This is a genomic window from Martelella sp. K41-7, assembly GCF_055808365.1.
Genome location: NZ_CM147867.1, coordinates 233187 through 348233, shown reverse-complemented (window position 1 = coordinate 348233; position 115047 = coordinate 233187). Strand labels below are relative to the sequence as shown.

At 58.8% G+C, this 115047-nt stretch carries 107 protein-coding genes, 2 tRNA genes, 6 pseudogenes and 1 other annotated feature (2 of these 116 running past the window's edge); of the genes and pseudogenes, 40 read left to right on the top strand and 75 right to left on the bottom strand.

Annotated elements, in window-relative coordinates; genetic code table 11:
- Window positions 1-447, bottom strand: partial view of a GNAT family N-acetyltransferase gene (locus AC0L7L_RS01690; RefSeq protein WP_272209924.1) — the beginning only. Its footprint begins 492 nt before the window's first position; 447 of the gene's 939 nt are visible here — the first part of the coding sequence; its start codon is at window positions 445-447; its stop codon lies beyond the left edge, outside the window.
- A 142-nt stretch (window positions 448-589) separates the two neighbouring features.
- Between AC0L7L_RS01690 and AC0L7L_RS01685 the strand changes: the two genes are divergently transcribed.
- Window positions 590-1525 carry a tyrosine recombinase XerC gene (locus AC0L7L_RS01685; protein WP_272209923.1) on the top strand — a complete coding sequence of 312 codons (936 nt, stop codon included), beginning with the start codon at window positions 590-592 and terminating at the stop codon, window positions 1523-1525.
- A gap of 55 nt (window positions 1526-1580) precedes the next feature.
- Here the strand turns inward: AC0L7L_RS01685 and AC0L7L_RS01680 are convergent, their stop codons facing one another.
- From AC0L7L_RS01680 to tsaD, 23 genes and pseudogenes are all read right to left on the bottom strand, one after another.
- Window positions 1581-1841, bottom strand: coding sequence for a hypothetical protein (locus tag AC0L7L_RS01680; protein WP_272209922.1), 261 nt, complete (start codon window positions 1839-1841; stop codon window positions 1581-1583).
- 179 nt (window positions 1842-2020) lie between these two features.
- Window positions 2021-2479, bottom strand: a complete 459-nt coding sequence (locus AC0L7L_RS01675; protein WP_473514036.1) for a hypothetical protein — start codon at window positions 2477-2479, stop codon at window positions 2021-2023.
- A gap of 94 nt (window positions 2480-2573) precedes the next feature.
- Window positions 2574-2954: pseudogene (locus tag AC0L7L_RS01670) on the bottom strand (EamA family transporter); the annotation flags it as partial.
- 129 nt (window positions 2955-3083) lie between these two features.
- Window positions 3084-3581, bottom strand: a complete 498-nt coding sequence (locus AC0L7L_RS01665) for a cytochrome b (protein WP_473511448.1) — start codon at window positions 3579-3581, stop codon at window positions 3084-3086.
- Between the two features lie 117 nt (window positions 3582-3698).
- On the bottom strand, window positions 3699-5105 hold the full coding sequence (lpdA, locus tag AC0L7L_RS01660; RefSeq protein ID WP_473511446.1) for a dihydrolipoyl dehydrogenase: 1407 nt from the start codon (window positions 5103-5105) through the stop codon (window positions 3699-3701).
- A gap of 98 nt (window positions 5106-5203) precedes the next feature.
- Window positions 5204-5842 carry a LysE family transporter gene (locus AC0L7L_RS01655; RefSeq protein WP_272209920.1) on the bottom strand — a complete coding sequence of 213 codons (639 nt, stop codon included), beginning with the start codon at window positions 5840-5842 and terminating at the stop codon, window positions 5204-5206.
- 16 nt (window positions 5843-5858) lie between these two features.
- The gene (locus tag AC0L7L_RS01650; RefSeq protein ID WP_272209919.1) at window positions 5859-6473 is read right to left on the bottom strand and encodes a LysE family translocator; all 615 of its coding nucleotides are present in this window, start codon (window positions 6471-6473) and stop codon (window positions 5859-5861) included.
- A 26-nt stretch (window positions 6474-6499) separates the two neighbouring features.
- Window positions 6500-7744 carry a 2-oxoglutarate dehydrogenase complex dihydrolipoyllysine-residue succinyltransferase gene (odhB, locus tag AC0L7L_RS01645; protein WP_473511443.1) on the bottom strand — a complete coding sequence of 415 codons (1245 nt, stop codon included), beginning with the start codon at window positions 7742-7744 and terminating at the stop codon, window positions 6500-6502.
- 95 nt (window positions 7745-7839) lie between these two features.
- Window positions 7840-10825 (bottom strand): annotated as a pseudogene (locus AC0L7L_RS01640) (2-oxoglutarate dehydrogenase E1 component).
- Between the two features lie 168 nt (window positions 10826-10993).
- On the bottom strand, window positions 10994-11899 hold the full coding sequence (sucD, locus tag AC0L7L_RS01635) for a succinate--CoA ligase subunit alpha (protein WP_272209915.1): 906 nt from the start codon (window positions 11897-11899) through the stop codon (window positions 10994-10996).
- Window positions 11900-11905: 6 nt separating this feature from the next.
- On the bottom strand, window positions 11906-13102 hold the full coding sequence (gene sucC / locus AC0L7L_RS01630) for an ADP-forming succinate--CoA ligase subunit beta (RefSeq protein WP_272209914.1): 1197 nt from the start codon (window positions 13100-13102) through the stop codon (window positions 11906-11908).
- 31 nt (window positions 13103-13133) lie between these two features.
- Window positions 13134-14096, bottom strand: a complete 963-nt coding sequence (mdh, locus tag AC0L7L_RS01625; RefSeq protein ID WP_473511440.1) for a malate dehydrogenase — start codon at window positions 14094-14096, stop codon at window positions 13134-13136.
- 173 nt (window positions 14097-14269) lie between these two features.
- Entirely contained in the window at window positions 14270-15424 is a 1155-nt protein-coding gene (gene zapE / locus AC0L7L_RS01620) for a cell division protein ZapE (protein ID WP_473511438.1), read from the bottom strand.
- Between the two features lie 118 nt (window positions 15425-15542).
- On the bottom strand, window positions 15543-16124 hold the full coding sequence (locus AC0L7L_RS01615) for an AprI/Inh family metalloprotease inhibitor (RefSeq protein WP_272209910.1): 582 nt from the start codon (window positions 16122-16124) through the stop codon (window positions 15543-15545).
- 119 nt (window positions 16125-16243) lie between these two features.
- Window positions 16244-17023, bottom strand: a complete 780-nt coding sequence (locus AC0L7L_RS01610) for a succinate dehydrogenase iron-sulfur subunit (protein ID WP_272209909.1) — start codon at window positions 17021-17023, stop codon at window positions 16244-16246.
- A gap of 16 nt (window positions 17024-17039) precedes the next feature.
- Complete coding sequence (gene sdhA / locus AC0L7L_RS01605) at window positions 17040-18878, bottom strand: succinate dehydrogenase flavoprotein subunit (RefSeq protein WP_272209908.1); 1839 nt, start codon at window positions 18876-18878, stop codon at window positions 17040-17042.
- A gap of 7 nt (window positions 18879-18885) precedes the next feature.
- Entirely contained in the window at window positions 18886-19266 is a 381-nt protein-coding gene (gene sdhD / locus AC0L7L_RS01600) for a succinate dehydrogenase, hydrophobic membrane anchor protein (protein ID WP_473511433.1), read from the bottom strand.
- Window positions 19267-19278: 12 nt separating this feature from the next.
- Window positions 19279-19671, bottom strand: coding sequence for a succinate dehydrogenase, cytochrome b556 subunit (sdhC, locus tag AC0L7L_RS01595; RefSeq protein ID WP_272209907.1), 393 nt, complete (start codon window positions 19669-19671; stop codon window positions 19279-19281).
- Window positions 19672-19979: 308 nt separating this feature from the next.
- The gene (locus tag AC0L7L_RS01590) at window positions 19980-20621 is read right to left on the bottom strand and encodes a class I SAM-dependent methyltransferase (RefSeq protein WP_272209906.1); all 642 of its coding nucleotides are present in this window, start codon (window positions 20619-20621) and stop codon (window positions 19980-19982) included.
- 69 nt (window positions 20622-20690) lie between these two features.
- Entirely contained in the window at window positions 20691-21119 is a 429-nt protein-coding gene (locus AC0L7L_RS01585; RefSeq protein ID WP_272209905.1) for an EVE domain-containing protein, read from the bottom strand.
- Between the two features lie 5 nt (window positions 21120-21124).
- Window positions 21125-21418: a YciI-like protein gene (locus tag AC0L7L_RS01580; protein WP_272209904.1), complete on the bottom strand. Its 294-nt coding sequence runs from the start codon at window positions 21416-21418 to the stop codon at window positions 21125-21127.
- A 481-nt stretch (window positions 21419-21899) separates the two neighbouring features.
- Window positions 21900-22886 (bottom strand): NAD(P)H-dependent glycerol-3-phosphate dehydrogenase, encoded by a 987-nt coding sequence (locus AC0L7L_RS01575; RefSeq protein WP_473511427.1) that lies wholly within the window; start codon window positions 22884-22886, stop codon window positions 21900-21902.
- Window positions 22883-23980, bottom strand: coding sequence for a tRNA (adenosine(37)-N6)-threonylcarbamoyltransferase complex transferase subunit TsaD (gene tsaD / locus AC0L7L_RS01570; protein WP_272209903.1), 1098 nt, complete (start codon window positions 23978-23980; stop codon window positions 22883-22885). Before tsaD ends, AC0L7L_RS01575 begins: the two co-directional genes overlap by 4 nt.
- A gap of 72 nt (window positions 23981-24052) precedes the next feature.
- On the opposite strand from tsaD, the gene hemC reads away from it, so the two are divergent.
- The 6 genes from hemC to AC0L7L_RS01540 all read left to right on the top strand — a co-directional run bounded on the left by hemC (window position 24053) and on the right by AC0L7L_RS01540 (window position 30340).
- The gene (hemC, locus tag AC0L7L_RS01565) at window positions 24053-24982 is read left to right on the top strand and encodes a hydroxymethylbilane synthase (protein ID WP_473511425.1); all 930 of its coding nucleotides are present in this window, start codon (window positions 24053-24055) and stop codon (window positions 24980-24982) included.
- A 4-nt stretch (window positions 24983-24986) separates the two neighbouring features.
- Window positions 24987-25706 carry a uroporphyrinogen-III synthase gene (locus tag AC0L7L_RS01560; protein ID WP_272209901.1) on the top strand — a complete coding sequence of 240 codons (720 nt, stop codon included), beginning with the start codon at window positions 24987-24989 and terminating at the stop codon, window positions 25704-25706.
- A gap of 110 nt (window positions 25707-25816) precedes the next feature.
- Window positions 25817-27130, top strand: coding sequence for a COG4223 family protein (locus AC0L7L_RS01555; protein WP_473511422.1), 1314 nt, complete (start codon window positions 25817-25819; stop codon window positions 27128-27130).
- 12 nt (window positions 27131-27142) lie between these two features.
- Window positions 27143-29035: a heme biosynthesis HemY N-terminal domain-containing protein gene (locus tag AC0L7L_RS01550; RefSeq protein WP_473511420.1), complete on the top strand. Its 1893-nt coding sequence runs from the start codon at window positions 27143-27145 to the stop codon at window positions 29033-29035.
- Window positions 29036-29156: 121 nt separating this feature from the next.
- Entirely contained in the window at window positions 29157-29642 is a 486-nt protein-coding gene (locus tag AC0L7L_RS01545; RefSeq protein WP_473511418.1) for a tellurite resistance TerB family protein, read from the top strand.
- Window positions 29639-30340 (top strand): glutamine amidotransferase, encoded by a 702-nt coding sequence (locus AC0L7L_RS01540; protein WP_473511417.1) that lies wholly within the window; start codon window positions 29639-29641, stop codon window positions 30338-30340. The genes AC0L7L_RS01545 and AC0L7L_RS01540 overlap by 4 nt, the downstream gene beginning before the upstream one ends.
- A gap of 6 nt (window positions 30341-30346) precedes the next feature.
- Here the strand turns inward: AC0L7L_RS01540 and AC0L7L_RS01535 are convergent, their stop codons facing one another.
- A complete protein-coding gene (locus AC0L7L_RS01535) occupies window positions 30347-31594 on the bottom strand; it encodes an MFS transporter (protein WP_473511415.1) in 1248 nt (415 codons plus the stop codon).
- Window positions 31595-31733: 139 nt separating this feature from the next.
- Between AC0L7L_RS01535 and AC0L7L_RS01530 the strand changes: the two genes are divergently transcribed.
- Entirely contained in the window at window positions 31734-32024 is a 291-nt protein-coding gene (locus tag AC0L7L_RS01530) for a YggT family protein (RefSeq protein ID WP_272209891.1), read from the top strand.
- Between the two features lie 86 nt (window positions 32025-32110).
- On the opposite strand, the gene ppa is transcribed toward AC0L7L_RS01530, so the two are convergent.
- The 7 genes from ppa to AC0L7L_RS01495 all read right to left on the bottom strand — a co-directional run bounded on the left by ppa (window position 32111) and on the right by AC0L7L_RS01495 (window position 38697).
- Complete coding sequence (gene ppa, locus AC0L7L_RS01525) at window positions 32111-32644, bottom strand: inorganic diphosphatase (protein ID WP_272209890.1); 534 nt, start codon at window positions 32642-32644, stop codon at window positions 32111-32113.
- Window positions 32645-32777: 133 nt separating this feature from the next.
- On the bottom strand, window positions 32778-33284 hold the full coding sequence (locus AC0L7L_RS01520; protein WP_272209889.1) for a GNAT family N-acetyltransferase: 507 nt from the start codon (window positions 33282-33284) through the stop codon (window positions 32778-32780).
- A 111-nt stretch (window positions 33285-33395) separates the two neighbouring features.
- A complete protein-coding gene (gene lpxK, locus AC0L7L_RS01515; RefSeq protein WP_473511411.1) occupies window positions 33396-34433 on the bottom strand; it encodes a tetraacyldisaccharide 4'-kinase in 1038 nt (345 codons plus the stop codon).
- Window positions 34434-34476: 43 nt separating this feature from the next.
- Window positions 34477-35868, bottom strand: coding sequence for a lipid IV(A) 3-deoxy-D-manno-octulosonic acid transferase (gene waaA, locus AC0L7L_RS01510; RefSeq protein ID WP_473511409.1), 1392 nt, complete (start codon window positions 35866-35868; stop codon window positions 34477-34479).
- 253 nt (window positions 35869-36121) lie between these two features.
- A complete protein-coding gene (locus AC0L7L_RS01505) occupies window positions 36122-36355 on the bottom strand; it encodes a DUF4170 domain-containing protein (protein WP_272209885.1) in 234 nt (77 codons plus the stop codon).
- 67 nt (window positions 36356-36422) lie between these two features.
- Window positions 36423-37253, bottom strand: coding sequence for a 3'(2'),5'-bisphosphate nucleotidase CysQ (locus AC0L7L_RS01500; protein ID WP_473511407.1), 831 nt, complete (start codon window positions 37251-37253; stop codon window positions 36423-36425).
- A gap of 97 nt (window positions 37254-37350) precedes the next feature.
- Window positions 37351-38697, bottom strand: a complete 1347-nt coding sequence (locus AC0L7L_RS01495) for a TldD/PmbA family protein (RefSeq protein ID WP_473511405.1) — start codon at window positions 38695-38697, stop codon at window positions 37351-37353.
- Window positions 38698-38800: 103 nt separating this feature from the next.
- Here AC0L7L_RS01495 and AC0L7L_RS01490 point away from each other — a divergent pair, with 103 nt between their 5' ends.
- On the top strand, window positions 38801-40609 hold the full coding sequence (locus AC0L7L_RS01490) for a monovalent cation:proton antiporter-2 (CPA2) family protein (RefSeq protein ID WP_473511403.1): 1809 nt from the start codon (window positions 38801-38803) through the stop codon (window positions 40607-40609).
- Window positions 40610-40638: 29 nt separating this feature from the next.
- Here AC0L7L_RS01490 and AC0L7L_RS01485 read toward each other — a convergent pair.
- From AC0L7L_RS01485 to AC0L7L_RS01470, 4 genes and pseudogenes are all read right to left on the bottom strand, one after another.
- Window positions 40639-41002, bottom strand: a pseudogene (locus tag AC0L7L_RS01485) (transposase); the annotation flags it as partial.
- A gap of 325 nt (window positions 41003-41327) precedes the next feature.
- Complete coding sequence (locus AC0L7L_RS01480; RefSeq protein WP_473511401.1) at window positions 41328-42164, bottom strand: IS5 family transposase; 837 nt, start codon at window positions 42162-42164, stop codon at window positions 41328-41330.
- A 232-nt stretch (window positions 42165-42396) separates the two neighbouring features.
- Window positions 42397-43151 (bottom strand): IS5 family transposase gene (locus tag AC0L7L_RS01475; protein WP_473511182.1). Its coding sequence is split into 2 segments (ribosomal slippage): window positions 42397-42818 and window positions 42818-43151, totalling 756 coding nucleotides; the frame shifts between segments, so codons are not numbered across the junction.
- Window positions 43152-43401: 250 nt separating this feature from the next.
- A tRNA-Leu gene (locus AC0L7L_RS01470) sits at window positions 43402-43486 on the bottom strand.
- Between the two features lie 190 nt (window positions 43487-43676).
- Between AC0L7L_RS01470 and AC0L7L_RS01465 the strand changes: the two genes are divergently transcribed.
- The 3 genes from AC0L7L_RS01465 to AC0L7L_RS01455 all read left to right on the top strand — a co-directional run bounded on the left by AC0L7L_RS01465 (window position 43677) and on the right by AC0L7L_RS01455 (window position 45860).
- Entirely contained in the window at window positions 43677-44258 is a 582-nt protein-coding gene (locus AC0L7L_RS01465; protein WP_473511399.1) for a YqaA family protein, read from the top strand.
- Between the two features lie 7 nt (window positions 44259-44265).
- Window positions 44266-44784, top strand: a complete 519-nt coding sequence (locus tag AC0L7L_RS01460; protein ID WP_272209877.1) for a disulfide bond formation protein B — start codon at window positions 44266-44268, stop codon at window positions 44782-44784.
- A 101-nt stretch (window positions 44785-44885) separates the two neighbouring features.
- On the top strand, window positions 44886-45860 hold the full coding sequence (locus AC0L7L_RS01455) for a cation diffusion facilitator family transporter (RefSeq protein WP_272209876.1): 975 nt from the start codon (window positions 44886-44888) through the stop codon (window positions 45858-45860).
- 261 nt (window positions 45861-46121) lie between these two features.
- On the opposite strand, the gene AC0L7L_RS01450 is transcribed toward AC0L7L_RS01455, so the two are convergent.
- The 10 genes and pseudogenes from AC0L7L_RS01450 to AC0L7L_RS01405 all read right to left on the bottom strand — a co-directional run bounded on the left by AC0L7L_RS01450 (window position 46122) and on the right by AC0L7L_RS01405 (window position 60937).
- Complete coding sequence (locus tag AC0L7L_RS01450) at window positions 46122-47951, bottom strand: sulfatase-like hydrolase/transferase (RefSeq protein ID WP_473511396.1); 1830 nt, start codon at window positions 47949-47951, stop codon at window positions 46122-46124.
- 234 nt (window positions 47952-48185) lie between these two features.
- The gene (locus tag AC0L7L_RS01445) at window positions 48186-49328 is read right to left on the bottom strand and encodes a lytic murein transglycosylase (RefSeq protein ID WP_473511394.1); all 1143 of its coding nucleotides are present in this window, start codon (window positions 49326-49328) and stop codon (window positions 48186-48188) included.
- A gap of 319 nt (window positions 49329-49647) precedes the next feature.
- Window positions 49648-49824 carry a serine hydrolase gene (locus AC0L7L_RS01440; protein ID WP_473511392.1) on the bottom strand — a complete coding sequence of 59 codons (177 nt, stop codon included), beginning with the start codon at window positions 49822-49824 and terminating at the stop codon, window positions 49648-49650.
- Window positions 49825-49931: 107 nt separating this feature from the next.
- Entirely contained in the window at window positions 49932-50642 is a 711-nt protein-coding gene (locus tag AC0L7L_RS01435; RefSeq protein ID WP_473511390.1) for a ShlB/FhaC/HecB family hemolysin secretion/activation protein, read from the bottom strand.
- Window positions 50596-51741 carry a POTRA domain-containing protein gene (locus tag AC0L7L_RS01430; RefSeq protein WP_473511388.1) on the bottom strand — a complete coding sequence of 382 codons (1146 nt, stop codon included), beginning with the start codon at window positions 51739-51741 and terminating at the stop codon, window positions 50596-50598. Before AC0L7L_RS01430 ends, AC0L7L_RS01435 begins: the two co-directional genes overlap by 47 nt.
- 135 nt (window positions 51742-51876) lie before the next feature.
- Window positions 51877-52590 carry a helix-turn-helix transcriptional regulator gene (locus AC0L7L_RS01425; protein ID WP_473511385.1) on the bottom strand — a complete coding sequence of 238 codons (714 nt, stop codon included), beginning with the start codon at window positions 52588-52590 and terminating at the stop codon, window positions 51877-51879.
- Between the two features lie 623 nt (window positions 52591-53213).
- On the bottom strand, window positions 53214-54629 hold the full coding sequence (locus AC0L7L_RS01420; protein ID WP_473511383.1) for a serine hydrolase domain-containing protein: 1416 nt from the start codon (window positions 54627-54629) through the stop codon (window positions 53214-53216).
- A 14-nt stretch (window positions 54630-54643) separates the two neighbouring features.
- The gene (locus tag AC0L7L_RS01415; RefSeq protein WP_473511381.1) at window positions 54644-59080 is read right to left on the bottom strand and encodes an autotransporter domain-containing protein; all 4437 of its coding nucleotides are present in this window, start codon (window positions 59078-59080) and stop codon (window positions 54644-54646) included.
- 543 nt (window positions 59081-59623) lie between these two features.
- Window positions 59624-59700 (bottom strand) — tRNA-Arg (locus AC0L7L_RS01410).
- A 63-nt stretch (window positions 59701-59763) separates the two neighbouring features.
- Window positions 59764-60937, bottom strand: a pseudogene (locus AC0L7L_RS01405) (M20 aminoacylase family protein).
- Between the two features lie 146 nt (window positions 60938-61083).
- Here AC0L7L_RS01405 and AC0L7L_RS01400 point away from each other — a divergent pair.
- Both AC0L7L_RS01400 and AC0L7L_RS01395 read left to right on the top strand, forming a co-directional pair.
- On the top strand, window positions 61084-62205 hold the full coding sequence (locus AC0L7L_RS01400; protein ID WP_473513727.1) for a D-alanyl-D-alanine carboxypeptidase family protein: 1122 nt from the start codon (window positions 61084-61086) through the stop codon (window positions 62203-62205).
- Window positions 62206-62213: 8 nt separating this feature from the next.
- Window positions 62214-63306 (top strand): annotated as a pseudogene (locus tag AC0L7L_RS01395) (CobW family GTP-binding protein).
- 6 nt (window positions 63307-63312) lie between these two features.
- Here the strand turns inward: AC0L7L_RS01395 and AC0L7L_RS01390 are convergent.
- The 4 genes from AC0L7L_RS01390 to xerD all read right to left on the bottom strand — a co-directional run bounded on the left by AC0L7L_RS01390 (window position 63313) and on the right by xerD (window position 66880).
- Window positions 63313-63555 carry a sulfurtransferase TusA family protein gene (locus AC0L7L_RS01390; protein ID WP_473513725.1) on the bottom strand — a complete coding sequence of 81 codons (243 nt, stop codon included), beginning with the start codon at window positions 63553-63555 and terminating at the stop codon, window positions 63313-63315.
- On the bottom strand, window positions 63549-64742 hold the full coding sequence (locus AC0L7L_RS01385) for a L,D-transpeptidase family protein (protein WP_473511378.1): 1194 nt from the start codon (window positions 64740-64742) through the stop codon (window positions 63549-63551). The genes AC0L7L_RS01390 and AC0L7L_RS01385 overlap by 7 nt, the downstream gene beginning before the upstream one ends.
- Window positions 64743-64900: 158 nt before the next feature.
- Window positions 64901-65854: an acetyl-CoA carboxylase carboxyltransferase subunit alpha gene (locus AC0L7L_RS01380; protein ID WP_473511375.1), complete on the bottom strand. Its 954-nt coding sequence runs from the start codon at window positions 65852-65854 to the stop codon at window positions 64901-64903.
- Between the two features lie 75 nt (window positions 65855-65929).
- Window positions 65930-66880: a site-specific tyrosine recombinase XerD gene (gene xerD / locus AC0L7L_RS01375; protein ID WP_473511372.1), complete on the bottom strand. Its 951-nt coding sequence runs from the start codon at window positions 66878-66880 to the stop codon at window positions 65930-65932.
- Between the two features lie 94 nt (window positions 66881-66974).
- Here xerD and AC0L7L_RS01370 point away from each other — a divergent pair, with 94 nt between their 5' ends.
- Genes AC0L7L_RS01370 through AC0L7L_RS01360 form a run of 3 tightly spaced genes read left to right on the top strand, consistent with a single transcriptional unit; the run spans window position 66975 to window position 70001 of the window.
- The gene (locus tag AC0L7L_RS01370) at window positions 66975-67568 is read left to right on the top strand and encodes a shikimate kinase (protein WP_272209855.1); all 594 of its coding nucleotides are present in this window, start codon (window positions 66975-66977) and stop codon (window positions 67566-67568) included.
- Entirely contained in the window at window positions 67558-68688 is a 1131-nt protein-coding gene (gene aroB, locus AC0L7L_RS01365) for a 3-dehydroquinate synthase (protein ID WP_473511369.1), read from the top strand. The genes AC0L7L_RS01370 and aroB overlap by 11 nt, the downstream gene beginning before the upstream one ends.
- Before the next feature lie 38 nt (window positions 68689-68726).
- Window positions 68727-70001: an HlyC/CorC family transporter gene (locus AC0L7L_RS01360; protein WP_473513723.1), complete on the top strand. Its 1275-nt coding sequence runs from the start codon at window positions 68727-68729 to the stop codon at window positions 69999-70001.
- A 23-nt stretch (window positions 70002-70024) separates the two neighbouring features.
- Here the strand turns inward: AC0L7L_RS01360 and AC0L7L_RS01355 are convergent, their stop codons facing one another.
- The gene (locus tag AC0L7L_RS01355) at window positions 70025-70306 is read right to left on the bottom strand and encodes a BolA family protein (RefSeq protein WP_473513721.1); all 282 of its coding nucleotides are present in this window, start codon (window positions 70304-70306) and stop codon (window positions 70025-70027) included.
- 118 nt (window positions 70307-70424) lie between these two features.
- Here AC0L7L_RS01355 and AC0L7L_RS01350 point away from each other — a divergent pair, with 118 nt between their 5' ends.
- The 4 genes from AC0L7L_RS01350 to AC0L7L_RS01335 all read left to right on the top strand — a co-directional run bounded on the left by AC0L7L_RS01350 (window position 70425) and on the right by AC0L7L_RS01335 (window position 74998).
- The gene (locus tag AC0L7L_RS01350; RefSeq protein WP_473511367.1) at window positions 70425-71063 is read left to right on the top strand and encodes a J domain-containing protein; all 639 of its coding nucleotides are present in this window, start codon (window positions 70425-70427) and stop codon (window positions 71061-71063) included.
- Between the two features lie 74 nt (window positions 71064-71137).
- The gene (cobS, locus tag AC0L7L_RS01345) at window positions 71138-72127 is read left to right on the top strand and encodes a cobaltochelatase subunit CobS (RefSeq protein WP_272209849.1); all 990 of its coding nucleotides are present in this window, start codon (window positions 71138-71140) and stop codon (window positions 72125-72127) included.
- Between the two features lie 10 nt (window positions 72128-72137).
- On the top strand, window positions 72138-74036 hold the full coding sequence (cobT, locus tag AC0L7L_RS01340) for a cobaltochelatase subunit CobT (RefSeq protein WP_272209848.1): 1899 nt from the start codon (window positions 72138-72140) through the stop codon (window positions 74034-74036).
- Window positions 74036-74998 (top strand): esterase-like activity of phytase family protein, encoded by a 963-nt coding sequence (locus AC0L7L_RS01335; RefSeq protein ID WP_473511364.1) that lies wholly within the window; start codon window positions 74036-74038, stop codon window positions 74996-74998. Before cobT ends, AC0L7L_RS01335 begins: the two co-directional genes overlap by 1 nt.
- Here the strand turns inward: AC0L7L_RS01335 and amyA are convergent.
- Complete coding sequence (gene amyA, locus AC0L7L_RS01330; protein WP_473511362.1) at window positions 74992-76488, bottom strand: alpha-amylase; 1497 nt, start codon at window positions 76486-76488, stop codon at window positions 74992-74994. The two genes, AC0L7L_RS01335 and amyA, sit on opposite strands and share 7 nt — an antisense overlap.
- 191 nt (window positions 76489-76679) lie before the next feature.
- Here amyA and AC0L7L_RS01325 point away from each other — a divergent pair, with 191 nt between their 5' ends.
- On the top strand, window positions 76680-78122 hold the full coding sequence (locus tag AC0L7L_RS01325) for a mannitol dehydrogenase family protein (protein ID WP_473511360.1): 1443 nt from the start codon (window positions 76680-76682) through the stop codon (window positions 78120-78122).
- A gap of 56 nt (window positions 78123-78178) precedes the next feature.
- On the opposite strand, the gene AC0L7L_RS01320 is transcribed toward AC0L7L_RS01325, so the two are convergent.
- Window positions 78179-78814, bottom strand: coding sequence for a VUT family protein (locus AC0L7L_RS01320; protein ID WP_473511358.1), 636 nt, complete (start codon window positions 78812-78814; stop codon window positions 78179-78181).
- A 95-nt stretch (window positions 78815-78909) separates the two neighbouring features.
- Window positions 78910-79206, bottom strand: a complete 297-nt coding sequence (rpmB, locus tag AC0L7L_RS01315) for a 50S ribosomal protein L28 (protein WP_473511356.1) — start codon at window positions 79204-79206, stop codon at window positions 78910-78912.
- Window positions 79207-79475: 269 nt separating this feature from the next.
- Here rpmB and AC0L7L_RS01310 point away from each other — a divergent pair, with 269 nt between their 5' ends.
- Together AC0L7L_RS01310 and yddG are read left to right on the top strand one after the other, a co-directional pair.
- Window positions 79476-80216 (top strand): DUF3108 domain-containing protein, encoded by a 741-nt coding sequence (locus AC0L7L_RS01310; RefSeq protein WP_272209841.1) that lies wholly within the window; start codon window positions 79476-79478, stop codon window positions 80214-80216.
- A gap of 13 nt (window positions 80217-80229) precedes the next feature.
- Window positions 80230-81102 (top strand): aromatic amino acid exporter YddG, encoded by an 873-nt coding sequence (yddG, locus tag AC0L7L_RS01305; protein ID WP_473513719.1) that lies wholly within the window; start codon window positions 80230-80232, stop codon window positions 81100-81102.
- Window positions 81103-81111: 9 nt separating this feature from the next.
- Here yddG and AC0L7L_RS01300 read toward each other — a convergent pair whose 3' ends face one another.
- Both AC0L7L_RS01300 and gloB read right to left on the bottom strand, forming a co-directional pair.
- Complete coding sequence (locus AC0L7L_RS01300) at window positions 81112-81555, bottom strand: cupin domain-containing protein (protein WP_272209839.1); 444 nt, start codon at window positions 81553-81555, stop codon at window positions 81112-81114.
- Window positions 81555-82325, bottom strand: a complete 771-nt coding sequence (gene gloB, locus AC0L7L_RS01295; protein WP_473511353.1) for a hydroxyacylglutathione hydrolase — start codon at window positions 82323-82325, stop codon at window positions 81555-81557. The genes AC0L7L_RS01300 and gloB overlap by 1 nt, the downstream gene beginning before the upstream one ends.
- Window positions 82326-82411: 86 nt before the next feature.
- Between gloB and AC0L7L_RS01290 the strand changes: the two genes are divergently transcribed.
- The 3 genes from AC0L7L_RS01290 (at window position 82412) to AC0L7L_RS01280 (ending at window position 85316) form a co-directional block, all read left to right on the top strand.
- Entirely contained in the window at window positions 82412-83155 is a 744-nt protein-coding gene (locus tag AC0L7L_RS01290) for a class I SAM-dependent methyltransferase (RefSeq protein ID WP_473511351.1), read from the top strand.
- Window positions 83156-83280: 125 nt separating this feature from the next.
- Complete coding sequence (gene hisC / locus AC0L7L_RS01285; protein ID WP_473511349.1) at window positions 83281-84390, top strand: histidinol-phosphate transaminase; 1110 nt, start codon at window positions 83281-83283, stop codon at window positions 84388-84390.
- Window positions 84387-85316 (top strand): prephenate/arogenate dehydrogenase family protein, encoded by a 930-nt coding sequence (locus AC0L7L_RS01280; RefSeq protein WP_272209832.1) that lies wholly within the window; start codon window positions 84387-84389, stop codon window positions 85314-85316. Before hisC ends, AC0L7L_RS01280 begins: the two co-directional genes overlap by 4 nt.
- A gap of 27 nt (window positions 85317-85343) precedes the next feature.
- On the opposite strand, the gene AC0L7L_RS01275 is transcribed toward AC0L7L_RS01280, so the two are convergent.
- A complete protein-coding gene (locus tag AC0L7L_RS01275) occupies window positions 85344-86342 on the bottom strand; it encodes a DUF2125 domain-containing protein (RefSeq protein WP_272209831.1) in 999 nt (332 codons plus the stop codon).
- 49 nt (window positions 86343-86391) lie between these two features.
- On the opposite strand from AC0L7L_RS01275, the gene AC0L7L_RS01270 reads away from it, so the two are divergent.
- Window positions 86392-86943: a gamma-glutamylcyclotransferase gene (locus AC0L7L_RS01270; RefSeq protein WP_473511346.1), complete on the top strand. Its 552-nt coding sequence runs from the start codon at window positions 86392-86394 to the stop codon at window positions 86941-86943.
- On the opposite strand, the gene AC0L7L_RS01265 is transcribed toward AC0L7L_RS01270, so the two are convergent.
- The 3 genes from AC0L7L_RS01265 to AC0L7L_RS01255 form a co-directional block, all read right to left on the bottom strand.
- Window positions 86940-87734, bottom strand: coding sequence for a lysophospholipid acyltransferase family protein (locus tag AC0L7L_RS01265; protein ID WP_473511344.1), 795 nt, complete (start codon window positions 87732-87734; stop codon window positions 86940-86942). The two genes, AC0L7L_RS01270 and AC0L7L_RS01265, sit on opposite strands and share 4 nt — an antisense overlap.
- Before the next feature lie 4 nt (window positions 87735-87738).
- On the bottom strand, window positions 87739-88425 hold the full coding sequence (locus tag AC0L7L_RS01260) for a YdcF family protein (protein ID WP_473511342.1): 687 nt from the start codon (window positions 88423-88425) through the stop codon (window positions 87739-87741).
- Between the two features lie 144 nt (window positions 88426-88569).
- Entirely contained in the window at window positions 88570-89451 is an 882-nt protein-coding gene (locus AC0L7L_RS01255) for a cell division protein FtsX (protein ID WP_473513717.1), read from the bottom strand.
- Between the two features lie 324 nt (window positions 89452-89775).
- Between AC0L7L_RS01255 and AC0L7L_RS01250 the strand changes: the two genes are divergently transcribed.
- Complete coding sequence (locus tag AC0L7L_RS01250; protein WP_473511340.1) at window positions 89776-90015, top strand: hypothetical protein; 240 nt, start codon at window positions 89776-89778, stop codon at window positions 90013-90015.
- 10 nt (window positions 90016-90025) lie between these two features.
- Here AC0L7L_RS01250 and ftsE read toward each other — a convergent pair whose 3' ends face one another.
- Entirely contained in the window at window positions 90026-90685 is a 660-nt protein-coding gene (ftsE, locus tag AC0L7L_RS01245; protein WP_473513715.1) for a cell division ATP-binding protein FtsE, read from the bottom strand.
- Between the two features lie 255 nt (window positions 90686-90940).
- On the opposite strand from ftsE, the gene hpt reads away from it, so the two are divergent.
- Both hpt and AC0L7L_RS01235 read left to right on the top strand, forming a co-directional pair.
- Window positions 90941-91483: a hypoxanthine phosphoribosyltransferase gene (gene hpt / locus AC0L7L_RS01240; protein ID WP_473511338.1), complete on the top strand. Its 543-nt coding sequence runs from the start codon at window positions 90941-90943 to the stop codon at window positions 91481-91483.
- 163 nt (window positions 91484-91646) lie between these two features.
- A complete protein-coding gene (locus tag AC0L7L_RS01235) occupies window positions 91647-92006 on the top strand; it encodes a response regulator (protein ID WP_272209821.1) in 360 nt (119 codons plus the stop codon).
- Between the two features lie 71 nt (window positions 92007-92077).
- Here AC0L7L_RS01235 and AC0L7L_RS01230 read toward each other — a convergent pair whose 3' ends face one another.
- The 4 genes and pseudogenes from AC0L7L_RS01230 to argH all read right to left on the bottom strand — a co-directional run bounded on the left by AC0L7L_RS01230 (window position 92078) and on the right by argH (window position 97800).
- Window positions 92078-94630: a TIGR02302 family protein gene (locus tag AC0L7L_RS01230; RefSeq protein ID WP_473511336.1), complete on the bottom strand. Its 2553-nt coding sequence runs from the start codon at window positions 94628-94630 to the stop codon at window positions 92078-92080.
- A gap of 134 nt (window positions 94631-94764) precedes the next feature.
- Complete coding sequence (gene lysA / locus AC0L7L_RS01225; protein ID WP_272209820.1) at window positions 94765-96027, bottom strand: diaminopimelate decarboxylase; 1263 nt, start codon at window positions 96025-96027, stop codon at window positions 94765-94767.
- 14 nt (window positions 96028-96041) lie between these two features.
- Window positions 96042-96314 carry an LPS translocon maturation chaperone LptM gene (gene lptM / locus AC0L7L_RS01220; RefSeq protein WP_473511332.1) on the bottom strand — a complete coding sequence of 91 codons (273 nt, stop codon included), beginning with the start codon at window positions 96312-96314 and terminating at the stop codon, window positions 96042-96044.
- An 89-nt stretch (window positions 96315-96403) separates the two neighbouring features.
- A pseudogene (argH, locus tag AC0L7L_RS01215) lies at window positions 96404-97800 on the bottom strand (argininosuccinate lyase).
- Window positions 97801-97823: 23 nt separating this feature from the next.
- On the opposite strand from argH, the gene tlpA reads away from it, so the two are divergent.
- On the top strand, window positions 97824-98486 hold the full coding sequence (tlpA, locus tag AC0L7L_RS01210) for a thiol:disulfide interchange protein TlpA (protein ID WP_272209818.1): 663 nt from the start codon (window positions 97824-97826) through the stop codon (window positions 98484-98486).
- Window positions 98487-98510: 24 nt separating this feature from the next.
- On the opposite strand, the gene AC0L7L_RS01205 is transcribed toward tlpA, so the two are convergent.
- Both AC0L7L_RS01205 and AC0L7L_RS01200 read right to left on the bottom strand, forming a co-directional pair.
- Window positions 98511-99989, bottom strand: coding sequence for an inorganic phosphate transporter (locus tag AC0L7L_RS01205; protein ID WP_473511330.1), 1479 nt, complete (start codon window positions 99987-99989; stop codon window positions 98511-98513).
- A gap of 49 nt (window positions 99990-100038) precedes the next feature.
- Complete coding sequence (locus tag AC0L7L_RS01200) at window positions 100039-100518, bottom strand: NUDIX hydrolase (RefSeq protein ID WP_272209816.1); 480 nt, start codon at window positions 100516-100518, stop codon at window positions 100039-100041.
- Between the two features lie 138 nt (window positions 100519-100656).
- On the opposite strand from AC0L7L_RS01200, the gene AC0L7L_RS01195 reads away from it, so the two are divergent.
- The 4 genes from AC0L7L_RS01195 (at window position 100657) to AC0L7L_RS01180 (ending at window position 104897) form a co-directional block, all read left to right on the top strand.
- Window positions 100657-100803 carry a hypothetical protein gene (locus AC0L7L_RS01195; RefSeq protein WP_272209815.1) on the top strand — a complete coding sequence of 49 codons (147 nt, stop codon included), beginning with the start codon at window positions 100657-100659 and terminating at the stop codon, window positions 100801-100803.
- Between the two features lie 196 nt (window positions 100804-100999).
- Window positions 101000-101055: a sequence feature (sul1 is cis-regulatory element that is thought to sense ions involved in sulfur or methionine metabolism; They are found in Alphaproteobacteria), on the top strand.
- A gap of 73 nt (window positions 101056-101128) precedes the next feature.
- Window positions 101129-102631 (top strand): SulP family inorganic anion transporter, encoded by a 1503-nt coding sequence (locus AC0L7L_RS01190; protein ID WP_272209814.1) that lies wholly within the window; start codon window positions 101129-101131, stop codon window positions 102629-102631.
- Window positions 102632-102642: 11 nt separating this feature from the next.
- A complete protein-coding gene (locus AC0L7L_RS01185) occupies window positions 102643-103497 on the top strand; it encodes a universal stress protein (RefSeq protein ID WP_473511327.1) in 855 nt (284 codons plus the stop codon).
- Window positions 103498-103820: 323 nt separating this feature from the next.
- Complete coding sequence (locus tag AC0L7L_RS01180; protein WP_473511325.1) at window positions 103821-104897, top strand: linear amide C-N hydrolase; 1077 nt, start codon at window positions 103821-103823, stop codon at window positions 104895-104897.
- A 146-nt stretch (window positions 104898-105043) separates the two neighbouring features.
- Here AC0L7L_RS01180 and AC0L7L_RS01175 read toward each other — a convergent pair whose 3' ends face one another.
- The 5 genes from AC0L7L_RS01175 to AC0L7L_RS01155 form a co-directional block, all read right to left on the bottom strand.
- On the bottom strand, window positions 105044-105253 hold the full coding sequence (locus AC0L7L_RS01175; protein WP_272214027.1) for a cold-shock protein: 210 nt from the start codon (window positions 105251-105253) through the stop codon (window positions 105044-105046).
- Between the two features lie 384 nt (window positions 105254-105637).
- Window positions 105638-105781 (bottom strand): DUF1127 domain-containing protein, encoded by a 144-nt coding sequence (locus AC0L7L_RS01170; RefSeq protein ID WP_272209811.1) that lies wholly within the window; start codon window positions 105779-105781, stop codon window positions 105638-105640.
- Between the two features lie 373 nt (window positions 105782-106154).
- Window positions 106155-106298, bottom strand: a complete 144-nt coding sequence (locus AC0L7L_RS01165) for a DUF1127 domain-containing protein (protein WP_272209810.1) — start codon at window positions 106296-106298, stop codon at window positions 106155-106157.
- Between the two features lie 158 nt (window positions 106299-106456).
- Entirely contained in the window at window positions 106457-107221 is a 765-nt protein-coding gene (locus tag AC0L7L_RS01160; RefSeq protein WP_473511321.1) for a YrhK family protein, read from the bottom strand.
- A gap of 151 nt (window positions 107222-107372) precedes the next feature.
- Window positions 107373-108314, bottom strand: coding sequence for a LysR family transcriptional regulator (locus AC0L7L_RS01155; protein ID WP_473511319.1), 942 nt, complete (start codon window positions 108312-108314; stop codon window positions 107373-107375).
- 86 nt (window positions 108315-108400) lie between these two features.
- On the opposite strand from AC0L7L_RS01155, the gene AC0L7L_RS01150 reads away from it, so the two are divergent.
- The 4 genes from AC0L7L_RS01150 to AC0L7L_RS01135 all read left to right on the top strand — a co-directional run bounded on the left by AC0L7L_RS01150 (window position 108401) and on the right by AC0L7L_RS01135 (window position 112325).
- Complete coding sequence (locus AC0L7L_RS01150) at window positions 108401-109360, top strand: SMP-30/gluconolactonase/LRE family protein (protein ID WP_473511316.1); 960 nt, start codon at window positions 108401-108403, stop codon at window positions 109358-109360.
- 54 nt (window positions 109361-109414) lie between these two features.
- Complete coding sequence (locus tag AC0L7L_RS01145) at window positions 109415-110443, top strand: TRAP transporter substrate-binding protein (protein ID WP_473511314.1); 1029 nt, start codon at window positions 109415-109417, stop codon at window positions 110441-110443.
- Between the two features lie 104 nt (window positions 110444-110547).
- Window positions 110548-111063 (top strand): TRAP transporter small permease, encoded by a 516-nt coding sequence (locus AC0L7L_RS01140; protein WP_272209806.1) that lies wholly within the window; start codon window positions 110548-110550, stop codon window positions 111061-111063.
- Complete coding sequence (locus tag AC0L7L_RS01135; protein ID WP_272209805.1) at window positions 111060-112325, top strand: TRAP transporter large permease; 1266 nt, start codon at window positions 111060-111062, stop codon at window positions 112323-112325. The genes AC0L7L_RS01140 and AC0L7L_RS01135 overlap by 4 nt, the downstream gene beginning before the upstream one ends.
- Before the next feature lie 469 nt (window positions 112326-112794).
- On the opposite strand, the gene AC0L7L_RS01130 is transcribed toward AC0L7L_RS01135, so the two are convergent.
- The 3 genes in view from AC0L7L_RS01130 to AC0L7L_RS01120 are tightly spaced (at most 11 nt apart) and all read right to left on the bottom strand, a layout consistent with a single transcriptional unit that may run on beyond the window.
- The gene (locus AC0L7L_RS01130; RefSeq protein WP_272209804.1) at window positions 112795-114057 is read right to left on the bottom strand and encodes a Zn-dependent hydrolase; all 1263 of its coding nucleotides are present in this window, start codon (window positions 114055-114057) and stop codon (window positions 112795-112797) included.
- Window positions 114054-114710 (bottom strand): TenA family protein, encoded by a 657-nt coding sequence (locus tag AC0L7L_RS01125; protein WP_473511310.1) that lies wholly within the window; start codon window positions 114708-114710, stop codon window positions 114054-114056. The genes AC0L7L_RS01130 and AC0L7L_RS01125 overlap by 4 nt, the downstream gene beginning before the upstream one ends.
- Before the next feature lie 11 nt (window positions 114711-114721).
- Window positions 114722-115047: the 3' end of a BtpA/SgcQ family protein gene (locus tag AC0L7L_RS01120; protein WP_272209802.1), read on the bottom strand. The gene runs 520 nt beyond the window's last position; the window shows 326 of its 846 coding nt (coding positions 521-846); its start codon lies beyond the right edge, outside the window; its stop codon occupies window positions 114722-114724.

Below are 115047 nucleotides of genomic sequence, written 5' to 3'. Positions count from 1 at the left end.
GATCATTTCCACCAGACGTGGGTTCACGCGCACGGCGTCCCTGTTGGCGAAGAACATCATGTCAGGGCGACGTGCTTTCAGAAGATCGAAAACCGCAACACCGTCGGCAATACCGGTCGGATGGTTTGAGACCATCACAAAGCCACCCTTTTCAGGGATACGCTCGCCGCGGACGCAGCTGATGTCGAGCTTCAGCCGGTCGGAGATATATTCAAAGACCTGATATCCGTCCATGGACTCGACATCATTGGCAAAATCGATCGCCTTGCCATAGCCCAAAAGGAGATGAAGAAACGGCCGCATGACCGGCCAGAACGGATTGTGGACAATCTTCTGGCCGCGCTCGGCGATCAGCGTGTCGACGATGTGCCCCGGCTGCCCCTGAGAAACAAGCGCCACAGTCTCAGCGAACTGCGCCAGAGCGGATGATGAATCACGACGCGCCATATGTATTCCTGCTATTGCTGAGCGGCCTATATCGCAATTCTGTATGAAAAGACAATGACACCTCCCGGGCCGTTTAGCGTTTTTTAAACTCAATTTACTGTAAAATCGCAACGCCGCAAGAAGTTCCGACAAGGGGGGCCCCATGGCCGACATATTGGTGCCTGCTGATGATGCATTGCTTGAATTGCGTCAAGAGTGGCTGCGGACGCTGGCTGGCGAGCGCAGGCTTGCGGCCAAAACAACCGAGGCCTACGAGCGTGATACACGGCAGTTCCTCGCCTTTCTGTGCGGCCATATCGCAAGGCCGGTCAGGCTTAATGATATTGATTCGCTGCGGCCGGCCGACGTTCGGGCCTATCTCGCCTACAGGCGGCGAAAGGGTGCACAAGCACGCACGCTTGGCCGGGATCTGGCTGGGATACGATCATTTCTGCGGTGGCTGGAGAAACGCGGGCTTGCCAATGCCGCAGGCGTCAGGGCCATGCGTGCACCCAAGCAGCCGAAATCCCTGCCAAAACCATTAAGCGCTGAGGAAGCGCTTGCCGTCGCGGGCAAGGAGGCCCAACTGGCGGAAGAACCGTGGATTGCGGCGCGCAACACAGCTGTTTTCTGCCTGCTCTACGGCTGTGGATTGCGCATTTCAGAGGCCATCGGGCTGACACCGGAGGCTTTTGCAGGGGGACCGAAAAGCCTGAGGATTACCGGCAAGGGAAACAAAACCCGCATCGTACCGCTGCTGCCAGCAGCCCTTGAGGCGGTTCAGCGCTACATCGCGCTCTGTCCTTACCATCTTGGTGAGGACGGGCCAGTTTTCCGCGGTCTGCGCGGGAAAACACTACAGCCGGCGATTATTCAACGGGAAATGCAGGCCATGCGCGGTGCGCTCGGCCTGTCGGACAAGGCAACACCGCATGCTCTGCGCCACTCGTTCGCTACACACCTGCTGGCCGCAGGAGGCGATCTCAGAACCATTCAGGAACTGCTGGGACATGCAAGCCTGTCGACCACCCAGGTCTACACCGGCGTCGATACCGGTCGGCTTTTGGAGATCTACGACAAGACGCATCCACGCGCCTGAAAACTAGACGCTAGCAGGCCCCGCCTGCTGAAGCGGGGCCCAGCGACGAATGCCATCAGGCGTTATTGTCATAGCTGAAGCTGATCAGCTCGGGCGTGCCGTTGGGGCGAACCTTGAAGGTCTTTGTCGCCTGCCAATTGGGTCCGTTGCTCACCGTCGTGGAGAATGTGTCGCCTGGCATGGAGAGCTGGGCAATATCACGGTCGGCGGTCGTAACCTTCGGTCCATACCAGCTTGGATTGAGCGGCTGGCCGGCAAAGGCGGCACCTGCACCAACCATCATTGTTGCAAGCGAGAGTGCGATTATCTTTTTCATCGGATCTGTCCTTGGGTTGCTTCAGTCTTCTTTTGAAACTGGGAAAGGGTCGTCCCTAACCATCCAGACAATACACCCGACGACCATCTTGTCGGTACTCAATTCTCTGTAATGAATCCATTAAATTACTGTAAATATTACATTTTTCTAAATTGCACCCAACAAAATACGATTGCAGGTCATCGCTGCTGCCGAGACGGCGGCCGCGCCGCGATAGCTGCTCCCAGACCAATCATCACAAGGCCGCCGACCTCTATACCAGAGGGAATGTCACCGAAAATAACAACGCTCCACAGCGCGGCAAAGACGAGATAGGCATTGTCAAAAAGGCCGACCAGTGGCGCCGGCGCATCCCGATAGGCGGCAGCAACACCGGTGGTGATCGCAACCAGAAAAACAGCGAGCAGCACAATCATGGCCCAGTCGGCCATAGCTAGAGGACGCCATGCCGTCAGCATGAAACCATCCCCCTCAACTGCAGGAAAGACAAGCAGACCGACCATGGCCACAGCCCCCGCAACGGCGAGAGACAGGTTGAGATTGAAGGCCATGGCAAAAGGCGCCTCGCCACGGCATTTGCTCCAGGTGAGAATCGCCGCGAGCGCATAGAAAACAGCCGCAAGCAACGGCAACAGCACAAAGGACGAGAACTGCCCCGGCAGCAGGGTTTACGCTGACGACGACACCGGCGAGAGCCAGGACAATCGCACACCAGCGCACAACTCCCACAGGCTCGCCCAGCAGCAACCGGGCCATCAGTGCCATTAACAGCGGCGCCGTATAATAGCAGGCCGCTGCCAGCGACAAAGGCAGCTTCGGCAGGGACGCATAGTAGCAAAACCACATGGCAACGAGGCAAAGGCTGCGCGCCGTCACCCATCCGGCATGCCGCGGACGCAAGCGAACGCCGCGTGCAAACAGGCTGATGCCGAGCCCCAGCAGCAGCGCCGCAACAAACGACCGCAAGAAGATCAGTTGCGCAAGACCGAAGCGGACACCGGAAAGCTTGACCAGCGCATCGGAGAGCGACAACAGAAAGACCGAGGCGGTGATCAGCGCGATACCGGCTCCCGGTCCTGCGGCGAAAATCTGTCCGAACTGTTTGCGAGGCATTCCTGATGCAAACAGGATTCGCCGCGCGATGAATAGTCAATTCTTCTGAAGTACAGGATCAATCTCTTGAATGACACCGGCGCCCCCTTGGCGTCCGGCTGAAGTCTCTTCGAACTTCCGCCAGGCCAGTCAGCCAGTTGTCATCCGTTTGAGGATGCCTGTCTTCCAATAGAACTGGTGCACCGCCACCGCGCCGACATGAGCGACAATCAGGATCCACATCAGAAGTTTCAGCACACTGCCATGAACCTCCGCGGCGCCCGAAATGCCAAGGTAATAGCCGACCATGCCCGAAAGCGGCATGACAATAAACAGCAGATAAAAGCTCCAGTGGCCAATGCGCGAAAGTGTGCGAAACAGCGGAGGCTCCCCCTCAGGCTCGGCGGGAACGCCCTGAAGGAAGCGCAGTCCCAACCTTAAAAGCGCCAGAACCAGCACTGCAATGCCGACATAAGCATGGATATTCGCCGACGCGACCACATCCGCAGAAACCGCCTCACCGCCGAAATGAAGCCGAGCCCAATGCTCCATGCCATCAGAGAAAATCAGGTTGAAGAAAATCAGCAGTGCGACCGTCCAATGCAGCAAACGCTGGCTGATCGAAAAAGAAAGAGGAGTTTTTGACACTGGATTTCCCTCTATAGTCAATGGGTTAACCTGCTACCTCAATAAACAAAATGCGGCCTGCCTAGCAAGCCGCATCTTCATCACTTTCTATGTCACAGTCTGGACCCGGCGACCGCCTTACATATGGATCGGCTTGAAGAAGGCGCCGAGTGCAGCTTCCTTGACCGCTTCCGACATGGTCGGGTGGGCGTGGCAAGTGCGGCCGAGATCTTCCGAAGAACCGCCGAATTCCATCAGCACCGCAGCCTCGTGGATCATTTCGCCGGCGCCGAAGCCGACGATGTGAACGCCGAGCACGCGGTCGGTTGCCTTGTCGGCCAGCACTTTGACGAAACCGTCGGTTGCTTCCATCGCCCGCGCACGACCATTGGCCATGAACGGGAACTTGCCGACATTGTAGGCAACGCCGTCCTTCTTCAGCTCTTCTTCGGTCTTGCCGACAGAGGCGACTTCCGGCTGAGTGTAGACCACGCCCGGGATCACATCGTAATTCACATGACCGGCCTGACCGGCGAGGATTTCGGCAAGGGCAACGCCCTCATCTTCGGCCTTATGCGCCAGCATCGGTCCCTTGACCACGTCGCCAATCGCGTAAATGCCGTCGACATTGGTCTTGAAGTGACCATCGATTTCGACGCGGCCGCGATCATCCAGCTTGACGCCGGCGTCTTCCAGACCGAGGCCTTCGGTATAAGGCTTGCGGCCGGTGGAGATCAGCACGATATCGGCTTCGACGGTTTCGGCATCGCCGCCCTTGACCGGCTCGAATGTGACCTTGGCGCCCTTCTTGGCCTTCTCGACAGCCGTCACCTTGGCGGACAGCTTGAAATCGAGACCCTGCTTGGCGAGCATTTTCTGGAACTGCTTGGAAACCTCTCCATCCATGCCGCCGAGGATCTTGTCCAGGAACTCGACAACCGTGACCTTGGCGCCGAGACGCGACCAGACCGAGCCAAGCTCAAGCCCGATAACGCCGCCACCGACGACAATCATGTGCTCCGGCACCTTCTTCAGCGCAATGGCGCCGGTCGATGACACGATGGTTTCCTCATCAATATCGACATCGACGCCCGGAATACCGGCGACATCGGAGCCAGTGGCGATCACGACGTTCTTGGCCTCAAGTTCTTCGGTCGAGCCATCGTCCTTGGTGACCTGAACCTTGCCGGGGGCAAGGATCTTGCCGGTGCCCTTGACGCCGTCGATCTTGTTCTTCTTGAACAGAAAGGCAACCCCCTCGACATTCGACTTCACCACCGCGTCCTTGTGGCCCATCAGCTTTTCATGGTCGAGTTCGACGCCGGAAAGCTTGATACCAAGACTTTCCATGCCGTCGGCTGCATGCGCGTAGGTCTCGGAAGCATGCAGCAGCGCCTTGGAGGGGATGCAGCCAATATTGAGGCAGGTGCCGCCATAGGTGGCGCGCTTTTCTATCACAGCGACCTTCAGGCCGAGCTGCGAGGCCTTGACCGCGCAGACATAGCCGCCGGGGCCGGAACCGATTACGATAAGATCATAGGACATCAGATTTCCTTCTCTTTATTGAGGTCATCGCCGATGCGAAGGATGGGCGCTGGATGACCGTGTTTGTAGAGGCCGGAGGCCGAATTTCAAATCGCCGCTCAGCCCGCCTTCTCCGTTGCCAGTTTCAACCCGAAAGCGATAAAGACCGCGCCGCTCGCGCGATTGATCCAGACACTGGCCCTTTCAAAGGCCGTGCGCATGCGCGGTGTGGTCAGAAACAGCGAGACGCCAATGAACCAGGCGATGAGGCACGATGCCATAACGAGGCCGTAGCCGAATTTTACCCCGGCCGGCGTTTCGTGGCTGACAACGGTCGAGAATATCGACAGGAAGAACAGAACCGGCTTCGGGTTCAGCGCATTTGCGAGAAAGCCAAGCGAGAATGCCTTCGCGGTCCCTTGTTTTGCGGTCGGTTCGGCATCCGCAACGGAAGCGATCTCCGTCCTGCCGGAACGCAACGACTGGATGCCGAGATAGATCAGATAGGCGGCACCCGTCCATTTGATCACATTGAACACCATGATCGACTGCGAAATGATCAGGCCGAGCCCCATGATCGTATAGCTGACATGGAACATCAGCGAGGTACCGACGCCGAAGCTGCTCAGTACGGCCGAGCGTCTTCCATGCACCAGCGCCTGCCGGATGATCATCGCGGTGTCCGCGCCTGGGGCGACGATGGCGAAGGAGAAGATCGCCATCAGAGATGCAAGCTCGATCAGATATTGATGGTCCATGAAGGGCTTTCCCGGTCTATGGCCTGCTAAGCGCGAGCTTGACGCCAAACCCTGCAAAGGTCAGCGCCACGCTGCGGCGCATCCACGCCATTGCCCGCTCGCTCGACAGCACCCGGTCGCGCATCAGGCCGGAGAACTGGCCATAGACAACAAAGACGGCAAAGGTCATTGCCATGAACACCGCCGACATCACCAACATTTCCAGTATGGGCGAGGCAGCGGCAGGCGATACGAATTGCGGCAGGAAGGCAAGGAAGAAGATCGAAAGCTTCGGGTTCAGGATATTGATCAGAAAGCCGTTGCGGGCGATCGCGAACAGGCTGCGCCCTGATGCGCCTTCGCCGGATATGCGCAACGCACCGCGACCCCTCAGCGTCTGCCATGCGAGATAGAGCAGATAGGCAACGCCGGCAAACTTCACCGTCTGGAACAGAAGCGCGCTGGTGTGAAACAGTGCGGCGATGCCGAACGCGGAGGCCAGGATCGCCGGGATGATGCCGAGCGTGCAGCCAAAGGCGGCCGCAACGCTTGCAAGCCGCCCCTGCGACAGCCCGGTCGCCAGCGTGTAGACCACGCCCGTGCCTGGAGCCAGAACAACAATCAGCGCCGTAATCAGGAATTCGATGCTCATGTTCCGGCCCCCGGGTTATTTTGAAATCAGAGATCGAGAACGAGACGTTCGGGATCTTCCAGCGTTTCCTTGACGCGGACCAGGAAGGTCACAGCCTCCTGGCCGTCGACCATACGGTGGTCGTAGGACAGTGCCAGATACATCATCGGGCGGATGACAACCTGACCGCCGATTGCCACCGGCCGTTCCTGGATCTTGTGCATCCCGAGAATACCGGACTGCGGCGCATTCAGGATCGGCGAGGACATCAGCGAACCGTAGACGCCGCCATTGGTGATGGTGAAGGTGCCACCCTGCATGTCCGCCATCGAAAGCTGACCGCCGCGCGCTGCCTTTGCAAGACGGGCAATCTCGGCTTCGATCTCGGCAATCGTCATCTGGTCGGCATCACGCACGACCGGAACGACGAGGCCCTTGTCTGTGCCAACGGCCATGCCGACATGACAGAACTTCTTGTAGATGATGTCGGTGCCGTCGATCTCGGCGTTGACCGCCGGGATTTCCTTCAGCGCGTGACAGACGGCCTTTGTGAAGAAGCCCATGAAACCGAGCTTGACGTCATGCTTCTTCAGGAACAGGTCCTTGTACTTGGAGCGCAGTTCCATCACCGCTGTCATATCCACCTCGTTATAGGTGGTCAGCATGGCCGCGGTGTTCTGGGCGTCCTTCAGGCGCTTCGCAATGGTCTGGCGAAGGCGCGTCATTTTCACGCGTTCCTCGCGGTCGGCATCCTCAACCTTGGAAGGCGCACGCTGCGCGGCCTTGGTAGGTTCCGCTGCGGGAGAAGACGTGCCCTTGGTCGCAGCTGCGATCACATCGCCCTTCAGGATCTGGCCGCGTTTGCCGGAACCTTCAACCTGATCGGAAGAAATGTTCTTCTCTTCCATCATCTTGGCAGCGGCCGGAGCAGCCGGCATGTCCGAACCGGACTTCGGCTTGTCTTCAACCTTGGCTGCCTCTTCCTTCGTCGCGTCTTCCTTAGGAGCCGCTTCCTTGGGGGCTTCCTTTTCGCCGCCGCCTGCGGCCAGGGCATCGCCCGCGGCGATCTGGCCGAGCAATGCGTCAAGTTCGACGGTCTCGCCTTCGCCGGAGACGATTTCGGAAAGCGTGCCGGAAGCCGGCGCCGGAACCTCGATGGTCACCTTGTCGGTTTCCAGTTCGACAATCGGCTCATCGGCGACGATGGCGTCGCCGACCTTCTTGTACCAGGTGCCGACCGTTGCTTCGGTAACGGATTCACCCAAAGTGGGAACGCGGATTTCAGTGGCCATGTCAAAAGTCCCGAGTTTGAAAAAACGTGTGTCCGGATCGCCTTGCGGCGGTCATTGCATGCCGGGCTTTGGGTCCGGCATGCGCCTATTCATTCTTATTCACCGAGCGCGTCATCGAGGAAGGCCGCGAGTTGCGCCTGATGGCGCGACATCAGGCCCGTCGCCGTTGAGGCGGCTGCGGCGCGTCCGGCATAGCGAACCCGCGAATGCTTGGCATCGATATGGGTCAACACCCATTCCAGATAAGGTTCGATGAACGACCAGGCACCCATATTCTTCGGCTCTTCCTGACACCATACCATCTCCGCGTTCTTGAAGCGCGAAAGCATGTTGATCAGAGCCTTGGCCGGAAACGGATAAAGCTGTTCGACGCGCAGTAGGTAAACATCGTTGATACCGCGCTTCTCACGCTCCTCGAACAGATCATAATAGACCTTGCCCGAGCACATCACGACGCGGCGAGATCTTGGAGTCCTTGACCAGCTTGATCGGCGTATCGTGTTCGACGGCATCGTCCCACAGCAGTCGGTGGAAGGCGCTCTCGCCGGCGAATTCCGAAAGCGTCGACTGAGCGCGTTTGTGGCGCAGCAGCGATTTCGGCGTCATCAGGATCAGCGGCTTGCGGAAGTCGCGTTTGAGCTGGCGGCGCAGAATGTGGAAGTAGTTCGCCGGCGTGGTGCAGTTGGCGACCTGCATGTTGTCTTCAGCACACATCTGCAACCAGCGCTCCAGACGGGCGGAAGAATGTTCCGGCCCCTGCCCCTCATAGCCATGCGGCAGCAGGCAGACGAGACCGGACATGCGCAGCCATTTGCGCTCACCCGACGAGATGAACTGGTCGAAAATCACCTGCGCACCATTGGCGAAGTCGCCAAACTGGGCTTCCCACAGTGTCAAAGCGTTCGGACGTGCCAGTGAATAGCCGTATTCGAAGCCGAGCACGGCTTCTTCCGACAGCATCGAATTGATCACCTCATAGCGACCCTGGCTGGCGCGGATATTCTGCAGCGGAAGATAACGCTCTTCGGTTTCCTGATCGTAGAGCACGGAATGACGCTGCGAGAAAGTGCCGCGCTCGACATCCTGACCGGACAGGCGAACCTTGAAACCCTCGTGGCACAATGCGCCGAAAGCCAAAGCTTCGGCCATGGCCCAGTCGACACCCTCGCCGGTTTCGATCATCTTGGCGCGGTTGTCGAGGAAACGCTTGACCGTACGGTGAACATTGAAGCCCTCCGGAACTTCGGTGAGCTTCTTGCCGATTTCCTTCAGCGTCTTCATCGGCATAGAGGTCTTGCCGCGGCGCAGTTCATCCGCATTGTCAGCGGCACGCAAACCGGACCATTCGCCATCCAGCCAGTCAGCCTTGTTCGGCTTGTAGGAAGAGCCTGCTTCGAATTCCTGCTCAAGGAACGTTCTCCAGTCGGCGAGCATGCCCTCGAATTCTTCCTTGGTGATCAGGCCTTCCTTGATCAGCCGGTCGGCGTAAAGCTGGGTAACAGTCTCGTGGCCGCGAATCACCTTGTACATCTTCGGCTGCGTAAACGCAGGCTCATCGCCCTCATTATGGCCGAAGCGGCGGTAGCAGAACATGTCAATGACCACAGGCTTGTGGAATTTCATGCGGAATTCGGTCGCAACCTTGGCCGCATAGACGACAGCCTCCGGATCGTCACCGTTGACGTGGAAAATCGGAGACTCGATCATCTTCGCGACATCCGACGGATAGGGTGAGGAGCGCGAAAACGCCGGGTTGGTGGTGAACCCGATCTGGTTGTTGACGATGAAGTGAACCGTACCGGCAACGCGGTGGCCGCGCAGACCGGATAGGCCGAGAATTTCAGCAACCACACCCTGACCGGCAAAGGCAGCATCACCATGCAGCAGCAACGGCATCACCTTTGCGCGCTCGGACAGCGGCACGATTTCGCCTTCACGGCGGGTCGCGATGATATCCTGCTTGGCACGTGCCTTGCCCATAACGACTGGATCGACGATTTCCAGATGCGAAGGGTTCGCTGTCAGCGACAGGTGGACATTGTTGCCGTCGAATTCGCGGTCGGAGGAAGCGCCCAGATGGTACTTAACATCACCGGAACCCTCAACATCGTCGGGCTTGAACGAGCCGCCCTTGAATTCGTGGAAGATAGCACGGTGGGTCTTGGCCATCACCTGCGACAAGACGTTCAGGCGACCGCGATGCGGCATGCCGAGCACGACTTCCTTGAGGCCGAGCGCGCCACCACGCTTGATAATTTGCTCCATCGCCGGGATCAGCGATTCTGCGCCATCAAGACCAAAGCGCTTGGTGCCCTTGTATTTGACATCCAGGAACTTTTCGAAGCCCTCCGCCTCGATCAGCTTCTGCAAGATCGCCTTCTTGCCGTTTTCGGTGAAGGTGATGCTCTTTTCCGGGCCTTCGATGCGCTCCTGAATCCAGGATTTTTCTTCCGGATTCGAAATGTGCATGAACTCGACGCCGAGCGTGGTGCAATAGGTGCGCGTCAGGATGTCGAGCATTTCCGGGATGGTGGCGTATTCGAGCCCCAGAACATTGTCGAGGAAGATGCGGCGGTCGTAATCGGCCTCGGTGAAGCCATAGGCCTTGGGCGATAGCTCGTTGTAGTCGTCATCGGCCATGCCGGCGAGACCCAGCGGATCGAGCTTGGCATGAAGGTGGCCACGCATGCGGAAGGCACGGATCATCATCAGCGCGCGCACGGAATCGCGGGTCGAGCGCAGCACGTCCTCGTTCGAGAGGTCAGCACCTTTGGCGGCAGCCTTGCCGCGCAGCTTCTTCTCGACCACCTGCTCGACATCGGCCCAGTTGCCGTCAAGCGCGGCCGTCAGGTCGTCATTGGGCTTTTGCGGCCAGTCGGCCTTTTTCCAGGACGCGCCTTCGGCTGCCTTGCGCACGGCATCCGGATCGTCGCCGAGCGCCTTGAAGAAGTCCCGCCACTCTTCCGATACCGAGTTCGGATCATCTTCATAGGCCGCGTACAGATGCTCGATATAGGTGGCGTTGGCACCATCGAGAAACGAGGTCAGAAGAAATTGTTCGTTGGCTTCTTGCCTTGACATATGCACCGCGCGGATCGCAATCCGCCTCCCGCTTGAAACGACGAAACCGGCTCTTGAGCCGGACCATCCGATGAAACACCGATTATGACGACCGTCAAATGGCCACAAAAACGGTAAATTCGTGACGGCCCTCACAAAAAGGCCGTCACGCATCTGTTCTTAGGTGGATCAGCCCTTCAGGACTTCAACCAGAGTCTTGCCGAGACGCGCCGGAGACGGCGACACGGTGATGCCAGCGGCTTCCATTGCCTCGATCTTGTCTTCAGCGCCGCCCTTGCCGCCGGAGATCACGGCGCCGGCATGACCCATGGTGCGGCCGGGAGGAGCGGTACGACCCGCGATAAAGCCAACCATCGGCTTCTTGCGGCCCTTCTTGGCCTCGTCCTTCAGGAACTGCGCGGCTTCTTCTTCAGCCGAACCACCGATCTCACCAATCATGATGATGGACTCCGTCGCATCATCTGCGAGGAACATTTCCAGCATGTCGATGAATTCGGTGCCCTTGACCGGATCGCCGCCGATGCCGACGGCCGTGGTCTGGCCGAGGCCTTCATTGGTGGTCTGGAACACGGCTTCATAGGTGAGCGTACCCGAACGCGACAGAACGCCAACGGAACCCTTCTTGAAGATCGAGCCCGGCATGATGCCGATCTTGCACTCTTCCGGCGTCAGAACGCCGGGGCAATTCGGGCCGATCAGGCGCGATTTCGACTTGTCGAGCTTCGCCTTGACCTTGACCATGTCGGCAACCGGGATGCCTTCGGTGATGCAGACGATCAGCGGAATTTCCGCCTCGATCGCTTCCAGAATCGCAGCGCCCGCGCCTGCCGGCGGAACGTAGATCACGGAAGCATTGGCACCGGTCTTGTCCTTGCCCTCGGCAACGGAGGCGAAGATCGGCAGCGCCGTACCATCAACACCGGAAGACCATTCGGTGCCACCCTTCTTGGGATGAATACCGCCGACCATCCTTGTGCCGTAATAAGCCAGCGCCTGCTCGGTGTGGAAGGTGCCGGTCTTGCCGGTAAGGCCCTGAACCAGAACCTTGGTGTCTTTATTGACCAGAATTGACATGGGTACTCAGGCCTCCTTCACGGCCGAAACGATTTTCTGCGCCGCGTCATCGAGATCATCGGCGGAGATGACATTCAGACCGCTTTCGTCAATGATCTTCTTGCCGAGTTCGACATTCGTACCTTCCAGACGGACAACCAGCGGAACCTGCAGGCCCACTTCCTTGACAGCCGCGATCACGCCTTCGGCGATGACGTCGCAACGCATGATGCCGCCAAAGATGTTGACGAGAATGCCCTTCACAGCCGGATCGGCGGTGATGATCTTGAAGGCCGCTGTGACCTTTTCCTTGGAAGCGCCGCCGCCAACGTCGAGGAAGTTGGCAGGCTCGGCACCGTAAAGCTTGATGATGTCCATCGTCGCCATGGCGAGACCGGCGCCATTGACCATGCAGCCGATGTTGCCGTCCAGCGCCACATAGGCGAGGTCGTATTTCGACGCTTCGATTTCCTTGGCGTCTTCTTCCGTCGTGTCGCGCAGTTCGCGGACATCGTCGTGGCGGAACAGCGCATTGCCATCGAATGAGCACTTGGCGTCGAGAACACGCAAACGACCGTTTTCCATGACGATCAGCGGGTTGATCTCAAGCAGGCTCATGTCCTTCTCGACAAAGGCCTTGTAGAGGATCGGGAACAGCGTTTCGCCATCCTTGGCCGCATCGCCCTCAAGCTTGAGCGCGGCGTTAATGGCTTTGACGTTTTCAGCGGTCACGCCGGCTTCCGGTTCAATCGCGACCGTGATGATTTTTTCAGGCGTTGACTCGGCAACGGCCTCGATGTCCATGCCACCCTCGGTGGAGACCACGAAGGCAACCTGACCGACAGTGCGGTCGACCAGAAGCGAGCAATACAGTTCGCGGTCGATATCGGCGCCATCTTCGATGTAAAGGCGGTTGACCTGCTTGCCGGCCGGGCCGGTCTGCTTGGTCACCAGCGTGTTGCCGAGCATCTCTTCGACGAAGGCCTTGACCTCGTCGGCAGATTTAGCAAGGCGCACGCCGCCCTTGGCATCAGCCGGCAGTTCCTTGAACTTGCCCTTGCCGCGGCCACCGGCGTGGATCTGGCTCTTGACCACATAAAGCGGACCGGGAAGCTTGCCGACCGCAGCCTCGACCTCTTCGGCGCTCAGGATGGCAACGCCATCGGCAACCGGCGCGCCATAGCCCTTCAGCAGAGCCTTGGCCTGGTATTCATGAATATTCATGCGGATATTCGTCCTTTTTAAAGAAAGCGGCTTATTTCAGAGCGGGTGCGATGTCCTTGCAGGCGTCGCAAAGCCCCTTGACGGCGTCCACCGACTTTTCAAAGCCAGCCTTGTCTTCGCCCTTGAGCTCGATTTCGACGATGCGCTCGACACCGCCTTCGCCGATAACGATCGGAACGCCGACATACATGCCGTCAACGCCGTACTGGCCGGTGAGCAGAGCCGCCGCCGGCATGACACGCTTTTTGTCTTTCAGATAGCTTTCCGCCATCGCGATGGCCGAGGCTGCCGGTGCGTAATAGGCAGAGCCATTCTTCAGCAGGGCAACGATTTCGCCGCCGCCGCCGCGTGTGCGGGTAATGATCGCGTCGAGTTTTTCCTGCGTGGTCCAGCCCATCTTGATCAGATCCGGAAGCGGAATGCCGGCAACGGTCGAATACTGGGCGACAGGAACCATGGTGTCACCGTGACCACCAAGAACGAAGGCGGTGACATCTTCAACGGAGACGTTGAATTCTTCGGCGAGGAAATAACGGAAACGGGCCGAGTCCAGCACGCCAGCCATGCCGACAACCTTCTCAGCCGGAAGACCGGAGAACTTCTGCAGCGCCCAGACCATAGCGTCGAGCGGGTTGGTGATGCAGATCACGAAAGCATTCGGGGCATACTGCTTGATGCCGGCGCCGACGGCTTCCATGACCTTGAGGTTGATACCGAGCAGATCGTCGCGGCTCATGCCTGGCTTGCGCGGCACACCGGCGGTGACGATGCAGACATCCGCGCCTTCGATAGCCGAATAGTCGGAAGCGCCGGAAAGCTTTGCATCAAAACCATCGACCGGCGACGATTCCGCGATATCGAGTGCCTTGCCCTGCGGCAGGCCGTCAGCGATATCGAACAGGACGACGTCGCCCAGCTCCTTGAGCCCGGCGAGATGCGCGAGCGTGCCCCCGATCATGCCCGAACCGATCAATGCGATTTTATTGCGCGCCATGAATGTATCCTCTGAAAACTCATTTCTGGACGATGGTCAAAACCGTGCCCATGACGATGTTGGGATATCGGCAATTGCAGTATTTTTCAACCGATTTTTCTGAGGCCAATATTTTCAATCGGTTATATCCATTTTATTTGACGTTAACGTCAAAAAATAGCGAAGCCGCGCCCTTATTTCGCCCATTTTTCCTTGTGCGCGGCGAGATAATCCGTGCTGCGCATCTCGAAAAGCCGTGAGGCAGTGCGCTCGAACTCGAACCCCTCGCGGCCCTTCCGATCAACCAGAAGTTCCTCGGGCATCGCTTCCGCAGAGATTACCGTGCGGATGGTGCGGTCATAAAGCGTGTCGACGAGAATGATGAAGCGCTTGATTTCATTGCGCTGGTCGGCGGTCAGCACCGGCACGTCATCGATGAACACAGTGTGGAAACGATCGGTGATCGCCATATAGTCGGCAGCGCCAAGCGGCTTCCTGCACAGATCATCGAAACTGAACCGCGCGAATTTGCCACTCGCCTTTGGCACATGCAGCACGCGACCGCGCAGTTCAAGCTCTTCCGGTCCGGTTTCGGCGCCACCTGTGGCCACGTTCCAGTTTTCCTCCATCTTGCGCCGGGTCTCGTCGTTCAGCGGCGTGAGATAAACCGGACGCCCCTCGAATTTCTCCATGCGGTAATCGGTATCGGAATCGAGTGTCGTTACCGTGACATTTTGTTTCAGAACCGTGATGAAGGGCAGGAACAGCCCGCGATTGAGGCCATCCTTGTAGAGATCGTCAGGCGCGACATTGGATGTCGCCACAAGCACGCAGCCCCGCTCGAACAGGGCGGAAAACAGCCGCGACAGGATCATCGCATCGGCAATGTCGGTCACGGTAAACTCATCGAAGCATAAAAGCCGGTTCTCGCCGATGATCTGATCGGCGACTGGGCCAATCGGATCAGCCTCCTTCACCTCACCCGCCTTCAGCTTGCGCCGGTGCACATTCAGCCGCTCCTGAACATCGGCCATGAAGGCATGAAAATGGGCGCGGCGCTTGTCGGCGATCGGGGCTGCCTCGAAGAACATGTCCATCAGCATGGTCTTGCCGCGACCGACGCTGCCATGGATGTAGAGCCCGTCCACCAACGGTCCACCGGGCTGACGCGAAAGCCCGAAGAGGCGTGAAATCAGTCGCCCCCCTTCTCCGCGGGCACTGGCTGCGGCAAGCTTCACAAGAATATGGTCAAGCGCGCCCGCTACAGCAAGCTGTGCGGCATCGGCCTTGAGTTTGCCCGCTGCGGTCATTGTCTCAAGACGTTGGGTAACGCTCGTCATCGCGGCCATGAATTATTCCGGGAAATTGGATGGATATGCCGCAGGCAAGCGCGGCCGGAAGCCACAAAGGCTTTAGCTGACAAATCCGCTATAAGAAAGGGCCCGCCTCGGCGAGCCCTTTTCGGATTTAGCGGCTGAGCACAACCTGTTGCCCCGAGCTGCTGCTGCCTTCAATGCGGCTCGCGCCCGTCTTGTAGAGCCGGGCAATCGCAAAACCATTGGCATCGTTGAGGACGACCTGATCGCCGTTGATGCCCCAGGATTTCATCTGTGAAAGACCACCGGTGCAGCCCCGGGTTCCGCCCCGAAGACCGTCGCCAAGATTGGTCAGCGTCAGGAACATGTCGCACTGGACACCGCCTTCATTGACCTTCCAACTACCGACCAGATCAGAATTGGAAAGCGCCATCGCACCAGCCGGCGCAGCGACATTGCCCATGCCGCCGCTGCCCGTCGGCGCGCCGGGCGCCGCCGGGAACTGTCCGGCATTCCCCTTCGTCGCCATATCAACCGGCATAGAACCCGAATTATAAGTGCCCTGCTGCACGCCGCCAGGTGGCGGAAGGTTACTGCTCTGCACCTGGCCTGCGGGCGCAGGTGTCAGAGGCTGGGGCGCCACTGGCTGGGAGTAATTATAACTGGTCCGCTGACAGGCGCTCAGCGCCAGGACCGAGGCTATCGCCGTTGCGATCAGAACCTTTTGAACCATCTGTTAAAAACTCCCGCTCATCCTCGGCCGATCATGATTGACGGCAATCATATCGTGCGTTTTCATCGCCCTGCAAGAGGCCAGCCCGAAAAGACCCGCCTCTCGCCCATTCACCAGGCTCAGACCGCGCGCTCGACCAGCATCTTCTTTATGCCGGCAATGGCCTTGGCGGGGTTGAGCCCCTTCGGACAGGCCTGCGTGCAGTTCATGATGGTGTGGCAGCGATAGAGCCGGAACGGATCTTCCAGATCATCGAGCCGTTCGCCGGTTGCCTCATCGCGGCTGTCGATCAGCCAGCGATAGGCCTGCAGCAGCACGGCAGGGCCGAGATAACGGTCGCCGTTCCACCAGTAGGACGGGCACGAGGTCGAGCAGCAGGCGCACAGAATGCACTCGTAAAGCCCGTCAAGCTTCACCCGATCCTCATGGCTCTGCTTCCATTCCTTGGCCGGCGGCGGTGATACCGTCTGCAGCCAGGGTTCGATCGAGCGGTGCTGGGCGTAGAAATTGTTGAGGTCCGGAACCAGATCCTTGACCACCGGCATATGCGGCAGAGGATAGATTTTTACCTCGCCGCTGATCTCGTCCATACCCTTGGTGCAGGCGAGCGTATTGGTGCCATCAATATTCATGGCACACGAACCACAGATCCCCTCACGACAGGAGCGTCGCAGCGTCAGCGTCGGGTCGATATTGTCCTTGATGTACAACAGCGCATCGAGAACCATCGGACCGCAATTATCCAGATCGATATAATAGGTATCGATGCTCGGATTTTTACCGTCATCAGGGTTCCAGCGATAAATCTTGAACTCGCGAACATTGGTGCCGCCATCCGGCTTCGGCCAGGTCTTGCCCTTGCTGATCTTCGAGTTCTTGGGAAGCGTGAATTCAACCATTTCCTGTTCCTCTCGATCAGTAGACGCGGGCTTTCGGCGCGATCTTGTTGATGTCGATGCCCTCTTCGATCAGATCCTGATGGACCGGACGATAATCAAGCGAGACCTCGCCAGCCTCATTGAGCCAGGAAAGCGTATGCTTGCGCCAGTTCTCGTCATCACGACCGGAGAACGGGCCATCGACATAGTCCTCGCGGGCATGAGCGCCGCGGCTTTCCTTGCGGGCTTCGGCACCGTACACCGTCGTGATGGCGCAGGCCATCAGGTTATGGAGTTCAAGCGTTTCGACGAGATCCGAGTTCCAGATCATCGAACGGTCGGTCACCTTGACGTCCGGCAGTTCGTTCCAGATCGCGGAAATGCGCTGGCAGCCCTGCTCGAGCGTTTCCTGCATGCGGAACACGGCGGCATCTTCCTGCATGGCGCGCTGCATCTTGTCGCGCAGCACCGCCGTCGGCTGTGAGCCATCGGCATGGCGGATGCGATCAAAACGCTCCATGATCTTGTCGCAGGCATCGGTATCAAGCGCCGGGATCGCACTTTCACGGTCGATCACCTGTCCGGCACGGATGGCGGCAGCGCGACCGAAAACCACAAGGTCGATCAGCGAGTTGGAGCCGAGACGGTTGGCACCGTGAACCGATGCGCAGCCGGCCTCACCGACGGCCATCAGGCCGGGCGCAACCCGCTCGGGGTTTTCGCTATCCGCATTCAGCACCTCGCCCCAGTAGTTCGTCGGGATGCCGCCCATATTGTAATGCACCGTCGGCAGAACCGGGATCGGCTCGCGGGTAACATCAACGCCAGCGAAGATACGTGCGCTTTCCGAAATGCCGGGAAGACGTTCCGCAAGAATGGCCGGATCGAGATGATCGAGATGCAGGAAGATATGGTCCTTGTTCTTGCCGACGCCGCGGCCTTCCCGGATTTCCATCGTCATGCAGCGCGACACCACGTCACGCGACGCCAGATCCTTGGCGGACGGCGCGTAGCGTTCCATAAAGCGCTCGCCCTCGGAGTTGGTCAGGTAGCCGCCCTCGCCGCGCGCGCCCTCGGTAATCAGGCAGCCGGCGCCGTAAATACCCGTCGGGTGGAACTGCACAAATTCCATATCCTGCAGCGGCAGGCCGGCACGGGCAATCATCCCGGCGCCATCGCCCGTGCAGGTATGCGCGGAAGTGGCGGAGAAATAGGTACGGCCATAACCGCCGGTCGCCAGAACCACCATCTTGGCCGTAAAGCGATGGATGGTGCCATCATCGAGGTTCCAGGCCACAACGCCGGTGCAGACACCATCATCGCTCATGATCAGGTCGAGCGCGAAGTACTCAATGAAGAATTCGGCGTTGTTCTTCAGCGACTGGCCGTAAAGCGTGTGCAGTATGGCATGGCCGGTGCGGTCGGCAGCGGCACATGTGCGCTGCACCGGCGGGCCTTCACCGTAATTCTGCATATGCCCGCCGAAGGGCCGCTGATAGATCTTGCCCTCTTCATTGCGCGAGAACGGAACGCCGTAATGCTCCAGTTCGTAAACGGCCTGTGGCGCTTCCATGGCGAGATACTGCATGGCATCGACATCGCCGAGCCAATCAGAACCCTTGACGGTATCATAAAGATGCCACTGCCAGCTGTCCGGCGTCATGTTCTGAAGCGAGGCGGCAATACCGCCCTGAGCGGCAACCGTATGCGAGCGCGTCGGGAAAACCTTGGTAATGCAGGCGGTCTTGAAGCCCTGCTCTGCCATGCCGAGCGTGGCGCGCAGACCTGCACCGCCAGCGCCGACGACGATCACGTCATAAGCGTGATCGACATATTCATAGGCCTTGGCGTTCTTTTCGGGAGAGGAAGGTGCCATCTGGTCGTTACCCCACAAATGCAATCTTCAGGAGGGCGAAAATGCAGAAGCCGCCCACCAGGACTGTGAAAAACGTGTTCGCCATCAAAGCGGAAAGCTTCAACAACTCGTTGTGAATATAGTCGTCGATGACTTCCTGCATGCCGATGCGCATGTGGATCAGCCCGGCCAGCACCATCATCGCCATCAGCACGGAAACGAAGGGATTGGCAAGCGAAGCGGTGACCGCCTCGTAAGACGCGCCGAGATGGGCGATGACGAACAGGATGAAGAAGATGAAGAGCGGCACAAGAGCAACAGCCGTCATGCGCTGCATCCAGAAATGCCCGGTGCCCTCCTTGGAGGAGCCGAGGCCGCGAACCTTTTTGAGCGGTGTACGCATATCCATTGGTTTTTCCTCCTACCAGGCGATCAGGCCGATGATCCAGAGCACCACTGTGACGCCCACGGACACATACGGCAGCGCGATTGCCACTTTTGTGGTGAATTCCTTGCCGAGACCATGGCCGAAATCCCAGACGAAATGCCGCAAACCGCCAAGAAGGTGATGCACCAGCGCCCAAGTGTAGCCGAACATGATCAAAAGCCCGAGCCAGGAGCCGAGGAACCAGCTGACACAGTCAAACGCTTCCTTGCCCATGGCCGCGGACACCAGCCAGGCGGCCAGAAGAACGGTACCGAAATACAGGGCCACGCCGGTGATACGATGGATGATAGACATCGCCATCGTCGGAATGAACTTGTAGACTTGAAGATGCGGCGACAGGGGCCGGTTGCTGGTCGGAGTGGCCATCAAAACCTCACGGGTGTTCAAAAGGCGCATAGCATGATGCGAGCTTCCGACGCGAAGACGCCGGACAATACCGTTGTTCCACGGTGGTGTAACCATGACAAGCCACTGCGACAAGACGTTTCACGCTCGCCGGACCGATTTAATCGGTTAGACGAAACAGGGAATCGGCAAAGTGCAGGCCGTTGGTCAACCGTGCACGCGGAAAATCGCATGGCTGGACGGCCAAGTCCACTCGATTCGTTGAATTTCAATAGCTTAACATGACTTAAAAAGTCATATTTAAGACTGAGGCATCCTGAAAATGGAATTCAACGGAACCGCCAGACTGTGGTTCTCTTCACTTCGCTGTCTTCCAGAACACGTGTGACCGGCACTTGATATCCGGCCAGCTTTTCAAGCCGTGACACCGGGCAATAGGCCCGTCCGGGGTCGCCGACGAGAACAGCGACGCCGGCTTCGCTCAGCGTTTCAAACCACGGGAGCAACTGCGCGGCCCAGTCGGCGTCGTAGAAAACATCTCCGGCGAGGACAATGTCGCAATCCAGCGCGTCGCCCATCAGGTTTTGGCCGCAATAGTCGACCGTGACATGGTTCAGGCCCGCATTGAGGGCAACCGCGCAACCGGACCAGTGATCGATATCGGCAGCCAGAACGGACATTGCACCAGCCTTTGCTGCTGCAATCGCCACCAGTCCGGAGCCGGTGGCAAAGTCGACAACCTGCTTTCCGGCAACACATTCAGGATGATCCAGCACATAGCGTGCAAGTCCCTGCCCGCCCGCCCAGGCAAAGGCCCAAAATGGCGGCGGCAGGCCGATCTCCTCAAGCTCCGCCTCGGTTCTCATCCAAAGGTCGTGCACCTCGCTTGCCAGCCTCAGCCGGATTTCAGGCACATGCGGCGGGGTCAGGACATCGGTATTTTCCAGGATGAAGGTCTTGCGATCATTCATGAGGCAGCACGTTCTTGGGCCTGTTGCCGATGCTTCAGATGAAAGGACACGTCAAGAAGCAACGAAGGTTTACCGTGGCGGATTATCCAGACCGCCCATGCGGCAGACTTCAAGCCACTCGTCTTCCTTCACCGGCTGCACGGAAAGCCGCATCGAAGTGACCAGCGCCATGTCGGAAAGCTTCGGGTTGGCTTTGACATCCTTCAGCGTCACCGGTTTGGGCATGGCGGTCACTGCACGGATATCGACGCACTCCCAGCGCGGGTCTTCGGTCGTGCTGTCATGATGGGCAAGCGCACACACTTCGCAGATGCCGACGACTTCCAGCCCCTCATTGGAATGATAGAAGAAGCCTTTGTCGCCGATTTCCATGGCCCGCATGTTATTGCGGGCCTGGTAGTTGCGCACGCCGTCCCATTCCTCACCGGCCTCGCCCTTGTCTTTGAGCATCTCCCAGGAAAACTTGAACGGTTCGGATTTGAAAAGCCAGTAGGCCATGAAGCTCAGACCCCCGGATTGTTGTAGAGCCACTTGTAGGGCTTGACCTCGACCTTCTCGAACAGCCCGGCCTTACCATAGGGGTCATCAGCCGCAATCGCCTCCGCCGAGGTCTGGTCCTTCGCCTCGATCAGCAGCATCGAGCCGCAGGGCTTTTCCTGCTCGTCGAGAAACGGGCCGGCAATCTTCAGCGTGCCCTTTTCATTCAGCCCGTCGAGCCATTCGAGATGGCGGGGCCGGTTTTCCATACGGATATGGATGTGATCGGGTTTGTCCTTGCACAATACGGCGAAAAGCATGTGATATCTCCTCTTGTTCTATTCAGTGATGATGGGCCAGTTCATCAATCCTTCAGCTGCCAGCAATCAGCACTACTCTGCGCCGCCTGTACGGTGCACTGGTTCAAGTAGCACGGTCACTCGACACAGCCTTTCACTCTAGGTTTTCCTTCAAAAACCTCGGGCCACATCTCGTCTTTCCATTTCAGCGTCACCGTCTGCCCATCAAAAATCCTGACCTGACAGTTTGGATCCCCGCGCTGCGACCGAATTTGTTCGTACTTTCTGTCCACGCACTGACCTATGCTATTGGGCTCAACACCATCTGCTCTGCATTCAATAGACAGTTTATACGTGTAATACAGACGATCTGAGCGTCTATACTCGTCAGCGGGATCCGCTTCGTGAGACGTACAACCCGAGATCAGGACACAAAGGAGCAAAAAAACAGCTGCCGGTTTCATCACCCATCTCCTTCTGGAAAATTAGAGCATCTCAATCTTCATTCGGTCGTGATCGGCCGGGTCATCAGTTCTTCCAGCGCCTGCGGTATGTCGAGCTTGCCTTCGAGCACGCGGGCGACCGCATTCGAGATTGGCATCTGCACACCGTAGCTGCCGGCAAGCTCGCTGGCGACGGAGGCGGAATAGACCCCTTCGACAAGCGCTGCATTGACCCCGTCAAAATTACCTTCGGCAAGCGCCACGCCATAGCGGAAATTGCGCGACTGGCGCGATGAGCCGGTCAGCACCAGATCGCCAAGGCCGGAAAGACCGCGCACGGTCTCCGCCTCACCACCCATGGCAACGGCCAGCCGAGACATTTCCGCAAGGCCGCGCGAAATCAGCGCTGCGCGTGCCGATTCGCCAAGCTCCGCGCCTTCGACAATGCCGCAGGCAATCGCCAGCACGTTTTTCAGTGCGCCGCCGATCTGCACGCCGACGGGGTCGCCGGAGGCATAAATCCTGAAAGTCCGCCCGGAAAGGATCGTCGCCGTCTCCTGCGCCAACGTCCGATCCCGGAAAGCGAGTGCCATGGCGATCGGCTTGCCGCCAGCCAGATCAATCGCAAAGCCCGGCCCGGACAGCGCGCCTGCATGATGGCGCGGCAGCGCCTCGTTCAAGACATCGGTAATCAGCCGACTGCTGGCCCGCTCGATCCCTTTGGCCGCAGATATGATGACGGCCTCGCTATTGAGATAGGGCGCGTAATAAAGTGCCGCTGCGCGCTGGGCCTGCGCCGGAACGGCAAGCACCACGGTATCAGCCTGACCGAGAATTTTGGGATCGATGGTGAAATTCAGCGCGTCCGGCAAGGTGATGCCCGGCAGCACTCCTTCATGGCGACGGCTTGTCCGCATCGTCTCAATCAGCTCGGCATTGCGGCCGAGCAGCGTCACCGCGTCCTCGCCCTCATGGGCAAAAACGGCGGCCAGCGCCGTGCCGAATGCTCCCGAGCCGATGACGACAGTCTTTTTCTTCTCACTCATGCTTTCGCACCTTTCTTTCCGCTGCCGATCAGGGCGCTCGCCTTGGCGTCAAGCGGCCAGCGCGAGCGCACGGCCATATCGAGTCCATTGGCGGAAAGGCCGGCGGCCTCACGCTCGAGCCCGGCCCACGCGATCATCACAGCATTATCCGTGCACAGCCTGATGGGCGGCGCCACGAAGGCAAAGCCCTGGCTTTCACACAATGATGTCAGCACCTCCCGAATGGCGCTGTTGGCGGCAACGCCGCCGGCGACAACCAGCGCCGGGCGATCTTCGTCCGCCAGCCCCTCTGCCCTGAAACGGGCGAGCGAACGTCCGACGCGATCTCGCAATGTTTCAGCGACGGCCAGTTGAAAGGCCGCACAAAGATCGGCAACATCTTGCTCTTCCAGCGGGGCCAGCGCCTGCGCGGCCTGCCGGACTGCAGTCTTGAGGCCGGAGAAGGAAAAATCCAGCCGCGCCTCGCCCCGCATCGGGCGTGGCAGCGGAATGCGCTTCGGGTTCCCGGTCACGGCTGCCTTTTCCACCTGCGGACCGCCGGGATAACCGAGATCCATCAGCTTCGCCGTCTTGTCGAAGGCCTCGCCCAGCGCGTCATCAATGGTCGTGCCCCAGCGCTCATACTGGCCGACACCGCGCACCAGCACGATCTGTGTATGACCGCCGGAAACCAGCAGCATCAGGAAAGGAAAGGAAACGCCGTCCGTCAAACGCGCCGTCAGCGCATGGCCTTCGAGGTGATTGACACCGTAAAACGGTTTGCCGCTGGCATAGGCAATCGCCTTGCCGCTCATCGCACCGACGAGCAGCCCACCAATAAGCCCGGGTCCAATGGTCGCCGCAATGCCGTCGATGTCTTGCAGGCTGACGCCGGATTGGTGAATTGCCTCGGCAATCAGCCGGTCCATCGCTTCGACATGGGCGCGCGCGGCAATCTCCGGCACCACACCACCGAAGGCTGCGTGCTCCTCCATCTGGCTTAGCACCACATCGGCCAGAATTTCACCGTGCCCGTCGGCGCCACGCGCAACAACAGCGGCGGCGGTTTCATCACAGCTCGATTCGATACCGAGAAAGACTGTCTTCTTGTTCATGGGCTCAGACGAGTATTTGCGACGGCGCGCAATCCGGTTTACGAAACACCCGGTAACAACGGTGGACGCAGGATGCAAACGAAACCTTACAGGATCGGAACGCGCGGCAGCCCGCTGGCGCTCGCACAGGCTCATGAAACACGCGACCGGCTGATGGTGGCTCATGGCCTGCCAGAAGACATGTTCGAAGTCGTGGTACTTTCCACCAAGGGCGATCGGATCACCGACCGGCCGCTTTCTGCCATCGGCGGCAAGGGGCTTTTCACCGAAGAGCTGGAAGCCCAGCTTCTGTCGGGTGAGCTTGATTTCGCTGTACATTCGTCAAAGGACATGCCGACGAAGTTGCCGGAAGGCCTCACACTGACCACCTTTCTGCCCCGCGCCGATCCGCGCGACGCCTTTATCGGCAGAGCGGTCAAAAAGCTCGCTGACCTGCCGGAAGGGGCTGTTGTCGGCTCGTCCTCGCTCAGGCGCCAGGCTCTGATTCGCCGCCTCAGGCCGGATATCGAGGTGGTGATGTTCCGCGGCTCGGTGCAGACGCGGCTGCAAAAGCTTGCTGATGGCGCGGTGCAGGGCACGTTTCTCGCCCATGCCGGTTTGCAACGTCTCGGCATGGAGGATGTGGCAACCGAAGTCCTCAGCGTACGCGATTTTCTGCCCGCCCCCGCCCAGGGCGCGATCTGTATCGAGCAACGCAGCGGCGATGCCCGTATCGGCGCACTGCTGGCTCCCGTCAACGACGACGACACGACAGTTGCCGTTTCCTGCGAACGGGCATTTCTGGCCGCCCTTGACGGTTCCTGCCGCACCCCGATTGCGGCCTATGCCCGCTGCTTCAACGAGCGTATTTCGTTTTCCGGCATGATTTTGACCCCGGACGGCGTCACCGCACACGACATCGTCACCGACGGCATGCGTGGTGAAGCCGAAAAGCTCGGGCGCTTTGCCGGCGAAACACTGAAGAAACGAGCAGGCCCCGGCTTTTTCGAAGACTGGACCTGACGCCATGCGCGTTCTCGTGACCCGACCGCAGGAGAAGGCCGCCAGCACTTGCGCGCGCCTTGAGGCCATGGGGCACGCCGCGTTTCAGATGCCATTGTTTCGCCCGGTGCATTTCGAGGATGCTGTTCGCAACGCCATTGGACCGAACCGCTGGTCTGCGCTTGCCGTCACCAGTACCGAGGCGCTTTACGGGGTGAACGCGGAACGCGATGCACCCGGCATGAAGGACCGGCCGGTGTTTGCCGTCGGCCACAAGACCGCAGAAGCCGCAAGGACTGCCGGTTTCAACCGTATAGTCGAAGGTGGCGGCAACGGACAATCCCTAGCCAGCACCATAGCCGCCTGTCCGCCCGACGAAGATGCGCCGCTGCTTTACCTCGCCGGCAGTCAACGCGCGCCGTTCTTTGAAGAAGCGCTTCAGCAATACAATATCGCGTTCGAGACCGTGACGGTCTACGCAATGCGACCGGTTGTCGTTTCACCGGCGCAGGCTGAGAAGATACTGACGGCGGCAAGGCCGGATGCGATCCTGTTTTATTCGGCGGCGGGTGCCGCACGCTTTTTCGCACTCGTCCGGCCCACATTGCTGGAAGAATTCGGTCTCCAGCCCGAATTCCTGTGCCTGAGTGCAGCTGTCGCGGCGGGGCTGCCGGGAAACCTTTCGGCAATGGCCCGAATTGCCGAAACGCCTGATGAAAACAGCCTGTTTGGTCTGCTTGACTGAGGGTTTCTGCCGGGCTTTTCCGCGTGTCCGGCAACAACTACACCACAAAGACCTTTTCTAAACAGCGCGCGCCCTCTAACTTAGCAGCAGGAAGCGCAAAAGAGGTAACCATGGTTTCGGACACGCCGTCACAGCCCCCGAAGAACGAAAAACGTGAAGACACCAACGTGACGCCGGCCCATGAGGCCGGCCACGAAACCGGAAATCCGCCCGTTGCGCCTGAAGATAACGACACCGCCGTCAAGACGGCGATGGCCGATGTCGCCGCGGCGATCAAGCGCCATGAAGAACACGGCGCGCAGGAGCCCTCCCGAGAAGCTGACAGCGAAACCGACGAGACCGTGACGGCTGATGAGACGACCGAAACAATATCAGACGGCGGCAATACCGCAACACCGCCGCCTCCGGCAGATGAACCGCCGCAGGAAAACCACGGTCCGGGTATCGGTGGCTTCATCGCCGCAGGGGTTGCGGGCGGTGTCATTGCACTAGCGGGAGCCGCCGCACTATCCTATGCCGGCCTTATTGGCCCGTCATCTTCGAATGGATCGATGCAGGACGAGCTTTCCGCCCTGCGCCAGGAAATCACGACCCTCAAATCCGGGGATCAGTCCGGCGCCGTCAGCAGTCTTCAGTCTGACGTCTCGTCACTGAAAAGCCAGATCGAAAGCCTATCCTCCGGCAATGGCAGTGACAGCGTTGCCGCTCTTCAGCAGCAGGTTTCAAAGCTTCGAAACACCGTCCAGTCCGATGCAAGCCAACTGCAGTCCCTTGCCCAGGAAAACGCCACCCTGAAAAGCAATATCAGTTCCGCCCAGCAGGCCATGCAGCAGAAACTGACAGCGCTCGAGCAAAAGGTGAACACGCCCGGCAAGGATCTCGCCGTGGCCCGCGCCATTGCCGCCGCCGGTCTGAAATCGGCCATCGACCGGGGCCAGAATTTCGAGACGGAGCTTGCGACATACGCGCAGGTTGCCCCCGCAGCCAAAGACCTGGCCACGCTCAAATCGCTGGCTGCAAGCGGCGTACCGACGCGTGAAGCGCTGACCGAGCAGTTTTCATCGATCGCCGATAGCATCATTGCAGCCACCAACCAGCCGCCACCCGATACCGGCATTTTCAATCGCCTGGTCGACAGCGCCAAGGGCCTCGTCAATGTCCGCCCTGTCGGCGATGTCGAGGGCGAAGGCACGCCCGCGATCGTTGCACGCATTGAAAACGACCTGAAGCAGGGCAACCTCAAACAGGCTGAGCAGGAATGGCAATCCCTGCCGGAGGACGCCAAACAGGTCTCGTCGGATTTCGAAAATGCACTGTCCGCTCGCATCAAGGCCAACAAACTGGTGTCGGAAACGCTGGCAAGCGCGCTTGGCAGCACCGCTGGCGCGCCGGTTGCCGGAACGCCATCCACACCAGCCAATTAAGGAGGGCACGATATGATCAGACTGCTCATTTTCGCGATCGTCGTTCTCGCCTTTGCTCTCGGTTTCTCCTGGTTTGCCGACCGCCCCGGCGAGCTGACGCTGACATGGCAGGGCCAGCTGTTCCAGACACCGCTGACGACCGCTCTTGCCCTGCTGATCGCGTTGATTTTCGTGGTCATGGTCGTATGGTGGCTGATCAGCGCACTCTGGACCTCCCCCAATAGTGCACGACGCTATTTCCGCGCCCGCAAACGCGACCGTGGCTATCAGGCAATCTCCACCGGTCTGATTGCAGCCGGCTCGGGCAATCTGGTGATGGCGCGCAAGATGAGCACGCGCGCCCATGCGCTGCTGAGTGTCGATCAGGAACCGCTGATCCACGTGCTCGATGCGCAGGTGGCGCTGATCGAGGGCAATCACGACAAGGCGCGGCGGCTGTTTGAAACCATGGCCGACGACCCCGAAACACAGGAACTCGGCCTGCGCGGTCTTTACCTCGAGGCAAAACGCGTTGGCGCAGACGAGGCCGCACAGCAATACGCCGAGCGCGCCGCCGACAAGGCGCCCTACCTGGCCTGGGCGGCCAAGGCGACGCTGGAAAGCCGCACCCGTCAGGGCCGCTGGGATGATGCCATCCGGTTGCTTGACCAACAGCGCTCGGCAAAGGTTACAGACAAGCAGGAATCGGCCCGGCTCAAGGCCGTTCTTCTGACAGCACGAGCTGAAAGCAAGCTTGACACCGATCAGAAGGGCGCGGCCGCCGACGCGCTTCAGGCGCTGAAACTGCGAGATGATTTCCATCCTGCCGCGATCATCGCCGCCAAGGCCTATCTCGCACAGGGCAATCTCAGAAAATCCGCAGGCGTTCTGGAGATGGTGTGGAAGAAGGAACCACACCCGCAGACCGGTGCGCTCTATGCGCGCGCCCGTGGCGGCGATACTGCCGTCGACCGTCTGAAACGGGCCGAAAAGCTCGAAGGTCTGAAGCCCAACAACCCGGTTTCGCTGATGGTCGTTGCCCGCGCAGCGCTGGACGCCCGCGAATTCGAAAAGGCCCGGACCAAGGCGGAGGCGGCAGCGCGTATGCAGTCGCGCGAAAGCGCCTTTCTTCTGCTGGCCGATATCGAGGAAGCGGAAACAGGAGACCAGGGGCGTGTACGCCACTGGATGGCCCAAGCGCTGCGCGCCGAACGCGACCCGACATGGGTCGCCGACGGCCTGGTTTCGGAATACTGGCGCCCCTATTCGCCTGCGACCGGCAAGATCGATGCGTTCGAGTGGAAAGTGCCTTACGGCGCGATCGAAGGTCCCGTCGAGGAAGGTTCGGCCACCCGTCTGGACGCAGCCCTGAAAAGCCTGCCGCCCATTGGTGGTGTGAAAGCCGAAGAGCCTGCCGACGACACTGCGCCGATCTTCGATGATGCCGCCGAGGCCAAAGCGGAGGCGTTCGCAAGCAATGCGCCCGAGGGGCTGACCGAAGATAAGCCCGCCGGCCCAACAATGATTGACGCCGCAGCCGTGGCCCCGGCCGCCGTTGCCGAGGCGGCTCATATCGCCGACACGGGTGGCAAAGAGGATGAAGCGCAGGCCGCTGAAACAGAAGACGAAACAGAAAGGGCCACGCCTGAAGAACCCGAAGCCGAGCCTGCTCTGGACGAAACGGAAGTGAGGGACACCTCCCCCGAAAACCCGGCAACGGACGATGCGACTGTACCAGAGCAAGGCACTGCGGAAGACGACCTAGCCGCACCGAAACCGGCTGAAAGCGGGCCGGAGGACGAGGACGAAGACGCTGACAAGAAGCCTGGGTTCTCGCCTTTTGGCGGCCGTACACCGGATGATCCGGGCATTTCAGACAGCGACGACGATGACGCACCGCCGCCGAAAAAACGCAGGTTTTTCTGAACACCTCTCCTGGCGATTGTCATAACTGTAATTTGACCATGCGGGTGCAATTCGCCTATTGGCGAACGAGCGCCCCCGCGCCATGATGTTTTTATGATCCACCAGCAAGGCATTTTCCCGTATGTTCCAAAAAATCAGCAGGTTCCTGCAGGACATCACCAATGACGCTGACGAAAGCAATGACCGGCCGAACGATGCCCGTGTTGCCGTAGTTGCACTCTGCTATCAGGTGATGGAGGCAGATGGTGTGATCAGCGAGAGCGAGCAAAAGCGCCTCAGGGAACTGATGGAAACCAAGTATGGGCTGCATGGCACCGGCCTTTCAAACCTCATTGCGGCTGGAGAGGAGGCTGGCAGCGAGGCCGTCGATTTCTATCGTTTCACCTCCGATGTGAAACGCCATCTTGATGAAGATCAGCGCATCAAACTGATCGGTCTGCTCTGGGACATCGCCTATGCCGACGGCAGCCGCAGCGAGATGGAAGACAATGTGGTGTGGCGCATTGCCGAACTGATCGGTGTTTCCGGACGCGACCGCGTGCTGGAGCGGCAGGAGGCACTGAAGCGGGCTTCGACTACGGACGAGAAAGACACCGATACCCAATGAGTGACAGCAAAAAACCCGTCCTGATCATTCTCCATCAGGAACGTTCGACACCCGGCCGGGTTGGTCAGCTTCTGATGCAGAAGCGCTTTCCCCTCGACATCCGCCGCCCGGCGCTGGGCGACCCGCTGCCGTATACGCTTGCAAACCATTCCGGCGCCGTCGTTTTCGGCGGACCGATGAGCGCCAACGACAATGAAGACTATGTCCGGCGCGAGATCGACTGGCTTGATATTCCGCTGAAGGAAGATCGCCCCTTTCTCGGCATATGCCTAGGCGCGCAAATGCTGGCGCGCCAGCTCGGCGCCAGGGTTTACGGCAATAATGACGGGTCAGTGGAGATCGGCTGGTATCCGATCGAGGCCACCAATCACGGCCGTTTGTTGATGACATGGCCGTCCATGGTCTATCAGTTCCACCGAGAAGGCTTCGAGCTGCCACATGGGGCCAACCTGCTGGCGCATGGCGACCTGTACCCCAACCAGGCCTTTCGCTACGGCAAAAAGGCTTACGGCGTGCAATTCCATGCTGAGCTGACACGGATGATGATGCAAAGCTGGGTGGTGCGGGGCGCAAGCCGTTTCAGCCTGCCCAAGGCCCAGCCGGGCAATCTGCATCTCGAAGGCCGCATGCTGCATGACCGCGCGCTCAAGGCCTGGCTCGACAATTTCCTCGATATCGTGTTCGACGACGCCGGTTGATCCGCTCTAGCGCCCGACAAGATGATCGGGCGTTTCCAGACTGTCGATCTTTCTGAGTTTGGTGAATTTCATCGCCCAGATTCCAGCGACCGCCAGCGAGCCGACACCGCCGAAGACAACGGCGGGCACCGCGCCGATAACATGGGCCATGGTGCCTGCGCGGAATTCACCAAGCTCGTTCGAGGCACCGACAAACACCATGTTGACGGCATTGACCCGACCGCGTAGCTCGTCCGGCGTCCACAGCGCAATCAGGGTTTCACGCACATAGACCGAAATCATGTCGGCCCCGCCCATGACAGCAAGCGCTGTAATCGAAATCCACGGGCTGGTCGAAAGCCCGAAAACCACGGTCGAAACGCCGAAAATGGCAACGCCTGCAAACATGTAGTAGCCGGCATGATGGCGGATCGGCACACTGGCAAGCAGAAGTGCGACGAGCACACCACCAAAGCCGGGCGCGGCGCGCAACAGCCCAAGCCCCCAGGGGCCGAGATCCAGAATATCACTCGCAAAAACCGGCATCAGCGCCACTGCGCCGCCCAGCAGAACAACGAAAAGATCAAGCGAGATCGCCCCGAGAACCACTTTTTCCGAAGTGATGAACCGAAAGCCGGCGAGAATGCTCTGAAGCGACACCGCACTTTGCGGCCTGCGGCTTTCGGGCTTCGGCACCATCACCATCAGCACTGTTGCGCCCGCAAACAAGGCGAGCGCAGTCGAATAGGCAAATGTCGCGCCGATGCCATAAAGCAGACCGCCGGCAACAGGCCCGACAATCGAGGCGATCTGCCATGACGAGGAATTCCAGGCGATCGCATTAGCCAGATCCTTCTCCGGCACGAGATTGGGCGCCAGCGACTGTAGCGCCGGGCCTGAAAAGGCGCGCTCCGTGCCGAACACGGCCAGCAATGCAAAAACAGGCCAGGGCGAGAACAGACCGAGGATCGTGATCGCCAGCAGCGTTGCCGCACACACGGTGGCGACGCCGAAGCAGACCGCCGCAATCATGCGCCGGTTGTAGCGATCGGCAATCGTACCTGTCACCAATGTCAGAAACAGCGAGGGCAGGAACTGGAAAAGCCCGATCAGGCCGAGATAGAAGGCATTTCCGGTCTCCTCATACATCTGCCAGCCAACGGCGACCGAGACGATCTGAACCGCAAACGTCCCCAGGAAACGCGAGTAAAAATAGAGCGCATATCCACGGTGGCGAAAGGCGTCGAAGCGGGCGCCGGTCTCAGGATTGATCATCGGGGGGCAGGCTTTCCGGAAATTATATGAAGGGACAGTATCGTGTTTTCGGTCGATATCAACCAATGAGAACTGCGTACCCCTTGCCCGTTTAGATTTGAATGTCTAAATGTTTGCAAGGAAAAAACGGGAGTTATTCATGATCGCGCTATTCGAGACGATTTACTACGCGCTCGAGATTTATAAGTGGGTGATTATCGCCAGCGCCATATTCTCCTGGCTTTACGCATTCAACATCATCAATGCGAACAGCGAGTTCATCAACTCGATCGGTCGCGCGCTCTACGCGATCACCGAGCCGGTCTACCGGCCGATCCGCAATTTTCTGCCCAATCTCGGCGGCATCGACATTTCGCCGATCATTGTGCTGCTGATTGTCTTCTTCCTGCAGAGGCTGATCCTGACCGGTGTGATCCCGCGGCTTTACTGAGACAAAGACAAAGATAATAAAAAACTCCGGGTACAACGACCCGGAGTTTTTTTATGCGTGAAACCGCGTCAATGGCTGACGAAAACTCAGCCTTTTTCCTTGGCGCGCTCGATTGCTTCAACAATCAGCCTCTTGGCCTCATCGGCATCGTGCCAACCAAAGATCTTGACCCACTTGCCGGGTTCCAGGTCCTTGTAGTGCTCGAAGAAATGCTCGATCTGCTTGAGTTGGATATCGGGAATATCGGTAAAGTTCTCGACCTTGTCGAAGCGGGCGCTGAGCTCGCGGGACGGAACGGCGATGATCTTCTCGTCCTTGCCGGAATTGTCTTCCATCATCATCACACCGATGGGACGGACATTGATCAGGCATCCCGGCATCAGCGGGCGGAAATTACAGATCAGCACATCGATCGGGTCACCGTCATCAGACAGCGTATGCGGCACGAAACCATAATTGCCGGGATACATCATCGGCGTGTAGAGAAAGCGGTCGACGACCAGAACACCGGCATCCTTGTCCATCTCGTACTTGATCGGCTGGCCGCCCATCGGGACTTCGACAATAACATTAATGTCTTCCGGCGGGTTGTTGCCGATCGCAATCGCTTCAATACGCATTCGTGCCTCCAAACAGGGAAAAATATCGTGCCTTGGATAATCAAATTGGCCAGACAAAGCAATAATGAGAAATGACTTCCGTTAATTTGACGGTCTGGCGTCATACTTCGGATATAGTCTGGCCCGGCAGAACTCAGTCCCAGACATAGGAGACTTTGGCGAGAGCTCTGTCTCCAAAGGTCTCTTCGAGAAAGGCAAAGCGCTTGCCACCCATGGCAACAAAGAACAGCTCGGCCTGCTCAAGCGCCTCGATGCTCCAGCAAATCGTGCCCTTGCAGCCAAGTGAATTCAACAGTCCGCGCGCTTCGGAGAACAGCTCACGGCCAAACCCGAGGCCCTGATATTCCGGCAGCAGATAGATTTCGTAAATCTCACCTTCCTGAGGGAGCGCCTTGACCCGGTTGAGCCCGACATTAGCGTAGCCGACCGGCAGCCCCTGGACTTCAAGGACCAGCAACGTTTCCTCGCTGGCAATCGCCTTGCGCCACCAAGTGGTATTGCGCCGCGTGATCATCTCGTGCAGCGCGCGATGAGGCATGACGCCGGCATACACATGCTGCCATGCTCTCCAGTGCACATTCGCAATCTTTTCCGCGTCTTCCACCACAGCGGGACGCACATCTCCAGACAGTATCCTCATCGTAACCAACCGATCTTGAAAATGCCGGTACGCGGAAAGAATACGCCAAACAGCCCCGCTTGCCCACCGAAAATCGGATGCCGGTCCATGCCGACGGCCACACCGTCACATTCAGCGGCGGCCGTATGTCCGCGCCTCGAAGGCATCGACAGTGGCACAGACGAATCGTTCGGCCATCATTGCATCTTCGAATACAGCAGTGATTTCCAGCACCGTGCTCTCAGTCCGCAATTCATCGAGGTGAGCATCACGAGCGCCGGCGAGCCGAGCCATGTCCTTTGCAGTCGTGACCAGAACAAGTCCGTTCTGCCTGGCCCGCTCAAGGAGCGAGCCTGCCAGCCTTGCGGTAATCGGAGCATGATCCGCAAGGGCTTGCCTGTCGGCAACATCAGCCCCGAGAGATGTGAGCGTATCAAAAAATTTTTGCGGATCACCGATCCCCGCATAGGCCAGAACCCTTTGGCCGGCCATTTGATCAGCCCCCTCCACCGGCTTCTGGCTGAAATGGACGACAGGCACATTTGCACGATCAGCTGCCGCGACCACGGACGGGGCCGCGCTTCCGGTCCCGTTGAGCAGGATCACCTCGGCTTTGGGGAGCTGGGCGGCAAGTGGTGCGCGAAGCGGACCAGCCGGCAAGCAGTACCCATTGCCGAACCCGCGGCGAGCATCCACCACAGCGACCGTGAAGTCCGGCCTGAGCTTGCCGCTCTGCAAGCCGTCATCCATGATGATGAAATCCACGCCTGCGTCCTGCAAAAGCCGCGCGGCATCAACCCTGCCGGGAGAGACCGCAACGGGCGCCGTGCGCGATAGCATTAACGCCTCGTCGCCAACATCGGCATAGGTATGACGTTCCGGGTCCACGAGGCGTGCCGCGGTAATCTTCGCACCGTAACCGCGCAATACAAAGCCGGGTTTCCTGCCCCGTGCCAACGCCGCCCGGGCGAGCGCTTCGGCAACCGGCGTCTTGCCGGTTCCGCCGACAGTGAAATTGCCGACGCACAAAACAGGCACAGTGACAAGATCGCCTCGCATACGCGTCATCCGCCTTGCGACAACCGCACCATAAAGCCAGGAAAGAGGCCAGAGCAGCCGGCTCAGGAGGCGCTTGTCGTTCCACCAGAAAGGCTGAGTTTTGCTAAGCATTGGGAAGCCGTCTCCGACTTGACGTTGGCACGGCCAAAAGAATTCACCGCAGCGCCTTGCGCAGGTCCTGACTGGCAAGTTTTTCCTGAATGGTCAAGGAACGCTCATGCTTGGGAACAGGCTTCGGTCTGGCGAAAAACCGGGCTTCCAGCCGAAGCGGTGCAAGATAACGTTCAAGCCCCTTCATGGTCTTGATCAGTGCCCCGCGCATATCCCGCACACCGGCATAGCCCGACTCAATCATGTGGCGGCGTGCATCCGCGTCGCGCAACAGGAAATCGACCGACTGCATAAGCGCTTCCGCCCCTTCGACGGTGCGCACGGCGCCGCGCTGGCGCAGCTGCCTGTAGGTATCACGGAAATTCTCAACATAGGGACCGGTCAGAACGGCGGTGCCCAGGATTGCGGGCTCCAGCGGATTCTGTCCGCCTTTTGCCGTCATCGACCGGCCGACGAAGGCGATCTCACTCAGGCGCAGGTAAAGCCCCATATCACCAATCGTATCGCCAAGCAGGATATCGGTATCAACGGCCGGTGTTTCGCCCAGAGAGCGGCGCCGGACATTGAGGCCCTTGGCGGCGAACAGCCCCGCAAGCACATCGCCACGATCCGGGTGACGTGGAACGATGACGGTCAAAAGCCCCTTGTGCCGCTCCTTCAAAGCGGTATGGACATCTGCGGCAATTTTTTCCTCGCCGTCGAAGGTCGAGATCGCAGCCCAGACGGGGCGATCACCAACGGCTTGTTTGAGCGCAGTCAATGCGTCGTCATCAGCCGGGGGCGCATCGCGATCCACCTTGAGATTGCCCGAGACAGTCACATGCAACGCACCGAGGTCGGCAAAGCGCTCGGCATCAATGTCGGTCTGGGCCATGACCAGCGAAAACCGCGAAAACAATGTCCGCGCCAGTTGCCGCCGCTGCATCCATCGCTGGAAGGAACGATCGGAAATGCGTCCATTGACGATAATATGTGCAATTCTGCGACGCGCGAGTTCGGCAATCGTCACGGGCCAGACTTCTGTCTCGACATTGATGGCAAGATCCGGCCGCCAGTGATCGAGAAATCTCGAAACGGCCGGCATGGCATCAAGAGGCACATACTGGTGGATCACGCCATCACCGAAACGCTCTGCCGAAAGCTTCGCAGAGGTCACCGTACCCGTCGTAAGAAGAACTGAAATCTCGCACGCCCTGATGCTTTCGACCAGCTGGGTGACAGCCAGTGTCTCGCCCACGCTTGCCGCATGGATCCAGACAATTGGCCCATCGGGTCGTTTCACATCGGTCCGGCCGAAACGTTCGTTGAGACGCGAACGCTCTTCCTTGCCTTTTCTCATCCGCTGATAAAGTATCGGCTTCAGCAACGGATAGCCGAGGATACCCCCCAGCCAATACCCGTTAGTCGCGAACCATACCGAAAAGCCAGATTTCATAATTCCGTCCGCATCCCCGTTCTTGAGCTAGGACCGGCAGCAACACCGCTACCAAAACGCGAATCACATGTTCATAGAAGTATCATCAAGCGGGAAATCGAACCACGCCAATAATGAAGTCGTTGCATCTTTTCCGAATATTTTTTTCGCATAACACCAAATGGTTTTATTCGAAAATTGAATACTCGAAATGTTCGCAAATTTAATGATACAGAATCATGCGGCGAAAACATGGATACCGACGAAATGAGCATCACTGCTCGGGGTCGAGAAGCCTGTGCAGGTGCACGATGAAATAACGCATATGGGCGTTATCAACAGTCTGCTGCGCCCTTGATTTCCAGGCGGCATGCGCGGTTGCATAATTGGGATAGATACCGACGATATCGAGCGCATCGAGATCGGTGAAGCGGACGCTTTTCAGACTTTCCAGCTCGCCACCGAAGACGAGGTGAAGAAGTTGCTTGTTTTCGACCGTGTCAGCCATTTCTGAACCTCATGTTCCGTTGGTCTCAATTTGAGCGATCATGGTTTCCCGGGTTTACCGGGGCTTGTCAAGATTGAGGAAGCGGGCCGAATTGCCGCAACAACGTGCCGACCAGCCCGGAATTACCCGCAAATAGAGTACCGTGACGCACGCTGGCGCGATTGTAGGACAGCGGCTGACCTTGCACATCAACGAGCGACGCGCCAGCGGCCGAAAGAATAATATCTGCCGCTGCCAGATCCCAGTCGTGCGAGTTCGGCCTGACAAGCGTACCGTCCAGCCGCCCCTCTGCGACCAGAGCCAGCCGATAGGCCAGCGAAGGGATATAGGATGCCCGCCGCAAACGTTCGAGAAAGGCCGGTTCAAACCGGTCGGCAAGACTGGCCGGAAGGCACAGTTCAAGCGCGGTGTCATCGGCCTCACCATCAGCGATCGATGTCACGATCGGCGCACCGTTCAAAAGCGCCGGACCGCCCTTGTATGCCGAATATATATCCCCGAGCGCCGGCGCCACCAGAACACCGGCCACCGGACGGTTTTGGCTGACCACGGCGACGCTGACGACCCAGCTCTTGTGACCGCCGAGAAAGCCGCGCGTGCCGTCGATCGGGTCAACCACAAACGCACACGGCGTCTCAAGCCGCCTGAGATCATCGCGGCTTTCCTCGGAAAGCCAGCCATAGTCCGGACGCGCATCCATCAGAATGGACTCGAGACATTCGTTGGCGGCGTAGTCAGCAGCACTCACCGGCGATTGCCCGTCGTTTTTCCACCAGACTTCGGGGTCCTGACCGAAATGGGAAAGCGCCAGCTCCCCCGCCTCGCGCGCGGCTGACTCAATAAGCGCAAGATCGGCAGACCAGTCTTCGCTGGCGGTCTCGTATTCGGTCAATCGCATCTGCCTTTCCAGGCGGTTCCGGTGAAACGGCCTGCCCGGCCGCATTCACACGATTATAGTTTTGGCCCGGTTCAGGCCCGCACACGAAATTGGGAGGCTAGCGCCCGGCAAGCGTCAGACCTTCGACCAGAATAGTCGGAGCGGCGATCGAGTAGAGCCGGTCCAGGTCGCTCGCAGGCGTCATCGCCATGAACATGTCCTTCAGGTTTCCGGCAATCGTCACCTGCGCCACCGGATAGGCGATCTCGCCGTTTTCGATCCAGAAGCCGCTCGCCCCGCGGGAGTATTCACCCGTCACCATATTTACGCCGTGGCCGATGAGCTCAGTCACGTAAAGGCCGTTTCCCATCTCCCTGATCAGTTCCTCAGGCGACTTGTCGCCCGGCTCAAGGCTTAGATTGGTCGGCGATGCCGAAAGCGAATTGCCTGAACGGCGGCCGCGCCCGTTGGTGTCGAAGCCAAGCTCGCGACCAAGCGCGGTCGACAGGAACCACTGTTGCAGCACACCGTCTTCGATCATGCTCAGCCTGTGGCTTTCGACACCCTCTCCATCGAAAGGTTGGGAGCCTGCTCCACGCAGAATAGCCGGCTCGTCGACAAGGTCTATACCGGCCTTGAGCACCTGTTTTCCGAGCTGATCGCGCAGGAAACTGGTCTTGCGGGCCACCGCCGAGCCGGAAATTGCGCCGGCGAGATGACCGACCAGGCTTCGCGCCTGCCTTGCCTCGAAAAGAACAGAAGCGCCCCTGCGGGTTTCCAGCTGGCGCGGAGAAAGCCGCGCTACCGCACGCTCACCGGCTTCGCGACCAATCTCTTCCGGCCCACGCAAATCGCTGTCATGCGATCGCGCGTCGGAATCATGGTCGCGCTGCATGCTGCTGCCCTCACCCGCCACGACCGAAACCGAGATCGACGAGTAAGAACGGCGATAGCCGCCTGCGAACCCGTCAGATGTCACGAGCGCAAAGCCGATTTCGCCGCGCGAGGCACCGGCACCAGAGCTTTTCGTCACACCAGCCACCGACAGCGCGGACTGCTCGGCGGCCATCGCACGCCTGGCAAGGATCTCGGTGGAAATCTCAGTCTCGTCGTAGAGATCGAGGTCGGGCACATTGCGAGACAGCCGGTCCCTGTGGGCTAGGCTCGCAAACGGATCCTCGGGCGATACGCGTGCCATCGCAAGCGCGCGATCCACAAGGCTTTCCACATCATCATCGGTATTGGTTGAAACGCTTGCCACCTTGGCGCCGGAAAAAACACGCAGAGAGAAGCCCCGGTTCTCGGAAGCCTGGGCACTTTCGCGCGCGCCATCGCGCACCGAAACACTGTTAGAGACGCCTTCGGAGACAACCACGTCGGCTGCATCGGCGCCCTTGCGCTTCGCAACCTCGATGATGCGAGCCGCGCTTTCGATCAATCGATCGGAATCTTTATTCGCTGACATGGGCATTGGCCTTTCCTTGGACTACCATTTATTGTTCACTTTGCATCTCATCAAGTACCGTTCACCCGGGCCATCCGTTTTCTTCTCATTAAGGGGCCACCATATGGCAACTTCGCAGAGCCTGTTCGCCGAAACCGTCTGGATGCTTGGCGCAGCGACCATAGCCGCGCCGATCTTCAAGCGATTGGGGCTCGGCACGGTTCTTGGCTACTTGGCTGGCGGCGTCATCATCGGCCCGGTTCTGCAGCGCATCACCAATGGCGAGGAGGTTCTCCACGTCGCCGAACTTGGTATCGTGTTCCTGTTGTTCATGATTGGACTGGAATTGAAACCCGCCCGTTTGTGGACCATGCGCAAGGATATTTTTGGCTTGGGCCTGGCCCAGGTGGTGGTCACCGGCGCCATCCTAGTGCCACTTGCCTATCTCGGCGGCGCAGGCAACTGGAGCGCGGCAGTGATCGCCGGCTTCGGCCTTGCCCTGTCATCCACAGCCTTTGCCATGCAGATCCTTGACGACAGCGGCGACGTCAACACCCGCTACGGCCAACGATCATTTTCGATGCTGCTGTTTCAGGATATCGCAATCGTCCCGCTTCTCGCCCTTGTGAGCATTCTCGGAGGGGGAGCCGAGGAAGCGAGCGCCGGCGACATGATGACGAGTGCCGCACTTGCACTGCTGGTCATCGCGCTGATGATCGCCGCCGGGCGCTACGTCCTGACGCCGGTGTTCCAGATCATCGCCGCGACGGGTGCGCGTGAAGTCATGATCGTGGCCGCACTCTTCCTCGTCATAGGCTCGGCGATGGCCATGCAGATGGTCGGCCTGTCCATGGCGATGGGCGCATTTCTGGCAGGTGTGATGCTGGCGGAATCCTCCTATCGCCACGAACTGGAAGCCGATATCGAGCCATTTCGAGGCGTCTTCCTCTCAATCTTCTTTATCGCTGTCGGTCTGTCACTTGAGCTCAAGGTGGTCTACGAAAACCTCCTGCTCATCATCATCGCCGTGCCGGTGCTCATCGCCGTCAAGGCTGCGGTGATCTACGGTGTTTGCCGCATATCCGGCTCGCCTCATGATGATGCATTGCGGATTGCCGCCCTTTTGCCACAGGGCGGTGAATTCGGTTTCGTGATGTTTTCCACGGCAGCGGCGGCAGGCGTATTTTCCAATGCCACGGCCTCGGTCCTGATTGCGGTGGTCACACTCTCCATGGTCACGACCCCAATCACCGTTCGCATCGCAGAGCGACTGACGACCCGGCATGAAGGGCATGAAGAGCTTGAAGAAGATTTTGACGGCGCCGATGCCGATGTGCTGATGGTCGGGTTTTCGCGCTTCGGCCAGATTGCGGCGCAGATCCTGCTCGCAAGCGGCCGCGATGTCACCATCATCGACTATTCGGCCGAGCGTATCCGTCAGGCCTCGGCCTTTGGTTTTCATATCTATTTCGGTGACGGCACCCGCAAGGAAGTGCTGGTTGCCGCCGGTATCGAGAAGGCCAAGGTCGTTGCGGTCTGTACCCAGAAACGCGAGATCACCGATCGCGTGATCGATGTCGTGCAGGAACATTTCCCCCGCGCGCACATCTACGCCCGATCCTATGACCGGGGCCATACGCTGGCGCTGCGCCAGCGTGGGGTGGAATACGAGCTGCGCGAGACGCTGGAATCCGGCCTTATGTTCGGAAAGGAAACACTGATTGCGCTGGGCACCAGTGAGGAAGAGGCCAGCGCAATCACCGATGATATTCGCAAGCGCGATGCCAAACGACTGGAGATACAGGCCGTCGAGGGCATTATGGCCGGCTCCGACATGCTGCATACCCATCCCGTCAGCCCAGAGCCGCTGATGCGGCCCAAGCGCAACCGATTTGACCCAACAGTAAAAGTTACCGGCAAGGACATGGCCTGATCATCGTCGCTTTCGCTCAAACAGTTCAAACGCCCCCATCCGCTATCATGCTTTTTTGAGCAGGCGCAGCTCCAGTGTCTGCTCGGCCACGACCTCTTTCAGATCGCGCGCTTCACGGCGCAACGTCTGCACCTCATCCGTGGTCGCGGCCCGTGCCGTATCACCGGCCAGGCGCCGCTTGCCGGCCTCCAGAAACTCCTTCGACCAGGTGTAGTACATGCTTTCGGCGATACCCTCGCGGTGGCAGAGCGCGGCGATACTGTCTTCGCCACGCAGGCCTTCCAGCACGATACGGATCTTTTCTTCAGCCGAATAGGATTTACGTGTGGCACGGCGGATATCCTTGATCGCCTTGTCTGCGCTCGACTTCTGCTGCCCGGACTTCTGTCTCAAAGGCGTTGAGACGGAACAGTCGTTCGCATAGCGCTCGTTACCCAATTTGCGGCACATAAACGGTCGCTAAAGCAATAGCCCCATAGCGAAACTGATAATTTTTGATTAAAAATCAGGGTGTTACTAAAAAACAATAGTAAGAAAATTGGTGCCCCTTGCCGGTTGATCCGGCTAAAAAACAGCCATCATCGAACCGAATATTTCATATAAATAACATTGCCTTATACGGAAGACCCCAGTCACTTACTAAATTTAATGTGTATCTTATAGCGCCCAGAAGTGTACCACAAGAGCCTGCCGAATATTCAGAGCCGGATTCAAAAGTTCATGATGGGAAACAATATCGTGCGAGGCGTCTGGTCATCACCCTGATGCTGGCGATGTTGACCCATGCTGTGGCGCTTGCGATGGACTTTTCCCAATCTTTGGCCAACAGACGGCATCGTCCGAACCAGCCGAAGGTGCGCTCCACCACCCATCGGCGGGGCAGAACCTCAAAGCCTTTCGCTATGTCGGAGCGCTTGATGATTTCAAGGTTCCATTGGCCGCATCCGCGCAGCGCTTTTCGCAACTTCTGCCCGGCATAGCCGCCATCTGCGAAGACATGGCGCAACCAGGGGAAACGGTAGCGGATGGCTTTCAGGACATCGGGCGCACCGTCGCGGTCCTGGATATCGGCAGCATGGACAAGCACGAACAGCATCAGCCCGATCGTATCGGTGATGATGTGGCGCTTGCGGCCCTTGATCTTCTTGCCGGCGTCGTAGCCCGAAACCCCGCCGCTTTCGGTGGTCTTGACACTCTGGCTGTCGATGACACCGGCTGTGGGCGAGGCCTCGCGCCCCTCCAGTTCGCGCGTAGCGCAGACGAGCAGATGATTGATGGTCTGCCAAAGGCCGATGTCGCGCCAGCCATAGAAATAGCCTCGCACCGTGGAGACCGGAGGGAAGTCCTTCGGCAGAGCCCGCCATTGACTGCCGCTGCCCGCAATATAAAGGATCGCGTTCACCACTTCCCTCATATTCGTTTTCCGTGGCCGCCCACCGGGCTTGGCCAGCGGTATCAGTGGAGCAATTACAGCCCACTCACGATCCGTCAAATCGGTTGGATAGCGAAGGCGATCGCGGTTATGCTGCAGGCGGGTGATATCAGTCCAGGGCATGCAATCCTCCACGTTCTTGGCAGAGGTGGTTGAATCACATCCTTCTGATATCACTCAACAACTTTTAAATCGGGCTCTTAGGTTGCAAGGAAACAGCCAAGGCTTGCCGCGCATGCTTTACCAAGCGTTCAAAACCATCATGTGCCTGAGAGTATTTGCGGGCAGCCTCAGCTTCAGTCTCACCCAACACCCTACGATATTCACGCTGACCTAGGCTCAGGACTCGTTAAAATCATAGCCAGAAGATAACAGCAGCAGCGATGCATATGCTTGAGAAGAAAGTGTGTGCACAACGGTCGTATCGGGTGTGAATTCGGCGCCAGTCCTTGAGCCTGCCAAACATGTTCTCGATTTTATGACGCTTTTGGTAGAGCTTGCGGTCATGCGCTATTGGGACCTTTCTGTTCGCCCTCGATGGAATGCAGGCCTTGATTTTGCGCTCCGCCAAGGCCTCTCGAAACCAGTCGGCATCGTAGCCTTTGTCGGCCAGTAACGTCTTTGCTTTGGGAAAGGATTCTATCATTCGGGCAGCACCTTTGTAGTCGCTCGTCTGCCCTTCGCTCAACAGCATGATCAGTGGTCGGCCATGGCCATCGCAAACCGCATGCAGCTTGGAGTTCAGGCCGCCTTTGGTGCGCCCGATACGTCTGGGAACATCCCCTTTTTTAGCAGACTGGCTGCGGTGCGATGTGCTTTCAAATGCGTGGCGTCGATCATCAACTGTTCCGGCTCACCGCATTCGGCCGCCAATTCAGCGAAAATCCTGTTGAACACACCAAGCCTGCTCCAGCGGATGAAGCGATTATAGATCGTCTTGTGCGGTCCATATTCCTTCGGCGCATCGCGCCATCGCAAACCATTGCGCAAGACAAAGACAATGCCGCTCACGATCAGCCGATCATCAACACGAGGCACACCGTGGGACAGCGGGAAATAAGGTTCAATCCGGCGCATCTGCGCCTGCGACAGCAGCGGAAAATCACTCATTGCGGTTCTCCATTCGAGTCCAATGAATCAAAACGAAGAGAACGTCGCAAGTGATTTAATAGGTCCTGAGCCTAGGGACTGCCTAATGTCTTTAGGAACAATCCGGCGATACTGCCAAGTTCCCGCGTTGGTTTTCCGAACATACTTCAAAACAAGCCTCAAAACGTACTCCCGACGTACCTTAAAGCGTACCGGGACAGTTCCTAAAAGCCTGTTACCATTGAAATAATTGAGGAATCAAGTGAAGTTATGGTGCCCCTTGCCGGAATCGAACCAGCACTCCTTTCGGAACCTGATTTTGAGTCAGGCGCGTCTACCAGTTCCGCCAAAGGGGCCACCCGCCTAGCTGAAGGCCGGATCGGGCGAACTATACGAAGATCGGCCGGTGCGTCAACCGGGATTTTGATCCCGATCATGCTAAAAATCACGCTCACGGCGTAGTGATGAATGGACAAGGGGCGCAGGATTTACCATCCTCCGGCAATATTCTAAATCCTTTTCGCCAATCACTTCTGGATGACCCTGATGTTGCGCCGCCTTTACAACTGGACCCTCTCCCTTGCCGCGACGCGCCACGCAGAACGCGCGCTGTTCGCTGTGTCTTTTGCCGAAAGCTCCTTCTTTCCTATCCCGCCGGACGTGCTGATGATCCCGATGGTCATCGCCAAGCCGCTCAAATGGGTCCGTATTGCCTTTATCTGCACGATCGCCTCACTTCTCGGCGCGATCGGCGGCTATCTGATCGGCATGTTCCTGTTTGAGGCCATCGGCCAACCGATCCTCGCCTTTTACGGCAAGGAACACTCTTTCGACCAAATCGCCGAATGGTACAACACCTGGGGCGGTTGGGGCGTGCTGCTTGCCGCGATCACCCCCTTTCCCTACAAGGTGCTGACGATTTTCTCCGGCGCCACCGGACTGAACTTTGGCATCTTCCTGCTGGTCAGCGTGATCGGCCGCTCGTTCCGCTTTTTTCTGATCGCCTTCCTGCTTAACCGCTACGGCGTGCCGATCCGCGATTTCATCGAGAAATATCTCGGTATCCTCTTCACCGTTTTCGTCGTTCTTCTCTTCGGCGGATTCTATCTCGTCAAATATGTCTTCTAGGTGCCCCATGCTCCCGCGCTTCATCACAGATAACCGCCTTGTCATCAGTCTTGTTCTGGTGACCCTTGGCATGGCCGTTTCGGTCCTCTCGGCTCTCGGCTTCGAGTATATCGGCGGCTACATCCCCTGCCATCTGTGCCTTCTGGAGCGTAAGCCTTATTATATCGGAGTCCCTGTCGGCATTGTCGGGCTTCTGGCCTGGCGCTTCGGCTTTCTGCCGCGCCTCGTCGGCAAGCTCGCCCTTCTCGTCATCGCCGGCCTGATGATCTGGGGCATGATCATGGGCGTCTACCATTCCGGTGTCGAATGGCACTGGTGGGCCGGACCGGCAGATTGCTCTGGCTCGCTTTCCGGCATGACGACGAATGCCAGCTCACTTCTGGCAGACCTCAACCGGGTAACAGGGCCAAAATGCGACGAGGCTGCACTGCGTGTACTGGGCCTGTCCTTTGCCGGCTGGAACGTGGTCGTCAGCGTCATTATTGCTGCCATCGCACTCTGGGGCGTGGGCAAGACGAAGAAGTAGGGATTTCGAACGGTCCGGCGCTCTTTTCGCTGCCCGGCCCTCTTGAACCTCACCCCGCTATAGCTTCTACACTGGTTTCATCTTAACGATGGAGGCAAGCAATGTTGGAGCATCATCACGGGCACAGCCCCGGCGGTCATGGGCATGGCGCTCACGGGCACGGCGGGCACGGGCACGGCGGTCATGGACATTCTCATGCGCCGAAGAGTTTTGGCCGCGCCTTTGCCATCGGCATCAGCCTCAATATTATCTATGTGGTGCTGGAGGCAATCTTCGGGGTTATCACCGGATCTCTGGCGCTTCTTGCCGATGCCGGTCACAATCTTTCCGATGTGTTGGGCCTCGTTCTTGCCTGGGGTGCAATCTGGCTGGCAGCAAAGCCGCCCGGCGGCATCCGCACCTATGGTTTCAAACGCGCACCGATCCTGGCGTCGCTTGCCAATGCCATCATCCTGATCGTGGCCGTCGGCGCTATTAGCTGGGAGGCAATCGGCCGCTTCCGCACCCCGGAGCCGATCGAAACCGGCATCGTCATCTGGGTGGCGCTTGCCGGGGTGCTGGTTAACGGCTTCACCGCCTGGCTGTTTGCCTCCGGGCGGAAATCCGATATCAATATTCGCGGGGCCTACCTCCATATGGCCGCCGATGCCGCCGTCACTGTCGGCGTCATCATAGCCGCGCTTGTGATTGGCTGGACCGGCTGGGACTGGATCGACCCGGCTGTCAGCCTCGTCATCGGGGCCGTCATTCTGGTGGGAACGTGGAGCCTGTTGCGCGACTCAGTGCGGCTCGCAATGGACGCAGTTCCGGCCGGTATCGATATCGAGCAAGTTCGCCGTCACATGGAAAACACTGACGGTGTAGAGGAGGTGCACGATCTCCATATCTGGGCCTTGAGCACCACGGAGACGGCGCTGACCGCCCATATCGTCTGTGCCGAAAGCCACAATCGTAACCTGCTTTCCACCCTACCCGACGAGCTGCACCACACCTTTGAGATCGGCCACACAACGCTGCAGATCGAAACGTCGGAGACCGCCGAAAAATGCCGGCTGCGCTCCTCCGATGTCGTCTAGATGATCCGGCTCACGGCCTGCGCAAAAGGTGGTGCCGACAACAATGCGGGGCATGGCTGGAGATGTTTTTGATAGACGACCGCGGTCCGGGAACGGATGCGGCCGCCGCTTCGCCGGCAGGACGGCCTTCATTCCAACACGGTTGAACGCTTGGTGGCCCGTTCGAGCGCTGTCCAAGCTCAAACTTGTTCGTCATTGCCGGATAAAGATGTGGCCGGAGCGCAAGTGTCCCGGCCACACCTCATTTCATATACAAACAGATCAGTTCGGTCGTCCGACGCCGTTCTCCTCGAGCATCTTGCCAACACCCTCGCGGATCTGGGGAGCCAGATTGTAGAGCGCGGGATTATTGCCGACGAAACCGATCTTGAACTGCGGCGGATATTTCATCAGTTCCGCCATATAGTCACCGGTCGCCCCGATCACCGGCACGGTCGCAGGAATGTGACGAATACCAATATTGACGTCTTCCCGCGGGCTTTCATACAGGTTGAACAGAATGGCACCGCCGGTATCGTGGAACAGGCTTCCCGAGAAACCACCCCAATCGCCCTTCTGGACAATCGAGTTTTCGATCTCACCGGTAAACATGTATTTGAACTCGTCGATACGCATCGCCCCGAAATACTGGTTGATCGTATAGGGACGGCTGCGCCGGTTGGATTCGCCGTCATCCGCCAGCAGGAAAGAAGCCTGATCAACGCCGTCGATATAGGTCGTGTCTTCGAAAAGCTTGCCAATGTCTGCGCCCTTTACGCCGGTCATCGACATGACAGTAGGCAGAATATCGGCAAAGTCGAACAGTCCGTCCGAACGCCGCGGCGGGATCATGCCCTTCCAATAGGCAAAGGTGGGTACGCGCACGCCACCTTCCCAGTTCGTGCCCTTGCAACCGCGGAACGGGGTGCGGCCATGCGGCGGAATTTCGCATTCGGGGCCATTATCGGAGGTCAGCAGGATCAACGTGTTCTCAAGCTCGCCGGTCTCTTCCAGCTTGTCGACCAAAGCGCCGAAAATATCATCCATTTCGACCAGGCAATCACTGTAGACGGTATGGGCAGCCGACTTGCCAGCATAGTCGTCACTCGGATAGTTGTCGAAATGGCAGCCGCGCGTGGCGTGATACAGGAAGAAGGGCTTGTCGCTGTCTTTCTGCTTTTCGAGGAAATCGACGCTCACATCTTTCCAGTGCTGATCGAGATCCTTGATATAGTCGAGATCAATGACTTTTCCGGCCTCGCATTTTTCCGTGTCGGCGGACGAGCAATGCACTTCCGTATGGCTGAATGCATCCTTCTCCATCATCTCGAAGCGAGCTGGCGAGAGCGCTATTTCCGGGTTGAAGTAAATGTCACGCCATTCGGTGTACATATCCGAAACACCGAGGAAACCGACATAATCGTCATACCCGACATTCTGCGGCAGCGACCCCTTGTTCTCGCCCATATGCCACTTACCGACACCCTGGGTTACATAGCCCTTTTCCTGCAACAGCTTCGGCAAGGTCAAAGCGCCGTCAAGGCCCCCCGGCTCGCCATACATCGGCGGACGAAGAATGCCATGGTGAAGCGGGTTCTGCCCCGTATGGATGGTTGCCCGGCTCGGCGAGCAGGACGGCGTGGAATAGGCCGACGTCAGCAGAAGACCTTCTTGCGCCAGATCGTCCATGTTCGGCGTCGCATTGCCGATCGCGACACCGCCACCATTAAAGCCCGGATCCCACCAGCCAACATCATCCAAAAGAAAGACCAGTACATTCGGCTTCTTGCCAGACCTGGCCTCCAGGGCTGCAAGCTTGGCCGCGGCGGCCTTGTCCTGATCCGGGCGCTGCAAGGCCGGATACATGTTGGCTGCCGGCTTCACGTCCTTCATATGCAGGGAAAAACCCGGATAGTCGTACCCCTTGGCCGACGTCGGGCCCGTCGTCGAACCGCGCGGGTTGGTAGCTGTGTCATCAGCGGCCTGAGCAGCAAACGGCAATGCCACGGTAAGGGCAACCGCCGCCATCAATGGACCGGCGAGCCTTCGGGCAATGGAGCCCGAACGCTTGGCCGGATTCTGGCCGGCGCTACATTCAGATGAGTGGAGCATATCGCTTTCCCTTTGATCAGAATAAACTTTTTGCGTGAATATTGAAAAAGCTCAACTGCTGATCAATTACATGTACATCCAAAAAATGCAACTAAAAATCGTTTTCCATTGGAAAGCAAAAAGGACCTCACGTTCGAATCGCTGCCGGAGAGACTGCATCGGCCGCTTGGCAGGCGCATCGCTGGAACTCGAAACCGGAATGGGCCGCGGCGGACACTGTTGCGTTGATATCGGCTACTGGCCGAGCCTCGTCAGCAAGGCCACAGACGGTTCCCCTGTGACGTTGAGCGCATTTTGCTGCTGATAGGCGATGATCGCCGCGCGTGTCTCGTCACCAAAGACGCCGTCTGCAGCACCTGCGTCGTAGCCTGCCGCCGTTAGCAGCTTTTGCAGTTGCTTGCGTTGATCAGCTGTAAAGCCATATCGGTCTGGCGGAAAACGACCGGAAATCGGCCCGGCCCCGGCAATCCGGTCGGCCAGATAGCCGACCCCGAGCGCATAGCTGTTGGCATTGTTGTATCGCTTGATAGCATTGAAGTTCGGCCCGACTACAAAAACCGGACCACCAGCCTGCGGCTGGATCCGTGTTACGCCAGCGACCGCGCCCGGCGAACCTTCCTCCCCTCCCCATGATTGCCCTTTCCGCCAGCCGGAGCGCGCCAGATAAGCCGCGGTGCTGGCCAGGGAATCGGTCGGATCATCACTCCAGATATCGCGCCGCCCGTCACCGTTGAAGTCCACCGCATAGGCCAGGTAGGATGTCGGGATGAACTGTGTATGGCCCATCGCACCGGCCCAACTGCCGGTCATCTGCTCCGCGCTGATGTCGCCGTTCTGGAGTATCCGGAGCGCAGCCAGAAGCTGACTTTCGAAAAAGGCGCCACGGCGCCCGTCATAGGCAAGCGTTGTCAACGCAGAAACGGCGGGCACGTTGCCGCGCCGCTCACCATACATGCTCTCAAGACCCCATATCGCGACCACGACATTTCCGTCGACACCGTAGGTCGCCTCAATCTGCTCCAGGAGGCCGCGGTACCGGGCATAGTTGGCGCGCCCCTTGGCAACCCGTTCATCGGAAGCGGCAATAGCCAGATAGTCTTCAAGCGTCCGGCTGAACTCAGTTTGATTGCGGTCCTTCGCAATCACTTCCGGCGTATACCCTGCGCGGGAAAAAGCCGCCGCCAGCGTGGCGTCAGAAATGCCTTTGGCCCTTGCGCGCCCCTTGAAACCGGCCACCCATGAATCCCAACCGGAGTTCGGCACGCTCCGCAAAGCCGGATCGGAAGCAGCGGAAAAACCGCCACCCAGATTACTCGAGCAGGCCGAAAGCAAAGCCGCACCGGCTCCGAAACAAAATGCACGTCGTGTCACTCGCATTATGTTGATCCAAATCCCGACATGTTCAATCACAACCCTAGACCAGCTCTAGCTTTCATTGAAGAGCCCGACATCTTAAAGCCCGATACCGGTATCGGCCCTCAGTACGGCAAGAATCCGTTCCTTAGCTCTACCCGGAAATATTGAGGAACAGGTAAAGACGCATGCTTCGGCAGATTACGAAGCGGAACAGCAAAGCTCGGAGGTCACAGACAAAGCCGCCCAAATCAGACCGGAAAAGCCCGTTGCAACCGGGCCGCCATTCCGTTCGAACTCACTAGCACTGCAACTCATGATGTCGTTATTGTAGGACTTTATTTCACTGCATCCGGCTGTCCCACGAGACCGCGTTTCGACTGACCGGCTTGGCAACAGCCGTTATGCCGGCTGATTTAGACAGCGAGGCCAGTTGAAACACTGTATCAGGCAGAACGGGCTGATCACCATCGTTACCACGTGTGCCAAACCCCTTTGGCAAAAAGGTTTTCGCCACCATGGACAACGGTGACTGCAATGCCCGGCACGCCGCTGTGGGCCTTTATGTCTCGACGATGACATCAAGCGCGGCCAGCATCGGAAGGCCTGCTGTGTGGGATGGCGGCGCTAAAGCTGTAGTCCGAGCCTGAAGAACACTCTGAGGCCTTCATCCTCGCCACTGTCAGGGCTGTACCAAGGGACGGCTGCAATAATCTGAAAGTTCATTTTCTCGGCGAACATGCCGCTAACGCCAATACCGACGGACCCCAGCGCATCGCGCGTAAAATCAGCGCCTGCCTGTTCGTTCCAGACCGCGCCATAATCAGCAAAAGTCGTCCATGTCAGCCCTGGAAGCGCTGACCAGCCGGTTTCAAAATCGTGGCTGATTTCAAGCGCCGCAGCGGCTCCGCTGGCGCCGGAAAGAGTGCCGCCGTCAAACGCCCAGCCATAGGGATCACCGCCCAGCGAAAACTGAGCGGCGGCTGGCAACGGTGTGGCGGAATACTGTCCGGCACTGCGCAGACGAATGGCCGTGTCGACAGCCAGCTCATGCGAAACATCAAAGTTCACTCGTGCATAGCGATAGTCCTCAGGCACGTCCGGCAGTACAGTCTCTTGCCCGAGCCCCTGTCCGAGTTCCGCACCGGTGGAAAATGCCGTCAGCCCGCTTTGACGATCATAGGCCAGTGAAAGTGCAGCCCAACGTGTCTGTTCACGGGACGCACGCGTTCCCATGACGTCGACGCGATCATTGCGTAAATTGACCTCAACCCCTCCATAGAGACTCTGGTCAATCGTCCGGATGAACGGGTAGTTGAGCCGACCGGTTCCGATCACGGATCTCGATATAAACGTCGTCAGATTTCAGGTCGCCGCCCGGCTTCATGGTTATCCAGGAAAGGTCGTATCCGGCGGACAACCCGTTAAAGCCGATCGGAATGTCTTGCGAAGCCTGCAGGAAGACCAGTTCCTGCGGCGCATTTGGAACCGTGACGGCCACAAGGCTGGCCGTATCGAACAGGCCAAACATGTCGTTGACGGTCACATTGCCAGAGAGTTCAAGTGGCCCGGCCGTATCGGAACCCAGATTATCAAGACCCACTGACGCCGATTGACGATCAAAGCCGATATTGAGCCGCAATGTTCCGCCGCCCTTCGGTGTCTCCGGGCGCACAAGAACCCCTTCAACATCAAAACCACCGAGATCACTCATCAACAGCAGGATGCGCTCGGCCTCCTTAATGCGGATAGGTCGCATGGCGGTGATCCGGTCTATATAGGGCGAAAGCCGCTCGCGGATACCCGGAAGCGAACTGGTAATCTCCACCGTCTCGACATAGCCTTCATAGACATGCAAGGTGATTTTTCCGGATGAAAAATCCTGCACCGGCACAATCGTCATCGCCAGATAGCCAGCACGCAGATAGGCAGCATCGACAGCCGCAGCGATCTGATAAAGATCGGCAAGACTGATGGTTTCTCCGATCCGGCTCTGCCATATGCCGGAAAATGCGTCGTCTTCAAGCGTGCGCGCGCCCTCAACTGTCACCGAGCCAAGTTTGAAGCGTATCGCGGCTGCCGCCTCTTCGGGAATACGCTGACGCTGATCCTCAACCGTTATGTCGAGGGTCCCGGGCTGCGGGCGTGGTGTAAACCGCTCAAGAATAGTGGTCTGCCCCGCAACCGTCTGCTCGATCCTCTCGACGGTCTGCGCCGATGCTTGAGAGCCGACTGTGGTCGCCAGAAGGGCTCCGGCGGCAAACAGACCAAACTCGAGAAATCCCCACCAGGAGGTATCCGGGCGCGCAGGTGGACCGCTGGGGCGCGGCGCTTCGGCCGGGCTTACATCCTTGTTTTCTGGTCGGTCGAAGGCCAACAACGCCGAAATTGATGCCCGCCAGAAGCTGGACTTCTCAGGCAAGGTCTTTTGGCGCATGGTTTCCTCCTATCGATCAGCCATTCCGGAACTTTGCTTCAATTCAGCGCCCTGGCAGCAGGGCGCTGCAACCTTAGCAAAGCTCAGTTCCGCAAACGCTTATTGCTTAGACTATATACGTTTGAAATCCCCTATTCAGGGGGGCTGCTGCCCCAACCAAAGCGCCATCAGCGCCGAACGACTTGAAACGCCGTATTTGCGGTAAATTCGCTTGACATGATCATGGGTCGTATGGGGGCTTTGGCCGTAATTTTCGGCAATTCTGCGTTCAGACAGCCCCTGCAAAAGCCCCAGCAGCACGTGGGCTTCCGTCGGCGTCAGCGGTTCGGATGCCACCCCGATCCCCTCCGACAGCATTTGCAGGCGATAAAACCAGCGTATTCCACGCAACGCATGGCGGACGACTTGACGATCGCGCTCGGAAAACGGCGATTGCGAGAGCGCGCGGTGAAAGCCAATCTGGATTTCTGCATCAGCATTGATGGGAATCCCTACCCAGATCGAATCCAGTCGGTCAATTCCGTGATAATAGATCTTGTAGGCATCGCCCTCGAACCATTCTGGCGGCGCCAGCTCATGGAGCATAAAAACCCGGAATTCCCCGGCCAGCTCGGCATTGCGAACGGTCGTGATGTCAGGCGTCCCCTGATCCATCAGAGCGAACGCTTCCTGAATGATTCTGGCTGTTTCGTCATCGGGATAAAGCGCAGATATGCTGCGCGGCCGCCAGCCGAAAAGAGGGTCACTGTGCATGTTATCGACAAGCCTCACGGCGCCGATCCAGTCGGCCTGGCGCGCATCGATCATTTTACAAACGGCCAAGAGAAGGTGCATGCGCGCGTCCGGCATGCGAGAGGCCTCAAACTCGGCCAGCTCATCCCAGAGCGCGTAAATCCGCTCGAAATCGATTGGCTCATTCAACATAGGCTGGATTGACGTATAAACACGGTGGGCCGAATCTCGCTCAGACGGCCATGCTATTATTATCCCAAAGCAAAGTAAAACACCCACAGGTAGTAGTAAGGGTCACCTCGAAGGTTGCCACCACGGAACCGTGCAATACTCGAAAATGCTGTGAAAGATCCGTGTGCTTGTTTCGGCGCAGATCGAGAAGGGTATCGCCAGCAGGACAAGACGGTATCCTGCCGGATGAAATTGGCTCTCACTCATCGAGGAAAAGTTGCTCCGAACCGGGGAAGGCTATGATCTGGTGATCAGGGTCGACCCCGATCCGTATGGAACGCTGGTCGGCAAGCCGTTCCTACGTCGCGCAAGCCTGGGACCGGATGCCCCCGAGAGGCCTCATGAAAATCGAGATCGAACCGGTGCTCGCCCTGGCGGCGTTCCATCCCTGGCACCGGCGCCGGAGTGGCGCGTTTCGGCGTTCCCGAACCACCTGAAAGAGGCATTTCCGAACGGGCCCCGGAAGAACTGGCCTCCTACATCGGAGGGTCATGGGCTTCGGGATCAACTCACGGCAGGACCGTGCCGCCAAGAAGTGGCGCTACGGCATTGAAAATGCGCATGGCCGGAAGGGAGCACGAAATACCTTGCGTATTTGAGGCCAGAACCTCCGCATCGCCGCAATCGCCTGAAGGGATGTCGCTGTTGGTCTGTATGGCCACGGTCGTATCGGTTTGTGTATTGTAATAGATGACCGTGGTGTATCCCGGCAATTCGCCGGTATGCCCGACCCACCCATCGGTGCAACGCAGCGCCAGGCCGTAGTGTTCTGGCCCCTGAAAGGATCTGAGCCGGTCTGCCTGCGATTTTTTGCCGAGAAGGCCCTGACCGGTTCCAAGAGCCCTGCCATAGGTCAGCAGATCCTCGACATCGGAAATGATCTCGCCAGCACTCCACAGCGAATCCGGGTTCCAGTTTGTCGCGTTCAGCGGGGCTTCGGGTGTCGCTGCGTATCCTTGTAGCGTGATCCCCTGGGCATAAGGCGCGGGGATCGCGGTCTGCTGGCCTGGCCAGCTCGTGTTTTTTAGATCGAGCGGCTCGAAGATCATTGTCTTCAGGGCTGTCTCGACCGGTCGCCCGGTGACCTTCTCGATCACGATTCCAAGCAGGATCGTGTTGGTGTTGGAGTAGTCGTATTCAGATCCGGGTTCGAAGAGTGGAGAGTTCTCGACCCCATACGCCACCAGATCCTCTGGTGAAAAAAGCGTGTTCGGGTCTTGAAGGTACAAGTCCACAAATTGCACCGAGGCGGTGTAGCTTGCAACGCCGCTCGTCATGTTTGCCAATTGCCGCAACGTGATTTTGTCGCCGTTCGGAATACCGGCGACATAGGTGTCAATCGTGTCGTCCAGCGAAAGTTGGCCACCTTCCGCGAGTTTCAAGATAACGGTTCCCGTGAAGGTCTTGGTGACCGAGCCAATGCGGGTCTTCATGCCCGCCTCCATCGGTGCGCCAGTCTCAGGGTCAGAGATGCCAAACCCCTTCATCCATGACCCTTCAGGTGTGCGTACGCCCACAATCACGCCAGGCGCGGCAGACTGATGCAGCGCCATGGTCACGGCGTCGTCGAGCTTTGACGCAAGTTCTCCGGAAATATGTTCCGAGCCCGCGATTTTTGCAGGTGACATGGACAGGACGTGGTCGACATCCTGCACACATGCTTCGGCAGCCGCCGCGGCATTCAAGCCGCCTGTTGTCAGCAACAGGAAAATCAGCAGCGGCAGGCTTCTTCGCTTCAGCAGATCGAATGAGACCAATACCGGCAATTCATTTCTCCCTTTGAATATGTCGCAGGCCCGGATGACGGCTGGCACACCTCGTCCCCGACGCTTTCCACGGATACTCCGTTTAGGCCATAAATTCATAAACAAGCCCCGGTAAGCAAAATAGATCATATTGTTCATGCACATGGTCTGGCGGTGCATCCCGATTTCGTGTTTCAGAAGCTAAGGTCGAAGCGCATGCCGAAACTGTGATCTTCCACGCCCTCGGCAAACCGCCCGTCATAGCCAAGCGAAAGGCTGGCATCATGACTGAGGTCGAAAGATACCCCAACCCCAAGCAGCGCTGCATCCCGCGCCGTGGGAACGCCCGCGATCGTGAAATCACTGCCGCCGTCGAAAGCCATCACCGAGGTCCCGTTCAGATCGCCATAGGCATGCTGCCAGCCGGCATGACCGGAAAGGCGTGCCGCGGTGTCGGCGAGCATCACGTCATGACCGGCGCGAACGCCAAGCGTGGTGGACCAGAGGTCCTGTGTTTGCGATGCCGCATGCAGCGCAGCCATGCCACCCGCCTCAGAAAACCCTTGGGTCTTCAGGTTGACATAGGAGGCGCCGGCAAACGGCTCCAGATATCCGGCCTCGTCTCCGAACCGCCAGCCTGTTTCGGCAAAGGCCTGCAGTGTGTGAGCGTCATAGTCAGCGTTCAGTTGTTCGTTCAATCCAACAAAGGAAACGGAACGTTTGGTGGAAACGTCGTGATGGCCGTATGAGCCGCCAAAGCTCAAGCTGAACCGACCTGACTGTGTGCTTCCATATCCGCCGATATAATAGCTGTCAGTATCGGCAGATGCTGTGAATCCCTTCTCATCAATCGACGACCGGATGTAACCTGCGGCAAGACCCAACAGCCAGTCCTGACCAATGCGGGCGTCGCCACCGAACAGGGCTCCACCGCCGGATGTGTCCACGGTGTGTGCATTGCCATCGCCCTGATAGCGCCCAAGTCCACCCATCGCATCGAACCAGATCGAAACCGTGTCGACTGCCAACGGTCCGCCACTCGGCGTTGCATCAAGCACCGCATCTGCGGCAAAGGCGGCATCAATCCGGGAGAGGATAGCCTTTTCGACCTCCCTGGGTTCATCCCTCAAAACGGTATTGGCGGAGGCATGGATTTCGCCGGAAAGCGCATCGAATATTTCCGGCGCCTCATCTTCATAAAGCCCGAGGATCGAGCGATAAAGCGCGCTATCAGGTGACAGGCTTTCCAGCCCTGCCGCGGTTGCCTTCTGGTTTGACGTTCTGGCTTCATCGACGAAATCGACATCATTGCGCTGAAGCGCCAGATAGACGTCTGTGGCATCGTAGCCGAGATAGGAATCGAGAAAGGCAAAATTGTCGCTCACGCTTCCGAAGCCGCCGGTGACGCCGCTTTCGGCAGTCAACACGGTATAAACATTGACCGGATCAAAACCGGCACCGCTGTCCCCGGGTCGCTCCGCCAGAACCACAAGATTTGCGCCCGGATCGATCGCAGCTGTGCCCGCGACCTTCAAAAAGTCGCTGTTGATGCCGGATTGTGTGCCGGCGTCATTGACCTCCACCTGATAGACGGACCCGGCACCAAGGCTCAGATCGCCCGCGACATTCAATGTTCCGATGGAGTTTCCTGGCGCGATAACGCCCGAAATCACCGTGTCTCCGACCGTGCCTGAACCGGCGAGCGTGGCTGCGGAGGCAACATTGATCGCGCCGGTGGTTCCATTGACCACAAGCTTGCCGCCGAACACATCGGTACCGCCGGTATAGCTGTTTTTGCCCGTCAAAATAGTCGTACCGGAATAGACGCCTACATGGCCCGCACCGGTGATATCGGGCGAGAAGGTGTAATCCGTATCTGTATGATTGAAGACGATTGTGCCGCTGCCTGTGCCGAAATCGATCAGCGACGTGTCGACGAAGCCCGCAGCCGATGCCGCATCTCCCGCTCTCGCACCGATGTTCAGCGTTCCCGATGACCCGATATCAAACGTGTTGGTGGCACGCATCGTGCCGCGATCGGCAAGCGTCAGTATGCCAGTACCACGATCACCGACCTTCATCGAACCCGTGGTCCAAAGCGATCCCGCGCCGGTAACCGTCGCAGCCGCCCGCGTAGAAGGAGACCGCCCGAGTGTCGCCGTTGCGCTGGTAACGGAACCGCCGTCTTCGACAACAAGGGTGCTGCCAACGATAGATCCGATCTCAAGAGAGCCGCTGGCACCCGTGGAAAGCTGCGATCCACTTCCGGTAACGGTGACCTTGCCAGTGGGCAGTGCCAGCGATCTGCTGCCGACAGCAATCTTGCCCGATGTTTTAACGACGCCGCCATCGCTGATGACAAGCGCGCCGGAACCACGGCGTCCGATGTTCAGGTCACCGTTCAGCGCCCACGAGGCTGACGGACCGGTAACATCAATCTGAGCATATTCACCGGCGACAGTTCCAATGAAGCCTGCACCACTGGCAAACGCGTTGTTGATTTCGAGCGTGCCGGAGGCAATGCGGACATCGCCGCTATAGGCACTGGAAGCCCCGGTCAGCCGAAGACGACCGGTCCCATCGAGCGCCAGCGTGCCGGAGCCCGTTAGGCTCCCGGCGAAAGCCGTATCGCTATCCTGGCTGATCGTCAGCCCGCCGGTTCCCAGGCCGATCGTGCCGCCAGCCCCAGAAAGCGCCGACATAGTGAGATCATGACCGTTGAGATCGAGCATGCCGCCATTGACCGTATAGGCCGTATTTGCGGCGAATGCGCCGTCTGCGCCAGCCCGCAGGATACCGCCTTCGACCTTGGTACCGCCGGTATAGCTGTTATTGCCCGTCAAAATCGTGGTGCCGGAATAGACGTCCACATGGCCCGCACCGGTGATATCGGGCGCAAAGGTGTAATCCGTATCTGTATGATTGAAGACCACATTGCCATCGCCCGCGCCAAAGGCGAGCGCCTTTGCCTCGAGTATCCCCGCAGCAACTGGCGTCTTTCCGGTTTGCGCGCCGATCACCAGCGTGCCGGTAGCGTTCGTGCCGACGGCGAGAGCCACCGTTCCCGCACCACCGCCAGCAACAAGACGACCACCTTTGGTGAGCACCATGGCAGCGCTGCCTGCGGAGGAACCGCCGATCTCGACAGACCCTGACACGGACAGAACCGACCCGATACCCGAAACCTCGGCCTGGGCCTTGCCGCCATTGCCCATAAGAAGGCTCCGGGCGCTGACGCTGGCCTGATCCGAAATCCACAAATTGCCGCTTCCGCTGCCACCGGCATCGCCGAGTCTCAGCCCGGATGTGACATTCCAGCGCGCTCCTGCACCGGAAATCTCGAAGCCGGCATCGTTGCTGCCAGATGCAGCGATCAAACCGCTATCGCTGGTCATCATCTTGCCGGAAACGACGCTGAGCGTGCCCTCTTCAACGCTGACTTGACCGGAAACGTCAGTGTCGCCGCGCAGAACCAGAGTCCCGAAACCGGCCTTGGTCATTTTGCTCAGACCGGAAATATCGCCGTTGAAACCGGTATAGTCGACCTGATCAATCCTCAGTGCGGCCTCGGAACCAGTGCTGGTCAGCAAGCCGCCCTTACCCCTGAGATCAGAAACCGTCAGGTCATTGCCTGCGAGATCCAGAGTGCCGCCATCGACCCTGTAGCGTGTGTTGTCGGCAAAAGCACTTGCGTTGCCCGCCCGCAATGTGCCGCCATAGACCTCCGTCGAGCCAGTGAAGGCGGAATTGTCGCCGTCCAGGGTCGTGGTGCCGGAATAGGCCTCGATCGTCCCTTTGCCGCTGATATTCGGGGTGAAAGAATAGGCGTTATCTGTATGGTTGAAGACGATTTTGCCATCGCCTGCGCCGAAGACGATTGCGCCGGTCTGAACGATACCCACAGAAGCAGCCGCTTCTCCCGCCGCCGCTCCGACATTGAGCGTGCCGGAGGCGCCGCTGTCTCTGGCGATGAAGACGCGATCGGAGGCAACGACTTTGGCATTCTCGGTCAATGTCACGACACCGCTTCCACCACCGCCAATGACAAGCTCTCCTCCCGTGCTTGTCCATACCGTGCCGGCACCCGAAACGATGGCGGCGCCATCACTGTCCGCAGCGCCGCCGATGACGCCACTGACCGATGTGACCGTGCCGCCGTTTGACAGGTTTACCATGCCGACGCCTTCATCACCGACGGTCAATGTACCGCTGAGTATGGTTCCTGAACCGGATCCGACGAGATATAACTTCCCCAGCCCATCACTCTTCGCGCCAAGAACCATGTCTTTACCGCTCACCTGGCCTCCGTCCATGATGTTGAGCTTTCCCTCACCAGAGCTCCCGACCCGCATCAGGTCGAAGCCAAACCAGCGCGATCCTGCACCGGTTATTGTTGTCGTGCTGGTGAACTTGGAACCGATATTGCTGATGGGAGCGGTTACCGTCCCTCCTCTCGACACGGTCAGCCCACTAGCTTTGTTTACCCCGACCGAAACAAAGTTAGATTCTGAGATGGCGGTGCCATATGGGCCGCCGTCGACACCATCAACGGTGGCAGTGCCATCGATGTAGAGGCCGGCAAGCGCCGGTCCCGCCAGAGTGGTGAGCGCCGTCGAAGCTACCAATGCCAATTTGGGCGTTCCACGCAGAACACGCTTGGTTATCCCTGTTACGATCATGGGGGAAAACAGCGACCTGCAAACTAATATGGCGGCGTTTTGGCCTCGACGCATGGTTCTTCCTTTTGAAATTCAGCAATGGAACCAGTCTTTCGAGTGGCATTTGGCAATCGGACAATTGTGCTGCTTCGCTTACGAAATGAAGGTCCAGCAGCGCTTATTGCCCAGCAATGCATTGATTGGAATCCCCTGATCAGGGGGCTTGCTCATCGGGAGGGCCATAAATGCTATACCGTCAGGCATCTGGCCCCGTCGCTGTTTGCTGCGACCAAGCTGTGTCATATGGTCGGCGCTGAAAAGGCGACCCGTCGTGCCGGATTTAGTGACACGCAAAGATTCCCGTCCAGAAACTGCTCCATTTCTGTCCAGAAGGCCGCGCCACACCAGCTCGGCAGCAACGAGGCGCGAAACCGCTCCGCGTGCTTGCCAGGAAAACAACAATTGAAGCGAGACAAATCCGCCACAATTTAAATTATCGAAGCTTGTTGCAAAAAATGGTGATCCCGACGCGATTCGAACGCGTGACCCTCAGATTAGGAATCTGATGCTCTATCCTGCTGAGCTACGGGACCACTACTCGCCTCTCAATACAAAAGCGAGGGCTTGATGAAAAGCCCTGAATTGCGTGAAAGGTGTTACAATGCGCATTCTGCAAGCCGCGCTTCGGCAAGCCGGACCCAATAGGATATGCCGTAGGGCAGAGCCGCGTCGTCGAAATCATACTCTTCGTTGTGGAGCCCAGCGGTATCACCGTTACCCATGAGGATAAACGCGCCCGGACGCGATTCGAGCATATAAGAGAAGTCTTCCGCAGCCGTCCATGGCGCGATTTCCGTTTCGACCGCCCCTTCCCCCGCAACGCTGGTCGCTGCGGCTATGGCATGACGCGTTTCTTGCGGATGATTGACGGTCGGCGGATAGTTGCGGACATAGCTGACCTCTGCAACGCCGCCTTGGGAAAGCGCCGTCATTTCGGCGATCGCCTTGATCCGCCGCTCGGCCATATCCCGGTTTTCGGGCGTAAAGGAGCGGACTGTTCCGCCAAGTTCGGCCTCCCCGGGAATGATGTTGTGGGCAAAGCCCGCGTGAAACTCCGTGATCGAGACCACGAGAGCGCCCACCGGATCGGCATTACGCGAAACAATGGTCTGGACCGCATTGACGATCTGGCTGCCGATCACGATAGGATCAACCGATTTCTGCGGCTGGGCCGCATGGCCACCGTCGCCTTTTATGACAATCCTGAACTCATCCGTGGCCGCCATGATCGGGCCCGAGCGGATCGCAAATTCTCCGACGGGCATGCCTGGAAAATTGTGCATGCCATAGACTTCCGAAATCGAGAAGCGCTCCATCAGACCATCCTCGATCATGGCCTTGCCGCCGCCGCCGCCTTCTTCCGCAGGCTGAAAAATCAATGCCACGCTGCCGGCAAAATTACGGGTTTCGGCCAGAAGGCTGGATGCACCCAGCAGCATCGCCATATGGCCGTCATGGCCACAGGCGTGCATCTTTCCTGCATTTTTCGAGGACCACTCCTTGCCGCTGCGCTCGGAGATCGGCAAAGCATCCATGTCGGCGCGAAGCCCGATCGTCCGGCTTCCCGCGCGGTTGCCGCGGATCACGCCGACAACACCGGTCCCCCCAATGCCTTCGACAACCTCATCGACACCGAAAGACCGCAATTTATCGGCAATGAAGGCCGCCGTCTCATCTACGTCGTAGAGAAGTTCCGGATTCTGGTGGAGCAACCGCCGCCATTTCGTGGCTCTCGTCCTGGATTTTTGCGGCACTGTTCAACACCGGCATTAAGCATACCCCTGCATTTTTTTTAAATTCATTGTAAAAGACGCTAAAACATGTGGGATCACATATATCCGCAAACAAGGATTTTGCCCTTCAAGGCGTATATCGATAACAAGCATCGGGCAAGTGGAGACAGCTTCGTGTTGCAAATGGCACCGACAAGACCCGCGCACGGACGTCTGAGCGCCCTGATCGTAGTATGGCTGATAGCGACCGCAGCTTTCGTGTGCGGTGCTGCGGGATTGGCGCGCGCCAATCCCTATATTGTCGTCGATGTAAACACCCAGCGCGTAATCTCGGCCGACGAGCCGTTCAAGCGCTGGTACCCGGCCTCGCTCGCAAAGCTGATGACTGCCTATCTGGTGTTTGAGGACATGCAGGCCGGCCGTCTCGACCCGCAGGCGCCGATCACCTTCTCGGCAAGCGCCGCCAACGAGCCGGCATCGAAGATGTACTTCGCCCCCGGCACAAGGGTGACCGTCGACAGCGCGCTCAAGATGATGCTGGTGCATTCGGCAAATGATGCCGCACGCGCGGTCGCCGAACATGCCATTGGCGGCCGTCAGGCCTTCGTCAACCGGATGAACGACACGGCCGGAAGGCTCGGCATGACGGATACGCATTTCGTCAATGCCAACGGCATGGATGCGATGAACGACCCGCAGCCTGGCCAGTATACAACCGTGCGCGACATGGCCGTTCTGGCCATTGCAATCGAGAAGAGTTTCCCCGAATACCTCTACTATTTCACCATTCCGGGGATTGCGACCGACAGCGGAAAATACCGCAACACCAATCTTCTGATCGGCAACTTTGATGGCGCTATGGGCATGAAGACCGGCTTCGTCTGCTCGTCAGGGTATAATCAGGTCTCGTTCGCCAAGAGAAATGGCCGTGAGGTTGTCGCCGTTGCCTTTGGCGCGCCAAGCGCTCCCGCACGCGCCGAAAAGGCCGCCGAATTGCTTGAGGCGGGGCTGAAGGCAAGCGGCGGCAGTGGCCCGAAACTTGACGACTATCTTCCGCCGCCAGCTCCAGACAGACCGGTCGCCGATGTCACCAGCCAAATCTGCAGCGCGGAGGCGGCGGCAAACCGCGTGATACTGCGCGATGCCGACGGCAATCTGATGTTTTCTTCACCCTATCTGAGGCCACTCAGGAAGGACTATCCGACGGTCGATGCCTATCGTCTTCCCAATGATACGGAAATGGCGGCAAACACGCTGGAAAAACTGACCTCGGTACCCCTGCCCTATGCCCGTCCTGCCCAGTAGAATTGCTCATGTATAATCCGCCCGCACCTATTCCCGTATCGATCATCACCGGCTTTCTCGGCGCTGGCAAGTCGACACTCCTCAACCGTCTGTTGAAAGACCCGGCGCTCGGCGATGCGGCTGTCATCATCAATGAGTTCGGCGCGGTCGGCATCGACCACCTGCTGGTCCAGAGCTCCGGCGATCTCGATCATCGAACTGTCCAACGGGTGCCTGTGCTGCACCGTGCGCGGCGAACTGATCGACACCCTTGCCGACCTGCTCGACCGGATCCAGACCGAAAAGGTGAAGCCGGTCAGCCGCGTGATCATCGAAACCACCGGCCTCGCGGACCCGGTTCCGGTGCTGCTGGCGATCATGGCCCATCCGGCCATTGCGATGTCCTTCCGCATTGATGGTGTAGTCACCCTCATCGATGCGCTGACCGGCGCGGACACGCTTGCCCGCCACGACGAAGCCGTACGCCAGGCCGCCGTTGCCGACAGACTGGTGATCACCAAAACCGATCTGGCGAAACCGGAAAACCGCGATACCCTCGTCAGAAGTCTCGCGCAACTGAACCCGATGGCCGAGATCGTCGATATCGCCGATCCGGCTGCGGAAAAGCCGGCATTGCTGGCGACCGGCCTTTTCGATGCAGCGCGCAAAGCCTCTTCCGTCGGCGAATGGCTTTCGGAAGGCAACAAGGACGCTGGCCATCACCACCACCATGACGTCAACCGCCACGATGAACATATCCGCGCCTTCGTCCTCACTGCCGAAAAAGTGCATTCGCCGGGCGCCATTGAGGCATTCCAGCACCGTCTCGCGGCTGAATATGGTGACAGACTGCTGCGGCTGAAGGGCGTTGTTGCTCTCGCTGGCGAAGACCGTCCGCTTGTCGTCCACGGCGTGCGCGACGTGGTCTATCCCCAGAGCCGGCTTGCCATATGGAATGAGGACCAGGCCCCGCAGACCCGGATCGTGGTGATCACGCGCGATCTTGCCGAGCGTACGGTGCGCGAGCTTTTCGAGACCTATCTCGACCGCCCCGGCATCGACCGCCCCGACCGAGCGGCACTGGACGACAACCCGCTTTCGGCCTTCGGCTTCAAAGGTTAGCCGCCCTCAACCACGTTCTATAACAAAACGATGGCCCTCTTCCGTTCTTTCGGTGACAATCAGTCTGTGACCACGTTCGCTGCACAGATGCGGTATATCGATTACTGCAAGCGGATCGCTGGTCGCAACGCCAAGCACGGTTCCAGGCGCCAGTTCCGCAAGGCGTTTTTCGGTCTTGAGCGCCGGTAGTGGGCATTTCAACCCGCGAAGATCGTAGATTTCGAAAGCCCGGTCGTCCGGGCTCACCAGAATTTCCAGAAGGGTTTGTCGTTCTTCTTCGGCTGAGGTTCCGCATAGGCCGCCATCGGGCTTCTTTGCGGGATCGGCACATCCGAAGCGACCGGAAGGTCGGTGGGCACATCGGGAATAGCGGCCGTCTGGGTCACGGTATCGATTTCGACCGGCGTTTCCAGCGGGCCATACTTTGCCAGACGGTATTCTTCGATCGTCATGTACCGCCCGGCCTCGAGCGATGAACCGGTCGGCTGGTAAAGCGGATCGGTCGGATCCTCACGCAGGTCGGCAACGATCGCCTTGCGCTCGGCCTCGCTGGGATCAACCCAGACCTTGTCGTCATGCTTAACCAGCGCCTTGGAGAAGGCGTCCTGATAATCGCTGCGATAGTCCGCAAGCGCCATCATGTATTGCGAGGGAATGTTGGAGGCCATTGCCGGACATGCCTGGTCGGAGGCCAGCGCACCACCTTGGGCCGGATCCTTATTGAAGACATACTCCCCGCCGCAAACGTCAACATCCGGCACCTTGTTGGTAACCTCGAAATAATCATACCCTTCCTTCAGCATCTGCCAGAAGGGATAATTCTCGTTGTAGCGGTGGCGCACCATGTTTTCTGCGGTCATGCGGAACGGATAGGCCTGCAGCATGATCGCCTGCTGGCCGCCGGAAAAGGCGTCCCGCGCGAAAGCAAATATCTCGAGGATCTGCTCGTCAGTCATCGAATAGCAACCACGCGAGGAACAGGCGCCGTGGATCATAAGATCGGACCCGGTCAGCCTGTTCGCACGGTCGTAGCGGTTCGGATACCCGGTATTGATGGCCAGGAAATACTGCGAATAGGGATTGAGAAGGCCCTTGGAGAGCGGATAAAATCCCTCCGGCGCCTGACGGTCGCCTTCCTTCTTCTTCGGGCCGAGCTTGCCGGACCAGGCGCAGATCTCGTAGCTTTCGAGCTCGCCATAGGTGCCGTCGCGCTTCTGCTTCCAGATTTCAAGAATGCCCTCTTCCTTGAAAATCCGGATTGTGATCGGCGCAAGCTTGTCCATGTCCTCCGCGCGCATACGCGCGACCATGGAAGACGGCAGCGAGTAGTTCATCTTCTCCTGCACAGTGGAGAAGTCTGTACTGTCAAAAAAGCTGTTACAGCCCGTCAGCGCCAGTGTGGCGAAAACCATGGGGGCCAGGACATTAAAACGCATGGATAAAACCTGCCGGATTTTGCCTTAAAACGCAACGTCTCGGCCGTCGCGCCATCAAAGATCATAATGCACAGCCAAACTTCAAGAAAGCGTTAACCGTTTCTGATCATCGACGCAAGCAGGCTGTCCCTCACCTTTCCGGCATCACCGGCAAGGTTCTAGAGGTTGCGTCCGATCGCGAGGAATTTCTGGCGACGTTCATTACGGACCTCGTCGGGAGACAGACCGTCGAACTGGGAAAGCCCCTCGGCGATCTGGTCGCCAGAAGCATCGATCACCGTTTCGGCGTTGCGATGCGCGCCGCCCACCGGTTCGGGGATGATCTCATCGACCACACCGAAATCCTTCAGATCACGGGCAGTGATCTTCATGTTGGTCGCCGCTTCCTTGGCACGGGCAGAATCCCGCCACAGGATCGACGCCGCCCCTTCCGGGGAGATGACCGAATAAATCGCATGCTCAAGCATGTAGACCCGGTTGGCAGCGGCAATCGCGATCGCGCCGCCAGACATGCCCTCGCCGATCACAAGCGTCACCATCGGCACGCCGATGCGAAGACACATCTGGGTGGAACGGGCAATCGCCTCAGCCTGTCCGCGTTCCTCGGCACCGACGCCCGGATAGGCACCCTGGGTGTCAACAATCGAGATCACCGGCAGATTGAACCTGTCTGCAAGTTCCATGAGGCGGATTGCCTTGCGGTAGCCTTCGGGGCGCGGCATGCCGAAATTGTGCTTCAGCCGGCTCTTTGTGTCATTGCCCTTTTCCTCACCGATCACGGCGACAGGACGGCCACGGAAACGCCCAAGGCCGGCCTGGATTGCAGCGTCCTCGCCAAAATTGCGATCGCCGGCAATCGTCGTGAAATCGGTAAACAAGCGCTTGGCATAATCGACGAAATGCGGTCTCTGGGGGTGACGGGCGACCTGCGCCTTCTCCCAAGGGGTCAGCTTGGCGTAGATATCGTTCATTGCCTCGCGGACGCGGGTTTCAAGGCGCGCAATCTCCTCGGAGGTATCGATGCTCTCGCCTTCGGAGGCTAGCTTTTTCAGCTCGATAATCTTGGCTTCCAGATCGGAAATCGGCCTTTCGAAATCGAGATAGCTGTACATTGTCGAACTTTCCGTGGGTTAACGAACGTGCCCGGGACCGCCGCCCAAAGGCTTTTTATTACGATTGAGTGCCGCTTATTCCCGTTTTTTCGCATCTTTTGCAAGGGGGTGATGCATTTCGACCAGTTCCCGCAACCGTTCTTCCAGGACATGGGTATAGATTTGCGTGGTTGAAATATCGGCATGACCGAGCATTTCCTGCACCGCACGCAGGTCTGCGCCGTTTTGCAGAAGATGGCTGGCAAAGGCGTGACGCAACACATGTGGCGAGATCGCGGTGGTCTTCAACCCCGCCCGCGCGGCGAGCCCTTTCAGATCGCGGGCAAATACCTGTCGGGGGAGATGTCCGGCCGCAGCCCGTGACGCGAAAAGATGGGGATTATCTTCCCCGCTTTCCGCCGCCCGCGCCTTGCGCAGGACATCAAAGGCCATCAGCGCCTCATGGGCGCGCACAGAAAGCGGCACCGCGCGCTCCTTGTTGCCCTTTCCCCTGATCGTCAGGAAACGCTGTTTGGGTTTGAGAGCGCCGGCGGGCAGCGTCACCAGTTCGGAAACGCGCATGCCGCTGGCATAAAGCGTCTCAAGCAGGGCCGCCATCCTCATGCGCTCGAACTGACCGGAACCCGGCGCGCGCGCCTCAAGCGTCGCGCGTTCCAGAAGCCGGTCGACATCGGCGACCGAAAGCGTCTTCGGCAGGGATTGCGCTTTTTTCGGCGCGTCAATCACACCGGTCGGATCGTCCTCACGCAACCCCTCGCCATAAAGGAACTGATAGAACTGACGAATGGCGGAAAGCCGGCGTGACTGGGAGCTTGCGGCAAACCCGCGTTTGCCGAGCCCTGCAAGATAGGCCGTTATATCCTCGGCACGTGCCCGATCAGCCACAACGCCGCGATCGATGAGAAAATCGCGGAAGTCATCAAGGTCACGCTGATAGGCGGAAAGCGTGTTGTTGGCTGCGCCACGCTCCGCACTGAGCATCTCGATAAAGGCTTCGATATGAGCGCCCGAAAGGTCCAATGCCATTATCCGTGTTGGGGCAAGAGCCCGAATTCTTCATGCTTCGGCTTGACGCCCCTTGAGCATTTGCCGATACGTGGCTGAGAACAATGGGCGCACTATGAACGCAAAGCAAGATACCGGCAAACCGGGGCTGAGGCAAAAGGCGCTTGCCGGACTGGCCGACCGCAACCTGATACTGGTCGGCCTGATGGGCGCCGGCAAGAGCGCGATCGGCAAGCTCGTGGCCAACACGCTCGACCTGCCCTATATCGACACCGACCATGAGATCGAGGCCGCCGCGCGCATGACGATCTCAGATCTGTTCGCGCAATATGGCGAAGCGGAATTCCGCGCACTGGAAACCCGTGTGATCGAGCGCATCCTGACGGAAGGCCCCGCCATCGTCTCGACCGGCGGCGGCGCCTTCGTCAATCCGGTCAACCGCGCGCTGATCGGCCAGTCAGGCCTGTCAATGTGGCTTAAGGCCGACCTCGAAACCCTTTGGGACCGGGTACGCCGCCGTCAGACGCGACCGCTTCTGAAGACAGAAAACCCGAAACAGACGCTGAAAGACCTGATGGACAAGCGCTACCCGATCTACAAGGAGGCCGACATCACCGTGCTGTCGCGCGACGTCCGAAAGGAAACGGTGATGCGCGACGTCTTGAAGGCGCTTGCGGCCCTTGAAGGAGGAAAAACCAGTGAACAGTGAACAGGTCGCCGACAAACGCATTGTCCGCGTCAATCTCGGCGATCGCAGCTATGATATCCTGATCGGCGCCGGCCTGCTGCAAAGCGCGGGCGGGGAGACGCTGGCACGGCTCAACTGCAGCAAGGCGGCAATCATTACCGACACCAGTGTCGCGCCACTCTACCTCGACATGCTGACGGAAAGCCTGCAAACCGACGGCATAGAGACCTTTTCGCTCACACTTGCCGCCGGTGAGAAGACAAAGAGCTTCGAAAATCTTCAGACAGCCGTCGACTTCATCCTCGATGCCCGCATCGAGCGCTCGGACGCGGTGATTGCGCTCGGCGGCGGCGTCATCGGCGACCTGGCTGGCTTTGCCGCTGCGGTGGTGCGCCGGGGTGTGCGCTTCATCCAGGTACCGACTTCGCTTCTGGCACAGGTCGACAGCTCCGTCGGCGGCAAGACCGGGATCAACACCCGGCAGGGGAAAAACCTCGTTGGCGCCTTCCATCAGCCGCATCTGGTGCTGGCCGATACCGATACGCTGAACACACTGAGCGACCGCGAATTTGCCGCCGGTTATGCCGAGATGGTGAAATACGGCCTGATCGACCAACCCGATTTCTTCCACTGGCTGGAGAAAAACCGCAAATCCGTGTTTGCAGGCGGTACAGCCCGGGCCGAGGCGATTGCCCGTTCCTGCGAGGCAAAGGCCGCCGTCGTTGCCGCAGACGAGCGCGAAAACGGTGCCCGTGCGCTGTTGAACCTGGGCCACACATTCGGCCACGCGCTCGAACGGGCGACGGGCTATGACAGTGCCCGGCTTGTCCATGGCGAAGGCGTTGCCATCGGCATGGTACTGGCGCACGAATTCTCAGTGCGCATGAACCTGGCAAGCCCGGACGACGCCAAACGGGTTGCCGCCCATTTGCGGGAGGCGGGATTGCCGACAACAATTGATGATATTGACGGAACCCTGCCGCCACCCGATATATTGATGGATGCAATAGGGCAGGACAAAAAGGTAAAAGGCGGGAAGCTGACTTTCATTCTGACACACGGGATCGGCGAAGCTTTCATCGCCGATGATGTACCGACGTCCGAAGTGCTGGCATTCCTGACGGAAAAACAAACTCAATGACGATGAGCGATATTTCGCATTTCTTCACCGAGTACTGGATGACTTTGGCCGTTATCGTCGGTCTCATCATCATATCAGCATTCTTCTCCGGATCGGAAACGGCACTGACGGCCGTCTCGCGCGCCCGCATGTACACGCTAGAACAGCAGGGCGACAAACGGGCGGGCTTTGTCAATGTGATGATCAACCGACGCGACCGGTTGATCGGCGCGCTTTTGATCGGCAACAATCTGGTCAACATCCTCGCCTCGTCGCTGACGACGACGCTGTTCCTGAACGTTTTCGGCGCCAATGGCGTGGCCTATGCCACGCTGATCATGACCGCCCTGCTGGTGGTCTTCGCCGAGGTTCTGCCGAAGAGCTGGGCGATTTCGGCAACCGACCGTTTCGCCCTTGTGGTCGCTCCGTTGGTCAGAGTCATATTTTTTGTGATCGGCCCGCTCTCAAGTCTCGTCAACATGATCGTACGCGTTCTTCTTGGCATGTTCGGCGTGACGCTGACGAAGGGTGGCGAAATGCTGACCGCGCATGACGAAATCCGCGGCGCCGTGGACCTGCTGCACCGTGAGGGGTCGGTGATCAAGGCCGACCGCGACCGCCTCGGTGGCGTGCTCGACCTTGGCGAGCTCGAAGTCTCCGATGTCATGATCCACCGCACGGCGATGCGCGCCGTCAATGCCGACGATCCGCCGGAGGCGGCGGTGAAGACGGTGCTGGAAAGTCCCTATACCCGGCTTCCCGTCTGGCGCGGCTCGATCGACAACATTATTGGCGTCGTCCACTCCAAGGATCTTTCGCGCGCGCTTTCAGAGCCGCACGCCGCCCCTTCGACGATTGACATCGTCAAGGTGGCGCAAAAACCATGGTTCGTGCCTGACAGCACCAACCTGAAAGATCAGCTCAACGCCTTCCTGCGCCGCAAGGTCCATATCGCCGTCGTCGTCGATGAATATGGCGAAGTGCAGGGTATCGTCACGCTTGAGGATATTCTGGAGGAAATCGTCGGCGATATTTCCGACGAGCACGACCTCGAAATATCCGGCGTGCAACAGGAGGCCGACGGCTCGATCGTCGTGGACGGCACCGTTCCGATCCGCGACCTCAACCGCGCGCTCGACTGGAACCTGCCGGATGAAGAGGCGACCACGATTGCCGGCCTTGTGATCCATGAAAGCCAGACAATCCCCGAAGAACGTCAGTCCTTCACCTTTTACGGCAAGCGTTTCATCGTTATGAAGCGGGAAAAGAACCGGATCACCAAACTCAGAATCCGTCCGCTCGGCGGTGCGGCGGCAGCCACCCCGCCTGCGTGATTTCGTCGCTCAGACCACCGTCTTCACCACCGTGTCTTTTCGCCCGGAGCGGCTGCCTCGATGGCGAGTGCGTGCAATCCGTTCTCGATTTCACCGGCCAGCGCCTCATTGACGGCACGATGACGTGCCACACGGTTCAGCCCTTCGAACTTGCCGGAAACGATCCGAATCCTTAAATGGGTGATCGCGGGGGCATCCGGCTCATGATAGTGACCGGCATGTTGGGCACTTTCGTCCATAAGCACCAGCCGTTCGGGATTGAAAAGGCTTTTCAGCCTGTTTTCGATTTCGGCGGTTGACGTCAATGTCTGCTCCTGTTTTGTGCCTGCTTCGCGCTCTGCGCGATAACGGTTCAGAAAGACAGCAAGAAATCCCGTTGTCAATTCTTGTTGTGGCGGGCTCACAAGGTCATAATCAAGCGCCATGAATCTTGACTCCAAATATTTCGATCGTCTCCGCACCAAGCGCAAACGCCCGGCATCGGCCAAGACCGAGACGGAAGCCGAAGCAGCTGTGTGCCAATGGGACGGCTGTAACAAGCCCGCGAAACACCGTGCTCCCGTCGGCCGTAATGCCGAGGGGAAATTTTTCATGTTCTGCTTCGAGCATGTGAAGACCTACAACAAGGGCTACAATTATTTCGACGGCCTGTCGGATAGCGAAATCGCCCGCTATCAGAAGGAAGCCCTGACCGGCCATCGGCCGACCTGGACTGTCGGCGTCAATGGTGACGCCCGCAAGTCCCCGCTCAAGGGCTCGAAAAAGGCCGGCAATGCCGCGTCATTTTCGCGCATGAAGGATCCGTTCGGCTTTGTCGATGACGGCAAGGAGGGTGGTCCCAAACGCCCCAGACATCAGCGCAAGCTGAAGACGCTGGAAGCCAAAGCCTTCGAAACGCTGGGAATGACCGCAGAAGCAACCCCGGACGACATCAAGAAGCAGTACAAGGCGCTGGTCAAGAAGCACCATCCCGACGCCAATGGCGGCGACCGCGGCTCCGAGGAAACTTTTAGGGCTGTGGTGCAGGCATACCAATTGTTAAAGCAGTCCGGCTTCTGCTAGACCGCTATTGACCCAAAATTAGCAGAGACGTTTGAGCGGCTCTTTAGACTTTCAAAGACCGCGCTGGAGACATGATGAGCAAGATTGAACTGGACTATTCCAACGCACCGGATACGACGGTTTCGGTTCGCGAAACATTTGGTATCGATGTCGACCTGAAGGTTCCCGCCTATTCGGCTGATGACCCCTATGTGCCGGACATCGACCCCGACTACCTGTTCGATCGCGATACCACACTCGCCATTCTCGCAGGCTTTGCGCATAACCGCCGCGTCATGGTCTCCGGTTATCACGGCACCGGCAAGTCGACCCATATCGAGCAGGTTGCCGCCAGACTGAAATGGCCGTGCGTGCGCGTCAATCTCGACAGCCATGTCAGCCGTATCGACCTTGTCGGCAAGGACGCGATCGTGGTGCGCGACGGTATGCAGGTCACCGAGTTCAAGGACGGCATCCTGCCCTGGGCCTACCAGCACAATGTTGCACTGGTCTTCGATGAATACGACGCCGGCCGTCCGGACGTGATGTTCGTGATCCAGCGCGTGCTGGAGTCTTCCGGACGCCTGACCCTTCTCGACCAGAGCCGCGTCATCAGCCCCCATCCGGCTTTCCGCCTGTTTTCGACAGCCAACACGGTCGGCCTCGGTGACACTACCGGCCTCTATCACGGCACCCAGCAGATCAACCAAGCCCAGATGGACCGCTGGTCGCTGGTCACCACCCTCAACTACCTGCCGCATGAGCAGGAAGTCGCAATCATCCTTGCCAAGGTGAAGAGCTTCAACACAACCGAGGGTCGCGAGACCATCTCCAACATGGTGCGTGTTGCCGATCTCACCCGCTCGGCCTTCGTCAATGGCGACCTGTCGACGGTGATGAGCCCGCGAACCGTGATCAACTGGGCGGAAAATGCCGAAATCTTCGGCGATGTCGGCTTTGCCTTCCGGGTCACCTTCCTCAACAAGTGCGACGAGCTTGAGCGCACATTGGTGGCCGAGCAGTATCAGCGCGCCTTTGGCGAGGAGCTGACGGAAAGCGCCGCCAACGTCGTCATCAGCGCCTGAGGATAAACCCATGGCCGGCCCCGGCGACAATAGAAAGTCCAACCCTTACACGCCTGTAGACCTTGAACCGTTGCACCGCGCCGTTTCCGGCTGTGTGCGTGCAGTCTCCGGCGACAGGGAGGCCGAGGTCGTGTTTTCGCGCGACCGGCCGGGCATGAGCGGCAGCCAGATCCGGCTACCGGAATTCTCCAAGCGCCCGACGGCGACTGAGCTTGCCGTGGTGCGCGGCCTTGGGGACTCCATGGCGCTCAGAATGGCCTGCCACAATCCGGTGACCCATGCGCAGATGTCGCCCGGTGGCGCCGACGCGCAGGCTATCTTCGATGCCGTTGAACAGGCGCGTGTCGATTCCATCGGCGCCAAGCGCATGCCGGGCATGGCCAGCAACCTTGCCGCCATGCACGCCGAAAAATACGACAAGGCCAATTTTTCCGCGATCGACCGCAAGGAAGACGCCCCGGTTGCCGAGGCCGTCGCCATGCTGGTGCGCGAAAAGCTTTCCGGCGAAAAGCCGCCGGGTTCAGCCGGACAGGTGCTTGATTTCTGGCGCGATTTCATTGAGCAGAAAGCGTCCGTCGATCTCGACCGGCTGTCGGAAACCATCGATGACCAGCACGCTTTCGCACGGACCATCCGCTCGATGCTCTCCTCAATGGAGCTTGCCGACGACTATTCCGATGAGGATATCGACAGCGAGAACGACGAAGAGAATATTTCCGAGGAAGAGCAGCCGCGTTCCGAACGCCAGAATGACGAGCAGTTTGACGAGGATGCGGGCAATGATTCCGCGCCTGCGGACGACAGCGACGATTCGGACGAGGAGATGGATCAGGGCGAGTTGGACGGCGCGGAGGTGGCCGACACCGAGCTGGACGAAGATGCCGATCCGGACAGCGAAGTTGCCGGCGAGACCAAGCGCCCCAACACCCCGTTTGACGATCTGAACGAGAAGGTCGACTACAAGACCTTCACACAAGAATTCGATGAGGAGATTCGGGCCGAGGAGTTGTGCGACCAGGAAGAGTTGCAGCGCCTGCGCGCCTATCTCGACAAGCAGCTCGCCCATCTTCAAGGCGCCGTCGGACGGCTTGCCAACCGCATGCAGCGCCGGCTGATGGCCAAGCAGAACCGCTCCTGGGATTTCGACCTCGAGGAAGGTTATCTCGATAGCGCGCGCCTGGTGCGCATGGTCATCGATCCGATGCAGCCGCTTTCCTTCAAGATGGAACGCGACACCCAGTTCCGCGATACCGTGGTGTCTCTGCTGATCGATAATTCGGGCTCGATGCGCGGCCGGCCGATCACGGTTGCCGCCACCTGCGGTGACATTCTGGCGCGGACGCTGGAGCGCTGCGGGGTCAAGGTGGAGATCCTCGGATTTACCACCAAGGCCTGGAAGGGCGGCCAGAGCCGCGAGAAATGGCTGGAAGAGGGAAAGCCCGCAACACCGGGCCGCCTCAACGATCTGCGCCATATTGTCTACAAGTCCGCAGACAGCCCCTGGCGGCGCTCTCGGTCCAATCTGGGCCTGATGATGCGCGAGGGACTGCTGAAGGAAAATATCGACGGCGAAGCGCTGATCTGGGCCCATGACCGGCTGATGGCGCGCCCGGAACAGCGGCGAATCCTGATGATGATCTCCGACGGCGCGCCGGTGGATGATTCCACGCTTTCGGTTAATCCGGGCAACTTCCTCGAAAGGCACTTGCGCGCGGTGATCGAACACATCGAAACGCGCTCGCCTGTCGAGCTTCTGGCGATTGGCATTGGCCATGACGTCACGCGCTATTACCGTCGCGCCGTGACAATTGTCGATGCCGACGAGCTGGCAGGCGCGATGACCGACCAGTTGGCAGGCCTGTTCGAAGAACAGGCAGGCGGGGCTTCGACGGGCAGACGACGGCGCTGATGAAGGCTGCTGCTTTTTCTCTGGCGCTTGCGCTTTTTTCGTCACCGGCCTTCGCTGCCAACGTCACAGTCGATGCCGTCCCAATCGAAAAATTTGCGCCTGACAAGGACACAGATCGTTTTGGCCAGCTGGAATTTCTGGGCGGGCTGAAACTGACCTCGCCCGATCCCGATTTCCAGTCGCTTTCAGCAATCCGCTTTCTGCCAGACGCAAAGCGTTTTGTCGCGGTGGCGGATACGGGGGAATGGGTCGACGGCAAGGTAATACGCGATGCTGCCGGACGGCTTTCAGGCCTTGCCGATGTCACCGTCACCCCGATGAAGAACACAAATGGCGTGCATGCAGGCAAAAGCGGCATGGATGCCGAAAGCCTCGCCATTGTCGGGGACCGCATCTATGTCGGTTTCGAAGGCCGCCACCGGATCGACACCTATCCGCTTCACGGGCATCAGGACGTCACCGCCGCAACGGGCCCGGATTTTCTGATCCCGACCTATGAGTTGAGGCGAAACGGCAGTTTCGAGGGGCTCGCCGTCGCCCCTGACGGCCGCATGGTGGTGATCGCCGAGAAAAGCGTAGATCCCGATGGCAACCTTTTCGCCGCCATCATTGACGGACCGGACCGCGGCATTTTCAAAGTTGTAAAGCGCGAGAGCTATGATGTCACCGATGCCGCCTTCCTGCCGGATGGCGACCTTCTGGTGCTGGAACGCCGGTTCTCGCTGCTTTCCGGTGTTGCCATGCGTATCCGTCGGCTGGCGGGTTCAGCAATACGTCCCGGTGCCACGATCGACGGACCGGTGGTCATGCAGGCCTATGGCGGCACGCACCGGATCGACAACATGGAAGGCATGGATATCATCCGTGCGGACGACGGATCGCTCCATGTTATCATCGTCTCCGATGACAACAATTCCCCGCTGCAGAACACGCTGATGCTGGAATTCAGGCTGCCTCAATAGGCCTGAAGACTGTCTTCACGCACCCAGACGCTGACGCTGCCCGCATTAACAGGGAAGGATGCGGACCCCGCATCATCCGTGGTGACCGCATCCTCGCGGTGACCGAGGAAATCGCGGAAGGTCGCATTGGCATGCCCTTCGCCAAGCGTAATGTCTTTTTCGGTTTCCGCGCCATTGGTAAGCACGGTCACAGACCCCGCGGCTTCATCGGTCCCCTGACGGATGATCGCCAGACAGTTCGGATCGTCAAACACAATGGTCTCGCCCCCATTGGCGAATCGCTTGCGCGCCTCGATCAGCTTCGGCAGGCATTCGATCTTCGGCATCTGGATGTCATATTCTTTACCGTCGGACCCTTTATCACGATACTCGGCGCCGTAGAGATCGGGATAGAACACACTCGGCACGCCCTGTTCGCGCATCAGGATCAGCGCATAGGCCAGTGGCTTGAACCAGGGCTCGACGGCCGCCTCAAGCGATTGCAGCGGTTGAGTGTCGTGGTTTTCCACCAGCGTGACGGCATGGTCAGGCACTTCGGCTACCAGCGTGCCATCAAAAATGGTGCGCATGTCGAATGCCCGGCCGTTCACGGACGCATCGTGAAAGCGGTAGTGCAGCTCGACATCGAACAGCATCAACTGCCGGTCCACCAGTTCGAGATAGGATTTCAGCGCATTGATCTCGGGGTGCCAGTATTCGGCGACGATAAAAAAGTCCTCCCGCACATTCTTGCGCATATGGCCAATCCAGTCACGGATGAACCAGGCGGGCATGTGTTTGGCCGCATCCAGACGAAAACCGGCAACAGGCACCTGCTCTGAAAACCAGCGCCCCCAGTATCTCAGCTCCTCGGAAACCGCGCGGTTGCGCAGCTCAACATTGGCACCGATGAGGTAGTCGTAATTGCCGAGTTCGCCGTCGACCTCGTCGTTCCACTCGCCATCGCCATATTCATTGACAAGGCGGAAGACGCCGGTGTCATCCGGATCCTCGATATAGTCGACGCCGGAAAAGCACTTCTGCGTCCAGATAAATTCGGAGTATTTCCCCTGCCGTCCGGGAAATGTGAAACGGGTATAGGCCAGCGCCTCAAAGGCCTCATCCTCAATCTGGGTCCGATCCTGCGAGTTGGCACGGCGAACCTTCACGCGCTCTTTCTCATCCGCGCCGAGCTTGTGGTTAAAGACCACATCATGAATGGCGCCGATACCGTGACCGCCTAGCGTGTGGCAGGCGTTTTCAAACGCGCCGCGATCACCGTATTTGGTGGCGACAGTCCCCTTCTGATCAAACTCGCCAAGGTCGAACAGGTCATAGGTGTCGTAGCCGACCGAATAGCCGCCAGCTGCGCCCTTATAGGCCGGCGGCAACCAGACATCGGTGATCCCCATGCCGGCCAGCTCTTCGGCTCTACCCGCTACCTCGTCCCACAGCGCTCCGCCCGCTGGATAGTACCAGTGAAAAAACTGAAGCAGTACGCGTCCGGCCATGTTGTCCTCTGGAGTTGGGGTGAGCCGTTCTGAAACGAACAGCCTCGGTCAAAGTTCCCTCAGTCGACGGGTTTTCAGCCGGACGTCATCTTTGCGCCAACGGAGATTTTATGCAAACAAGACTTGACGGCTGTCACCTGCCGCGACGATATCCTCCCCAAGACGGCCCCGGCGATCAGAAGGAACAGTTCATGCAAGAAACCATCATCCGTGCCAATCCGGAATTCGACACCGCAGCACTTCGCCCGCGGATCTTGCATATCGGTTTCGGCGGCTTTGCCCGCGCCCATCCTTTGGTCTACCTGCAGGAGGGTATGAACAAGGCTGGCGGAGATTTCGGCGTGGTCGCGGTCCGACTGAATTCGGGCGCGGAAGAGCTGAGCGCGCTTGATGAGGCCGGCCACACCTATCTGATCGCCGAGATCGACGCCGAAACGGTCACCGCGCGGCAGATCGGAGTGGTCACCGGAACCTGTCATCCCAAGCGTGACGGCATTGACACCCTGCTCGATCTGATCGCATCCGAACCGATGGCCGTGATCAGCCTGACGATCACGGAAAAAGGCTATTGCGTCCGCAACGGTCATCTCGATCTCGAAAACAAGGGGATTATCGCCGATCTGGCCAATCCCGAAGAACCAGGCACGGCGATCGGCGTGATTGTCGAGGGCTTGAACCGCCGCTGGAAAGCGGGACGAGACGGGCTGACCGTGCTGTCCTGCGACAACCAGCCCGACAATGGCAAGCTGGCCCGCGCCGCGGTCCTCTCCTATGCCCACCAGCGCGACGGAAAGCTTGCTGACTGGATCGACGCCAATGTCTCCTTCCCCTCCACCATGGTTGACCGTGTTGTACCGGCGCTCGACGATTATGGCCGGGGCGTGCTGCGCACGCTCAATGACGGCAAGGAAGACGATAACGGCATTGTCTGCGAGCCCTTTCGCCAGTGGGTGATCGAGGACGATTTTGCCACCGCCCGCCCCCCGTTCGAGGAAGGCGGCGCCATGATGACCGATGATGTGCAGCCTTTCGAGATGATGAAACTGCGCATGCTCAATGGCGCACACACTTTTCTGGCCATGCTCGGCAGTCTTTCCGGCCTTGAGACGGTTTCAGCCTGCATGGAGGACGATGTTTTCCGCAAGGCGGCGCGGCAGATCATGGTCGATGAACAGCGCCCCACCCTGCCCGCGATCGAAGGCGTTGATCTTGACGACTATGCCGATGCGCTGATCCACCGCTTCACCAATCCGAAGCTGAAGCACCGGACATCGCAGATCGCCTGGGACACCAGCCAGAAACTGCCGCAGCGGCTTCTCCACGGCATTGCCGACAATATCGAGAACAACCGGCCATGGCCGCTGCTGGCGCTCGCTGTGGCCGGTTGGATCCGTTTTGTGAGGGTGACGGCAAATGAGGGCGGCAAGCTAACCGACCCGCTGTCTGACGCCCTGCTGGCAGAAGCGAAAGACTATGACGGCGACCAGCTCGTCGACCGCATTCTTGCCAACGAGTCGATCTTCGATGAGGAGCTGCGCCGCGAGCCGGCCTTCCGCTCGGCGATTACCGGCGCCTACCGCAATATTGTGGAAATGGGACCGCGTCAGGCGGTCGAATCCATTCTCAAGGCATAAAGAAAGGCGGGAACCTTCCCGCCTTCTCAGTCCTCAAATTTATTGGCCGAAAGGCGTCAGGCATTCACCTGACGCATCGGCCTCAGCCAGGTCATCAGCGCGCCATAGGGCAGCAGCATGACGAGACTGAAGATCAGTTTGACCGAGAGATCGCCCAGCGCCCAGGAGACCCAGCGCGGCACTTCCATGACAGGGAAGACACCGAAGAGCGGTGCAACGCCGAGCGCGAATTCATCATTGGCGCCGATGAAGACGAAGACGGCGGCAAAGCTGATCGAGAAGAACAGCACCGTATCGAGGATCGAGCCGAACAGCGAGCCGACCAGCGGCGCCTTCCACCAGCTCTGCCGGCGTAGCCGATTGAACAGCGTGATATCGAGGAACTGGCCGACCAGAAACGCCGTGCCGGATGCGATCGCAATCCGAGGCACCGAGGCGTAGAAGGAAAAAGCAACGCCGACGACAAAGCCTGCGATCACCACCTTGCGGGCAGCAGATGGGCCGAACTGACGGTTGGTCAGGTCATTGACCAGAAAGGCCAGCGGATAGGTGAATGCCCCCCAGGTCAGCAGGTCAGCGAGCGAGATGCCGTAGACCATGCCCTGGACGGGATATTGGACAAGAATGTTGGAGGCGAGAACGACACCTGCCATCAGCAGGCTGTAGATAATGACGGTTTGCGACTGTCGCATTTTTTTATCCTGGGTGATGCCACCAGTTGGCGTAGCAATAAAGAAAGCCTTACTGCGGGGCAGCAAGGCTTTCCAGTTTTAGAAGTGCCTGTTGATCAGGCGGCGGCCTGTTCAGCCGTCTTCTTGATGATTTCCTTGCGAATCAGACGGGCACGCGACGAAAGATCGCCGTCACCGGACTTGATCAGAAATGCGTCAAGGCCACCACGGTGCTCAACCGAGCGCAGCGCTGCAGCGGAAACGCGCAGACGGTAGCTCTGGCCCGTTGCTTCGGACATCAGCGTCACGCGGCACAGGTTCGGCAGGAATTTGCGGCGGGTCTTGTTGTTGGCGTGGCTGACATTGTTGCCGGACAGCACGCCCTTACCAGTCAATTCACACGTGCGGGACATGATTTCACCTATACTCGTCTTCAGCCAACGGCTTACAACGGGACGGCCCAGTCCCGCGATCCAATTGGCGGCTAATTGGAAAGTTGCGGTTCTATAATCGGGTGGCACTTAAAGGTCAAGGCGGATCGTCGGTTTTTCACGGGGACGCAAAAATTTACCGCTGTTTTTTTGGCTCCGGCTGAGACATAAACAGATGAGCAGGAACGACCAGATTCAAGGTGCGAGAGAGCGACATGCGAAAAACCTTCATTTATCAAATTGTAATTGCTATGGTTTTTCTTGTCGGGACCACGGCAACCAGGGCCGAGGACATCAAGCAGCAGACCGTCTACACAATCTCTTTCTCAGGGATCAAGATAGCGGACGCCGTCTTCAATACCACTGTGAAAGACGGTGACTACCGGATCAACGCCGATATCAAGGCGGCGGGAATCGGCAATCTTTTCACCTCCATTGCCGTCAATGTCGATGCCAAAGGTGACTGGAAGGACGGTCGCCCGGAGACAAGAGAATTTCAACTGATCTACCGCGACGGTGACTACGCACGTGACTACGGCGCGGAATTCTCCCGCAAGCGCGTCGTATCCTCTACGATCGAGCCCGATCCCGGCCCGCGCGGCGATGACTGGGTCGAGGTCACGGCAAAGCATCTGCGTGGCGTCGTCGATCCGATATCCGCACTGCTGCTGCAGCCATCCAACAGTCCCTGCCAGGGCAAGATCGCGATCTTTGACGGGGAGACCCGGCTGGATCTTGAGCTTGCACCGGCAGGGTCCAAGCCTTTTTCCACCAAGGGCTTTTCGGGCCGCGCTGTCGGCTGCGCCATCCGCTTCCGCCCAATTGCAGGCTATGAGCGCATGGACGACGACATCGAGTATCTCGCCAACACCCGCGAACTCGTCGTCTGGTTCGCCTTCAACGAAGAGCTGAATGTCTACGCACCGGTTATGGCCCAGATCCCGCTGAAGATCGGTCGGCTGACAATCTACGCTTCGAAATTCGGCGTCTGATACAGGCTTGTTTTTGACAATGCGTGCAACGCTGATCGGCTTTTCGGCCGTCATCATGTGGTCATTTCTGGCCCTGTTTACCGCCGCATCGGGCAAGATGCCGCCATTCCAGCTCTCGGCCATCGCCTTTGCGATCGCGAGCCTGCCCGGTATTTTCGTGCTTGTCGCACGGCCGGAGCGACGCCACGCGCTACGCCAGCCGGCAAAGGTCTGGATTGCCGGTATCGGCGGCCTGTTCGGCTACCACTTCCTGTATTTCACAGCATTGCGCAACGCGCCTGCCGTCGATGCGGGGTTGATCGCCTATCTCTGGCCGCTCCTGATTGTCGTTGGTTCGGCGCTGCTGCCGGGAGAAAAGCTGAGAATCCACCATATCGCGGGAGCGCTGGCCGGGTTTGCAGGGACTGCACTTTTGATCACCCGCGGCGGCGGGCTGACGATCAGTGGCGAATACACCCTCGGCTATATCGCCGCTTTTCTCTGCGCCTTCACCTGGTCGGGCTATTCGCTGATCTCGCGGTCGTTCTCAAAGGTTTCGACCGATGTGGTGACCGGCTTCTGCATGGCAACCTCGGTGCTCTCGCTCCTCTGCCATCTCCTGCTTGAAACGACGATCTGGCCACAATCGACCGGAGAATGGCTTGCCGTCGTCGGCCTCGGCCTGTTTCCGGTCGGCATTGCCTTTTATGCTTGGGACCATGGTGTAAAGAAGGGCAATATTCAGGTGCTCGGCGCGGCAAGTTATGCCGCACCGCTGTTTTCGACCATCATCCTGCTTCTCGCCCGTTTCGGCGAGCCGGGCTGGCGGGTGATTGTCGCCTGCCTGCTGATCACCGGCGGCGCCATTCTGGCCGCGCGCGACATGTTCGTCAGCAAAAAAACGTGAACATAGGCCTCAGCCTTCGGGCGACCAGTAAGGCGGTGCCAGTTCGAAATCATCGAAGATGAAGCCGGGCGCAACCGTGCAGCCCACAAGCGTGAAATCGCCCGTGGTTTCCGCTGCCTGCCAGTGACCGGCGGGAATGACGCATTGCGGGCGCTCACCCGCGGCAATGTCCGGCCCGAGCGTCATCGCCTTGCTGCCCTTCCCATCAGGTGAAATCATCAGCTTCAGCGGTGCACCGGCATAATAGTGCCAAACCTCAACCGAGGTCAGCAACCGGTGCCAGTGCGAACGCTCACCGGCCTTAAGCAGAAAATAGATCAGCGTCGAGGCGCCGCGCTCCGGATCGCCCGCCGTATCGCGAAAGGTTTCGGCAAACCAGCCACCTTCGGGATGCGGTTTCATCTCGAGCGCATCAATCATCGCCTCGGCCGTAGCCGTAGCAGATGCAGCCATCAGAAATTATCCTTCAACCGACGGATTTCGCCCAGAACCTCTTCATCGCCAGCATCTTCCATTCCGAGCTTCGCCCGGATCGCCGGATCCAACACCCTTAAGAACGGATTGGTCTTTTTCTCAAGCCCGATGGTTGTGGGAATGGTGAAATCGCCAGCCTCGCGCAGCGCCGCGACGGCCTCGGCGCGCTCCTTCAAAACCTGATTGTCCGGATCAACCGACAGCGCGAACTTCGCATTGGCGAGCGTATATTCATGACCGAAATAGACTTCAGTCTCATCCGGCAGCGCGATAAGCTTTTTCAACGACGGCCACATGTCGGTGGCGGGCCGCTCGAACAGGCGACCGCAGCCCATGGCAAACAGCGTGTCGGCGGCAAACAGCAGTCCGTCATCAACGAAGTGGTAGCAGATATGGCCAGCCGTATGGCCGGGCGTTTCGATGACATCGATTGTCCGTCCGGCAAATTCCAGCTCAACGCCCTCGCCGACTGCAAAATCGAGGCCTGGAATCACAACGGCCTCTTCTATGGGGCCGACGATCCGGCAGTCATAGCGATCCTTTAGCACAAGATTGCCATCCACATGGTCCTTGTGGTGGTGGGTGGTGAAGATATCAGTGATGGTCCAGCCGCGCTTTTCGGCCTCCGCAATCACCTTCTCGCCATCGGGCGCATCGATGCTGACCGTCTTTTTGGTTTCCGGGTCATGGACCAGTACCCCGTAATTGTCTGAACGGCACATGAAGACGGCGATTTCCAGTGAACGCATATCAAGCCTCGCAATTGCTTACCCAGTCTCGATCAATGTAGTACTGTGCTGTCTCAAGTCCAACTGGGACAGCCGGAACTTCGCTCATGAATGCCGATATCGTTGACCTTCGCGCCTTTTATCACACCCGGCTTGGACGGCTCGCCGCCCATTCCATTGCCATGGCGCTTGCCCCGGTCTGGCCGAAACTGCCGGACGAGAGGTTGGTGGGGCTTGGCTATTGCTTACCCTATCTCGAGCGCTTCGGTTCCGACGCGGAGCGGGTCATGGCCTTCATGCCCGCCTCTCAGGGCGCTATCAACTGGCCGGCCTCTGCCGCCTCTGCAACCGCACTGGTGATGGACGATGACCTCCCCCTGCCCGATGCATCGATCGACCGCGTGTTGATGGTGCATGCGCTGGAATTCACAGAAAGCCCGCGTGAGACCATGCGCGAAATCTGGCGCATTCTCGCACCGGGCGGCCGTCTCATCATCGTCGCACCCAACCGCCGCGGTGTGTGGGCACGGCTCGATCATACGCCTTTCGGCAATGGCCGGCCCTATTCAAAGAGCCAGATCACCGAATTGCTGCGCGAAACCAACTTCACCCCCGGCGCTTTTGCCGAAGCACTGTTCTTTCCGCCTTCCAAGAGCCGTACGGTGCTGCATTTCCGCTCCGGGTTTGAACGCACTGGCCGGACCTTCTGGCCGGCCTTTTCCGGCGTTACTATCGTGGAGGCGCAGAAACGGCTTTATCAGGGGCTTCCGGTCAAGGCCCGCGCGTCCCGCAAGATGCTGGTGCCTGCCCTTGCACCGCAGGGCGTGCCGACAACGCGCAACCGACCTTAAGGCCAGCCACCACGCCCGAGCGCGCCCTCGACAAACCGCGCAATCCTGATTATTCCTTCTTCGTTCAAAAAACGGCCCCCAGGGGCCACATGTTGTTTTCGAGGTTTTCTATGCCTGATCAGTCGATGAAGCCGACACCCCGTCCCGGTGTCATGGATATTGCCGCCTATGTCCCCGGCAAGGACCATGTGGAGGGTGTTGCGAAGGTGCACAAGCTTTCGTCGAACGAAACGCCCCTTGGCGCAAGCCCGAAGGCGATTGCGGCAATGCGCGACCTCAGCGAAACGCTTGCGCTTTACCCCGACGGTCAGGCGACCGCTCTGCGCCAGGCGCTTGCCGCCAAATACGGGCTCAACACCAACAACATTATCTGCGGCAATGGTTCGGACGAATTGCTCGGCCTCCTTGCCCATGTCTATCTCGGCGAGGGCGACGAGGCCATCATCACCGAGCACGGTTTCCTTGTCTACAAGATCCAGATCATGGCGAATGGCGCGACGCCCGTCACCGTGAAGGAGACGGACGCTACCGTCGATGTCGACGCCATTCTTTCGGCGGTTACAGACAAGACGCGGCTTGTCTTCCTTGCAAATCCAGGCAACCCGACCGGCACCTATGTGCCCTTCTCCGAAGTTCGCCGCCTGCATGCCGGCCTGCCGAAAAATGTCATTCTGGTGCTCGACGCGGCTTATGCGGAATATGTCCGCCGCAACGATTATGAAGCCGGCCTCGAACTGGTCGCCGAAAACGCCAATGTGGTGATGACCCGGACCTTCTCGAAGATCTACGGGCTTGCTGCGCTGCGTGTCGGCTGGCTTTACGGCCCGCTCGAAATCGTCGGCGCGCTGGAGCGGGTGCGCGGTCCGTTCAACCTTAACGCCCCGGCGATCGCGGCGGCAACGGCGGCCATCAAGGATGACGCCTTCACCCAGAAGGCCGTCGAATTCAATGCCGGATGGATCGAAACCCTGACCCGTGAACTGGGTGCACTTGGCCTCACGATTACCCCCTCTGTCACCAATTTCGTGCTGATCCATTTTCCCGACAGGGACGGATTGCGCGCGAAGGATGCCGACCGTTTCCTTTCGTCACGTGGTTATGTCCTGCGCGCGGTTGCAGGCTACGGCTTTCCGAATGCCTTGCGCATGAGCGTGGGGACGGATGAGGCCAATCGCGGTGTCATCGCGGCACTGAAAGAGTTTATGGCCGAAAGCGCCGAAACGGACGCGGCATGAGCGATTCCATGTTTGAACGCGTCGCCCTGATCGGCATCGGACTGATCGGCTCCTCGCTTGCCCGCGACATCCGCTCCAAAGGACTTGCAGGCGAGATCGTGGTTTCCACGCGCTCACCGGAAACGCTGCGGCGCGCGGAGGAACTCGGGCTTGGCGACCGCTATACGGCAGCGCCGGAAGATGCTGTCCGGGGTGCCGATCTGGTGATCGTTTCTGTGCCCGTCGGTGCGTCCGGTGCTGTCGCCGAGAAGATCGCGCCCAATCTGAAGCCCGGCGCCATCCTGACTGATGTCGGCTCTACCAAAGCTTCTGTAATTGCCCAGATGGCACCGCATGTGCCGGACGGTGTGCATTTCATTCCCGGTCATCCGATTGCCGGCACGGAGCGCTCCGGACCGGATGCGGGCTTTGAGGGTCTGTTTGTCGGCCGCTGGTGCATCCTGACCCCGCCAGACGGCGCGGACGTGACGGCGGTCGAAAAGCTTACCGCCTTCTGGCAGGCGCTTGGCTCGACTGTGGATCGCATGGTGCCGGAACACCATGACAAGGTGCTCGCCATCGTCTCGCACCTGCCGCATATCATCGCCTATAACATCGTCGGCACTGCCGATGACCTGGAGGCGGTGACCCAGTCGGAAGTCATCCAGTATTCGGCCTCAGGCTTTCGTGATTTCACGCGTCTTGCTGCCTCAGACCCGACGATGTGGCGCGATGTCTGCCTCCATAACCGTGACGCAATCCTGGAGATGCTGGCGCGGTTTTCAGAAGACCTGGCCTATCTGCAACGCGCCATCCGTTGGGGCGAAGGCGACAAGCTGTTCGAGCTATTCACCCGCACACGCGATGTCCGCCGCTCGATCGTTGAAGCCGGGCAGGATGTTGACGCCCCCGACTTCGGCCGCCACGGGCTTGAAAAGAGGGATTGAGGCAAAACAGCCTGCCTCAATGCCGGCTCAGATTGGCGGGATCTGTCCGAGCGGGATGAAGCCCAGCACAGCGCGGCCATGCGCGACCCTGATATCGAGCGCCATCGTGCGCTGACCGCCGGTGAAGGACTTGATCAGCCCCGCCACCGTACTTACACTCCTCGCCGCTTGCGGCAGCGCCAGTTGAATGATCTGCGAGACACCGTCAATACCCGTCAGCTCGACACTGAAGCGGCCGTCCAGATAGCCTTCATGATCGAAAGCAAACGGGCCGGAAACGGCGATATGCGACTGCCGATCGCCAATGGCCAGAGTTGCCTGGTTGACGATACCGCTCTTGCCGCGCAGCGCCTGGGGGCGGATTTCCTTTGTGGCGAGAAGCGATCCGCCATCATCGACCGTCGCCAGAAGGTTGAGGGATACAGAGGGCAATGCGTCGGCATTGTTGCGCGGCCTGAGAACGCCGTCGTTGACCGTGAAAGCAAGATCGAGATCGCCATCATCATTACGGACCAGCCCGTGGGCGTATTCGGCTGTCAGCGTGCCCTGCTGACCTGCAGGCACGGCAAAACGGGCCGTCAGCCTCTCGACATCGAAGGATATCAGCCGCGGCGCCGAACGCCCATAGATCAGCTTTCCGCCGAGGTGTTCCCACTCGGATCTCAATATCATGCCGGCGTCATTGTCCAGATTTGCTGGGCCTGTAACGCTCGCCAAAACCGACCAGGGCGCATAAACCGGCGCTTCGGCCAGAAGCTTCGGCGTATCGAATACGGCGTTGGTTTGGCGGTCACGAACGTGCAGACTATCGCAGTAGAAGCCGAAGCTTGCGGGAAACCCCTGGTATCCGATATCCTCACAGCTGACGACCGTGCTGCTCCCGTTCTGACCTTCCAGCAGCTCGAAAATCCGGGCCTTCACGGTGCGGGCGATAAAGAACCAGCCAAGTGAATAGGCAACGAGGACGATGACCAGCACGATGAGCGTCCACTTAAGATATTTGCGCGTACGGGTTGAACCTGCCATTGTGGTTTCCCATTCTGTCCTTCGTTTCAAACGGATTCAGGCATAGCATATGGACGAATTCTGGGTATTTGGCTACGGCTCGTTAATGTGGAATCCAGGTTTTGCAACCCACAAGCGGATGAATGCACACCTATCGGGCTATCATCGAAGTCTTTGCATTTACTCCTATGTCCATCGCGGAACCGCGGAAAAACCCGGGCTCGTACTTGGCCTTGATCGGGGCGGCTTTTGCGAGGGAGTTGCCTTTGCCGCCAAAAGCAATGACGCAGACGCGGTCATGGACTATCTGCGCGACCGCGAACTGGTGACAAGGGTTTACCGCGAGCTGGTTCTGCCCATCCGGCTCGATAATGGCGCCATCGTTCCCGCCGTTACCTATGTCGTTGATCATTCACACAAGCAATATGCGGGCAAGTTGAATCCCGACCATGCGGCCGAGATTGTGCGCGAGGGCCACGGTCATTCGGGTCCCAACCGGGACTATGTGCTGAACACGGTCGACCATCTGCGCCAGATGCGCATAGACGATGCAGCGCTGGAATCGGTTGCTCATCTGATTCGAAACGAGCAGCCCCGGCCCAAACTCAATGACGGGCCTTAGGCCGTCTCGACCGCCTTCAGGGCCTCGACGCGCTTGCGCGTCACCGCAGCAAGCTCAAGATGCGGGTTTTCGGTAACGGTTTCCACCAGCAGGCGATCGCTTTCCCGCTCCATCGTTTCGACAAGCTCGGCGAAGAAGGCTTTTGGGGGCTTGCCCGGCTGGATGGCGGGGAGGATCCTGACCTTGAAATGCCCCTTCTGGCGGCGGAAATTGCCGCGTGGCCAGAACAGGCCCGGATGCATGACCACTGGCACCACGGGCACTGCAAGCCCGCTGTAAATGAGCTGTATACCGCGTTTGTAGTCCGGTGCAGCGCCCGGCGGACGCCGCGTTCCTTCCGGAAAGATGATCAACTGCCGCCCGGTCTCGACCTCAACCCTTGTACGGGCAATCGCATCCGCCATCGCCCTGCCGCTTGCCGAACGGTCGACAGCGATCTGTCGCTGCTTTTTCAGATACCAGCCAAACAGCGGCATCTGGATCAGCTCACGCTTCAGCATGAAAACCGAATCCGGTATCCATGGCAAGAGCATGATCGTATCCCAGGCCGACTGGTGCTTGGGCACGATGATACAGGGGCCGTCGGGCAGGTTTTCCAGCCCTTCGACTTCGAACGTCGTACCGACCCAGAACCGCATCTGACGATTGACGAAACGGCCCCAGCCCTGAACCACCACACGGTAGGCGTTTTCGCGTGAAGCCGCGAAGTAATAAGGAGACTGGACAATCATCCGAACCGCCGTGCCGGCATAAAAGGCGGTATTAAAGGCGACTGAGCGAAACACTCCCATATCCCTACATATCCTGCGCTGCGGGGGCCAGCATCCTGAGCCCGGTCACCGCGCGCACATGCGCCCCGATGAATTTGACATATTCCGAGGCCAGAACCTTCACATAGCGAAGATTGTGATACCAGAGGCCGTCACTCTCCCCCAGCGGAACCGGATAGGCTACAAACACGGTATCCGGATCGATATGCCGCAGTTCGAACAGCCCCCGCGGCATGTGATAGGCGCTTGTGACGACCAGCACGCGCCGATAATTATGCTCCTCGATCCACTTGCGGGTTTCAACGGCATTGCCGTAGGTATCGAGCGCTTCATAGCCAACATCGACACAGCAATCGAACAGCTGGCTGTCACCGCCTGTCAGATTGCGGATGCTCTCCGGGGTTGTCGACGGGTTGACACCGGAGATCAACAGGCGCTCGCCCGCTCCTTCGGCCAGAAGAACCAGCGCCTCATCAATGCGCCGCGCACCGCCCGTCAGAACAACAACCGCATCTGTCTCGTAGAGCGGCGGTGGCCTGGCAGTAAGAATTTTGGTGGAAAACCAAATAAAGCCGCCGCCAAAGGCAATCAATACGGCAAGTCCGGCCACCAGAACGGCGCGCAACACCAATCCTCCACGCGTGGTCTCATGTCCCCGCGCACCATTCCCGTCTCCGCTAGTCTCAGGCGACTTGCGTACTTGCTTCGCCATATTCCTTCCATTTCAGGCTTTTTGCGGCAGAAACATGCACTGGCGACCAACCGAATCAATCCGCCGCTCTCAATACATTACAGACGATATAGCTGAAATTCAGGCGAAGGGGCGACGACGAATAAGTTGCAAAACAGCAAAGATCTACAGGCTGTCGGTGCGTTCGGGATCGGAACGAATGCGATCGATCTCCCGGATCGTGCGGATCACCGTCAGCCGCGCGGTCAGCGTGGTCAGCGCGGCGATGATGGCAATCGTCAGCAGTATGCCGGCATAGGCGTCCCAGCCAATCGAGATCGAACCGAACAAAGCGGTCGCCTGATCGGCGCCGGGAGTTGCCAGAAAACGCGCCTGCCAAAAGCGTGCGATCACGAAAAACAGACAGGCAAGCGCACCGCCAAGAAAGGCCCCTTTCAACGCGACATTAAGAAAGTGATTCTGGAACTGGCGCGCCACGAAGCTGCCTTCCGCACCGACGAAATGCAGAACCTCGACGATATCGCGGCTGCCCGAGAGCGCGCCGCGCGTGGCGAACACTACTGTCAGCACCATGGCCGAGAATACCAGCGCCATGATCGAGGCACCAATCGTGGTCGTCGCATCAGCCATCGAGGAGAGCCGGTTCACCCACGCCCGGTGATCGTCGAGATATGCACCCGGCACAACGCTCTGCAGTGCGTCGGACATTGCCGCAAAATCCGGCGGATTGTTTTCATCAATGGTGACGATCACCAGACGCGGCACCGGGAGCTCGTCGAAATCGAGCCCGGTACCAAGCCAGGGCTCAAGAAGCCTTTCGGTTGCCGCTTCATCCACCACCTGGCCATCAAGCGTGCCGACGAACTGAAGCGCCACATCCCGCGCATTGAGAAGCGCCTGGTTCATATCACGGCCCTCGACGGGCTTGATCTGGATGGTGACTTCCCTGGAAATGCCGCCCTGCCAGCTTGCCGCCGTGGCGCGCACCATGGAAACGGCGCCAAGCGTCAGGCAGGCGAGAAACGCCATGATCGCGATCACTGCCATCAGCGCCCGGGACTGGACATTGGTGGGCGGCACGATCGGCGTCGGCTTACCGCGACTTTGGCCCGCAGGCAGTTTTCGGATGTTGCGTCTTTCAATCGGGGTCGCGTGGTCCGGCCTTGGGGTGAGCCTTTCTCGCTGTCCGGCAGGTTCAGGCAATACTGCCCCTTCGCCGGGAAGCACACCCCTTCTCCCGGCACGGGGCAATGGCGGACGGTCCGCGCCCGGCTCGACCTTTGGCCGCCTTGGCTGCCGTTGTTCTTCGGTCCGCCTGGCCTCCGCCGCCTTGGCTTTTTCAGCCTCGCCCCTCGATCTTTCGGCTGCTGCATGTACAGCCTTTTCCTTTTCGATGCGGTCGGCCCCGGCCTGACGGGCGGCAGCTTCCTGCTGCACCTGACGCTTGCGCGCGGCTTCCGCCTCAAACACGCGGATTTCCTCGCGGCGACGCTCTTCGAGGATACGTTCCTCGAGCAGCCGTTCTTCGCGCGCGCGCGCCGCAGCGCGGCGGCGCTCATCCTCGCGCTGTCGCTGAAGACGCTCTTCCTCAAGACGGGGATCGCGGATTGAACGCGGCGGTCTAGTCATAGATATCGAGCCTTCCTTCCGAAAGGATCATCCGCCTTGCATCATACCGATCCATCAGCGCGATATCATGGGTGGCAATCACCACGGCCGTGCCCAGTCGGTTAAGCTCGACAAGCAGGCTTAAAATGCGCCTCGCCATCGGCGGATCTACATTGCCCGTCGGCTCATCGGCAAGCAGTACTTCCGGCTGGTCGATGAGCGCGCGCGCGATCGCCGCACGCTGTTTTTCACCACCTGAAAGCACCGCCGGACGAACATGCAACCTCTCGCCGAGCCCGACCCATTTCAACAGTTCGATCACATCATTGCGATAGGAGACTTCGTCCTTTCCCCTGACACGCAACGGCAGCGCAACATTCTCGTAGGTCGTCATATGGTCGAGCAGGCGGAAATCCTGAAACACGATGCCGACCCGTCGGCGCAGCATCGGCAGTTCCTTATGCGGGATCACGGCAACATCACGGCCGAACAGGCGGATCAGACCGCGCGTGGGCTGCAGCGCCATCAGCATCAGCCTGAGCAGCGTCGTCTTGCCCGCACCTGACGGACCGGTCAGGAACTGGAAGGAATGCTTCTGGACATCAAACGTCATGTCCCTCAGGACTTCTGGTCCCATTCCATATCGCAGCCCAACATTTTCAAACTGGATCAATGCCATCGTCAGCAGGCAGCCTCGTCTTCTCGATCAGCGCCACTTTTACGCAGTTATGAATAACAGGAGGTGAACGGACCCGCAAAGTTACGTGTAGACAATGGATTATCCACGGCGAAATGCACTGTGGCGCTAGGGCTTTCCGGTGTTGTGATTGCCGCCCGGATGCAAACCCACTACAACCGGACACTCCCGATAGGCAATGAAAGCGACGCCCCGGCAGACCGATGGCGCGCAGACAAGAGGAGCGCGCCCATGCACGTCGTTCGCGGAAAGAACATCGAGGTCCTTTTTTCCTCCGAGGAAATTGCAAAGCGCAATGAAGAACTTGCGCTCGAAATCGCCAAGGGTCCGGCGGAAGATCTGCTCGTCATCGCCATTCTCAAGGGCTCGTTTGTGTTCGCTGCGGATCTGATTCGTGCACTGCACAAGATCGGCCTTGCGCCCGAGGTCGAGTTCATGACGTTGTCGAGCTACGGAACCGGCACGGTCAGTTGTGGCGTCCGTATGGTCAAGGATATCGACAGCGTGGTTGAAGGTCGCGATGTCCTGCTGATCGACGATATTCTCGAATCCGGCCGGACCCTGCGCTTTGCCCGCGACCTGATGCAGGAACGTGGCGCGGCCAATGTCTCGATCGCCGTTCTGCTCGACAAGCAGAACAAACGGGAGGAAGTTCTGGAAGCCGATTACGCCGGATTCCACTGCCCGGACCGCTTTGTGGTCGGCTATGGGATGGATGTTGCCTATGCGTTCCGCGAGCTGCCTTTCGTCGGCGTTATTACCGGTGATGCTTAACCAAGGTTAAATCGCGCTAACAGAGCTTGTTAACTACACAAATCGTCATTTTTCAATCTTTACCTCTCGCTAGGAAAGTTCTGGTGATCTCTACGGCAACAAGGCCCGGAACAACGGGCATGCCGACAGGGTTTTGATAAGACAGAAAGAACTGGACAGCGCCATGGCTAGGATTTTGATCACGGAAGACGAAGCATCTCTGAGGGCGTTCGTTGCACGTGCGCTTCGGCTCGACGGCCACGAAACGGTCGAGGCCTGCGACGGCGCGGAAGGGTTGGAGCGGCTGTCGGAGAGCAATTATGATCTGCTTCTGTCCGATGTGCGCATGCCGATCATGGACGGCATTGCGCTGGCCCATCAGGCTGCAAGCACCCATCCGGGCATGAAAATCCTGCTGATGACCGGCTTTGCCGAACAGCGCGAACGCGCCGATGACCTGATGGAAAAGATCGTTGACGTGGTGCCGAAGCCCTTCGCCCTGCCGGATATCCGCAAGGCCGTAGCCCGCGCACTTGCCGCGTGATCTGCCGAAAGGCTCAGTAACGCTGATTTTCCCATTCAACCGGGCTGGCCCGGCTTCATCAGCTTGCAGGTTCAGTTGCCTGTGCCGGGTTCCAGCAACCGCTCGAGATAGGGCGGTTCAGAGGGAAGCGGGGCCTGCTCGTTCAGCCGCTTGCGGATGGCGTCGAGAATTTCGCGGGCGCGCTCGACGCTAAACTCATCCGGCACCTGAACATTGTCGCCAAAATCGAGTCCATCCATACCCTGATTGCGTCCGAGCGGATCGCGGCCGGTCTGGTTGCCCCAGCCGGCCTGGCCGTTCGGCCCCTGCTGACCCTGTCCCTGGCCTTGCGCCATCATCGAATTCATCATCTGCTGGGCGCCCTGGCGCAGGGCTTCCAGCGCATTGCCCTGCCCCTCTAGCGCGCCGCTTCCCTCGCCTTGGCCAAGTGACTCGGCAGCCCCCTCCATCGCCTCGCCGGCGCGGTCGAAGCCTTCCGCCGGCGGCATGCCGAGTTCGGAGAGCTTCTGCTGCATTTCGCCCAGCTGCTCTGACAGTGCCTGTTGGCGCTCCTGAAGCTGGCGCAGGGCCTCGCGCAATTGCTCTGCCGTCATGTCCTGCGGCGGCCGCTCTGCGCCATCTTCGCCCTGCTGATCGCCGCCCTGACGCGGCGGCGGATCGCCCCACTGCTCCCGGTCGCGCAATTGCTGCTCGAGCTCGAAGGTCTCGTTCATCAGCTGCTGCTGTTCCTGGATCAGTTCACCAAGCCTGTCGACCTGCTCGCGCATCTCCGAGTTTTGCTGCCCGCCCTGCTGGGCCATCGACGATGGCGGCTGGATGTTGTTCATCATCCGCTGCAGCTCCGACAAAAGCTGCTGGGCGGCGGCCCGGTCACCGGACCGGGCAAGGTTTTCAAGCTGATTGAGCATATTGTCGAGATCGCGCTGGCGCAAAGCCTGCTGCTGGCCCTGCTGCATCTTAGAAGGCTGCATGCGCTGGGCCATTTCGGAGAGGTATTCCTGCATCGCCTGGCGCAATTCTTCCATCAGCCGGGCAATCTCGGCATCGGACGCGCCATCCCGCAATGCCTCGCTCAAGGCGTCCTGCGCCTCCCGCAGACGCCGCTCTGCGGCTGTCAACTCGCCGTCTTCAATGCCGGTCGCAATCTCCCACATATAGTCCGCCGTATCGCGATAGGTCTCGTCATCATGGGCCAGCAGCATGCGCGTCTGCGCCGACTTGATCAGCAGGAACTGCGTGAGATCGGGAATGGTCTCTTCAGGCCGCAGCGTGATCGCAGCGCTGTATTGCAGAGCTTCCGGCATCGCGCGGGTGTCCAGCGCAAAGATCTGTCGCTGCTCGGCAACAGAACCGGCGAGCAGATTATAGAACGTTCGCGCGGGCAGTATCATTTCAAGCGGCGCGCTGCGGGCAACATGGCCGGCGGCATCTTCCGCAATCAGCGTGATCGTGACCGGCCTACCGGACAGCGGGTGTTCGGTAAGATTGCGGCTGGTAAAGGCCGAATGGTCCTCGCTCGAGCGCGACGGCATGTTCAGCGGAAACTCCGGCGGTGGATAAAGCGGCTCAGCATGCTCGTCGATGTCGCCCGCCGGCACGATCCTGGCACGTGCAGCGGTCACGCCGTAATCGTCAGAAACGGTATATTCGAGCTCCAGCGCACCATTTGCAGCAGCCCGGGGCTCGCTCTTGAAGGCGATGACCGGCAAGGCATCCGGCACCACGTCGATCATCCATTGCCGGCCGGCGGCCTCCAGCACGCCGCTTTGTCTCAGAGTGAAGGTTGCGCTGCGCGCCAATTCGCTCTCTTCAACGTTGTCGGCGGTCTGCGGCTGACCGTCAGCATCCGGCAGGAATGCAATCGGCGCGTCCGTGCCCTTGCCCGACAGCCGCACTGTCAGCACCGAGCCTTCGGGTATCGCCGCGACATCATCGGCACCGTCGGCCTGGAGATAGACTGGGGCCTTGCGGGTATAGGGCGGCGGTGAAATCCAGGCGTCGAAACGCAGTGCGAGAGTCGCCTCGCCTTCATTGACCGGCGGCCGAAAGGCATCGGCCAATCTGCCGGAGCCTGTCGTGCCCGCATAGAAAAACGCCACAAACAGTAGAAGGGCCGGGATGGCGCGCAGGCCATGCCGGTCAACGGCAGAGAGGTCCGGCCGGGCATAACCGCTGTCGATACGATCGAGTTTTTCGGCCATGCGCCGCTGATGGGCCTGCCACAGCGCCAGCGCCTCCGGCGTTTCGCGCGCGGGTCTGTCGCCGGCAACCGAAATCACCTGATGGGCCAGCGCGTTCTCGCGCTCAAGGCGCCGCTCGGCCTCTGCCCGCGTGGGCAAGCGGAAGCGGCGAAATGGCCACAGCCCGGCAACAAAACCGCCGGCCAGCAGCAGCAGGATCGCAATCCGGAGCGCGAAGGGGACGGCGTGGAACAGGCCAAGCCAGGAAAACGAGAGATAAAGCGCCACGAAACAGGCAGGCCAGAGCAGCCCGGGCAGCAGCCGCTCGGCGAGCAGGTTTAGGCGTGCGATCGCGCGCTTGCGGGCGATGCGCCGGTTCAGCGCCTCGCCTTGCATGCCCCTGTCGGGACGAACAGTTCCGGTGTCTTGCTTTTGAGCGGTCATAGGCCCTGTCTGTCGCGCCCTGAAGGCTGCGGCGTGAGCGTAAACGTTCGAAAAAACATAGCACGGTTTATGACGATAGCGAGGAGGCCGCGCCAATTTTGCAACGATCCGCCTTCAAAACTCCGCGAGCAGGATCACATCCATTCCGGCAACGAATCAAGCCCGATCAGATCCTCATAGCTGCCGCGCGGGCGGATGACATGGTAGCGGTCGCCGTCGACCAGCACTTCCGGCACCAGAAGGCGGGTGTTGTATGTACCGGCCTGCACCGCGCCATAGGCACCGGCCGTCGACACCGCCATGAGATCACCGGGTTGCGGCCGCCCCATCTCGCGCGACAGCGCCAGATAATCGCCGGTCTCGCACACAGGCCCGACAACATCGGCGGTCATCCGCTCGGCTTCTGTCTTCAGCACCACCGGGCGGATTTCATGATGGGCTTCATAAAGCGTCGGACGGATCAGGTCGTTCATCGCACCGTCAACAATCACGAAGCTCCTGGCTTCGGCATCCTTGACGTAAAGCACCTCGGTCACGAAAATTCCGGCATTGCCGGCAATCATCCGGCCCGGTTCAGCGACGATCCGGCAATCGAGCCCGGCCAGTTCCTCGCGGATGATCGCGGCATAGGCCGTCGGTTCCGGCGGTGGGTTATTGTCGAACTGATAGGGGATACCGAGGCCGCCGCCGACATCGACATGATCGATTTCATGGCCCTGCGCCCTGAGTTCCACAACCAGCGTCTTCATCAGCCGGAAAGCATCGCGGAAGGGTGACAACTCGGTGATCTGGCTGCCGATATGCATATCGATCCCGCTGACGCGAATGCCGGGCAGTTCGGCGGCGCGGGCATAGACGGCCTCGGCGCGCGAAAAGGCGATGCCGAACTTGTTTTCCTTCTTGCCGGTCGAGATCTTGGCATGGGTCCTGGCGTCCACATCCGGGTTGATGCGGAAGGAAACCGGCGCTTCAACACCCTTGGCCGCCGCGCGGGCGCTCAGGACCTCGAGTTCAGGCTCGGATTCCACATTGAAACAGTAGATGCCTGTCTCAAGCGCAAAATCGATCTCGCGCACGGTCTTGCCGACGCCGGAGAACACGATCCTCTGCGGGTCTACACCGGCCGCCAACGCGCGGCGCAGCTCGCCTTCCGAAACAACATCCATGCCCGCCCCGAGACCGGCCAACATTCTCAGGATCGCCTGGTTTGAGTTGGCCTTCACGGCATAGCAGACCAGAGCGTCCGTTCCGGCAAAGGCCTCAGCGAACACCTTGTAATGACGAGAAAAGGTGGCCGTGGAATAACAATAGAAGGGCGTACCGACGGCCTCGGCCATCGCCGGAATGGAAACTCCCTCGGCAAAGAGCACACCGTCGCGATATTCAAAATGGTTCACGGAAAAGACCTGGCCTAGTTGATGAGGGAATCGAGAAAGAACGAGCCGGGCTCGCCGTCAATCGCGCTATCCGGTCCGGCATTGACGACATTGTCACCTGACCCGTCAAAAATGACAGGCTTGTCGTTTGGCGCGATCTGGATGGCCGGCGTGTTCGCGTTGCGAGCCTCGCGTTCAGCCTGTTTGGGCGTTGCCGGTGGCACTTCCAGCGGTCCGCGCCGCCCGCAAGAGCTTAGCGCAAGCACGCTTACCAACAATACCGCAACGGCAATCCTGTGTTTTTGCATGGCGTTGTCCACCGCAAGCTTTTTCAAACCAAATCCCTTACCTGATAGCTGATCAGGAGGGGCTTGTGCACCCTCAAACGCACACGAACTCAAACGTGATCGCGCCACCAGGCGATCTGCTTGCGCACTTCGTCAGGCGCTGTTCCGCCGAAGCTCTTGCGGCTGGCAACCGACGCCTCGACCGTAAGCACGTCGAAAATACCCTCGGTGATCGCCGGGTTGATTGCCTGAAGCTCGTCCAGCGTCAGACCGGCGAGGTCGGTGCCCTTTTTTCAGCAAGGGCAACCGCGTGGCCGGTCGCATGATGGGCGTCACGGAAGGGCTGTCCCGCCTCGCGCACCAGCCAGTCGGCAAGATCCGTCGCGGTGGAAAAGCCCGAACCGGCGGCGGCCTTCATTGACGCGGTGTTGACCGTCAGGTCGCCGATCATGCCGGTCATGGCGGCAATGGCGAGTTCTAGGCTTTTCGCAGCGTCGAAGACCTGTTCCTTGTCTTCCTGCATGTCCTTTGAATAGGCGAGCGGCAGGCCCTTCATCACGGTCAGAAGCGCCACCAATGCGCCGTTGACGCGGCCGGTCTTGGCGCGCACCAGTTCTGCGGCATCAGGGTTCTTCTTCTGCGGCATGATCGAGGAGCCGGTCGAAAAACTGTCGGACAGCCGCACGAAATTGAACTGCGGCGTCGACCAGATCACAATTTCCTCGGCAAGCCGCGAAAGATGCGTGCCGCAGATGGCGGCAATCGACAGGAATTCCAGCGCGAAATCGCGGTCTGACACTGTGTCGATGGAGTTGCGCGTCGGCCCGCCCTCAAAACCGAGAGCCGCTGCCGTCATATGGCGGTCAATGGCAAAGCCGGTGCCAGCAAGGGCCGCAGCCCCCAGCGGGCTTTCGTCCAGGTGCTCGATGGCGTGGCGCACCCGCTTGCGGTCGCGCCCGAACATTTCCACATACGCCAGGCAATGATGACCGAAGGTCACCGGCTGGGCGGTCTGCAAATGAGTAAAGCCGGGCATCACCGTTTCGGCATGTTCTTCCGCGCGGGCGAGAAACACGCTGATGAGCCGGGTTAAAGCCGCCTCGGTCTTTGACAGTTCCTTCTTGACCCACAGGCGGAAATCGAGTGCCACCTGATCGTTGCGCGAACGGGCGGTGTGCAGACGCCCCGCCGCAGCCCCGATCAACTCGCGCAGCCGCGATTCGATATTCATGTGAATATCTTCAAGCTGGCGTGAGAAAGTGAAGCTGCCCTCCTCGATCTCACGACGAATTGTTGAAAGCCCTGAAAGAATTGACGCCTTGTCCTCTTCCGAAATGATGCCTTTGGCGGCAAGCATGGTGGCATGCGCGATCGAACCGTCGATGTCCTCGTTATAGAGAGCCTTGTCGAAATCGATGGAGGCATTTATCTCCTCCATGATCGCGTCGGGACCGGAGGCGAAACGCCCGCCCCACATTGTGTTCGAGGTGCTGTTATCGGAAGCCATGACGTGCCTATCTGGAGAGTGACATGACGAAGAAGAGCCGCAAGAGCCCCATCTCCGCCAGACTTGTTCTGGTCGCGCTTGTTGCCGGGCTTATCGCCGGCGCAGTGGCGGTATACGTGAAAAACACGCTGACTGGCAATGGCGCTGGCGAACTGGCGACTGCAGACCAGTGCGAAATGGCTATTGAGACCGCTGCCACCCTGAAACCGCTGGCAAAGGGCGAGGTTGCCGCCTTCATTCCCGCCGAAAAGCCGCGCCCGATCCAAGACCTCGCCTTTCGCAGCGCGGACGGCGAAACCTCGCTTTCCGCTTTCGAGGGCAAGACCGTGCTGTTGAACCTGTGGGCGACATGGTGCGTACCCTGCCGCGAGGAAATGCCTGCGCTCGATAAACTCGAAGCGGAGATGGGCAGCGCCAGCTTCGAGGTCGTTGCCGTCAATATCGATACCGGTTCGGATGAAAAGCCGAAGAAGTTCCTCGACGAGATCGGCATTTCATCCCTCGCCTACTATCGCGACGAGACCATGGGCGTCTTCAACACAATGAAAAAGGACGGCCTCGCCTTCGGCCTGCCCTCCACCATCCTGATCGACGAAAACGGTTGCCTGCTCGGATCGCTCAATGGCCCCGCAGAATGGGCCAGCGATGATGCGAAAGCGCTTATGGGAATCGCACTCGGAAAGTGACTTTTGAGCAACGGCCCCGGAAACTCAAAATCCGATCAGTTGCAGAAGCAGGAAACAGCCGGCTGACAGAAGTGCCGCCGCCGGCACCGTGATCACCCAGGCGGCAATGATGGTCATGAAATGCGAGCGACGCACCAGCTTGCGGCGGGCGCGCTCCTGCCCCGGGATCCGCCGAGCGACGGGCCGCTCCATCTCAATGCGACGGGCGCGCCTCTCCACATACCATTCGCGGAAGAAGCCGACACCAAACACGCCGCCAACGGCAATGTGGGTTGAACTGACGGGCAAGCCGAGCCAGGAGGCGGCGATCACCGTCACGGCTGCGGACAGCGCAACACAATAGGCGCGCATCGGGTTAAGCTTGGTGATCTGGCTGCCGACCATGCCAATCAGCTTCGGTCCGAACAGCACGAGACCGAAGGAAATCCCAAGCGCACCGATCAACATCACCCAGAGCGGGATAACAACCTGGCCAGCAACAGCCGCGGATTTCTGCACATAGGCGATGGCCGCCAGCGGACCCACCGCATTGGCCACGTCATTGGCGCCATGGGCGAAGGAAAGCAGCGCTGCAGAGACCACCAACGGCAGTCGGAACAACGTTTTCAGTGACCGGTTGCGGTTTTCGAGGCCAGCGGACTGGCGCCGGATGAACGGCACCGAAATGAGCCACATCAAAAACCCCGCCGCGACACCAATCACCAGGGCCGTGGGAAAATCGATAGAAACGACTTTCTTCAGCCCCTTCAGCGAGAGATAGACAGCAAAGGCGGCACTCATTACCCCGATCAGCACCGGCACCCAGATCCGCGCGGCCGCGATCTTGTCCTCGACATAGATGACCCGCCACTTGATGAAGGCGAGCATGGCCGCCGCAATAGCCCCACCGAGGAGCGGCGAGATTACCCAGCTTGCCGCGATCGCGCCCATGGTTGGCCAGTTCACCGTTGCCAGCCCTGCCGCCATAATACCCGCGCCCATTACGCCGCCGACCATGGAGTGGGTGGTTGAAACCGGCGCACCGATCCAGGTCGCAACATTGACCCAGACAGAAGCGGCCAACAATGCCGCCATCATCGCGCGCACGAACACGGCCGTGCTGGAGAGCGCCGAAGGGTCGATGATGCCCTTGGAAATCGTCGAGACCACATCGCCGCCGGCGAGCAAAGCACCGGCACTTTCGCAAATGGCGGCAATTGCAATGGCCCCAAGCAGCGAAAGCGCCTTGGCGCCGACGGCGGGGCCCATATTGTTGGCCACGTCATTGGCGCCAATGTTGAGCGCCATATAGGCGCCAAAGGCGGCGGCAACGATAACCGCCAGGCTTTGCGGCTCTCCACCGGTAAAGATTGCCGCCGCAACCACAGTCAGCGTGACGAAAACGAGACTGACACCAACGCCCACCAGAGGGCGGGCGGTGTACATGGTCGCCTCTTCCAGACGCGTTAGACGGTTCAAGTCCTTGTCAAGCGTCTTCCATTGAGACGTGGGATCATCACTCACTTCGAATGTCCTTGAAGTCCAGCGGCCCAACCGGCCTTTTGCACAGAGCTCAGCGGCACCGTGCCTCTTCTATGCGTTTAGGGAAATCCATAAGAATAGACTTGAGCTCCGGCTCATCAACGGCACGCGCTGCTGCTTCCGGGCTCATCCATTCCCGCTTGCGTTCGTCCATCTCCGGAAAACTGTCGAGAAGACGCTCGACCCGCACGGCATAGACATAAACATCGGTCGTCACCGGCAAACCGCCGCTGACAATTTTCTTGTAGCGGTAGCGCCCGATCCGGAGATGATCCGCGTCGGCAGGTGCCACACCGGCCTCTTCCCAGGCCTCCTGCAACGCCGTGCCGGCACCGTCGGTTCCGGACACCGGCCATCCCTTGGGAATGATCCAGCGCTTTGTCGTGCGCGAAGTGATCAGCAAGACTTCAGGACTTCTGTCCACGGTGCGATGGCACAAGGCTGCAATCTGCACATAGGCGGGTCGGCCAAGCAGCGGTGCGAGGTAACTATTCCAGATCCGGGAAAACATTCATAAAACCGTCACAAAGAGGGTACGTGCTCGTTCTCTAGTGAATACCGGCGCTTTTCTCAAGCTGGCAGCAGGCATTCGGTCCAGAAACGTTGAGGTGAACCGCTCAAGCCATGATCCATCGAACCCGGAGAACCTTTGCCCGACCCGATTTTCAGGCATGCCGACCGCGACGGCATTAACCTGACATGGCTGACCGTCATCTTCGCAGCAATCCGCAACGGCTTCGAACGGAGCCAGAGCGAAAGCGACGCCGAGATACTCGGCAGGCCCAGCTGCTGTTGATGTGCAAGGCCTGTCTGAAAACCCGGCCGAACACCTAAATCCCCTTGCCATTCCAATGTTCCACTGGCATGCGATGATGCAGGTGCTGCCGGATATCGGGCTTTGGCGACAATAAACGCCTCCTTTTACGCTACATTTTTGCACCGCAAACCTTGCCCCTGGGCGCCCAAAACCGTATTGACTGTCGTCAATGAACCCCGGACCCGGTGAAAACCCGGGTGGCTCTTCCGGCCGCCAATCCGCCGGACAATTGTTGAAACCTGTTTTCATGACCTTCCCGGCCCGCAGCCCCTGCCGGCCGCAAACAGACTTTCAGGGACCATTGATGAACACCAGACATTTTTCACTCGCCCAGTACAGGCAGGAGTGGTTCGGCAATGTGCGCGCCGACACGCTTTCCGGACTGGTTGTTGCCATGGCGCTCATTCCCGAGGCCATCGCCTTTTCGATCATCGCCGGCGTCGACCCCAAGGTCGGCCTGTTCGCATCATTTTCGATTGCCGTGATCATCGCCTTTGTCGGCGGCAGGCCCGGCATGATTTCGGCTGCAACTGCCGCAACCGCGGTGTTGATGACCCCGCTGGTTGCCGGCCACGGCCTGGAATATCTGTTGGCCGCCACCGTGCTGGCCGGCATCCTTCAGGTGGCTTTCGGGCTGTTGAAGCTCGGTGCGCTGATGCGCTTCGTCTCGCGCTCGGTGATGACCGGCTTCGTCAATGCGCTCGCCATCCTGATCTTCCTGGCGCAATTGCCGGAGCTAACCGATGTGACATGGATGACCTATGTGCTGGTCGCTGCAGCGCTTGCGATCATCTATCTGCTGCCGCGCGTCACCAATGCGGTGCCCTCGCCGCTGGTTGCCATTGTCGTCATCACCGTCTTGACCATCATCTTTCAGTTTGATGTCCGCAATGTCGGCGATATGGGCGAGCTGCCGGACGCCTTCCCGGTCTTCCACCTTCCGATGGTGCCACTCAACCTCGAAACTCTTCTGATCATCCTGCCCTATTCGCTGGCGGTTGCCGTGGTCGGTCTGCTCGAAAGCCTGATGACGGCCCAGCTGATCGACGACCTGACGGACACCAGCTCGAACCGCAATCAGGAATGCGCGGGTCAAGGCATCGCCAACTTCTTCACCGGCTTTATCGGCGGCATGGCCGGCTGCGCCATGATCGGCCAGTCGATGATCAATGTGAAATCGGGCGGACGCGGCAGGCTGTCAACTTTTATGGCCGGCATTGTTCTGTTAATCCTTGTCGTCGTGCTCGATCAGTGGGTACGTCAGATACCGATGCCGGCGCTTGTTGCTGTGATGATCATGGTTTCAATCGGCACGTTCTCGTGGTCATCGATCAAGAACATCAAGGACCACCCGCGCTCATCCTCCATCGTTATGCTGTCGGTGGTCGTTGTCGTGGTCGCCACCCACAATCTGGCGATCGGCGTGCTTGTCGGCGTGCTGCTGTCCGGCATTTTCTTCGCCTGGAAAATCGCACAGCTCTTCGGTGTCCGTTCAGAGCTCTCCGACGATGGAACCGTACGCACCTATCATGTCGAAGGTCAGTTATTCTTCGCCTCGGTGGAGGATTTCAATGCCGCCTTCGACTTCCGTGAAGCACTGGAGAAGGTTGTTATCGATGTCTCCCGCGCCCACATTTGGGATATATCAAGTGTCGGTGCGGTTGATATGGTAGTCATGAAGTTCAGACGTGAGGGTGCCGACGTCGAGCTCGTCGGCCTGAACGAGGCAAGTGCCACGATCGTTGACCGGCTTGCCGTGCACGACAAGCCCGACGCGCTCGAAGAATTCATGAAAGAAGGGCACTAGGGAGATCAACCATGGATAAACTGACTGCCTTTATCGACACCTCGAACTATGCCGAGAGCGTTTGCGACCATGCCGCCTGGATTGCAAGCCAGCTTGGTCTTTCGGTAGAACTCGTCCATGTGCTGGAGCGCAAGCAGGGCAACCATGCCCATGCCGATTTGTCCGGCTCTATCGGGCTCGGCGCGCGCACTGCCCTTCTGGAAGAGCTGGCAGATCTCGACGCGCAGAACGCCAAGCTCGCGCAGAAGCGCGGACGCCTTCTTCTGGAAGGTGCGCTGGAACGGCTAGCCGCCGAGGGCGTCACCGACGTCAAGACCCGTTTGCGCAATGGCGACTTCGTCGAAGCGATCGAGGATGTCAGCGCGGATTCCCGTGTCATCGTCATCGGTAAGCGTGGCGAAGGGGCGGACTTCGCCTCCGGTCATCTCGGCACCAATCTGGAACGTGCCATCAGATCGGCAAAGCAGCCGGTGTTCGTAGCGGCTCGCGCCTTCAAGCCGATCCACAAAGTGCTGATCGCCTATGACGGCGGCCCAAGCGCCGAAAAGGCGGTGGATCGCGTGATCTCCAGCCACATTCTGCAGGAAACCGACGCGACGCTTCTAACCGTATGCAAGGAAAACGAACCGATGGCAGGCAAGGCAGAGGCCGCGCTGAAACGCCTCCATGAAGGCGGGGTCACGGCAAAGCTGGTGGTCCGTCAGGGGCACGCCGAGAAAGTCATTGAGGAGACTGCGGCCGAGACCGGCGCCGATCTTCTGGTGATGGGCGCCTACGGCCATTCACGCATTCGCACGCTTGTCATCGGCTCGACCACGACAGCCGTGCTGCGCGCCTGCAAAATCCCCGTCTTTCTGGTGCGGTAACTCTTTCGCGCGCGCCGGCCAAAACCAGCGCGCGCGAAATGCCTGACTTTTTTGGGAACAAGCGGTTTCTTTCATCGCCTCAAAGCGACATAAGTATTTGACTAGTAAATATATCCTCTGAAAATCCGCATTCCAGACCAACATCCCCTGTCATTTACACCCGCCCGCGCGAGGCATACCCAAAAAGGGTAGCCGCAACAACGCGTGCTGTTTCAACCGCCACGGCGCTTGAACAAGAACGTGAATGCCGTCATCGCGATCGCGAAGAGGCGGCACAGTCACGATTAGGGATGAAGATGCAAAAAACTGCGATTACCAAAGCCATGAGATTCACGGCCGGCGCGCTGGCGTCGGTCATGCTGCTGGCATCCACGGCAGAGGCCTGCACCGGCATCACGCTCACTGCGAAGGACGGCTCGGTTGTTCGCGGACGCACGATGGAATTCGGCATGGAGATGGAATCCGATGTGATTGTCTCGCCGCGTAATTTCAAGCGTGTGGGCGAAACGCCGGATGGCAAGCCGGGCCTAACGTGGAACGCCAAATATGCCAGTGTCGGAACGAACGGCGTGAACTTGCCGGTCATTGTCGACGGGCTCAATGAGAAGGGCCTTTCGGTCGGCATGTTCTATTTCAGCCAATCGGCAGGCTACCAGCCCTATAGTGCCGAGCTGCAGGACAAGACCATCGCTCCGTGGCAGCTTGGCTCCTACATCCTCGATAATTTCGCGACTGTGGAAGAGGCCAGAGCCGCAATTCCAGGCATTACTGTCGCGCCCGTCGTATTCGAACGCTTCAACATGATCTTGCCGGGGCACTACCTCGTGACCGATGCCACAGGTGACAGCATCGTCGTCGAATATGTCGACGGCAAGCTCAACATCCACGATGATCAGATCGGGGTCATGGCCAACAATCCACCCTTCGACTGGCACATGACCAATCTGAAGAACTATGTGAACCTCGACTACGAGAATGTCCCGCCGAAAAAGCTTGGTGATGTGACGATTAGCGGCTTCGGACAAGGTACCGGCCTGCTGGGCGTTCCCGGAGACTTTACCTCGCCTTCCCGCTTCGTGCGCGCCGCCTTGTTCAAAAGTGGCGCCATACAGGGTGCCGAAAGCAAGGACGAAGTCTTCCAGACGTTTCATATCCTGAACAATTTCGACATCCCCAAGGGCGCAATCCGCGAAACCGGTGCCAATGGCGAAGGCCATCAGGACTATACGCAGTGGACGACTGCAAACGACCTCGACAAAAAACGGTTCTACTTCCGCACCTATGACAACAGCAGCATCCGGTTTGTGGATCTCAATTCACAGGATCTGGACGCGACGGAGATCAAGACCATCTCGATGGACGGCTATGAAACCGCCACCGAGGTTGGTGTGGACCAGTAAGCCGATCGCAGAGCGGGTAGGCCCTTCAAGCAAACGCCTGCCCGCCTGTCTTTGCTTTTTCCGCCTCTGCAACGAGCAGCAAAGAAAAACCCTCCGAAGCGATCGCCTCGGAGGGTTTCTCAATTTCAGCCGATGGCTTTCGCCAATCAGGCGGCGCTGAGGTTTTCAGCAGCGCTCTTGCCCGTGCGGCGATCAGCGACAACTTCAAAGTTGACCTTCTGGCCTTCAGCCAGCGTGGTCATGCCGGAGCGCTCAACAGCGGAGATATGGACAAAAACGTCCTTGCTGCCGTCTTCCGGTTCAATGAAGCCGTAGCCTTTGGTGGAGTTGAAAAATTTTACTGTACCGACGCTCATAACGATTTCCTTTCAAATCGTGCGTTCCAAGATCACATGATATCCATCATGCAGCGTTGTTCGATTTTGATAGGAAGACCGTTTCCAGCACTTTCGCGCAGACGTAACTTAGCAAACCAATTCGATAGCATTTGTGATACGCGACAATCATGACCGGAGCAAGACGCTAATTTTTTATTTTTCGGTACGGTTACGAGACATTCCCACGCCCGAAAGCATGCCCTGAATAGAAAAACGCCCCCTGCCCGGGAGGATGGACAGAGGGCGATTGGGATTTTTTGTCGCCGATGCTGCGGGACGATGGTCGCCAGACCGCGCTCGGCTTCCGTCGGGTCATTCGCACAGCTTCTTCGCGAAGGTGGTGAACCCGTTCGGCACCGGCTGTTACTTTGACGACTTGCGTGCAACCCGGCGGATGTCTTCGCGATTGATGCCGAGATCGGCCAGCTCGCGGTTGTTCATGCGGTTCAGTTCGCTGACCGTCTGACGGTACTTGACCCAGTTGTTGAAGTTATGTGCCATGCTCATATCATATCTCCCTTCGCTTGAAGGTCTCGGCGTCACATCCTTGCGACGCATCCTTGTCTCTGACAATTGGAGATATAGACCTGTACCACGGGCTGAGGCAGAGGCTTTACGTCAATAGTCCTATGCATCCATTGCAAGGCTCTGGCTGGGCAGCATTTTATTGAACAGAAAACAGGCATGCCGTCTATCTGGCGATATCAATCGTGCTATCTGCACAGGGCAAAAAAATAGCACCCACCGGGGGAGGAGGATCCGGTGGGTGCCATTTGATGTGGTCAGTGACTGGGAGGAGGAGTATCACCGACCTATCGAAGGGTATTTTGGGAGGAGGAGGAGAATACCCTTCGAATTCTGTAAACTCTTTTCGCTTCGCTTAGAAAGCGGCGCGGCGTGCAATCCGGCGGATGTCTCCGCGATTGATACCGAGATCGGAAAGCTCGCGGGTCGACATACGGTCCAGCTCGCTGACCGTGCGGCGGTATTTCATCCAATTGCTGAAGCTGCGCGTAACGTTCATTTTTCTATCTCTTCAGTGGCGCGCCCATTCTTGAGGGACGCTCATCATTTGCTGTTGAGACGGATATAATCGTTTCGATTTGATTGAGGCAGACCCTTTTCAGCAAGGCCCCTATGCAAAAAACGCAGAGCTGCCTGAAAAGCGGCGAAACCGCCTTTCTAGCGCTTTCTGTGCCTCTTTCTGTGCGGAGCATAAGGCGTGACCGGATGCCGGCCCCACGACGTGGGCTTGCCCAGGGCCTGAGCCACGATACGGTAGGCGCGACGGTAGTTGAAAAGGCCGCCGGCGAAGAACAGAACGCTGCCGACGAGATATTGCCAGGCGAGAAACCCGTCGAGCCGGGTTTGGTCTGCAGGGTTCGAAAACGACCAGAGATAGGGGATCGAGGCAACCGCAAACAGGGTTGACCCCACCACAAAGGTCACCGCGGTAAGGTTCATCATCTGCAGGGTCACGAGATCGTCTGCCTGTACGATTTGAATGACATTGATAACCGCGCCGACAACAAACAACACGCTGCCGATGATGAAGCACCAAGCCCCCGCGGCAAACCACCCCACCTGCGACAGGAAGAACACGCTGCCGGCAACAAACAGCAAGGTTCCGGAAACATAGGTCCAGGCTGCCCAGAATTCCAGCCGGTCCCATATGGTCGCGACACCTTCGCGTTCGTGGGCATGAAGAAACACTTCAATCAGATCATGCCCGGTCACAAGCAGGTAGAGCAGCGAGCCGAAAAAGAAGGTCCATGCTCCGAGGTCGGAATAGGCCGAGAGTGACGGAAAGAAACAGACACTGCCAAAAATGAAGACCACCCCGCCCAGTTGATAGGCAATTGCATTGATGGTTTCCCAGCGAAAGTTCTTCCTGATCTCTGGATCGTCGGCGATGAAATCATGGATACGCGGTCTGTTGACAAACATATGCGGCATTTGGAACCCGGCCCCTTTTTTTTCGGCTCCATAATGACGGGTTCAAAAACAGCTGAACACCCCCTGTTTTCATCGCATACGCACCGGAAAAAGCGCGCACCTCGGCAACGACGAAGCATGCCTTCATCTGGCATAGCAGTACCTAAGACGCGTCATGTTGCACGGATACGAACAGTTTCCGTGTTTCGGGTTTGTCGAAGAAAATCCGGCAAGCGGCTGCGAAAGCAGCGGCGCGCCGGCTGACGCGGCCGCCGCGCCGCGTGGCAAGCACCAGATTGGGACTGGGGGAAGAGGTCAGCAGGGGACGGCAGACCACCTGCAATCCGCTATAGGTCGTGTCCGTCGGGGGGCGGATATTGAGGATAGCGGCGCCAAGGCTGGCGGCAGCGGCACTGCGGACCATTTCAAAGGATTCGAATTTTTGTATCGGCCCCGGGGTCACACCCTCTCGTTCGAATAGCAGAGACACGTATCGGCTGGAATGCGGGAGGTTAAGCAGAAGCAGCGCTCTTCCTGCAAGATCGGTAAGTGTCACGGCTTCGTGTGTTGCCAGCGGATCGTTCTGGGGCAGAACGACATGCGGCGGTGCGCTGGTCAGCACCTCGCTTTCAAAGTCGGGATGCAGTCCGGCATCATATGTCAGAAGGATATCCACCTCCCCGTCGCGAAGATGCTGCTGAATGGAGATGATGTCACCCTCCAGCAGATGGACGATGAGCTCCGGATGCTCTGCAGCCAGGTCGCGAATGACGAGCGGGGCAATATTGGGCGAGACAGACGTAAAGGCACCGACCCGCAGTTCTCCGGTAAGCTGCCTTGGTCTGCCCATGAGATCCTCGGAAAACGACCGTGTTTCGTCCAGCAGCCGGATTGTACGGGCAATCACACGTTCGCCTGCGGCTGTGGTTATCAGCCCTTTTGAACGCTGACGTACGAAAACCTGAGTGCCGAATTCCTGCTCGAAACTGTCGATAGCGGCGAGAATCGAGGACGTCGATATCCGCATTTTTTCTGCCGCGCGCGCAATCGAGCGCGCCTGCGAGGCCGCGACCACATATTCAAGCTGTCGAAGCGTTGTCTTCATTTTATGAATTTAATTCCAACATTAAAAACATTTTCAATACTTTCTACCCATTGCTACCTTTGCAGGCAAGTGGGAGAAACACAACGGTGATATCGAGTATTCAATCCGCCAAGCGCGAGCGGGTGCGGCCGATCGATTTCGGGTCGGCAGACATCAGCGTCGAAACGATCTGGCCAGGCCCCGCGCTTCTTGGTGAAAGTCCCGTCTGGGATACGGAGCGCCAGCGACTCTATTTCGTCGACAGCCTCAAAAAACAGATCATTAACCTTTGCGCTGACGGCAGTGACGTGCGCGTATGGACGTTACCTGACATTGTCGGTTCGATCGGTCTGGCCGATGACGGCCGGCTGATCGCCGGTCTGGGCAATGGCTTTGCACTGATTGATCTGTCACATGACCGTGCCACGATCACCCGTATCGGCGATCCGGAGCCGCACCTTGCCGAGACCCGTCTTAACGATGGCAAGGTGGACCGCAAGGGGCGTTTCTGGTGCGGCAGCATGAGCAAGGACCGCTTAAATCCCGTCGCCTCTCTGTACCGGCTCGAACCGGATCACTCATGGACGCGGGTTGAGACCGGAATCACCGTTTCCAACGGCATCGCGTTCAGCCCGAACTCAACCAGAATGTACTTTTCCGACAGCCGGGTTGATCGCTCCTATCAGTATGACCTTGAACTCGAAAGCGGCACTTTGTCCCATTGCCGTCCCTTTGCCGATACCACCACCTATGAGGGGCGGATCGACGGCGCGACTGTCGACGAAGACGGCAATTACTGGGGCGCACTGTTCGATGGCAGTGCTGTCGGCTGTTTTGATAGTAGCGGTCAGCTTCGCGGATCGGTGCCACTGCCGGTGCGCTGTCCGACAATGTGTTCGTTCGGCGGTCCGGACATGGACGTTCTATTTGTCACATCGGCGACATTTCTGATGTCGCCGGAAGAGATTGCCCTCGCGCCGCAAGCCGGCGCGCTGTTTGCCATTCGCGGGCTGGGTGCCCGCGGTATTGCGGAGCCACGGTTCCGTATCTTGACTAAACCGGAATAGGGACAGCCCGCTTGGGAGCGCGGGCCGTCATCATTGTATCGTCAGGAGGAGACTATGATACATAAACGACTGAGTATTTTGCTTTTGTCGCTGGCTGGCCTTGTCATGGCAGTGACATCAGCCTCAGCTGCGCCACGTCTGTCTATCACCTACGCCCACTGCTGTGCCCCGGAGCATACCTACGGCGTCTATGCCCATAAATTTGCCGACCGTGTTGCTGAACTTTCAGACGGCCAGATCAAGATCGAGGTTCTGGATGGCGGCGTCATGGGGTCTGAACAGGCCATTGCCCAGAAGGTTCAACTCGGCACGGTGCAGATGGCGGGCCTTACCACCAACAACGTCGCCCAGCTTGCACCGGCGCTGAATGTTCTGAACCTGCCCTATCTCAACAGCAGCCCCGACGATCTGACGGGCGATGGCGGACTTCTGCGTGCCGGCCCATACAGGGATGAACTGAACAGGCGCGTGCTTGCAGAAAGCGGCAGCGTGCGCGTGATCGGTGGCTTCACCAACGCGTTCCGCTCGCTTTTGGCCGCGGACAAGTGCATTTCCACAATCGACGATCTTCAGGGTCTGAAAATCCGTGCGCCCAAAAACCCGGTGATGACGGCAATGTGGGAGAGCTGGGGCGTTTCCACCTACCCGATTGACTGGGGCGAGACTTTCGGCGCGGTAGCGACCGGTGTCGTTGACGCCTTCGACAGCCCGACCGATGTCGTGCTCGACCTCGGTTTCCATGAGCATATCAAATATATCACCGAGGCAACCTACCTGCCGCTGGCGGCTGTTGTGATTATCAACGAGCCTTTCTTCGAAAGCCTTTCCGAAGCTGATCGCGATATTCTCCTAACGGCCGCCAACGAGACCGATGTTGCCCACGCCGAGTATGTCGCAAACAATGGTGACCGCGTGCGCAAGGAGCTCACCGAAAATTTCGGTGTGACCTTCTGCGAGTTGAAAGATCCGGAAGTCTGGGCAGAGCGTGCCCAGGGCGCCTGGCCGCAGCTCTTCGAACTTGTCGGCGGCGGCAAGGAGTGGGTCGACATGACCGTGCAGTACCGCAATACCGGCAGCTTCTGACCGGAAGCTGTCAACAGTAACCCCGCAGACGGCAAGTCTGCGGGGTTCCCCAATGATCGGGCGTGGCGGGCAGGCGATGCTGCCATGGCTCTTGGAGAATAGTCATGATCGGCAGGCTCGCTTCGGCTTTCGGAAAGCTCGAACTCATATTGTCAAATCTCTCATTGGTGGCCCTTGTGACCATTCTGGCCATGCAGGTTTTCTTCCGCTATGTGCTGCATACCGGTCTGACCTGGAGCGAGGAAATCTCGCGCTTCGTGTTCATCTGGTTTGTGTATATTTCCGCAAGCCTGGCCGCCCGGCGCGGCAGCCACATCCGTATTACGCTTTTTATCCGCTGGTTTCCCGGCGGGGAGAAATACGCGCTGCTGCTGGCGGATACGATCTGGATCGTCTTTAACGCTTTCGTGGTCGCCGCCGGCATCATGCTGATCTCGCGCACGCTGAAATACCCGATCTATTCAACGGCGCTGTTCCTGCCCCTCGCCTTTATCTATTCCGTGATTCCGATTGCCCATACGCTGATGATCCTGAGGATCATAGAAAGACAGTGGATGTGCTTTCGTCATGGCGTTTCCGTCATCGCCGGAGAGACGACGGCTGAGGAGACGCGGCCATGATCTTTGCGCTTCTCTTCCTGGGGTGTCTTGTCCTCGGTGTGCCGGTCTTTGTTACGCTCGGCATTCCCTCGCTCTATGAATTGCTGACCTCTCCCATCCCTCTGAGCGCCATGGCCCACAGCCTGTTTGACGGGGTAGACAAGTTTGCGCTTCTGGCGATCCCCAATTTCGTTCTGGCCGGCGCAATCATGTCACGTGCCGGCATCACCGGGGACATCATCAATGTCATGCGTTCCGTCGTCGGCAAGGCCTATGGCGGACTGGCGATGGTCACCATTCTGTCCTGTATGTTCTTTGCCGCGATTTCAGGATCAGGACCGGGAACTGTTGCCGCCATCGGTACGCTATTGATCCCCGCCATGAAAGAGGATGGCTATCCGAAGGACTTTGCCGCCGCCGTGGCCTCGTCCGGCGGTACGCTGGGAATTCTTCTGCCACCCTCCAATCCGATGATTGTCTATGGCGTGCTGGCTTCTGTTTCCATCGGAGATTTGTTTCTGGCCGGGCTTTTGCCGGGCATTTTGATGGGGTCGCTGCTGATGTTCACGACCTGGATACTCGCCCGGAAAAACGGCTATCGCGGCCATCCCAAACCGTTCGATATGCGCGGTTTCCTGCACTCGCTGTGGCGTGCGAAGTTTTCACTTGCGACCCCGTTTGTGGTGCTCGGCGGGATTTACGGCGGGATTTTCACACCGGTCGAAGCTTCGGTCATCGCCGTGATCTACGCGCTGCTTGTCGGTGTAATCATCAAACGCACGATTACGCCTTCCGGCCTTTGGCAGGCACTGAGCGAGGCCAGCACGGTCTGCGGCGGCCTGATCGTCATCATGGGCACGGCGGTGTTCTTCGGCGAGTTCCTGACGCTTAACCTCATTCCCCAGAAGATCGCGACATCGCTCCTCAGCGTGACGTCGGACCCGATTATCATGCTGCTAATCATAGCGGCGATACTGATCGTGCTGGGCACCTTCATGGAAACACTGTCGACGGTGATCATTCTGACGCCGATCCTGCTGCCGCTGGTCAAACAACTCGGCATAGATCCAATCCATTTTGGCATTCTGCTGGTGGTCACCAGTGAAATCGGCTTTCTCACACCACCGCTTGGCGTCAACCTTTTCGTGGCGTGCGGCATATCCGGGCTTACGATCGAGCAGGTGTCGCGCCGCGTCCTGCCTTTCATCGCCACCATCATTGCCGGACTTTTGCTCCTGCTATTCTTTCCGCAGATCAGCCTGCTCCTGCCCTCGCTGAAGTAGAGCGCGTCTCCGGGCAGACGCACATGCTCCGGCCAGCTATCGGAGAACACAAAGGACAGCCCGCCGGAGCATCAGTTCGAGCAGCAGGTCCGCACCGGCCTTGGTGAGCGGCACGAAGCCGCGTTCGCCGATGAGCAGCCTGCAGGCCGCCAATCGTTCCAGTCCTCCGATACAGCTGCGGGATAGGCTCGCACATGAGCATCCGTCGCAGTGTACCCGGCCGGGAGACCTCGATCCGAAGAACTGTCTTCGACGGGGAAGGCTACCCTGTCTTGCCGGCAGCGGCATCAGGCCTGCCCTAGGGTGGATCCGCCGAAGGGTGTTGCGATCGGCGAAACAGAAGAGGATGGTACGAACACGGATTTCGGTACAGAGGAACTGCCGATCGAGTTCCAGTGGCTGAGGTCGCCTGAACCTGCACGTCTGTTCAGTTTGCCCGAGCCAGTTCGCACTGCGCCTGACCGGAAGGTCAGGCGATACCAGGCTTCGTCAATAACTCTGTGACCGCCGCCATGAACATCTGTGCACCAGCAATGCAGTCTTCCGGTTCAACAAACTCAGCTTCGTTGTGACTCAGGCCATCGCGACAGGGTACAAAAATCATGACCGAGGGCGCGTGCTGGCTCAGAAACAGAGCGTCGTGAAACGCGCCTGAAATCATGGCCTTCGTCTCAAAACCGATGGTGCTCGCTGCCGTGTGCAGGGCCTCAACCGCAGCTTCAGAAAAGCGTACCGGGCTCATCTCAAGCGTTTTGCGAATGCTCAATTCAGTTGCTGCAGCCTTTGCGGCATCTTCAAACATATCCCTTATCGCAGTTTCAAGCTGGTCAAGAATTTCCACCTCAGGGTGGCGAAGATCAACCGTGCAGGACGCAGTCGCCGGAATGGCATTGACGCTGCCGGGTGTAACGGCAAGCCGCCCGACAGTGAACCGCGCATCGGCATCATCCGGCATGACCGTTGCATAAAGCCCCGACAGCGCCGTCGTGAGCGCCTTCAAAGGATCACGACGATATTGCAGCGCTGTGGTTCCGGCATGCGCCGTCTGCCCTTCAAACCGCACCTCCAGCCAGCGCGTGCCCTGAACGCCGGTGACGATCCCGATCGGAATTTGTTCGCTTTCCAGCGACGGCCCCTGTTCAATATGGAGTTCAAGATAGGCAGAAACCGGAAATCCGAGAGGACGATGGCCGACCTCCGGTGCAAGCGCCTCGATCGTGGCAAGCCGTTCATCATCGAACCGGGCGCCGTCATCACCAGCAAGAAGATCCGCCCATTCGGCCGGAATTGCGCCATCGACAAAGGCGCGAGATCCCATGCAGCCAGGCGCATAGCGGCATCCTTCCTCATTGGTCCAGGCCACCACTTCGACCGACCGTTCTGGCTGAAAGCCAGCATCCGCAAGGCTTTCAAGGACCTCAAAGGCCGTCAGCGTGCCAAGCGCACCGTCAAACCGGCCACCAGACGGCTGACTGTCGAGATGCGAACCGATCAGAAGCGGCGGCAGGCCACTGTCCCTGCCTTCCATACGGATGAAAAGATTGGCCATATCATCCTGAAACACGGAGAAGCCGCGCGCCTTGGCCAGAGCCGTCAACAGCGCCCGGGCTTCGCGATCACCGCGCGTCAGTGTCTGCCTGTTGACCCCGCCACCCGCCGTGGCGCCGATACCGGCGAATGCATCGAGACGGGCCAGTAACCGCTCTCCGTCGATTTCAGGAGCTTTGGTCATGCGTCCTCCACCTCATCATAAGCGGCTCTGTGGAAATCGATCTCAAGTCGCATCGCCTTGCCGAAGACAGCGCTCAGATGCGCCTTCTCCGCTTCACCCAGCGTTTCCCCGGCTTGATCCAGCCGGTTCTTCAGCCATGTGGCCTGCGCGGCAAAGGTTTCGTCCGTGTGCAGCCCTACCCATTCGGCCAGAAGCGGATCGGAAATGGTGTTCTGCTGTGCCTGTTTCGACCAGGTCCAGTACATCCATTCCGCTGCGAACATGGCGGCAACCGTGTCGATGAAACCGCCATCGCGGGCAATAGCCAGCATGCCGTCGCGGAATCGCGCAACGGCTGGAACCGCGACGTCGAAGTCATTCACATTGATACGGCGGGCGGCAAATGTCCGCTCGAAATAGGCGATCTGATGGTTGGCGAGCGCATCGAGCACGCCGATCATCCAACGCCGGTCGGACATAGTCTCCGCCTTGGCAGTGGCATAGGCAAAAATCGAAATCGCGGTTTCGACAAAGGCGCCCTCAAACACCAGATAGCGATCGAACGCCCTTTTCGGCAGCGCGTCCGCCTTGATGTCCTCGACGAAACGATGGGCAACCATCTCGTCGAAGACCGTCTTATTCTCGCGCAGAATGAAATCGGAAAGCCTTTCCATCTCCGACTTCCTCAATCGCGGCCGAGCGCGGGACGCGCGGCTTCCATGAAGGCCTTCACCCGTTCAGGATCAACCGGATTCCACCAGACCCCACCTTCCTTCAGCGAGGATGCAACAATGACGCCATTGGTGCGGGCCAGAATGTCGCCGATGTTTTCCTTGGTCACGCCAGAGCCGACCATCAGCGGCAGGTCGGTTGCCGAGCGGACCTCGTCGATCTCCTCAATCGTTGCCGCATTGCCGGTGCGCTGGCCGGTGGCGATCACGACGTCAGCATCGAAAAATGCCAGATCGCGGGTCTGTTCGGGAATAGTCCGGTCGGCGGTGATCGCGTGGG

Coding starts and splice junctions, on each gene's coding strand:
- AC0L7L_RS01685 (WP_272209923.1), top strand. CDS start 590: ATGGCCGACATATTGGTGCCTGCTGATGATGCATTGCTTGAATTGCGT.
- AC0L7L_RS01680 (WP_272209922.1), bottom strand. CDS start 1,841: ATGAAAAAGATAATCGCACTCTCGCTTGCAACAATGATGGTTGGTGCA.
- lpdA (WP_473511446.1), bottom strand. CDS start 5,105: ATGTCCTATGATCTTATCGTAATCGGTTCCGGCCCCGGCGGCTATGTC.
- AC0L7L_RS01655 (WP_272209920.1), bottom strand. CDS start 5,842: ATGGACCATCAATATCTGATCGAGCTTGCATCTCTGATGGCGATCTTC.
- AC0L7L_RS01650 (WP_272209919.1), bottom strand. CDS start 6,473: ATGAGCATCGAATTCCTGATTACGGCGCTGATTGTTGTTCTGGCTCCA.
- odhB (WP_473511443.1), bottom strand. CDS start 7,744: ATGGCCACTGAAATCCGCGTTCCCACTTTGGGTGAATCCGTTACCGAA.
- sucD (WP_272209915.1), bottom strand. CDS start 11,899: ATGTCAATTCTGGTCAATAAAGACACCAAGGTTCTGGTTCAGGGCCTT.
- sucC (WP_272209914.1), bottom strand. CDS start 13,102: ATGAATATTCATGAATACCAGGCCAAGGCTCTGCTGAAGGGCTATGGC.
- mdh (WP_473511440.1), bottom strand. CDS start 14,096: ATGGCGCGCAATAAAATCGCATTGATCGGTTCGGGCATGATCGGGGGC.
- zapE (WP_473511438.1), bottom strand. CDS start 15,424: ATGGCCGCGATGACGAGCGTTACCCAACGTCTTGAGACAATGACCGCA.
- AC0L7L_RS01615 (WP_272209910.1), bottom strand. CDS start 16,124: ATGGTTCAAAAGGTTCTGATCGCAACGGCGATAGCCTCGGTCCTGGCG.
- AC0L7L_RS01610 (WP_272209909.1), bottom strand. CDS start 17,023: ATGGTTGAATTCACGCTTCCCAAGAACTCGAAGATCAGCAAGGGCAAG.
- sdhA (WP_272209908.1), bottom strand. CDS start 18,878: ATGGCACCTTCCTCTCCCGAAAAGAACGCCAAGGCCTATGAATATGTC.
- sdhD (WP_473511433.1), bottom strand. CDS start 19,266: ATGGATATGCGTACACCGCTCAAAAAGGTTCGCGGCCTCGGCTCCTCC.
- sdhC (WP_272209907.1), bottom strand. CDS start 19,671: ATGGCCACTCCGACCAGCAACCGGCCCCTGTCGCCGCATCTTCAAGTC.
- AC0L7L_RS01590 (WP_272209906.1), bottom strand. CDS start 20,621: ATGAATGATCGCAAGACCTTCATCCTGGAAAATACCGATGTCCTGACC.
- AC0L7L_RS01585 (WP_272209905.1), bottom strand. CDS start 21,119: ATGGCCTACTGGCTTTTCAAATCCGAACCGTTCAAGTTTTCCTGGGAG.
- AC0L7L_RS01580 (WP_272209904.1), bottom strand. CDS start 21,418: ATGCTTTTCGCCGTATTGTGCAAGGACAAACCCGATCACATCCATATC.
- AC0L7L_RS01575 (WP_473511427.1), bottom strand. CDS start 22,886: ATGAGTGAGAAGAAAAAGACTGTCGTCATCGGCTCGGGAGCATTCGGC.
- tsaD (WP_272209903.1), bottom strand. CDS start 23,980: ATGAACAAGAAGACAGTCTTTCTCGGTATCGAATCGAGCTGTGATGAA.
- hemC (WP_473511425.1), top strand. CDS start 24,053: ATGCAAACGAAACCTTACAGGATCGGAACGCGCGGCAGCCCGCTGGCG.
- AC0L7L_RS01560 (WP_272209901.1), top strand. CDS start 24,987: ATGCGCGTTCTCGTGACCCGACCGCAGGAGAAGGCCGCCAGCACTTGC.
- AC0L7L_RS01555 (WP_473511422.1), top strand. CDS start 25,817: ATGGTTTCGGACACGCCGTCACAGCCCCCGAAGAACGAAAAACGTGAA.
- AC0L7L_RS01550 (WP_473511420.1), top strand. CDS start 27,143: ATGATCAGACTGCTCATTTTCGCGATCGTCGTTCTCGCCTTTGCTCTC.
- AC0L7L_RS01545 (WP_473511418.1), top strand. CDS start 29,157: ATGTTCCAAAAAATCAGCAGGTTCCTGCAGGACATCACCAATGACGCT.
- AC0L7L_RS01540 (WP_473511417.1), top strand. CDS start 29,639: ATGAGTGACAGCAAAAAACCCGTCCTGATCATTCTCCATCAGGAACGT.
- AC0L7L_RS01535 (WP_473511415.1), bottom strand. CDS start 31,594: ATGATCAATCCTGAGACCGGCGCCCGCTTCGACGCCTTTCGCCACCGT.
- AC0L7L_RS01530 (WP_272209891.1), top strand. CDS start 31,734: ATGATCGCGCTATTCGAGACGATTTACTACGCGCTCGAGATTTATAAG.
- ppa (WP_272209890.1), bottom strand. CDS start 32,644: ATGCGTATTGAAGCGATTGCGATCGGCAACAACCCGCCGGAAGACATT.
- AC0L7L_RS01520 (WP_272209889.1), bottom strand. CDS start 33,284: ATGAGGATACTGTCTGGAGATGTGCGTCCCGCTGTGGTGGAAGACGCG.
- lpxK (WP_473511411.1), bottom strand. CDS start 34,433: ATGCTTAGCAAAACTCAGCCTTTCTGGTGGAACGACAAGCGCCTCCTG.
- waaA (WP_473511409.1), bottom strand. CDS start 35,868: ATGAAATCTGGCTTTTCGGTATGGTTCGCGACTAACGGGTATTGGCTG.
- AC0L7L_RS01505 (WP_272209885.1), bottom strand. CDS start 36,355: ATGGCTGACACGGTCGAAAACAAGCAACTTCTTCACCTCGTCTTCGGT.
- AC0L7L_RS01500 (WP_473511407.1), bottom strand. CDS start 37,253: ATGCGATTGACCGAATACGAGACCGCCAGCGAAGACTGGTCTGCCGAT.
- AC0L7L_RS01495 (WP_473511405.1), bottom strand. CDS start 38,697: ATGTCAGCGAATAAAGATTCCGATCGATTGATCGAAAGCGCGGCTCGC.
- AC0L7L_RS01490 (WP_473511403.1), top strand. CDS start 38,801: ATGGCAACTTCGCAGAGCCTGTTCGCCGAAACCGTCTGGATGCTTGGC.
- AC0L7L_RS01480 (WP_473511401.1), bottom strand. CDS start 42,164: ATGCCCTGGACTGATATCACCCGCCTGCAGCATAACCGCGATCGCCTT.
- AC0L7L_RS01465 (WP_473511399.1), top strand. CDS start 43,677: ATGTTGCGCCGCCTTTACAACTGGACCCTCTCCCTTGCCGCGACGCGC.
- AC0L7L_RS01460 (WP_272209877.1), top strand. CDS start 44,266: ATGCTCCCGCGCTTCATCACAGATAACCGCCTTGTCATCAGTCTTGTT.
- AC0L7L_RS01455 (WP_272209876.1), top strand. CDS start 44,886: ATGTTGGAGCATCATCACGGGCACAGCCCCGGCGGTCATGGGCATGGC.
- AC0L7L_RS01450 (WP_473511396.1), bottom strand. CDS start 47,951: ATGCTCCACTCATCTGAATGTAGCGCCGGCCAGAATCCGGCCAAGCGT.
- AC0L7L_RS01445 (WP_473511394.1), bottom strand. CDS start 49,328: ATGCGAGTGACACGACGTGCATTTTGTTTCGGAGCCGGTGCGGCTTTG.
- AC0L7L_RS01440 (WP_473511392.1), bottom strand. CDS start 49,824: ATGGTGGCGAAAACCTTTTTGCCAAAGGGGTTTGGCACACGTGGTAAC.
- AC0L7L_RS01430 (WP_473511388.1), bottom strand. CDS start 51,741: ATGCGCCAAAAGACCTTGCCTGAGAAGTCCAGCTTCTGGCGGGCATCA.
- AC0L7L_RS01425 (WP_473511385.1), bottom strand. CDS start 52,590: ATGCCGGACGCGCGCATGCACCTTCTCTTGGCCGTTTGTAAAATGATC.
- AC0L7L_RS01420 (WP_473511383.1), bottom strand. CDS start 54,629: ATGCACCGCCAGACCATGTGCATGAACAATATGATCTATTTTGCTTAC.
- AC0L7L_RS01400 (WP_473513727.1), top strand. CDS start 61,084: ATGGCACCGACAAGACCCGCGCACGGACGTCTGAGCGCCCTGATCGTA.
- AC0L7L_RS01385 (WP_473511378.1), bottom strand. CDS start 64,742: ATGCGTTTTAATGTCCTGGCCCCCATGGTTTTCGCCACACTGGCGCTG.
- AC0L7L_RS01380 (WP_473511375.1), bottom strand. CDS start 65,854: ATGTACAGCTATCTCGATTTCGAAAGGCCGATTTCCGATCTGGAAGCC.
- xerD (WP_473511372.1), bottom strand. CDS start 66,880: ATGGCATTGGACCTTTCGGGCGCTCATATCGAAGCCTTTATCGAGATG.
- AC0L7L_RS01370 (WP_272209855.1), top strand. CDS start 66,975: ATGAACGCAAAGCAAGATACCGGCAAACCGGGGCTGAGGCAAAAGGCG.
- AC0L7L_RS01360 (WP_473513723.1), top strand. CDS start 68,727: ATGACTTTGGCCGTTATCGTCGGTCTCATCATCATATCAGCATTCTTC.
- AC0L7L_RS01350 (WP_473511367.1), top strand. CDS start 70,425: ATGAATCTTGACTCCAAATATTTCGATCGTCTCCGCACCAAGCGCAAA.
- cobS (WP_272209849.1), top strand. CDS start 71,138: ATGAGCAAGATTGAACTGGACTATTCCAACGCACCGGATACGACGGTT.
- cobT (WP_272209848.1), top strand. CDS start 72,138: ATGGCCGGCCCCGGCGACAATAGAAAGTCCAACCCTTACACGCCTGTA.
- AC0L7L_RS01335 (WP_473511364.1), top strand. CDS start 74,036: ATGAAGGCTGCTGCTTTTTCTCTGGCGCTTGCGCTTTTTTCGTCACCG.
- amyA (WP_473511362.1), bottom strand. CDS start 76,488: ATGGCCGGACGCGTACTGCTTCAGTTTTTTCACTGGTACTATCCAGCG.
- AC0L7L_RS01325 (WP_473511360.1), top strand. CDS start 76,680: ATGCAAGAAACCATCATCCGTGCCAATCCGGAATTCGACACCGCAGCA.
- AC0L7L_RS01320 (WP_473511358.1), bottom strand. CDS start 78,814: ATGCGACAGTCGCAAACCGTCATTATCTACAGCCTGCTGATGGCAGGT.
- rpmB (WP_473511356.1), bottom strand. CDS start 79,206: ATGTCCCGCACGTGTGAATTGACTGGTAAGGGCGTGCTGTCCGGCAAC.
- AC0L7L_RS01310 (WP_272209841.1), top strand. CDS start 79,476: ATGGTTTTTCTTGTCGGGACCACGGCAACCAGGGCCGAGGACATCAAG.
- AC0L7L_RS01300 (WP_272209839.1), bottom strand. CDS start 81,555: ATGGCTGCATCTGCTACGGCTACGGCCGAGGCGATGATTGATGCGCTC.
- gloB (WP_473511353.1), bottom strand. CDS start 82,325: ATGCGTTCACTGGAAATCGCCGTCTTCATGTGCCGTTCAGACAATTAC.
- AC0L7L_RS01290 (WP_473511351.1), top strand. CDS start 82,412: ATGAATGCCGATATCGTTGACCTTCGCGCCTTTTATCACACCCGGCTT.
- hisC (WP_473511349.1), top strand. CDS start 83,281: ATGAAGCCGACACCCCGTCCCGGTGTCATGGATATTGCCGCCTATGTC.
- AC0L7L_RS01280 (WP_272209832.1), top strand. CDS start 84,387: ATGAGCGATTCCATGTTTGAACGCGTCGCCCTGATCGGCATCGGACTG.
- AC0L7L_RS01275 (WP_272209831.1), bottom strand. CDS start 86,342: ATGGCAGGTTCAACCCGTACGCGCAAATATCTTAAGTGGACGCTCATC.
- AC0L7L_RS01270 (WP_473511346.1), top strand. CDS start 86,392: ATGGACGAATTCTGGGTATTTGGCTACGGCTCGTTAATGTGGAATCCA.
- AC0L7L_RS01265 (WP_473511344.1), bottom strand. CDS start 87,734: ATGGGAGTGTTTCGCTCAGTCGCCTTTAATACCGCCTTTTATGCCGGC.
- AC0L7L_RS01260 (WP_473511342.1), bottom strand. CDS start 88,425: ATGGCGAAGCAAGTACGCAAGTCGCCTGAGACTAGCGGAGACGGGAAT.
- AC0L7L_RS01255 (WP_473513717.1), bottom strand. CDS start 89,451: ATGGCAGTGATCGCGATCATGGCGTTTCTCGCCTGCCTGACGCTTGGC.
- AC0L7L_RS01250 (WP_473511340.1), top strand. CDS start 89,776: ATGTACAGCCTTTTCCTTTTCGATGCGGTCGGCCCCGGCCTGACGGGC.
- hpt (WP_473511338.1), top strand. CDS start 90,941: ATGCACGTCGTTCGCGGAAAGAACATCGAGGTCCTTTTTTCCTCCGAG.
- AC0L7L_RS01235 (WP_272209821.1), top strand. CDS start 91,647: ATGGCTAGGATTTTGATCACGGAAGACGAAGCATCTCTGAGGGCGTTC.
- AC0L7L_RS01230 (WP_473511336.1), bottom strand. CDS start 94,630: ATGACCGCTCAAAAGCAAGACACCGGAACTGTTCGTCCCGACAGGGGC.
- lptM (WP_473511332.1), bottom strand. CDS start 96,314: ATGCAAAAACACAGGATTGCCGTTGCGGTATTGTTGGTAAGCGTGCTT.
- tlpA (WP_272209818.1), top strand. CDS start 97,824: ATGACGAAGAAGAGCCGCAAGAGCCCCATCTCCGCCAGACTTGTTCTG.
- AC0L7L_RS01200 (WP_272209816.1), bottom strand. CDS start 100,518: ATGTTTTCCCGGATCTGGAATAGTTACCTCGCACCGCTGCTTGGCCGA.
- AC0L7L_RS01190 (WP_272209814.1), top strand. CDS start 101,129: ATGAACACCAGACATTTTTCACTCGCCCAGTACAGGCAGGAGTGGTTC.
- AC0L7L_RS01185 (WP_473511327.1), top strand. CDS start 102,643: ATGGATAAACTGACTGCCTTTATCGACACCTCGAACTATGCCGAGAGC.
- AC0L7L_RS01180 (WP_473511325.1), top strand. CDS start 103,821: ATGAGATTCACGGCCGGCGCGCTGGCGTCGGTCATGCTGCTGGCATCC.
- AC0L7L_RS01175 (WP_272214027.1), bottom strand. CDS start 105,253: ATGAGCGTCGGTACAGTAAAATTTTTCAACTCCACCAAAGGCTACGGC.
- AC0L7L_RS01170 (WP_272209811.1), bottom strand. CDS start 105,781: ATGAGCATGGCACATAACTTCAACAACTGGGTCAAGTACCGTCAGACG.
- AC0L7L_RS01165 (WP_272209810.1), bottom strand. CDS start 106,298: ATGAACGTTACGCGCAGCTTCAGCAATTGGATGAAATACCGCCGCACG.
- AC0L7L_RS01160 (WP_473511321.1), bottom strand. CDS start 107,221: ATGTTTGTCAACAGACCGCGTATCCATGATTTCATCGCCGACGATCCA.
- AC0L7L_RS01155 (WP_473511319.1), bottom strand. CDS start 108,314: ATGAAGACAACGCTTCGACAGCTTGAATATGTGGTCGCGGCCTCGCAG.
- AC0L7L_RS01145 (WP_473511314.1), top strand. CDS start 109,415: ATGATACATAAACGACTGAGTATTTTGCTTTTGTCGCTGGCTGGCCTT.
- AC0L7L_RS01140 (WP_272209806.1), top strand. CDS start 110,548: ATGATCGGCAGGCTCGCTTCGGCTTTCGGAAAGCTCGAACTCATATTG.
- AC0L7L_RS01135 (WP_272209805.1), top strand. CDS start 111,060: ATGATCTTTGCGCTTCTCTTCCTGGGGTGTCTTGTCCTCGGTGTGCCG.
- AC0L7L_RS01130 (WP_272209804.1), bottom strand. CDS start 114,057: ATGACCAAAGCTCCTGAAATCGACGGAGAGCGGTTACTGGCCCGTCTC.
- AC0L7L_RS01125 (WP_473511310.1), bottom strand. CDS start 114,710: ATGGAAAGGCTTTCCGATTTCATTCTGCGCGAGAATAAGACGGTCTTC.